Raw genomic sequence first — 97407 nt, 5'->3', positions numbered from 1 at the left:
CCGCCCAGGTAGTTCAGGACGCCGCCGTGCTCGGCGGCCACCGCCTTGGGCGTGCCGGTGGACCCCGACGTGAAGATCACGTGGTGCAGGTGCTCCGGCAGCACCTCGACCCGGGGCCGGGTGTCCGGCAGGGACGGCGGCCGGTCCAGCGTCAGCACCTGCCTGCCGTCCCCGATCAGGGGCGCGAACTCGCTCACCGTCACCACGGCGCGCACCCCGGCGGCCTCCAGCATCGCGGCGATCCGCGCCGCCGGGTACGCCGGGTCCATCGGCAGGTAGCCGCCGCCCGACTTCTGGATGCCGAACAACGCGCACGCCAGGTCCGCGCCCGGCTCCAGCAGCACGCCGACCGGCTCGTCGGCGCTCACCCCGGCGTCCAGCAGCCAGTGGGCGATCCGGTTGGCGGCCGCCTCCAGCTCCGCGTAGGTCAGGGCGCGGTCGGCGCCCACCACGGCCGGCGCGCCGGGGGTCTCGTCCACCCAGCGTTCGATCAGGTGGTGCACCGCCCCGGCGGGCGGCTCCGGCGGCGGCCCGCCGGCCAGCGCCGGGCCGGTCACCGGCTCCAGCGGCACCGCGCCCACCGGCGTGTCCAGGTCGGCGAGCAGCCCGTCGAGCAGGGCGGCGTACCAGCGGGTCAGCTTGGCCGCGGTGCCCGGTTCGAACAGGTCGGTCCGGTAGGCGAGCCCGCCGCGCAGCGGCGCGCCCGGCCCGTCGTCCACGACGTGCCAGCTCAGGTCGAACTTGGTGGTCAGCTCCGGCAGGTGGATCTCGGACGCCTCCAGGCCGGGCAGCTCCGCCCCGGCCACGCCGGGGACGTAGTTGAGCATCACCTGGAACAGCGGCGTGGCCGCCAGGTTCCGCTCCGGCCGCAGCCGGTCCACCACCCGGTCGAACGGCGTGCCCGCGTGCGCGAGCGCGCCCAGCGCGGACTCCCGCGCGCGGGCCAGCAGGTCGCGCCCGGTCGGGTCGCCGCCCACGTCGGTCCGCACGACCACGGTGTTGAGGAAGCAGCCCACCACGCCTTCGGTGTCCGGGTGGTCGCGGCCGGAGACCGGCACGCCGACCGCGATGTCCGCGCTCGCCGACAGCCGGGCCAGCAGCGCCTGCAACCCGGCCAGCAGCACGATGAACGGCGTGGACCGGTAGGCGGCGGCCACCGTCCTGATCCGCTCGCTCAGCTCCGCCGGGAGCTCCAGGTCCAGCGCGGCTCCGCCCGGGTCGGGCACCGCGGGGCGCGGCCGGTCCGTGGGCAGGTCGAGCACCGGCGGCAGGCCGTCCAGGTGCCCGGCCCACCAGTCCAGGTCGGCCGGGTCGGGGACGGGCGACACCTCGGCGTACTGCGCCGGGGGCGGGTCGAGCGGCGGGCGCAGGCCGAGGCGGGCGGCGTACAGGCCGGACAGCTCCGACAGCAGCAGCCCGCGCGTCCACGCGTCGGTGGCGATGTGGTGGAAGGTGAGGGAGAGCACGTGCTCGTCGTCGTCCCCAGGATCGCCGACGGCGAGCAGCACCGCCCGCATCGGCGGCTCCCGGTCCAGCGCGAACGGCGTCGCCAGGTGCCCGGCCAGCACGTCCTCGACCTCGGACCGGTCCACGCGCGCGGTGGAGACGGGCACCTCGGCGGCGTCCCGCACCACCATCACCGGCTCGGGGCCGGAGTCGTCGACCACGCCGCGCAGCACGTGGTGCCGCTCGGCCAGGTCACGCACCGCGTCCAGCAGCGCCTCCGCGCGCAGCGGGCCGCGCAGCCGCAGCGCCACCGGCACGTTGTAGGCGCTGCTGTCCGGTTCGAGCTGCGCCAGGAACCACAGCCTGGCCTGCACCCCGGACAGCGGCACCGGCCCGTCGGCCGGCGCGCGCCGCACACGCGCCGCAGTGGCCGGACGGGGCAGCGCGGCGGCCAGGTCGGCCAGCACCGGGTGCTCGAACAGCAGCCGCACCGGCACCGCCGCGCCCAGCCGCTCCCGCAGCCGCCCGGCCACCCGGGTCGCCGCGAACGAGTGCCCGCCGAGGGCGAAGAAGTCGTCGTCCGCCCACACCTCGGCGAGTTCGAGCACGTCGGCCCAGACCTCGCCGACCAGGCGCTCGGCGGGCGTGCCCAGCGGCACCCGCACCGCGGGCCCCGCCTCGGGCACGGGCAGCGCCGCCCGGTCCACCTTGCCGTTCGGGGTGAGCGGCAACGCCTCCAGCACGCCGATCGCGGCCGGCACCATGTAGTCGGGCAGCCGCTCGCGCAGCGCCGAGCGTACCTGCGCCACGTCCACCGTCGCGGGCGTCACCCAGGCGGCCAGACGGCGCTCCAGGCCGTCGCCGACCGGCTGCACGTACGCCTCCGCGACCTGCGGCAGGGCCCGCAACGCCGCGGCGACCTCGCCCAGCTCGACGCGGAAGCCGCGCACCTTCACCTGGTCGTCGATCCGCCCCAGGAACTCGATCAGCCCGTCCCCGGTCACCCGGACCCGGTCGCCGGTGCGGTACCAGCCGCCGGTGAAACGCTCCGCGGTGAGGTCGGGGCGGCCCAGGTAGCCGCGGGCCACGCTCGGACCGCCGATCCACAGCTCGCCGGGCACGCCGGGCGGCAACGCCCGTCCGGACGGGTCGGCCACCCGGCACACCACGTCGGCCAGCGGCCGGCCCAGCGGCGCCCGGCCCGGCCCCAGCTCGGCCAGGGCCTGGCCGGCGTCGCAGGCCAGCACCGACACCGTGGTCTCGGTGGGGCCGTAGTGGATCTGCACCTCCAGGTCCGGTCGCGCCGCCCGGACCCGCGCGACCAGGTCCGCCGGCACCGCCTCGCCGGCCAGGATCAGCAGCTTGCGGGGCAGGGCGGCCGTGCCGAGGAGTTCGAGCTGGCTGGGCACCATCTTGATCGCGTCCACCGGGTGCGCCGCCAGGCGGGCGGCGAACGCGGCCGGGTCGGTGGCCGTCTCGTGGTCGATCAGGTGGAGCGTGGCGCCCGTGGTCAGCGCGCACCACAGGTTCGTCATGCCGAGGTCGGCGGCGGCGGTGGAGACCAGCGCGAACGACGTCATCCCCGCGGGGACGACCTCGGCCACCGCGCCGAGGTAGTGCGTGATGTGCCGGTGCTCGACCGCGACGCCCTTCGGCCGTCCGGTCGAGCCCGAGGTGTAGATCACGTACGCCAGGTGCTCCGGCCGCACCGCCACGCCGGGACGCTCGCCCGACGCCTCCGCCGCGGCGGCGAGCTCGGCGCCGGTGAGCACGATCCGCGCTCCGGCGTCGGCCACCACCGCCTGGTTGCGCCGCTCCGGGTAGACCGGGTCGAGCGGCAGGTAGGCGGCGCCCGCCTTGAGCACGCCGAGCACGGCGACCACCAGCTCGGGCCGCCGCTCCAGCAGCACGCCGACCGGCTCCTGCGGCCGTACCCCGCTCTCCAGCAGCCAGTGGGCCACCTGGTTGGCGCGGCGGTCCAGCTCGGCGTAGCTGAGCGAGCCGACCGCGACCGCGTCGGGGCGGGCGTCGGCCATCCGCTCGACCAGCGTGTGCAGCGGCACGTCCACGGGCAGGCCGGCGTCCCGGCCGCGCAGGTCGTCGCCGGCCGGCAGCCGCACCGGCGCGTCCGGGTCGGTGAGCATGCCGTCCAGCAGCTCCAGGTACCAGCCGGCCAGCCGGCGCACGGTGGCCTCGTCGAACAGGTCGGTGCGGAAGCGTAACTCGCCCGAGAAACGGGTGCCGTCGTCGCCGAGCTCCAGGTTCAGGTCGAACTTGGCGGTCGGCGCGGGCGGCGTCCCGGCCTCGACCGTCAGCCCCGGCAGCGACAGCGGCGCGCCGGTGTCGTAGACGTTGAGCATCACCTGGAACAGCGGCGTGACCGCGAGGTTCCGCTCCGGCTGCAACCGCTCCACGACCCGCTCGAACGGCGTGCCGGCGTGCGCGAACGCGTCCAGCGCCGCCGTGCGCGCCCGTGCCAGCAGCTCGGCGCCGGTCGGGTCGCCCGCGGTGTCGCCGCGCACCACCAGCGTGTTGATGAAACAGCCGACGACCCGCTCGGCGTCGGGGTGGTGGCGGCCCGCGTGCGGCACGCCGACGGCGATGTCGTCCACGCCGGACAGGCGGCTCAGCAACGCCTGCAACCCGGCCAGGAACACCATGAACGGCGACGTCCCGGCCACCGCGCGCACCTTCGCCGACAACGCCTCGGGCACCTCCACCGCGACCGCCGCCCCCTCCCACGTGGGGACGGCCGGGCGCGGGCGGGCGAGCGGCAGGTCGAGCACCGGCGGCAGGCCCGCCAGGTGAGCGGCCCACCAGTCGAGGTCGGCGTCGGGCCGCCCGGCCTCCCACGCGGCCACGTCCGCGTACTGCAGGGCCGGGGGAGCGGGGGGCGGCTCCAGGCCGAGGCGGGCGGCGTACAGGTGGGCGAGATCGTCCAGCAGCACGCGCTCCGACCAGGCGTCGGTGGCGATGTGGTGCAGGGTGAGCGCGAGCACGCACTCCTCGTCGCCGAGCCGGTAGAGCGTGGCCCGCAGGGGCGGCTCGGCGTCCAGCCGGAACGGCCGCCAGGCGTGGTCGGCCAGCTCCCGCTCCAGCTCCGCCGGGGCGGCGTTCACCATGTCGACCACGGGCACCGGCACGGCGGCGACGGGCCGCACGCGTCCGTCCTCGATGACGCCGCGCAGGATCCAGTGCCGCTCGGCCAGGTCGGCCACCGCGCCGGTGAGGGCGGCGACGTCCACCGGGCCGCGCAGCCGCAGCGTCAGCGGCACGTTGTAGGCGGGCGTGCCCGGTTCGAGCTGGGCCAGGAACCACAGCCGCTCCTGCGCCGGCGACAGCGGCATGTCCGCGGCCGACGTCGCCGGGATCCGGGGGACGGCGGCCTGCTCCTTCTGCTTCAGGGCGGCGGCGAGCCTGGACCGGACGAGTTCGGCGATCCGGTCCTCACGTACCTCGGTCATCCCTCGTTCCCCTCCATCAGGTCGGCGGCCAGCAGTTCCTCCAGCGCGGCGGCGAAGTCGGCCAGCACCGGCCGGTCGAACACCAACCGCACGGGCACGGTGACCTGCAACATCTCGCGCAGGCGGGCGGCCACCCTGGTCGCGGCGAACGAGGCTCCGCCGAGGGCGAAGAAGTCGTCGCCGGCCCAGACCTCGGGCCGTTCGAGCACCTCGGCCCAGACGGCGGCCACCAGGAGCTCGGCCTCGGTGGCCGGTTCGACCCGCGCCGGGGCCGGGCCGGCGTCCGGCTCGGGCAGCGCGTGGCGGTCCACCTTGCCGCTGGGCAGCGTGGGCAGGGCCGGCAGCGCGACCCAGCGGCGCGGCACCATGTGGCCGGGCAGCCGGGACCGGGCGTGCCGCTCGACCGCGGCCAGGTCCGCCGTCTCCGGCGCGACGTAGCCGACCAGGTGGGCCTGCGCGTCCGTGCCCGCCACGGTCACCGCGGCCTCGGCGACCTCGCGCAGCACGGCCTCGACCTCGCCCAGCTCGATCCGGTAACCGCGGACCTTCACCTGGTGGTCGCGGCGGCCGTGGAACTCCAGCGTCCCGTCCGGCCGCCGGCGCGCCAGGTCGCCGGTGCGGTAGCAGCGGCCGTCCGGCGTGAACGGGTCGGCCACGAAGGCGGCCGCGGTCAGGTCCGGACGGCCCCGGTATCCGCGGGCCACCCCGGCGCCGCCCAGCAGCAGCTCGCCGACCGCGCCCGGCGGCACCAGCCGCAGCCGCGCGTCGACCACGTACGCCCGCTCGCCCGGCATCGGCGAGCCGATCGGCACCCGGTCGCCCTCGTGCGCGCGCACCCGGTGCAGCATGGAGGTGACGGTGGTCTCGGTGGGCCCGTAGGCGTTCCACAACTCGCCGACGCGCAGCAGGATCTGCTCGGCCAGCGCCGGGTCCAGCGCCTCCCCGCCGGCGACGGCGCGCAGGGCGGGGTCACCCGCCCAGCCCGCCGCGATCAGCATCCGGTACGCGGTCGGCACCAGGTCGATCACCGTGGCCCCGCTGGTGGTGATCAGCTCCGCCAGCGCGTGCCCGTCGGTGGCCGTGGCCCTGTCCACCACCACCGACGTGCCGCCGGCGGCCAGGACGCTCCACAGCTCGGAGGCGGAGACGTCGAAGCTCAGCGGCGCGACCGCGGGCTGCACGTCGGCCGGGCCGAGGCGGAGCGTCGAGATCATCCCGGCCACGAGGGCGGCCAGGGCGCCGTGGGTGACCTCGACCCCCTTGGGGGCGCCGGTGGAGCCGGAGGTGTAGGTGACGTACGCCAGGTCCTCGGCGCGCACCTCGGGAAGGTCCGCGCGGGAGCCCGCCGCGAGCCGGTCCACGTCGAGCGTCACCGGCCCGTCCTCGCCGGGCGCCGTCTCCAGGGGCGTCCCGCCGCGGGTGAGGACCACGCGGGCGCCGGCGTCCGCGGCCAGCAGCCGCAGCCGCTCGGCCGGGTGTTCCGGGTCCAGCGGCAGGTACGCCGCCCCCGCCCGCCACACGCCCAGCAGCGCCGCGGGCAACATCTCGTCCCGCGGCACGTGCACGCCGACCACGTCGCCGCGCGACACCCCGTGCGCCAGCAGCCCGGCCGCGATCCGGTCGGCGCGGTCGTTCAGCTCGGCGTGGCTCAGGGCGACGCCGTCCGGGCCGACCACCGCCGTGCCCGCCGCGCCACCCGCGTTCGCCGCGAGCGACAGCGGCACCGGGGGCAGGTCGTCCGGCAGCCGGGGTCCGGCCGCGCGGGCCAGCAGCGCGGCGCGTTCGTCCGGGGTGACCGGCTCGAACGTGGCGATCGCCAGATCCGGCTCGGCCACCACGCGCCGCAGCAGCCACAGCAGCCGGTCCAGGTACGCCCCGGCCGCCTCCCGGCCGAGCAGCGCGACCGCGTACTCCAGATGCAGCTCGGCGCCGGCGGCCGTGCGGTTGACGAGCACGCTGAACTCGTGCACCGCCGCGCCCGGGCCGACCTCGGTCAGCAGTTCCAGGCAACCGGCGCGCACCGGCACCTCGGCGTGCTGCATGGCCAGCAGCACCGGGGCACGGGGCACGTCCGCGGGCGGGACCTCCTGGTGGACCAGCGCCCGCGTGGCGGCCTGCCCCGCCTGCCGGACCAGGTCGCGGAAGGTCGGCGCGGCGTCCGGCCGCAGCCGCACCGGCACCGTGTCGATCAGCGGCCCGACGACCCGGGCCAGCTCCGGCCGGGCGCGCCGCGCCGCGACCATGCCGACCAGCGTGTCGGGCTCCCCGGCGGCCAGGGCGAGCGCGGCCAGGTACACCGCGTACGGGGTCGCGCCGCACGCGCGGGCCAGCGCGGCCACGCCGTCCGTGAACTCCTCGGTGAGCGGCCTGATCACCCGGCATGTCGTCAGGTCGCCGGGCGGCGGCCCCGCCACCGGCGCCCCCGCCAGCTCGCCGCGCCAGAACTCCCGCAGCCGCGCGAGGTCGGGCCGGTCCTCCTGCTCGCGCACCGCCACGTCGCCGAGCTGCACCGCGGGCTCGGGGACGGGCTCGCCCGCCAGCTCGGCGGCCAGCTCGTCCATCAGCACCCCGGTCGAACCGCCGTCGAAGGCGATGTGGTCCGTCACGAGCACCAGCTCGGCCACGCCCTCTCCGGCGGGGCACAGGCTCGCGCGCAGCAACGGCACCTCGGTCGTCACGTCGAACACATGCTCCACCGCGGCCCGGGCCACCTTCACCGGGTCCGCGCCCGCCGGATGCTCGACCAGGGGAACGGCGACGGGCGGGTGCACGACCGCGTACGGGACGCCGTCCTCGCCGACGGAGATCGTGCTGCGCAGGGCCTCGTGCCGGCGCAGGACCGCGTCCAGCGCCCGGCGCAGCGGCGCGCTCCCGCTGAGGTCGCGCACGCGCAGCCGGATCGACACGGTGGTGACCGGGCTGTGCGGGTGGAGCTGGCGCAGCGTCCAGAACTCGCGTTGCGCGGCGGTGAGCGGGTGCCGGGTCCGGCCGGTCCGCCGCACCGGAGCCGATCCCGGCTCGCGCAGGCGCGCCGCCAGCCCGGCCGCTGTCGGTTCGGTCAGGAACGTCGCCAGCGGCACGGTGTGACCGAGCCGCCGGGACAGCTCGGTCACCACCCGGGCGGCGGCCAGCGAGTGCCCGCCCAGGTCGGCGAACCGGTCGTGCACGCCCACCTCCGGCAGGCCCAGCACGTCCGCGATCACCTCGGCCACCTGGCGCTCGTCGTCCGTCCGGGGCGCGACCGGCGCCGCGCTCCCCGTCCGGGCGGCGCCCAGCTTGGGCAGGGCCGCGCGGTCCACCTTGCCGGTGGGGGCGATCGGCAGGTCGCCGGTCACGCCGATCCTGGCCGGGACCAGGTGGTCGGGCAGCCGGTCACGCAGCCAGTCGCGCAGCTCGGGCTCGGTCACGCCGGAGGCGGCCACGTGCGCGACGAGGTAGGCGATGCCGTCGTCGTCGGTGTGCGCCAGGACGACGGCGCGGCGCACCGCGGGATGGCGGTCCAGCGCCGACTCGACCTCGCCCAGCTCCACCCGGTAGCCGCGGATCTTGACCTGGTCGTCGGCGCGGCCCACGTAGCGCAGCTCGCCGTCCACCCGCCGGACCAGGTCGCCGGTGCGGTAGACGCGGGTGCCGTCCGGGTCGGTGCCGAACGCCTGCGAGTCGTGGCCCAGGTAGCCGCGGGTCACGTTCGGGCCGCCGATCCACAACTCGCCGACCTCTCCCTCGGGGACCGGGTTGCCGGCGGCGTCGCGCACGCTGAGCAGCGCGTTCGCCATCGGCCCGCCCAGCGGCGGGTCGCCCTGGTGGTCGCGGCTCACCTCGAACAGGGTGGAGCCGGTGGTGCACTCGGTGGGGCCGTACATGTTGAGCACGCGGCGCACACCGGGGTTGGCGTACACGCGCGCGACCAGCGCGGCGGTCAGCCGCTCGCCGCCGGACAGCACCATGCGCACGCCGTCCGGCAGCGGCTCGCGCAGCAGCACCGACAGCGCGGACGGGACGCCGAAGACCGTGCGCACCTCGTCGCGGGCCGGCAGCGTCGGCAGCGCCAGCACGTTGTCCGCCATGATCACGGTCCCGCCGGCGAAGAGCGGCGTGAAGATCTGGGTGATCGAGGCGTCGAAGCAGATGGAGGAGCCGGCGAGCATGCCGCTCAGCTCCTCGGCGGTGTAGGCGGACGCCTCCCAGCGCACCAGGTTCAGGGTGTTGCGGTGCTCCACGACCACGCCCTTGGGACGGCCGGTGGAGCCGGAGGTGTAGATCACGTACGCGGCGTCGCCCGGCTCGCCGGGCACCTGCGGCCCGTGCGCGGCGGGCGTCACGTCGTCGACGAGCACGGTGTCCGCGCCGGTCGGCGCCGCGGTCTCGCGCCGCGCCGCCGAGGTGACCACCGCGGTCATGGCGGCGTCCTCGGCCATGAAACGTAAGCGCTCGGCCGGGTAGGCCGGGTCCAGCGGCACGTAGGCCGCGCCCGCCTTGAGCACCCCGATCAGCGCGGGCACCAGCCACTCGTCGCGGTCGAGGCAGATGCCCACCAGGTCGCCGCGTCCCACACCTCGCGCGGCCAGGGCGTTGGCGATCCCGTTGGCCCTGCGGTCGAGCTCGGCGTAGGTCATCCGGCTCGTGCCCGCGACGACGGCGAGGCGATCGGGTGTCCGCCGGCACTGCGCCTCCAGGGCCTCGTGGAGGCGTCCCGGCGAGTCGATGGGAGGGCGGTTCGCGCCCGTCACATCCGTAGTCATGTGTCCTCTTTCCAGCAAAGGTCAAACGTGCCCGGGTGGGCGGTATGGAACAGCCCGTTCCTCGGGACGGCACGCGGGCCCGGGCGAGGTCGTCGCTGGGCGCGTGGGGTCGTGCGGGGTCGTGCGGGCGGTTCAGTGTCGCGCGGTCGGCGGGTGCGGCGGGGGGCATTCGCGGCAAATGTCATGTTCTGCGGTTACGTGCTCCTTTCGCCCATGGTCGTCCGCGCAACAGCATCGGTGACCCGGCTTGCCGCTGACTTGGAACCTGCCATGATCTTGCTTGCAGGAGGGCGCGTCATCGGCCGGTGGGGCGGGACGGCTCGGCGGGCGGTCAGCGACGTCCCGGCGCCCGGCGTCGGCCGGAGCGCGCGAACCTCCTGGACCGGCGACAGGCAGACCCCGGGCTCCGGACGTGGGCGAGGAGTGCGGCCTTCTCGCCACTGCTCCGGAACGCCACACCGACATGATCCTCTTCGCCGGGGCGGTCCCGCAAACGGGGTCGAAAGCCAGGAAAGAGGGCGAAATGTAAGGGAGCCGTTGACATCCGGAGAAGGGTTCTCGTCAACCCCGCGCAACAGAAGGCGCGGACGGGCAAGCACATCCGTCGCGGGACCTCACGGGACGGTGAGGTCGGGGGCCGCGGCGGGAAAGGCCCTGGGGTGTTGGCGCAGAGGAGGGCTCGAAAAAAGAAGGCCCCCGCCGGGGTCGGGCCCCGGCGGGGGACGGGCGGCGTCACGGACGCCGTGGTGTGCGTGCTCAGGGGCGGCGTGGCCGCCCGCACGCGGCGCCGCGGCGTCCGGGCCCTGCTCCTGCCCGTGATGGCCAGGCCGCCGACGCGGCCGACGGGCAGGAGAGGACGGACGTCACGCGGCGGCGACGGGTCGTGATCAGCCGGTGTACCGCGGCTTGACGGCGACCGGCTCCCTCGGCCCCGCCGTCTGCTCCACCGTGGGCCGGCCTTCGGCGGGCACCGGGGAGGGCGCCGCGGAGGGGCCCGTGGCGGGCACTGCGGCGGGCTTCGCGGGCTCGGCCGAGGCCGTCCCCGAGAGCCCGGCGAGGCCCGCCGCGAGCGCCAGCGCCGCGACGCCGCCGACCAGCATGGTTCTGATCTTCATAGGGTTCCTCTCATCCTTCGAACAGGGCCTCAGCCCTTGACGACGACCGGTGTGCCGATCGCCAGGTTCTTCGCCATCCAGGTGATGTCGTCGTTGCTGACCCGGACGCAGCCGTGGCTGGCCCGCGTGCCGATGGCGGACGGCTTGTTCGTCCCGTGGATCGCCAGCTGGCCGGGGCCGCCGGCGAAGCTCTTCAGCACCGGCGAGAAACCGCTCAGCCCGAAGGCGTACGCGCCGTAGGCGCCGCCGTCGCCGGTGGGCCTCACCAGCTCGGTGAAGTAGTAGCGGCCCGGCGGCGTCGGCGTCCCGGCCTCGCCGGTCGCGACCTTGCCCGTCCTGACCGGCCGGTCGCCGTCGTAGACGGTGAAGCGGAACGCCCCGCGGTCGATCTCCACGCGGTGGGAGGTCTCCGCGAGCGTCACGTCGGCGGCCCTGATCCAGCCCATGCTGCCGTTGGGCCGGATCGGCAGCAGCACCTGGAGCCAGTCGCCCTCGTCGCGTTCCACCAGGAAGACGCGGGTCGCGCCGTAGTCGTTGGGGCTGGTGATCGTCCTCTGGGCCGCGCCCTGTCTGTCCCGGTAGATCGTGATCCGGGCCCCCTTGACGCTCGCGATCTTCGATCCGGCGCCGCCCGCCGGCTCGGTGCGCGCGATGGTGCCCGCCGTCGTGCCCGCCGTCGTGCCCGCCGTGGTGCTCGCGGGGTCGGGTCGTACGGCACTGCCTGCGCTGCCCGCGCAGCCCGCCGACAGGAGGGCGAGTGCCGTCGCCGCGGCCGTACGAAGCAGGTTGGTTCTCACCCGGCGCAGCCTGGCGGCAGAATGTGTGGAACCTGTTTGCCTGTCATGCGGATCCCGTATGCACTCGCGCAGTGCGCATAACCTCGGGCCATGTGCGCGTACGTGCTGGTCGCCGAGGACGACCCCAAGCAGGCCGAACTGCTCAGGCGCTACCTGGAGCGCGAGGGCCACGAGGTCCGCGTCGTGCACGACGGACGTTCGGCGATCGACGAGGCCCGGCAGGGGGACCCCGCCCTCGTGCTGCTCGACGTGATGATGCCGAAGGTCGACGGCCTGGACGTCTGCCGGGTGCTGCGCGCCGAGTCCGACCTGCCGATCCTGATGCTGACCGCCCGGTCCACCGAGGACGACCTGCTGCTCGGGCTCGACCTCGGCGCCGACGACTACATGACCAAGCCGTACAGCCCGCGCGAGCTGATGGCCCGCGTGCGCACGCTGCTGCGCCGCACCGGCCGGGCGCCGGAGACCGGCCGGCTGTTCCGGGCGGGCGACCTGGTCGTCGACCCGGTCAGGCACACCGTCACCGTGGCGGGCACGCCGGTCGACTGCACGCTCGCGGAGTTCCGGATCGTCGAGACGCTGGCCGCCGAGCCGGAACGGGTGTTCACCAGGAAGCAGCTGCTGGAGCGCGTCCACGGCTTCGACCGGTTCATCACCGAACGCACGGTCGACGTGCACGTGATGAACCTGCGCAAGAAGATCGAGCCTGACCCGCGCCGCCCGTCCCGGCTGCTGACCGTGTACGGCGTTGGCTACAAGCTGACCCAGGCATGAGGTCGCTGTTCGTCAGGCTGCTCACCAGCTCGGCCGTCGTGGCGGTCTGCTCGATCACGGCGACGGCGTGGCTGGCCGCCAACAGCACCTCCGGCGCGATCCAGCGCGAGCAGGGCCAGACGCTGGCCAGCGACGCCCAGATCAACAACAGCCTGCTCGGTTACGCCTCCCGCCATCCCGACTGGTCCGGCGTCGCCGCCACCGTACGCGACCTCGCCGCCGCCAACAGCCGCCGCGTCGCGCTGACCACGGAGAAGGGCGCCCTCATCGCGGACTCGGCGGCCGCCGGGACCCCGCTGCCCGCCCGGGTGTCGGCCGTCGTCGATCCGCTGGCCGTGGACGTGACCCTGGTGCCGGGGGCGGCCGAGGACCGCATCGATCCGCGCGCGGTGGGCCCCTTCCTGCTGCCCGACCGTGACCGGGCCCGGCTGGGGAAGGCCGCCGACGCCTACGCCGCCTGCATGAGACGCACCGGGCAGCCCGTCCGGACGACCGTCTCCCACACCGGCCGGCCCTCCGTGACGACGACCGGCGAGGGCGTCCCGCAGGAGCCGAGCCCGGCCCCGGCGGTGACGGCTCCCTGCGACGCGGTCACCTTCAACACGCCGACGCGCACCGAGAGGGCCGCGTTGAAGCAGCTCAACCTGCTGGTCGGCAGATGCCTGAAGGGCAAGGGCGCGGAACGCGGCTCGGTCGGCCTCGACCTCACCTGGGTTCCCAAGGAGAAGCGGCCGGCGTCCTCGGAGGCCGAGCCCGGCCAGACGATCTCGTCCTGCATCGTCGCCGCCCGCAAGGAACAGCTCGACCCCTACGTCGCCCCCGCCGCCTACCTGTACATCGGATCCCCGGCCGAGGCCGCCGGCCCGCGCATCCCGCTGCCCTCGATCGCCGGCGCCGCCCTCCTCGTGCTCGTGCTGACCGTCGGCGTCAGCGTCATGGCGGCCAGGCGCCTGGTCGGCCCGGTCAACGCGCTCACCCACGCCGCCCGGCGGATGCGCGACGGGGACAGCTCCGCCCGCGTCCAGGTCAGGACGACCGGCGAGATCAGCGAGCTGGCCACGGCGTTCAACGAGATGTCCGAGCACCTCCAGCGCATGGAGGAGCAGCGCAAGGCCATGGTCAGCGACGTCTCCCACGAGCTGCGCACCCCGCTGAGCAACCTCAGGGGCTGGCTGGAGGCGGCACAGGACGGCGTCGCCGAGCTGGACCCCGCGCTGATCGCCTCCCTGGTCGAGGAGCTCCTGCTGCTGCAGCACATCGTGGACGACCTCCAGGACCTCGCCCTCGCCGACGCGGGCAAGCTGCGCCTGCACCTCGACCCCGTGCACCTCGGCGACCTCCTCGACCAGGTGGCCACCGCCCACCGAGGCCGCGCCGAGGCCGCCGGGCTCACCCTGACCACCGGCATCGTCGGCGCCCCCACCCTGACCGCCGACCCCGTACGACTGCGCCAGGCCATAGGGAACCTCGTCACCAACTCCCTGCGCTACACGCCGGCCGGCGGGCACATCACGCTGGCCGCCCGCCAGGACGGCGACCACGTGGCCATCGAGGTGACCGACACGGGGATCGGCATCCGCGCCGAGCACCTGCCGCACGTCTTCGACCGGTTCTGGCGGGCGGAGAAGTCCCGCAACCGCCGCACCGGCGGCAGCGGCCTCGGCCTCGCGATCGTCCGCGACCTGGCCGAGGCGCACGGCGGCACCGCCACGGCCGCCAGCACCCCGGGCGTCCGCACCACCTTCTCCTTGCGCCTTCCGGCACGACCGTGATCCTGTGAGGACACGTCCTAGGGTGACGGGGATGACGGGATCGGCGGTGGGCGTGCGCACGCAGGAGCAGATGCGGCAGCGGAACCTGAGCGAGGTGCTGCGGCGCGTCCACAACGAGGGGGCGGTGTCACGCGCCGCGCTCGGCCGCCGGATGGGCCTCAACCGCAGCACCATCATGGACCTGACCGCCGAACTCGCCGCGGCCGGGCTCGTCCGCGAGGGCGTGCCGGCCGGGCGGGGGCGGGCGGGGCGGCCGTCCATCGTCGTCATGCCCGAGCAGGGCACGGTGTACGGGCTGGCGTTCGACGTCGCCGTGGACCGGCTGGTCGCGGCCCGCGTCGGGCTGGGCGGCCGGGTCCTCGACCGCAGGGAGGCCGTCCGCGCCCGCGCCGGGGTCGACCTGGAGGACGTCGTCGGGGTCCTGGCCGCCTTCGGCCGCGAGCTGGTCGCCGGGGCCGGGCCGGGCTCGTTGTGCGTGGGGGTGGGCGCCTCGTACTGCGGGCTGATCAGGCGGACCGACGGCACCGTGCGGTACGGGCCGCACCTCGGCTGGGTGGACCAGGCGTTCGGCACGGAACTCGGCGCCGGGCTCGGCCTCGGGCTGCCCGTCGAGGTGGGCAACGAGGCGCACATGGGGGCGATCGCCGAGCACGTGCGCGGCGCGGGACGAGACGCCGACAACCTCGTCTACCTGCACGGGGACGTCGGCGTCGGCGGCGGGATCATCGTCGGCGGCGAACTCCTGGACGGCGACACGGGCTACGGCTGCGAACTCGGGCACATGCTGGTCAACCCGTTCGACGGCCGGCCCTGCCTGTGCGGGTCGCGCGGCTGCCTGGAGGCCGAGGTGGGGGAGGAGGCGCTGCTCGACTACGCGGGACGGTCCGGCGACCTCGTCGGCCGCGACGGCATCCGGTCCGTCGTCGCCCTCGCCCGCGCCGGTGACGCCAGGGCGCGGGACGCCCTCGACCGCGTCGGCGACTGGCTCGGCGTCGGCGTCGTCAACCTCATCAACCTGTTCAACCCGGCGCTCGTGGTCTTCGGCGGGATGCTGCGCGACGTCTATCCGGGCGCCGAGTCGCGCGTCCGTGCCCGGATCGACGCGCACGTGCTGCCGGTGTCGCGGGAACGGGTCCGCCTGGCCGTGACGGCCCTGGGCGACGACACCACGCTCGCCGGAGCCGCCGAACTCGCCTTCGCCGGCCTTCTGGACAACCCCCTCACCACCTTGGCCGCCCTTCGCTGAGACGGTCGTCCGGCGTCCGTCGATCGCGGCGGGCGCACGCGCCCCCGGTTCGATCCGCGGGCCCGGGGGGCGTGCGTCTCACGGGGTCAGGCGTAGAGGAAGTAGTAGCTGTACTTGCTCTCCCACTGGCATGAATAGTCGTCCCACCAGTTCTGGTCGATGCCCTTGGTGCCGATCCGCTCGCACTCCGCGTGCTCCCTGAAGACGCCCGCCAGTTTCTCGGCGTTCGCCGGGGCGGCGCCGATCGTCAGCGACACTCCAAGGACCATGACGGCCGAGACGAGAACAGCGCGTGCCTTTCGCATTCGTCCTCCTGCGACTGGGGAGATCATGTCGGTGGACATTATCACTCACGGCTCCGGTGGGATTGTCGCGGCGGAATCACCGGCTGACAGGTCATGAAAATTTCATCGGCGTGAAAGACGCCGTGGGGGTGTATCCGACCGGCTGTGCATGCCATGGATGATCTGGGGCCGTCTCCGCGCCTTACAGCCCCAAAGTACGATTTATGCCGCTTTCCCGTTCTAAGAGAAACGAAACTTCGGAAACTTTGACCATCGTCGCGTAGGTGTCATATCGTCTCCCCGCCCATATCGATGTGAGCCGCGACACTCGAACAGGACGTTGTTCTCACAGGCGCTACAGGTCGGCGTGCTCATCACGGCCGCCCTGCCATCGGACGAGACACGGACGGCCACCCGGGGAAGCGGCGACCATCCGACCAACCGGAGTCGCACCATGCAAGCTCGAATCCGCACGGCCGCCGTCGGCTTGGCGATGACCGTGCTGGCCGCCGTCGGTGTGCCGGCGGCCTTCGCGCCGCCGGCACACGCGACGCAGACGATCACCGACATCGCCTACGCGCCCGCGCAACCGGCCGGCAGCAGAGGGCATCTGCTGGATCTCTACCTGCCCGCCACCGGCATCACGCCCCGGCCCCTGATCATCTGGCACACCGGCTCGGCGTGGAGCAGCGACGACGGCAAAGCCGGCGCGGACGCCATCGCCGCGATCTTCAACCCGCTGGGCTTCGCGGTGGCCGGCGTCAGCGTCCGCTCCAGCGCCCAGGCGATCTTCCCGGCCCAGGTGCACGACATCAAGGCGGCGATCCGCTGGCTGCGCGCGAACGCCGCCACGTACCAGCTCGATCCCAACCGATTCGCGATCATGGGCGACTCCTCGGGCGGCTGGCTGACGGAGATGGCCACCCTGTCCGGCGGCGTGTCGGCGATGGAGGGCGCCATCGGCACGACCGGCGTCTCCAGCGCCGTCCAGACGGGGCTCGCCTTCTACAGCCCGACCGACTTCCTGCAGATGAACGCGCAGAACCTGCCGACCGGCGGGCTGGACCACAACTCTCCCGCCTCGCCGGAGTCCCTGCTGGTCGGCTGTCCCATCCAGACCTGCCCGGCCACGGTGGCCCAGGCCAACCCGATGACGTACGTCGACGCCAACGACCCGCCGCTGATGTTCCTGCACGGCCAGGCCGACTTCCTGGTGCCGCACGGCCAGAGCGTGCTGCTCTACAACAAGATCAAGGCTCAGTGCGGGTCGGCCACCTTCGTCTCGGTGCCCGGCGCCGACCACATGATGCCGCAGGTCATGGACCCCGCCCATTACGGCACGCAGACCGTCCGCACCACCAAGAACTGCGGCGAGACCGTCGGCACCGGCACCCTCGACCCCACCTGGCCCAACTTCACGACCTTCCTGCGCGGCGGGCTCAAGATGGGCACCTCCTGCGAGGTCACCTACGCCACCGAGGTCTGGAACGGCGCCTTCAACGGCAGCCTGACCATCAGGAACACCGGCACCACCCCCATCTACGGCTGGACCGCCACGTGGGTTTGGTCGGGCAACCAGCTGATCACCAACGCCTGGAACGCCACGGTGACCCAGACCGGCACGCAGGTGACCGCCCGCGACGCCGGCACCAACACCTATATCGGCCCCGGCTCCAGCCAGAGCCTCGGCTTCTCGGCGTCCGTCACCGGGACGAACGACATTCCCGCCCAGTTCAAGCTCAACAACCTGGTCTGCACGAGAGTGCCCGCCTGAGACGACCCGGGTTCCGCCGCCGTGGATTCCCGAATTTCATTCGGCGAATCCGCGACGGGGAGCTGAATAGCGGCTTTCCCTTATTGCAGCACGTTCCGTCGAACCTCGGTCACGGAAGGTCGCGGATCACCTTATTGCGTTATTCGACGGGCCGCCCCTATCCTTACCCGGGACGGCCCGCCGGCTCATTTACCGTCGTATTCACCGACCGGCCGGGGGCCATGTGACTCCTGGCCGGAAATAAATCGGATAAGCGCTTTTCCCTGTCGCGGGCCGTTGTCCGGGATTCGTCGATGAGTTAGGGGGCGTGTGCGTACACCCAACATGTTCGTCAGGAGCCTGGGCGTTTACGTGCCTGACAGCGTGAGCGTCGAGCAGGCCGTCCGCGAAGGCTGGTACCCGGCCGCGGACGCCGAGAGGTACCGGCAGCTCGGGGCGGCGGTGGCCGGCGACATGCCGGCGCCGGAGATGGCGCGGCTCGCGGTCCTGGACGCGTACGAGCGGTGGGGCGAGTCCTCCCCGCGCGATCTGGACCTGCTGCTCTACCCGTCGGTCTGGCACCAGGGCCCCAACGGCTGGCAGCCCCAGCACTACCTGCAGATGCACCTCCTCGGCGGCGGCGTGCCGGCGCACGAGATCCGCAGCGGCTGCGTCGGGATGATCAGCTCGCTGGAGCTGGCGGCGAGCTACCTCCAGGCCGCCGCGGACCGGGAGACGGCCATGGTGGTCTCCGCCGACAACCACGGCACTCCGCTGGTGGACCGCTGGCGGATGACCCCCGGGGCGCTGATCGGCGACGCGGCGGCCGCGCTCGTCCTCGGCAAGGACTACGGCATGGCCGAGCTGCTGTCGGTGAACATGACGGTGATCCCCGAGGCCGACGCGGTCAACGACGGCGCCTACCCGCTCTTCCCCCCGGACGCCACCGTCGGCAGGGGGCTGAGCTTCGGGGACCGGCACGAGGAGTTCCGGCAGCGGCTGCTCAAGGCGCAGGGCACCGGCATCCACCTGACGATCCAGAAGACGATGATGCAGCAGGTCGAGCAGACCCTGGACGAGGCCGGCATCGACTTCGCCGACATCACGCGGGTGGCCTTCCCGCACGGCCGCCGCGAGGACCTGGACGGGCAGATGTCCTGGCTGGGCATCGACGAGGACCAGACGACCTGGGACTACGGCCGGCGCGTCGGCCACTGCGGCGCGGTCGACCAGTTCATCGCCTTCGAGCACCTGATCGCGACCGGCGGGCTCGTGCCCGGCGACCACCTGCTCATGGTCGGCTTCGGCTCCGGCACGTCGGTCGCCGCGGCGGCGTTCCGAATCCTGTCCACCGCTCCCGTCACGAGAGGAGCACGCGCGTGAGCGACGACCTCACCCGGCGGCTGGTCGAGTTCGTCCAGGACAACCTCGTCCTGGACGGCGACGACGTCAAGGTCGACGAGACGACCCCGCTCCTCGTGTCGGGCCTCCTGGACTCCCTGCGCACGGCGCGGCTGCTGAACTTCCTCAGGAAGGACGTCGGCGTCCGGGTCACCGCCGCCATGCTCGACCCCGAGAACTTCAGGGACGTCGCGACCATCGTGACGATGGTCAGAGAACTCCGATCCGCTTAGCCGGGACGAGGACGGAAGTCATGCGGTACGCGGACACCTACATCGGCGGCGTGGGAACCTACCTGCCCCGGACCGTCGTCAGCGTCGAGAAGGCCGTCGCCAAGGGCTGGTACCCGGCGGAGGACGCCGAGCTGCACAACCTGGCGGGGACGGTGGTCGCCGGCGACGTGCCGGCACCGGAGATGGCCCTGCACGCCGCGCGCAGCGCGATCAAGCGCAGCGGCCGGGCGCCGGGCGACCTCGATCTCCTCCTGTACGCCTCGACCTGGCACCAGGGCCCGGACGGCTGGCCCCCGCACGCCTACCTGCAACGTCATCTCGTCGGCGGGGACGTGCTGGCCACCGAGATCCGGCAGGGCTGCAACGGCATGTTCATCGCCCTGGAACTGGCGGCCGGTCACCTGGCCGCCGCGCCCGGCAGGCAGGCCGCCCTGCTGGTCGCCGCCGACAACTACGGCACCCCGCTGATGGACCGGTGGCGGATGGGCCCCGGCTACATCGGCGGGGACGCCGCCGCCGCGCTCGTCCTCACCAAGGACCGCGGGTTCGCCCGCCTGGCGTCGGTCTGCACGACGACGGTGGCCGAGGCCGAGGAGCTGCACCGGGGCAGCGAACCGCTGTTCCCGCCGGGCGTCACGGTCGGGCGCCGGATGAGCTTCGCGGCCCGCAACGAGCAGTTCCGGCAGCAGGTCATGCCCAAGGGCGAGGCCGGCGCGGCGTTGTTCACCATCCAGCGGGCGCTGATGGAGATCGTCGAGCGCGTGCTGGACGAGAGCGGGATCGAGGCCCGCGACCTGACCCGCGTGGCGTTCATGAACTACTCCGAGGAGATCGTCGAACAGCGGTGCATGGCCGTGCTCGATCTGCCCATGTCCCGCTCCACCTGGGACTACGGCCGCACCATCGGCCACTGCGGGGCCGGCGACCAGGTGCTCTCCCTCGACCACCTGCTCACGACCGGGCAGCTGGGCCCCGGCGACCACCTGCTCATGCTCGGCACCGGGCCCGGGGTGACCGTCTCCGGGGCCGTGCTCGAAATCCTCGAAACTCCTCATTGGGCCTGACATCGAAGGGAAACGAACGCAGATGGTCGACACTCCGCGCGGAGCCCGGGTGGAACCAGTCGCGGTGGTCGGGATCGGATGCCGTCTCCCCGGCGACGTCCACTCACCGGACGAGTTCTGGGACCTGCTGTGCGCCGGCCGCAACACGACCGGGCCGCTGCCCGCCGAACGCTGGCGCAGCTACGAGACCCGGAGCCCTGAGCACGCCGCCGCGCTGCGCGACGCCGTACGGCACGGCAGCTTCCTGAGCGACATCGAGGGCTTCGACGCGGAGTTCTTCGGCCTGTCGCCCCGCGAGGCCGAGCTGATGGACCCGCAGCAGCGCATCCTCATGGAGACCGCGTGGGAGGCCCTGGAGCACGCCGGCCTGCCGCCGCACGAGCTGGCCGGGACCGACGGCGGGGTGTTCGTCGGCGTCTGCACGGCCGACTACGGCGGGCGGCTGCTGGAGGACCTGCCCCAGATCGAGGCATGGACCGGGATCGGCGCCGCGACCTGCGCCGTGGCCAACCGCATCTCCTACTCCCTCGACCTGCGCGGCCCCAGCATGGCGATCGACACCGCCTGCTCGGCGTCGCTGGTCGCGCTGCACCTGGCCGCGCAGAGCCTGCGGCTCGGCGAGAGCGACGTCGCCCTCGCCGGCGGCGTCAACCTGCTGGTCACCCCCGGCCAGACGCTCACGCTCGGCACCGCCGGCGCCCTGGCGCCCGACGGGCGGTCGAAGTCGTTCGACGCGGCGGCCGACGGCTACGGCCGCGGCGAGGGCTGCGGCGTGGTCGTGCTCAAGCGCCTGTCCGACGCGCAACGCGACGGTGACCGCGTGCTCGCGCTGGTCATCGGCAGCGCCGTGAACCAGGACGGGCACACCAACGGCATCATGGCGCCGTGCGGCGAGGCCCAGGAGCACGTGATGGCCCGGGCCTGCAGGCAGGCGGGCGTCGCGCCGTCCACCGTCGACTACGTCGAGGCGCACGGCACCGGCACCCGGCTCGGCGACCCGCTGGAGGCGGGCGCGCTGTCCTCGGTGTACGGCGCGGGGCGGCCCGCCGGCGACCCGTGCCTGATCGGCTCGGTCAAGTCCAACATCGGCCACCTCGAAGGCGCCGCCGGCATCGCCGGCGTCATCAAGGCGGTGCTCGCCCTCGACCGCGGGGAGATCCCGCCGAGCGTGCTGTCCGCCCTCAACCCGGCCGTCCCGTGGGAGTCCTCGGGCCTGCGCGTGGTGACGCGGCGATCGTCCTGGCCGGAGCGCGACCACCCGCGCCGGGCGGGCGTCTCCAGCTTCGGGTACGGGGGCACGGTCGCGCACATCGTGCTCGAACAGGCCCCGCCGGCCCGGCACGCGCCCGCGCAGGAGGAGACGCCTCCCCGCGCGGAGCGGCTGTTCCCGCTGTCGGCCGCGTCGGAGCAGGCACTGCGGCAGTACGCGGGCCGGCTCGCCGATCACCTCGGGACGGGCGTCGAGCCGGCGTCGGCGGGGCACACGCTGGCGCTGCGGCGCACCCATCTGGCCCGCCGCGCCGTCGTCATCGGGACGGACGCCGACGAGCTCGCGGCCCACCTGCGCAGGCTCGCCGACGACGTGCCGGCCGAGGCGGTCCTCACCGGGGACGTGCTGCCCGACCTCGGCCCCGGGCCGGTCTGGGTGTTCTCCGGGCAGGGCTGCCAGTGGCGCGGGATGGGGCGGGAGCTGCTCGCCGTGCCGGACTTCGCGTCCCTGGTCGACGAGGTGGAGCCGATCTTCGCCGAGGAGATCGGCTTCTCGCCGCGGCAGGTCCTGGCCGACGGCGACCTCGACACGATCGACCGCGTGCAGACCATGATCTTCGTGATGCAGCTGGGCCTCGCCCGGCTCTGGAACGCGTACGGGGTCGCGCCGCGGGCCGTCATCGGCCACTCCGTCGGGGAGATCGCGGCGGCGGTGACGGCCGGCGCGATGTCCGTCGCCGACGGCGCCCGCCTGATCTGCCGCCGCTCGCGGCTGCTGCGGCAGGCCGAGGGCAAGGGGGCCATGGTGATGGTCGGCCTGTCCTTCGAGGAGGCGGCCGAGCGGCTGGCCGGGCGTACCGACCTGGTGGCCGCGATCTCGTCGTCGCCGGGCTCCACCGTGCTGTCCGGCGACGTCGCCGCGGTCGAGGCGGTGGTGGAGGACTGGCCGGCCGAGGGCATCGTGGTGCGGCGGGTGGCCTCGGACGTCGCCTTCCACAGCCCGCACATGGAACCGCTGGCCGTCGAGCTGGCCGCCGCCGTCGCCGATCTGTCGTTCGGCGCGCCCCGCATCCCCATGTACACGACCGCGCTGGCCGACCCCCGCGCGACGCCCGTGCCGGACGGCGCGTACTGGGCCGCGAACCTCCGTGACCCCGTGCGGCTGACCGCGGCGACGACGGCCGCGGCGCAGGACGGCCACCGCGTGTTCCTGGAGATCTCCCCCCACCCGGTGGTCGCGCACTCCGTCACCGAGACGCTGTCGGAGAACGGGTTCGAGGACGTGTTCGTCGGCACCTCGCTGCGCCGGAACCAGCCGGAGTTGCCCGGCTTCCTGGCCGCGGTGGGCACGGCGCACTGTCACGGCGTCGAGGTGGACTGGAACCGGCTCCAGCCGTACGGCGGCCTCACCGACCTGCCGCCGTACGCCTGGCAGCACCGCCGCCACTGGCGCGAGGGCTCCGGCGACGACGGCAACCGCGGGCACGACGTGCGCTCCCACACCCTGCTCGGCGCCGGGACCGGCCTCGCCGGCAGCCGGACCCGCGTGTGGCGGACCGGCCTGGAGGACGCCAACCGGCCCTACCCGGGCAGCCACACCCTCAACGGGATCGAGATCGTGCCCGCCGCCGTGCTGGTCAACACGTTCCTGCACGCCGCCGAGGACGAGGACGTCACGCTCACCGGCGTGGAGATGACGCATCCGCTGATGACCGCGGAACGCCGGCAGGTCCAGGTCGTGCACGAACCTCCGGCGATACGGCTCGCGGCCCGTACGCCGGCCGGCCCCGGCGAGCCCGAACCGGCCTGGCTGGTGCACGTCACCGCCGACGTGGCCGCTCCTGGCCAGGTCAAGCCCGACGTGCTGCCCGACGCCGGCGCTCTGACCCCGATCGACCCCACGTTCGTGCACCGGCGGCTGGCCGCCGTCGGCGTGCCCTCGACGGGCTTCGACTGGACGATCGAGACGCTGCTGGGCGGCGACGGCGCGCTGCGCGCCACCGTCCGCACCGGGGACGCCGAGAGCTGGGCCCCCGCGCTGGACGCGGCGATGTCCGTCGCGCCCTGCGTGTTCCCCGGCGATCCGGTGCTGCGCATGGTCGTGCGCATCGACGAGGTCGTGCTGACCGGCGCCCCGCCCGCGACGGTGGTCATCGACGCGGCCGTGGACCGGGCCGCCGACGACACCGTGCGGGCGCTCCTGGCCGACCCGGACGGCCGGGTGGTGGGACACCTCACGGGGCTGCGCTACCCGGTGATCGACGCGCCCGTCCCGGCCGAGGAGGAGCTCGGCGGGCCCGCGGAGTCGTTCGCCGGGCTGACGGCGGAGGGTCTGCGCGACCGCGTCCTGCCCGAGGTGCGCGCGGAGATCGCGGCCGTGATGCGGCTGGCCCCCGAGGACCTGGCGGTCCGTCGTCCCCTGGTCGAGCAGGGGCTGGACTCGGTGATGACGGTCATGGTCCGGCGGCGGCTGGACAAGCGCTTCGGCTGCCGTCTTCCCGCGACCCTGCTGTGGCAGCAGCCCACCATCGCCGCGATCGCGGACCGGCTGGTGGAGCTGCTCGCGGCGGCCAGGCCGGAGGCGGCGGCGGAGGCCGTACCGGAGGGCATGCCCGCGATCGGCGGGTGAGAGCGGCGCGGGCGGCCCGGCGGAGGATCTTCCCGGGCCGCCCGCGGCGTCCGGTCAGGAGCCCGCCCGCCCGCGGCGTCCCGTCGGGGGCCCGCCGGGAGGCGGCGTCCGGTCAGGAGCTCGCCGGTCGGTCGAGCCGGCGGAGCTGATGGTCGAGGACCGCGGTCGCCTCCGCGATGTCCAGTTCCCCGACCAGCACCCCGTCGGCCAGCCCGCGCGCGAGCGCGAGCAGTACGTGCGCCTCGGCGCCCGCCTCGACGCCGGGGTCCGCGGCGGTGGCGGCCACGAGCGCGGCGATCTCGCGGTGCACCGCGTCGCCGCCCGCGCGGTACAGCTCGCGCACGTCGGGATCGGCGACGGCCCTGGCCAGGAACGCGTGCCCGGCGAGCAGCAGCACGGGAGCGCGCGAGCCCAGCTCGACGACGGCGAGCAGCGTGCGCCGCAGCGTGTCGGCCGGCCCGGCGGCCTCCCGCAGCGCCTCCCGGACATGGCCTTCGATCTCCTGCCTGAGCAGCTGCGCGCTGGCGCGCATCAGGTCGGCCTTCGCCCCGAAATAGTGCTGCACGAGCCCCTTGGAGACGCCGGCCTCCTGGGCGACCCCGCCGATGCTCACCCCGGCCAGGCCGTCACGGGCGCACAGCCTGAGCGCGGCATGGGCGATCTCGGCCCGCCGCGCCGCGTGGTCCACCTGCTTCGGCACGGCCCCCCTCTCTTTGCGATACGAGTGTATCGTGACGTTGTTGCGATACGATCGTATCGCGAAGGGCGAACGAAGGATCCCGCACGTGAACGATCTAGTGGAACCCAACATCGGAGCCGCGTTCCGCGCGCGGCGGCTCGGCCACTTCCGCGACGCCCCCGCCTTCGCGCGCTACCGCAACGCCTACGACGACGCCATGGCCCAGCTCCCCGAACCCGTCCAGATCCACGACGTGGTGACCGGCTTCGGATCCGTCCGGGTCTACCGTTTCGGCGGCGGCGACGGCGTGCCGCTGCTCCTGCTGCCGGGGCGCACCTCGGCCGCCCCGATGTGGGAGGCGAACCTGGCCGGCCTCGTCGCCCGGCGGCCGGTCTACATCGTCGACCTGCTCGGCGAGCCCGGCCTGTCGGTGCAGACCCGGGCGTTCACCGGTGCGGACGACCAGGCGACCTGGCTGGCCGAACTGCTGGACCGGCTCGGCCTCGACCGGGTGCACCTCGTCGGGGTGTCCATCGGCGGGTGGGGCGCCTTCCACCTGGCCCTGCGCGTGCCGGAGCGGATCGCCTCGGTGAGCGTGCTCGACCCCGCCAACCTGTTCGGCCGGATCACCTGGAAGGTCGTCGTCTTCTCGCTGGGCTCGGTGGTGCCGTTCTTCCCCGAGTCGTGGCGCAGGAAGCTGCTGAGCTGGATCTCCGGCGGGGCCGACGCCTCGGCCGACGAGCCCGTCGCCAACCTGATCTCGGCCGGGATGCGGGACTTCACCGCGTTCCTGCCGCCGCCCGCGTACCCCACGGACGACCAGGTGGCCGGGCTGGACGTGCCGGTGCTCGCGCTGATCGCCGGGCGCAGCATCATCCACAACCCGCGCAAGGCCGCCCTGCGGGCCCGCCGCCTGCTCGCCCGGGGCGTCGTCGAGTTGTGGCCGGACGCCTCCCACGCACTCAACGGTGAGTTCCCCGACCGCGTCAACACCCGGGTCCTCGCCTTCGCCGACGAGGTCGACCGCGCTGACGACACTGCCGGAGACACTGCCGGAGACACTGCCGGCGACACGCCCTGACGCCACGGGCCGGGGCTTCTCAGCCGGGCTGCTCGCGGATCTCCCTGGTGGCCGAGCGGTAGGCGCGGGCGACCCCGGCGAGCAGGCCCAGCATCAGCGGCACCTGCTCCTGCGTGAACTGCCCGCGGATCTGCTCCAGGTGCCGCTCGGAGGTGACGCGGGTGGCGTGGTACTCGGCCATGCCGCCCTCCAGCAGCTCCACCGTGACCATGCGCCGGTCGCGCTCGCCGCGTACCCGCCGCACGTAGCCGGCCTTCTCCAGACGGTCGATGAGCCGGGTCGCGGAAGCGGACGGGAGCCCCAGCTCCTCGGAGATCGCCCCCACCGGGAGGGGGCCGCGCATCTCCAGCAGGATGAGCGCGGCCACGTCCACGTGGTGCACGCCGAGCCGGTCGGCGATCGCCTCGATATGCAGCATGACCGCGATCAGGAACTCGCGGTAGACGTCCGCTTCTGGGTGGTTGTCGGTCACTCGCCCCAATGTACTTCACAGCGATGTATCTTTGAATCGAAGTAACTTCGTTTTGGAGATAAAATGGACGTTGTTGTCATCGGCGCCGGCGTGGGCGGCCTGGCCGTCGCGCGCAGCCTGCTCACTGCCGGCCACCAGGTGCGGATCTACGAACAGGCCACCGCCCTGCGCACGGGCGGCGCCGGGCTGAGCATCTTCAGCAACGGCGCCGCGGTGCTGCACGACCTCGGTGTCACCCTTGACGGCGTCGGCGGCCGGTTCGACCGGATCGACGCGCTGACCGCGGACGGCCGGCTGCGGCTCACCTCCGACATGGCCCACGCGGCCACGCTCTACGGTTTCCCGAACAAGTCGGTCTCCCGCCGTCTCCTGCTGGAACGGCTGGCCGACGGGCTGCCCGGCGACCTGATCCGCTACGGCACGGCCTGCCGGACCGTGACCCAGGACGGCGACCGGGTGACCGCGACCTTCGAGGACGGCTCGACGGCCACCGGCGACCTGCTGATCGGCGCCGACGGCCACCACTCGGTCGTCCGGCGCGAGTTGTGGGGCGACGTCCCCATCCGGACGGCCACGTTCGGCACCTGGCAGGCATTGAGCCGGATCGACATCGACCTCGCCCGCACCCATCTGCACCTCATGATCACCGGTAAGGAAGGCGCCTGCGGGATCATCCCCGCCGGTGACGGCAAGCTCCAGTGGTGGTTCGACGTGCGCTGGGCCCCCGGCGAGCCGCGTCCGGCCGCGCCCCTGGCCGAGCTGCGGCGCCGCTTCGGCCACTGGGCGTCGCCCGTCCCCGAGCTGCTCGCCCAGGCGTCGGAGGCCGACCTCGACTTCTTCGGCCACCACTGGCAGAAGGTGCGCCGGGAGTGGGGCAAGGGCCGCGTCACCCTGCTCGGCGACGCCGCCCACCTCATGCCCCCCACCCTCGGACAGGGCGCCAACCAGACCCTGGAGGACGTGTGGGTGCTCGGCCGCGAGCTGGCCAAGGGCGGCGACCCGGCGCAACGGCTGCGCGCCTACGAACGGGCCCGCTACCCGCACGTCAACCTGGTGTCCAGGCTGGCCCGGCGCAGCCCCGCCAACTGGCGCATCCCCCCGTTCGTCGGCCGGATGGTCTCCGAGACGTCCCAGAGCGGGTTGCTCGCCCGCTTCAGCAACCGCCTCACCGCCGCTCTCGCCCACTGAGCGCGGGCACGCCGGGTCGCGGGCTCCGGCGCCGGTGGTAGGCGTAGGTGACGGCGGCGAGCAGCGGCCCCCACAGCAGGAGCGGAAGGTAGCAGACGGCGAAGATCGCGGCCTCCCAGCCGCCCGCCTGGCTGGGGAAGTCCGGCGGGATCGGCTCGCCGCGCATGGTCACCCCGGCGAGCTCGGTCACGAAGGCCGCGCTCCACAGGACCGTCAGAATCACGGCGCCCGACGCCGCCGGAACGACGGCGGCCGGCGTCGGCACCCTGCGGCCACGCAACCCGGGGACCCAGCGGGGAAACCGCTCACCCCACGCGGCCACCAGCCCGACGGCGGTGAACGCCGCCAGCTCCGAGACGATCGACAGGAGCACGACATACAGCCGTTCACCGAGCCCGATCCCGCGGTCGAACGCCGCGGGCAACCGCCAGAGGCTGGACGGCAGCACGGTGAACGGCACGGCGTAGGCGGCGATCCGCGCCCAGCGGGGCACCCCGGCCACCGGCGCGTGGGCGGCCCGCCACGCCGTGCGCAGCCGCCCGCCGGTCACCGGCGAGCCCGCGGTCGCGGCGGCCACGGGGAGCGGCGCCGCGGCGCCGCGCGAACGATCAGTTCTCGTCATGGCGCTCACGCTAGGAACGAGCGGGCCGCCCTGCCTCCCCCCGGCGGGGGAGTGCGGCCCCGGCGGCGTCGGCTAACGTCGGTCCACGTGAAACGCCCTCTCGCCCAGGCCGCGCGGGCCGGGGTCTACCAGCTCCTGGGCGCCGCGCTGCTGGCTCCGGTCGCCGCCGGGCTCGGCCTGCCGATCCTGGCCGAGCTGACGCCGGGCCGCCTGCTGGTGCTGTGGGCGGCGTGCCTGCCCGCCTCGGCGCTGCTCGCGCTGCTGCCGCTGACCCGCCGCCTGGAGGTGATCGCGCTGTCGGACCTGCTCGACGTGGACGTGCCCGAACGCGGTGACCGCCTCTACCTGGTGGCCCTGACCAGCCTGCACCTGTACGTCGGCGGGACGCTCAGCGCGGCCGTCCTGGCGTTGTCCCCCGGGCTGCTGCCGCGGGCCTGGCAGGCGGCGCCCGGCCAGGTGGCCGAGGTGCTGCTGCTCATCGCCGTCGTGCTGGCCGCGATGGTCGCCGCCGGGCTCGGCCAGCGCTGGGTCGCGCGGCGGCTGCTGCGTTCCGAGCCGTCCCGGCTGATCGACGAGCTGGACCGCCGCCAGTCGCTCGCCCTGGAGCTGCACGACTCCGTCGGCCACGCACTCAGCGTCGTCCTGGTGCAGGCCATGGCGGCCGAGGCGGCGCTGCGCCGCGCCGCCCCCGAGCTCGCCGCCCAGTCGCTCGGCCACCTGACGACCACCGCCCGCAACGCTCAGCAGGAGCTCGACGTGCTGCTCGGCGTGCTCGACGACGGCGCGGCCGGCCGGACGCCCACCCTGGAGGCGCTCGGCACGCTCACCCGCGGCCTCGACGTCCGGGTCAGCGTCGGCTACCTCGGCAAGGTGTCGCCCGCGACCTCGCGGGCCGCGTTCGCGATCGCCAGGGAGGCGCTCACCAACGCCCTGCGGCACGGGCACGGCCCGGTCACGCTCGCCGTCGCCGTCGCCGCCGCCGAACTGACCCTGACCATGGACAACGCGACCCTGAGCAGGCCGGGAGAGCCGGGGCGCGGCCTGACCGGCATGCGCATGCGGGCCCGGCTCGCCGGCGGGACGTGCACCTGGGAGGAGGTGGGCGGAACGTGGCGCGTCCGGGCGAGCCTGCCGCTGTGATCCGGGTCGTCCTGGCCGACGACGAGCAGCTCATCCGCTCCGGCTGGGCGACCATGCTCTCCCTGCACGACGACATCGAGGTGACGGCCGAGGCCGCCGACGGACGAGCGGCGGTCACGGCCGGCGCCGGCGCGGACGTCGTGCTGATGGACATCCGCATGCCGGTCATGGACGGCCTGGCCGCGACCCGGGAGCTGGCCCGCCGCTCGCCGAGGACGCGCGTCGTCATGGTCACCACGTTCGAGAGCGACCAGCTCGTCTGGGGCGCCCTGCGCGCGGGAGCCGCCGGCTACGTGCTCAAACGCTCGCCCGCCGGCGAGCTGGTGGAGGCGGTCCGCCTGGTGCACCGGCGCGACGCGGTGCTCTTCCCCGACGCGCTGCGCCGCATCGCCGCGCCGCACGTGGGCAGCGCCCGCCAGAGCCTGCCCGTCGAGCCGACGCCGCGCGAGCTGGACGTCCTGCGGCACATCGCGCTCGGGCGAAGCAACGCGGAGATCGCCGCCGCGCTGCACGTCACCAGGGAGACGGTCAAGACGCACGTCGGCAACCTCCTGGACAAGCTCGGCGCCCGCGACCGCACCCAGGCGGCGGTGCTCGCCTACGAGCTCGGCCTCGTCGGCCCGGTCGGGGAATGATCCCTCTCAGGAGGGAGGCGGGGTACCGCATCCCGCTCAAGAGCGAGACGGGACTTCGCCCGCTCCGGCGATGTCCGGCAGGCCGCGGAGAACCAGGATTGGGGAGGTCATCACCGCTAAGGAGTCAACGAGATGAACCCCCGCATCGCCTTCGTCGCCGCCCCCGTGCTCACCTTCACCTACGGCGTCCTCCGCATCCTGGACGGCCTGGACGGCAGCCGCGGTCCCGGCCTGGCCTGGACGACCGGGCACCTGGCCTTCATCGGCGCCCTGGCGTTCTTCGCCGTGACCTTCCACGAGATGCGCAGGCTGGCCGGCCGCGGCCGTCTGGCGACAGGGCTGGCCGTGGCCGGATATGTCGGCATCACCACGCTGATCGCCCAGTTCTCCATCGACATCGTCGTGGGGTTCCGCTCGGCCGACCACGCCGCGATGGGCGTGCTCTTCGACCAGGTCCAGTCGGTTCCCGGGGTGCAGCAGGTGGTCTACGACTTCGGGCCGATGTTGTTCTTCGTCGCCCAGATCGGCCTGGTCCTCCAGCTCGCCGTCCAGCGCCGCGTCAAGGCGTGGACGCCCGTCCTGGTGGTCGCCGACGTCATGGTGCCGTTCGTGGAGAAGGACCTCATGCCGCTGGGCGCCGCCTGCCTGCTGGTCTCCTTCCTGGCGATGGCCCGGGTGTCGCGGGCGTCCCGTGCGGCCGACGGCCGGCACCGCGTGGCTGAGCCCGCCGTACCGGCCGCCGTGTGACGATCGGGGTGTGACCCGTCGACCGCCTGGTGTCAGCACGCTGCTGAGGGGACGCGGCGCGGAGCCGCGGTTCACCTCCGCGGGCCGGACGGGCCCACGACGCCCGGCGACTGACACCCGGAACCAGCCCCGGGCGCGACGCTCACCGTCCGGGGGCGGCGACGGGCAGGGTGAGGATCATGGTGAGACCGCCCCCGGGGGTCTCGTCGGGCACGAGCGTGCCGCCCATGGCCTCGGCGAGCCCGCGGGACAGGGCGAGCCCGAGCCCGACGCCGGAGTGGTTGTCGCGGTCGCCGAGCCGCTGAAACGGCTGGAAGACGCGGTCGTGCGCCTCCGGCGGGATGCCGGGGCCGCGATCCATCACCCGGATCTCGACGTGGTCGCCGTGCCCGCTGGCGGTGACCAGCACGGTCCGGCCGGGCGGGCTGAAGCGCACGGCGTTGGACATGAGGTTGACCAGGACGCGTTCCAGCAACGCGGGATCGGCCAGCACGTCGGGCAACTCGACGGAGACGTCGCCTTCGACGCGGTCCCGCAGCGGGCCGAGATCGTCGATGGCGCGCGGCACGATCTCCTCGAGCGCCAGCGGCTGCGCGCTCACCCCGAGCACGCCGGCCTGCAGGCGGCTCATGTCCAGCAGGTTCGCCACCAGCCGGTCCAGCTTGTCCAGCGACTCCTTCGCGGTGGCGAGCAGCTCGGACCGGTCCCCTTCCGACCAGGCGACCTCGGTGCTGCCCAGGCTCTCGACGGCGGCCTTGGCCGAGGCGAGCGGCGTGCGCAGGTCGTGGCTGACGGCGGCCAGCAGCGCGGTGCGCATCCGGTCGGCCTCGGCGAGCGGGCGGGCGAGCTCGGCCTCCTGCTGGAGGCGTTCCTGGCGCAGCGCGACGGCGGTCTCGGCGGCGAACGCCTCCAGCACCGTGCGGTCGGCGGCCTCCAGCGGCTCGCCCCTGGCGGCCAGGACCAGTTCCTCGTCGATGACGACGTCGGTGTCGGACCGTCCCGGGCAGGTGGCGGGGGCGCCGCCGGAGGTCGCGACGATCCGCCAGGCGTCCGGGTCGGACTGCTGGTCGGGCGCGCGCGCGGCCTCGGGCCGCCGTTCCAGCAGGGTGACGGAGGTCAGGCCGAAGGTCTCGCGCATGCGTTCCAGCAGCGAGGACACCGCGGCCTCGCCGCGCAGCACGTGACCGGCCATGGTGGACAGCAGCTCGGCGTCGGCGCCGGCCCGCGCGGCCTCCCTCGTCCGGCGGGCGGCGATGTCCACGATTGTGCTCACCGCCGCCGCCACCAGCACGAACACGACCAGCGCGAACAGGTTCTCCGGGGCGGCGATGGTGAACTCGCCGACCGGCGCGGTGAAGAACCAGTTGAGCAGCAGCGAACCGCCGACGGCCGCGGTGATGGCCGGCCACATGCCGCCGACCAGGGCCACCCCGACGGTCAGGCACAGGAAGAACAGGATCTCGCTGGGCAGCGACAACATGTCCCGGAACGGCGCCAGCGCGGCCGTCAGCAGCGGCATCCCGGCCACCGCCAGCGCCCAGCCGCTCGCCCGCCGGGTCCGGGTGAGCGCGGCCCGCGTGCGGGCGGGCCGGCGGCGTCCCTGCTTGGCCTCCTCGTGCGTGATCATATGGACGTCGATGGATCCCGACCGGGCGGTGGTCTCCACGCCGACGCCCCGGGAGAAGATCTGCGCGAACCGCCCCCTGCGCGAGGCGCCGAGGACGAGCTGGGTGGCGTTGACGCCGCGCGCGAAGTCGAGCAGCGCCCGCGGGACGTCGTCGCCGACCACCTGGTGGTAGCTGCCGCCCATGTCCTCCACCAGCGTGCGCTGGCGGGCCAGGCTGGCCGGGTCGGCGCCGGCCAGCCCGTCGGCGCTGGTGACGTGCACCGCGAGCAGGTCGGCGCCCTTGGTGCGGGCGGCGATGCGGGCGGCCCGGCGGACCAGTGTGTCGCCCTCGGGGCCGCCGGTCAGGGCGACCACCACCCGCTCGCGGGTCTCCCAGGTGGTGGCGATGCCGTGGTCGGCGCGGTAGCGGTCGAGCTGGTCGTCCACCTTGCCGGCCACCCACAGCAGCGCGAGCTCGCGCAGCGCGGTGAGGTTGCCGACGCGGAAGTAGTTGGACATGGCGGCGCTGACCTTCTCCGGCGCGTACACGTTGCCGTGCGCCATGCGGCGGCGCAGCGCCTCCGGTGACATGTCCACCAGCTCGATCTGGTCGGCGCGGCGCACCACCTCGTCGGGCACGGTCTCGCGCTGCGGCACGCCGGTGATCTCCTGGACGACGTCGTTGACCGACTCCAGGTGCTGGATGTTCACCGTGGAGACGACGTCGATGCCGGCGTCCAGGATCTCGTCGATGTCCTGCCAGCGCTTGACGTTCTTCGAGCCGGGCACGTTGGTGTGCGCCAGCTCGTCGATCAGCGCCACCTTCGGCCGGCGGGCGATGACGGCGTCCACGTCGAGCTCGGTGAAGGTGGCCCCGCGGTGGACGAGGGTCCGGCGCGGGATGATCTCCAGGCCCTCCAGGAGGGCGGCGGTGCGGGGACGGCCGTGCGTCTCGACCAGGCCCACGACCACGTCCCGGCCGCGTTCCCGCGCGCGGCGGCCCTCGCCGAGCATCGCGTACGTCTTGCCGACCCCGGGCGCCGCCCCGAGGTAGACCCGAAGGCGGCCCCTGCTCATGAGCGGTCGAGCGCCAGGTTGAGTTCGAGCACGTTGACGGCCGGTTCGCCCATGAAGCCGACGGCCCGGCCGGTGGTGTGCTCCTTGATGAGCCGCTCGACCTCGGCCTGGCCGAGGCCGCGCTCCCTGGCCACACGCGGCGCCTGGAGCTCGGCGTAGGCCACGGAGATGTGCGGGTCGAGCCCGGAGCCACTGGCGGTGACCGCGTCGGCCGGGACCTTCGCCTCGGCCTCCCCCCGGACCGGGACGGTGCGCCCGGCCGCGTAGTCCTCACCCGGCTCGGCACACTCCACCCGCCTGCCCTGATAGGTCGCGACGAACGGGGTGGCCGGGCACGCCTGGTTGACGCTGACAGCCCGGTCGGGGAGGACCTTGAGCACCGCGCCGACCCCGTCCGGGGTGCAGTACGGGCGGGCGCCGCTGACGCCCTCCAGCTCGCCGGCCGCCCTGGAACGGGCGCAGACCTGGGTGAGCAGCGACTGCCGGCCCTCCTCGCCGGCGACCGGCAGCGTGTCCACGACGTCCTCGGGGCCCAGGTTGCTCGCGCCGGACGAGGTCGGGTCGTAGCCGTCGCCCGCCGCCGACGGACGGGACTGGAAGTACTTCCTGATCGGCTTGCCGTCGGCGTCGGTGAAGGACTGGCCGATGAGCGCGCTGCCCACGGCCCTGCCGTCCTTCTCGACGATCGAGCCGTTGGCGCGCCCGTTGAACAGGGCCTGGGCGACCCCGGTGGTGACCAGCGGGTAGACGATGCCGAGCAGCGCGGTCAGGACGGCGACGGCGCGCAGGGCGGCGAGGTGCTGGCGGACCCAGCTTGGCAGGCGTTCCATTTATGACATCCCCGGAAGGAACTGGATCAGCAGGTCGATGAGCTTGATGCCGATGAAGGGGGCGACGATGCCGCCCAGGCCGTAGACGTACAGGTTGCGCGAGAGCAGCTTGGACGCGCTGGACGGCCGGTACCGGACGCCTCTGAGCGCCAGCGGGATCAGCGCGACGATGACCAGCGCGTTGAAGATCACCGCGGCCAGGATCGCGGACTGGGGGCTGGACAGGCGCATGACGTTGAGCGCGTCCAGGCCCGGATAGACGGCCGCGAACATGGCCGGGATGATCGCGAAGTACTTCGCGATGTCGTTGGCGATCGAGAACGTGGTCAGCGCGCCCCGCGTGATCAGCAACTGCTTGCCGATCTCGACGATCTCGATGAGCTTGGTCGGGTTGGAGTCCAGGTCGACCATGTTCCCGGCCTCCTTGGCGGCCGAGGTGCCGGTGTTCATGGCCACGCCGACGTCCGACTGGGCCAGGGCGGGGGCGTCGTTGGTGCCGTCGCCGGTCATCGCGACCAGGCGGCCGCCCTCCTGCTCCTTCCTGATCAGGGCGAGCTTGTCCTCGGGGGTGGCCTCGGCCAGGAAGTCGTCCACGCCGGCCTCGTCGGCGATGGCCTTGGCGGTGAGCGGGTTGTCGCCGGTGATCATGACGGTGCGGATGCCCATGCGGCGCATCTCGTCGAAGCGTTCGCGCATGCCCTGCTTGACGACGTCCTTGAGGTGGATGACGCCGAGCACGCGGCCCCGCTCGGCCACGACCAGCGGGGTGCCGCCGGAGGCGGAGATGCCGTCCACGATGTGGCCGACGTCGTCGGTGGGGTGGCCGCCGTTGTCGCGCACCCACTTCATGACCGCGGTGGCCGCGCCCTTGCGGACCTCGCGGCCGTCCAGGTTCACGCCGGACATGCGGGTCTGGGCGGTGAACTGCACCCATTCGGCGCCGTGGATCTCGCGCTCGCGCAGGCCGTACCGCTCCTTGGCGAACACCACGACCGAGCGGCCCTCGGGGGTCTCGTCGGCGAGGCTGGAGAGCTGGGCGGCCTCGGCGAGCTCGGCCTCGGTGATCCCGTCCACCGGCACGAACTCGGCCGCCTGCCGGTTGCCCAGCGTGATCGTGCCGGTCTTGTCCAGCAGCAGCGTGGACACGTCACCGGCCGCCTCGACCGCGCGGCCGGACATGGCCAGGACGTTGCGCTGCACCAGACGGTCCATGCCGGCGATGCCGATGGCCGACAGCAGCGCCCCGATCGTGGTGGGGATCAGGCAGACCAGCAGCGAGACCAGCACGATGCCGGTGACGCCGTTCGCGTCGAGCGCCAGCGAGTCGGGGACGCCGGGGTTGATCTGCTTGGAGTAGACGGCCAGCGGCTGCATGGTGACGGTGGCGACCAGGAAGACGATCGTCAGGGCGGCCAGCAGGATGTTGAGCGCGATCTCGTTGGGCGTCTTCTGCCGGTTGGCGCCCTCGACCAGGGCGATCATGCGGTCGACGAAGCTCTCGCCGGGCTTCTGGGTGATCCTGACGACGATCCGGTCGGAGAGCACCTTCGTGCCGCCGGTCACCGCCGAGCGGTCGCCGCCCGACTCGCGGATGACGGGCGCGGACTCGCCGGTGATGGCCGACTCGTCCACCGAGGCGATGCCCTCGACCACGTCGCCGTCGCCGGGGATGACCTCGCCGGCCTCGACCACCACCAGGTCGCCCTGCCGCAGCTCGGGCGCGCCGACCGTGTCCCACCCGCCTTCCGCGTCGCCGCGCAGGCGACGGGCCCGGGTGTCGGTCTTGGCCTTGCGCAGCGTCGCCGCCTGCGCCTTGCCGCGCCCTTCCGCGACGGCCTCGGCCAGGTTGGCGAAGATCACGGTCAGCCACAGCCACACGACGGTCGCCCAGGCGAAGAACGACGGATCGACGATCGCCAGGACGGTGGTGAACACCGCGCCGACCTCGACGATCAGCATGACGGGGTTGCGCCACAGCGTGGCCGGGTTCAGCTTCCTGACCGCGTCGGGAAGGGACCTGACGAGCTGCCGGGGATCCAGCAGGCCGCCGCCCACGCGGCCGTCCCGCCGTGCGGGGGAGGGTTTGTCCAGTACGGGGGTTGACATGTCAGGACAGTCCTTCTGCGATCGGGCCGAGCGCGAGTGCCGGGAGGAAGGTGAGGGCGACGAGGATCACCGTCACGCCGACGACCAGGCCGACGAACTGCGGCCGGTGCGTGGGCAGCGTGCCGGCGCCCTCGGGGACGGGTGACTGCGCCGCCAGCGAACCGGCCAGGGCCAGCACCAGGATGATCGGCAGGAACCGGCCGAAGGCCATGCACAGGCCGAGCGCCACGTCGTACCAGGGGGTGTTGACGGTGAGGCCGGCGAAGGCCGAGCCGTTGTTGTTGGAGGCGCTGGTGAAGGCGTAGAGCACTTCGGACAGGCCGTGGGGGCCGCCGTTCAGCATGCTCGCGCGCCGCTCCGCCGAGCCCATCGCGAACGCGGTACCGACCAGCACCAGGGCGGGGGTGACCAGGAAGTACAGGGAGGCGAGCTTGATCTCGCGGGCGCCGATGCGCTTGCCCAGGTACTCGGGGGTGCGGCCGACCATCAGGCCCGCCACGAACACCGTGATCACGGCGAGGATCAGCATGCCGTACAGGCCCGAGCCGACGCCGCCGGGCGCGACCTCGCCGAGCATCATGTTGACCATCGTCATCATGCCGCCGAACGGCGTGTAGGAGTCGTGGAAGGAGTTCACCGCCCCGGTGCTCGTGAGGGTGGTCGAGGCGGCGAAGGTGGCCGAGTTCGAGACGCCGAAGCGCAGCTCCTTGCCCTCCAGCGCCGCGCCGGCCGCCTGCGGCACGGTGGCGTTCCCGGACAGCTCGAAGACGTTGGTGAGCAGGACGCTCGCCAGGGCCAGCACGCCCATCACCGCGAGGATCGCGTACCCCTGCCGGACCTGGCCGACCAGCCGGCCGAAGGTGCGGGTGAGCGAGAACGGGATCACCAGGATCAGGAAGATCTCGAACCAGTTCGTCCAGCTCGTGGCGTTCTCGAACGGGTGGGCGGAGTTGGCGTTGTAGAAGCCGCCGCCGTTGGTGCCCAGCTCCTTGATGACCTCCTGGGAGGCGACCGGGCCGCCGGTGACGCCCTGCGTGCCGCCGGTCAGCGTGGTCACCTCGTGCACGCCCGAGAAGTTCTGCACCAGGCCGCCCGCCACCAGCACCAGCGCGCCGACGAAGGCGATCGGCAGCAGGATGCGCAGGGTGCCGCGGACCAGGTCCACCCAGAAGTTCCCGATCGTGCCGGACCTGCGCCGGGCGAACCCGCGCACCAGCGCCACCGCGACCGCCATGCCGACGGCCGCCGAGACGAAGTTCTGCACGGCCAGGGCGGCCATCTGGGTCAGGTGGCCCATCGTGGACTCGCCGGAGTACGCCTGCCAGTTGGTGTTGGTGACGAAGCTGATCGCGGTGTTCCAGGCGATGTGGCCGGTGACCGGCTCCATGCCCAGGCTCAGCGGCAGCTTGTCCTGCAAGCGCTGGAGGCCGTACACGACCAGGACCGAGATCACCGAGAAGGCCAGCACGCTGCGGGCGTAGACCGGCCAGCTCTGCTCGGTGTCGGCCCGCACTCCGAGCAGGCGGTAGATGCCGCGCTCGACGACGTTGTGCTTCGTCGTGGAGTAGACGCGGTGCATGTAGTCGCCGAACGGTTTGTGCACCAGGGCCAGCGCCGCGATCAGGGAGACGATGAAGATCATTCCGGCCAGGGTCGTACTCATCAGAACCGCTCCGGGAACAGCAGGGCCACGATCATGAAGATCACCAGACCGGCGACCACGACGAGGCCGGTGGCGTTGACGGCGCTCACAGCCGCTCCACCGCCCGCACGACCAGCCCGAAGACCACGAAGATCGCGATCGTCAGGGCGACGAAGATGACGTCGGCCATCCCCACTCCTCAGTTCGATGATGAGACCATTGCCGCCCCTCGACGGGCGGCGCGCAGGTCCAGCAAACGCCGGAAAATGGGGTGTTTTGCCGTTCTTGACGGTTTCCATACGGCCGCGGCCCGAATCTTGACGGCCTCCCTACGCGGCTCGGTCCGGGTTCGGGAGGGTCGCGCGCGGTCCGGGCCGCGCTCCGGTCACTACAGGAGGTCGCGCCAGCATTCGGCCGACGCCAGGGCGTCCAGGCTGATCCGCTCCAGGAACGCGCCGCCCCTGGCCAGGCGCCGGCCCGCGGGCGTGTCGAGCCCGAGCGTCTGCCCCGCCGCCTTGGCGACCTCCGCCGCCGTGAGCGTCTGCCGGGCGCTGATCATCGTCGAGTGGTACCAGGCGTCGTCGTCGACCACGTAGACGTCGCGCCGTCGTTGCGGATCGCGTTCGCGCCTGATCAGGCCCTGCCGGGTCAGGTAGCCCACCGCCGTGGAGATCGAGGCGGGGCTCACCTTCAGCCCGCGCGCCAGCTCGGCCGCGGTGAGTCGGCCGTCCTCGCTCAGCCACAGGCCGATGAGCACGCGCGCCACCATCTTCGGCAGGCCCATCGCGACCGCCATCTCGACGGCTCCCTCTTCCGCCTCGAAGACCTGGCGGTCCCGGGACTCGGCCGGACGCGCCGGGGCGCCGCGCCGCGCCCGCCGCGCCGTCGCCTGGTGCGCCCGCTCGGGACGGTAGTCGCCGGGGCCGCCGTTGCGGCCGACCTCGCGGCTGATCGTCGAGGTAGGCCGGTCGAGCCGCCTGGCGATCTCGGCGTAGGAGCGGCCTTCGGCGAGACCGGTCGCGATGCGCCGGCGGTCGTGCAGGGTCAACCTTCCTTCTGCCACGACCTCACTATTGCGTTCGGCCGCACACAATGCAACGTTTCATTGCATTCAGCTTCAGCGTCAAGGCATCAATTTACCGCCCTTGAACTGGGCTTACGCGTTGCCGTTGATTGACACAATTTCTGAAAGCAACGTAGCTTTCAGTCGTGATGAACACGTACTATCGTGACGAGTCGCGCGCCTTCGTCTCGGTGACGGGGCTGCGCAAGTCCTACGGCGCCCACCGCGTCCTGGACGGCATCGACCTGTCCATCCCCGAGGGCACCGTCTTCTCGCTGCTCGGCCCCAACGGCGCGGGCAAGACCACCACGGTGCAGATCCTGTCCACCCTGATCAAGGCCGACGCCGGCGAGCTCCGGGTCGCCGGGCACGACCTGTCCAGGGAACCCGACAAGGTGCGGGCCGCGATCGGGGTCACCGGCCAGTTCTCCGCGGTCGACGGCTTCCTCACCGGCGAGGAGAACCTGCGGCTCATGGCCGACCTGCTCCACCTCGGCCGCGCCGAGGGCCGCCGCCGAGCCGGTGAACTGCTGGAGCGCTTCGACCTCACCGGCGCCGCGGGCAAGCCCGCGGCCGCCTACTCGGGCGGCATGCGCCGCCGGCTCGACCTCGCCATGACCATGGTCGGCACGCCCAGGCTCATCTTCCTCGACGAGCCCACCACGGGCCTGGACCCGCGCAGCCGCCGCACGATGTGGCAGATCGTCCGGGACCTCGTCCGGCAGGACGGCGTGACCATCTTCCTGACCACCCAGTACCTGGAGGAGGCCGACGAGCTCGCCGACCGCATCGCGCTGCTCAGCCAGGGCCGGCTGGTGGCCGAGGGCGCCCCTGAAGAGCTCAAGCGCATGGTCCCCGGCGGCCACGTCGTCGTGCGCTTCGCCGACCTCGACGGGTACCGCAGGGCGGTCTCGCTGGTGGGGGCGAGCTCGCGCGACGAGGAGTCCCTGACGGTGCAGATCCCCGACACCGGCGTCGGCGCGTTACGCGAGCTCCTGGAACTGCTGGACGCGCACGCCGTCGACGTCGCCGAACTGTCGATGCGCACGCCCGGCCTGGACGACGTCTTCCTGGCCCTGACCGAGGAGTCCGCACGATGAGAGCGATCACCGACTCGGCGACGATGTTGCGCCGCCAGATCAGGCACATGTGGCGCTACCCCACGCTGATCCTCACCTACGCGGGCGTTCCGGTGGTGTTCCTGCTGCTGTTCGTCTACGTCCTCGGCGGCATCATGGGCGCCGGGATCGGCGGCGACCGCGCCGCCTACGTCGCCTACATCACTCCCGGCATCCTGATCATGACGATCGCCAGCGCCGCGCAGGGGACCGCGATCGCGGTGGCGATGGACATGACCGAGGGCATCGTCGCCCGGTTCAAGACCATGGCCATCGCCCGCGTCTCGGTCCTGACCGGACACGTGCTCGGCGCGCTCGTGCAGAACTTCACCGCGATCGCCGCCGTGACGCTGACGGCCCTGCTGATCGGCTTCCGTCCCGCCGCCTCGGCGCTGGACTGGCTCGGGGTGGTGGGCGTGCTGGCCATGTTCACCTTCGCCGTCACCTGGCTGTCGGCGGCGCTGGGCATGGTCACCAAGAACGTGGCCACGGCCAGCAACCTGCCGATGCCGCTGATGCTGCTGCCGTTCCTGGGCAGCGGCGTGGTGCCGCCGGAGTCGATGCCGGGCCCGTTGCGCTGGTTCGCCGAACACCAGCCGTTCACGCCGGTCATCGAGACCCTGCGCGCGCTGCTGGCCGGGCGGCCGGCGGGGCCCAGCCTCGCGGCGGCGGCACTCTGGAGCGCGGTCATCGCGCTGGGCGGGTACCTGTGGGCCCGCAGGCTCTACAACCGGTGAGGTTTCCCCTTCGTGCCGGTCTTCTCGCTGACGGACTCCTGGTAGAGGTCGGCGTAGGTGCGGGAGTCCTTGATCAGGCCGTCGGCGAAGGCGGCGACGTCCTCGCCGATGAGTTCCAGGACTCCCTTGCCGGCCGCGACGCCCTCCTCGAAGAAGTCGACGATGCCCGGCAGCAGGGACCCGTCGGTCAGCCCGACCGGCCCGACCTTGAAGAAGTACCGCTGCATCTCCTTGTAGACGATCTGGTAGTCGGGCGGCAGCGCCTTGACCCGCGCCAGGTGCGCCCGCCACTGCTTCTTGCCCTCGATGATGTCCTGGATGCCCACGTCAGCCTCCCAGCCGGCCCAGCTTCTTCGCGACGTTCCTGTTCAGCTGCTCGCGCCACCGGTCGCGGAAGTTGCGGCCCCCGGCCTCGCCGGCCAGGGCCGCGCAGAATCCCGCGATGTCGTCGCCCAGCACCTCGTGGATGTTCTGCCCGTCGGCCGCCGTCTCCTCCAGCAGCCCCAGGACGCCGTCGAAGATCGGCATCAGGTTCCGGCCGGTGAAGTCCCCGTAGAGGAAGAGGTGACCTTTGATCTGTTCCCAGGCCGCCCGGTGGTCGGCCGGCAGTGCCGCGGCCCGGGCTTCGAACGCCTTGTAGTCCCTGGTGAGGTCGCTGCCGGTGATGGTCTCCCAGAAGCTCATTTCCCGCCCTCCTTGAGCTTGTCGATCCGGGATGTGATGTACGCCCATTTCGCCCAGAAGGTCGCCAGTTCCGCGCGTCCCGCGTCGTTGAGCGCGTAGAACTTGCGCGGCGGCCCCTGCTCGGACGGTCGTTTCGTCACCTGGACGAGCCCGTTCTTCTCCAGTCGCAGCAGGATGGTGTAGACCGTCCCCTCGACGACGTCGGCGAAGCCCAGGTCGTTCAGCCGGCGCGTGATGGCGTACCCGTAGGTCTCCTCGCTGCCGATGATTTCGAGCACGCAGCCCTCAAGCGTGCCCTTCAGCATCTCCGTCAGATTGTCCATGGTGGCTCTTCTTCCGCCGCCTTCCGAAGTACTTGGTGGTACCGAGTACTGCTATACAGTACCACAGAGTAGAGTCGTCGGGTCAGGGGCGCAGCAGGCCGCGTACCCGGTCGATCGTCGCCTCGGCCTGCTCCAGGTTCGCCAGCAGGGCGCCCGTCGAGTCGCGCAGCCGGGCGGCGACGAGCCCGCGGCCGGTCAGGAGCGCGTCGCCCGCGCCCAGGAACTCCGCCAGCCTGGCGCGCTCCTCGGCCTCGGCCTGCTGCCTGGCCTGGTGGATCAGGCCGAGGACGGTCTCGGCCAGGCGCGCCGACTCCATGCGCATCGCCCGCGGGTCCAGACGCAGGTCCCGGACGCCGGACGCGCAGCTGTACTCGACGCTCACCCAGCCGTCCGGTGATTCGGCCCGGGCCGTGGCGGTTTCGCCGGGGAGCCGGCTCAGTCTGCTGAAAAGGTGGTCGGCGTCGGCCGCGAGCGGCGCAGCCGTGCAGCAGCGTGTCGAGCAGCGACTCCACTGCCCGGTAGTTCTCGTACAGGCCGGTCAGGCAGCGGGTGGCCGCGGTCCGGGCGGCGACCAGGCTGAGCGGCGTGAGCGCGGCGGTCAGCACCCAGAGCGCCAGCGCGGCCATGGCCGCCGCCACCAGGAACTGGTAGAGGATCATCGCGACGAGCGCGGCGCCGACGGTGCGGAGGACGAGGGCGGCGACGACCGCGCGGATCTCGATCGAGCGCAGGCCGGCCAGGTAGGCGTCCATGCAGCGGTCGAAGGCCCGGCCGTCCTCGCTCCGCCAGCTCGTCGTGGCCACCTCGCCGACCAGCGCCTCGACGTTCAGCCGGGTGGCCGCCACGTCGTCGTGCACGGCCAGCCAGGTGTCCGCGCCGTCGAAGAACGCCTGCGGGTCGTACTGGTGGACGTACATCCTGCCGACGAACGGCCAGGCGGCGGGCACGCCGAGCGCGGACAGCGTCACCGCCGCGCCCGCGCCCGCCATGAGGGCGTCGCGGGCCAGCCCGGCGGCGTTCACCGCATCCTCACGGTGGCGGCGGTCTCGGCGTCCTGCCAGGTGGTGACCGAGGTGTCCAGGTCGTCCTGGACGCGTGCGGTGTCGTCGAGGCGGCGGCGCACCTCGGTCATCGTGAGGGCCTCGACCTCGTTGTAGGCCAGCGCCAGCGAGTAGGTGAACGACGTGAACGCCGACTCGGCCACGGTCAGCGACACCAGCTTGGGCACCACCTCGTCCAGCCGCCTGGCCGCCTCGGGCAGGCGCGATCGCATCTCCCTGAGCCGGGACCGGTCGATCTCGATCTCGTGGGGGCCGGAAGGTGTCCATGGATTCATCGGCATACGTGGCTCTCGTCCGTGCGGGAATGATCTGTCCAGCCTGTCCCGCCGGGGCGTGAACCGCCGCAATCCTGACGAAATCCCTACGCGCCGCGCCGCGTCACCGCCGTGTGGCCTGCCGGCGGACGGCGAGCCGGCCGTGCCGCATGCGGCCGGTCAGGCGGACCCGCAACACCTCGGGCGGGTCGTCGTCGGGCTCCCTGCCGATCGCCAGCGTGCCGTGCCGTACCGAGAGCTCGTCGCTCTCCAGCACCATGCCAGGCGCCAGGACCAGCTCCACGCTGCCGCCGCTCACCCGCAGCTCGATGATCAGCTCGGGCGCGCCGCGCACCGCGCTGGTCAGGTCCAGCAGCACGTCGCTCCACGCGGTGCGCACCGCCAGCCGGTGCGGCAACGTCCAGCGGCCGTCGCGGCGCACCGAGCCGTGCCTCTCCTTGATGGTGAGCAGTTCGGCGGCCGGAGCCCCGGCCGGCGGCAGCGCGAGCGCACCGTGGCTGCCCGGTCCCGCGACCAGGTCGGTGACGAGCGGGGCCAGCGCGTTCACGGTGCGGGCGGACAACGCCACCTCCAGCCGCTCCTCGAATTCGGCCAAGTCGAGCCGGCCGTCGGCGACGGCCGTCCGCAGCAGTTCGGTGACGCGGTCGCGGTCCGCGTCGGAGGCCCTCAGCGCCGGTGAGGAGGGCTTCACGGGACCCGCCGGGAGGTGTGCCATGGGTGGTTCCTCTCTGGAGCTCAGGGATCGGCGCCACCGGGGCGGGGTCAGGCGTCCCAGGTGACGGGGAGGCTCTTGACGCCGTAGATGTCGGCGGACTCCGGGCGCAGGGCGACCTGGTCGGCCGGTACGGCCAGGCGCAGGGTGGGGAAGCGGCCGAGCAGCGCGGGGAAGGCGACGCGCATCTCGACGCGGGCGAGCTGCTGGCCCAGGCACTGGTGGATGCCGTGGCTGAAGGCCAGGTGGCCGCCGTCCTGCCGGCGCAGGTCGAGGGTGTGGGGGTCGGGGAAACGTTCGGGGTCGCGGTTGGCGGTGTTGAGCGACAGCAGGACCATCGTGCCGGCCTTGACGGTCTGGCCGGCCAGCTCGACGTCCTCCAGGGCGACCCGGTAGAACTGCTTGGCGACGGACAGGTAGCGCAGCAGCTCCTCGACGGCCTGGTCGGCGAGCGTGGGGTCGGCGCGCAGCGCGGCGAGCTGGTCCGGGTTCTGCAGCAGGGCGAAGGTGCCGAGGGCCAGCATGTTGGCGGTGGTGTCGAACCCGGCCGACAGCAGGATCAGGGCCATGCCCTGCAGCTCCTCGTCGGTCAGGTCGCTGTCGAGCAGGTCGCTGAGCACGTCGTCGGTCGGGTGGGCGCGCTTGGCGGCCACGAGTTCGGCCAGGTACTTCTGGGTGGCGAGGTAGGCGGCGATCAGTTCCTCGTCACCGGCCTCGCCGCCGAGGAACTTGTCGATGTTCTCCTGGAAGCGGTCCCGGTCCTCGTACGGCACGCCCAGCAGCTCGCAGATGACGATGGCGGGGATGGGCTTGGCGAACGCGGTCACCAGGTCGGCGGTGGGGCCGGCCTGTTCCATGGCGTCCAGGTGTTCGGCGGTGATCTGCTCGACGCGCTCGGTCAGCAGCCGCATCCGGCGGACGGTGAACTTGCCGACGAGCGGCTTGCGGTAGCGGCTGTGCTGCGGGTCGTCCATGAGCAGGAACTCGCCGGGCGGGGCCGGGGGCACCTCGATGTCGCCGTAGTCGATGGTCGGGTGGTGGCTCATGAGCTCCTTGCGGGAGCTGAAGCGGGGGTCGGCCAGGATCGAGCGGGCCAGGTCGTAGCCGGTGACCAGCCAGCCCTGGTGCCCGTCGGCGAAGGGGAAGCGGCTGATGGGGCCGTGCTCGCGGGCCTCGACGAGTTCCTTCGGCGGGTCGAACGGGCAGCCGGGACGGCGTTCGGCGGGCATCGGCGTGACGGTGTGGAGGGAGTCGGTCATGATCGTCCTTTCAGGAGATCTTGCGGCGGTAGGTGTTCATGGCGAAGACGTAGGCGACGACCAGGATGCCGACGCACCAGCCGAGGGCGATCCAGATGTCATTGCCGACGGGCTGCTCGGCGAACAGGGCGCGGACGGCGTTGACGATGGAGGTCACCGGCTGGTTCTCGGCGAAGACGCGCACCACGGTGGGCATGGTGTCGGTGGGCACGAACGCCGAGCTGAGGAACGGCAGGAAGATGAGCGGGTAGGAGAACGCGCTCGCGCCTTCCATGGTCTTGGCCGACAGGCCGGGGATGACGGCGATCCAGGTCAGCGCCAGGGTGAACAGGATCAGGATGCCCGCGACCGACAGCCAGGCCGACAGGCCCGCGCTCGATCGGAAGCCCATGAGCAGGGCGACGAGCATCACGACCACCAGCGAGACGAGGTTGGCGACCAGCGAGGTCAGCACGTGCGCCCACAACACCGACGAGCGCGCGGTCGGCATGGACTGGAACCGTTCGAAGATGCCGCCCTTCATGTCCATGAACAGCCGGTAGGCGGTGTAGGCGATGCCGGAGGCGACCGTGATGAGCAGGATGCCGGGCAGCATGTAGTTCACATACGAGTCCGACCCCGTCCTGATCGCGCCGCCGAACACGTAGACGAACATCAGCATCATGGCGATCGGCATGATCGCGGTCGTGACGATGGTGTCCGGGCTGCGGGAGATGTGGCGCAGGGACCGTCCCAGCAGGACGGTGGTGTCACCGAAGATGTGCTTGCTCATCGTGGGGGTCCTTAGGCTTTCGTGCCGACGAGGGTGAGGAAGACGTCCTCCAGGGTCGGCTGCTTCTCGACGTACTCGACCTTGGCGGGCGGGAGGAGTTGCTTGAGCTCGGCGAGGGTGCCGTTGACGATGATCCGGCCCTCGTGCAGGATCGCGATCCGGTCCGCGAGCTGCTCGGCCTCGTCCAGGTACTGGGTGGTGAGCAGCACGGTGGTGCCCTGGGCGGCGAGCTCCTTGACGGCCTGCCACACCTCGATGCGCGCCTGGGGGTCGAGGCCGGTGGTCGGCTCGTCGAGGAAGATGACCGGCGGGTCGCCGATGAGGCTCATCGCGATGTCGAGGCGGCGGCGCATGCCGCCCGAGTACGTCGCCGCCTTCCGGCCGCCCGCCTCGGTCAGCGAGAAGCGTTCGAGCAGGTCGTCGGCGATCTTGCCGGGGTTCTTCAGGTGCCGCAGCCGGGCGACCAGCACGAGGTTCTCCCGCCCGCTGAGGATCTCGTCCACGGCGGCGAACTGACCGGTGAGGCTGATGGACTCGCGTACCTGGGCGGCCTGCCCGGCGACGTCGAGGCCGTTGACCCTGGCCGTGCCGGCGTCGGCCTTGAGCAGCGTGGCCAGGATCTTCACCAGCGTGGTCTTGCCCGCGCCGTTCGAGCCGAGCAGGGCGAAGATGCTGCCCCGCGCCACCTCGAAGTCCACGCCGCGCAGCACGTGCAGTTCCTTGTACGACTTCTCCAGGCCGTGCACCTGGATCGCCGGAGCTTGTCGTGTCGTCATCACTTGGCCCTGTCTTCTCTTCGGGGGGTCTCGCCGTCGGCGCAACTACTTAGTGGTGCTGACTGCCAGCTATATAGTGGCACGAGGTACTGGTACCTAGCAACACCGAATAGTCCTGATCGCCGAGGTGTTCATGGCGTTCACCTTCGCGGGCCGCGCTGACACCGCGCCGACGCCGTGCTGACACGGCACAACCCCGTCCTGACGCCGTCAGGGGCGGCGGGATGAACCTTTCATCGCCCGCGGGACGTTCGCGCTGGTCGCCGGGGCCGTGCGAGGGCCGATCTTGCGGTGGGGGCGAGCCCTGTCGTGCAATTCACGGTGATCGCTTCTCACACAATCCGACCCTTGATGAGGGGAGAGCCGATGCGTCGCGCAATCACCGCCCTGGCGCTTGCCGCGGTCGCCACCCTGGCGCCCGTCCTGGCCATGAGCACGCCGGCGGACGCCACGTCCACGCTCCAGGTCGTCTACACCAGCCTGCCGTACGACATCTGCGTCTCCTTCGGCCAGTCGGGCCAGCAGAACGGGCGCTGGCAGACCTGGTGGTGCAGCACGCACTACCCGCAGAGCTACCCGGGCTCCACCACCTACGACCTGTGGGCGTACGTGGACTGACGCCCTTCTTCCGCATATTCCGCTGGATAAGTTGCGTACATGGGCAATCAGCCCCGAACCTATGATCTCGGGGGACGTACCACATAGAGATCATGAGGGCGGATGGGCACCAAACGGGGCGCGGGGGCAGCCATCGGCTGGGCGGCGCTGTCGATCGTCATTCCGGGCGCGGCCCATCTGCGGGCCGGGTACCGACTGCTCGGGCTCGGCCTGCTGGGGCTGTTCCTGGCCGCGGGCGTGGCGGTGGCCCTCGTCGTGGCCTCGGTGGGCGGGTGGGCCATGGCGACCCAGGCCGCCTGGGCCTCGGCGATCAGCGGTGGCGCCATCGGCGTCGGCGTCGCGTGGGGGCTGCTGGTGGTCGCCTCCTACACCGTGCTGCGGCCGCGGCGGCGGCTGGTCTGGTCGGACGGCGTGGCGCTGCTGCTCGTCGCGGCCGTCGTGTCGCCGTTCGTGGTGGCCTCGCAGACGGTGTCGGAGGCCGACGCCACGCTGACCGACGTGTTCAACGCCCCCGAGCCCACGCCCATCAACCACGCCGACCCGTGGGCCGGCCGGGCGAGGGTGAACATCCTGCTGCTCGGCGGCGACGGCGCGCGCGGCCGCAACGGGACGAGCATCCGCACCGACAGCGTCAACGTCGCCAGCATCGACGTCAGGACCGGCGACACCGTGCTGTTCGCGCTGCCCAGGGAGATGGAGAACGCGCCCTTCCCCAGGGGGAGCGTGATGGGGAGGCTGTTCCCGCCGCCCAAGGGCTTCTACATCGCCGGGGCCGGGCGGGAGTCGGAGGACCTGCTGAACGGCGTGTGGGCCTACGCCGACACCCATCCCGCGCTGTTCCGCAACTCGCCCACCCGGGCCCCGGACGCCGTCAAGGGCGCGGTCGGCGAGATCCTCGGCCTCAAGATCGACTACTACGTGCTGGTCAACATGTGGGGCGTGGCCCGGCTGATCGACGCGCTCGGCGGCGTGCGCATCCATGTCGAGCAGGACATCTGCTACGGCGTGGGCCGCAGCGACGGCGGCGTGATCAAGGCGGGCACCCGCCGGCTGAACGGCAACGACGCGCTCTGGTACGGCAGGGCCCGCGACCACGACGGCTCCAGCTGCGCCGGAGGCGACAACCACACCCGGATGCGCCGCCAGCACTGCGTCATCTCCGCCATGCTCGACCAGCTCGACCCGGCCAACGTGCTGCTGAAGTTCAAGCAGCTGGCCGGCGCGGCCCGGCAGACGTTCCGGACCGACATCCCGCGCGGGCTGCTGCAGGACCTGGTGCCGCTGGCCGACAAGGTCAAGGGCGCCCGGGTGGGGACGTTGTCGATCGTCCCGCCGCGCTACAACCCGGCCTACCCGGACTTCCCGCGCATCCGGGCCGACGTCCGCAGGGCCATCCTCCGCTCGCACCGCGCGCCCGCCACCGTCGCCGCGGGCACGCCGTCCGCCACGCCGTCGGGCACACCGTCGACCAGGCCGTCCGGCACGCCCACCAGGACGGCGATGGCGTCGTCGGGGAAGCTGGCCGACTCCTGCGTGGCCTGAGCTACGGGCGCGCGCAGGGGCCGGTGGGCGCCTTGCCGAGGCTCACCCGCAGGGCGTTCTCGATGAACTCGCTGCTCTGCTTCTTGGACACGGTCTCCGCCTGGGTGAGGGTGCCGGTCATCGCGAGCCGCTGCTTCGGCACGTAGATCTGGAACGCGCCGAAGAAGCCGCTGTGCCCGTAGGCGGCTTCGCCCGTCGCGGTCAGCCGGGCGATGCCCAGCCCGTACGGCGACCCGGCCTTGACGCTCTGCGGGGTGCTGCGCAACATCGTCCGCAGCGTCGCCGGGTTCTTGAAGACCTTGCCCTCGAACAGGCCGCGCATGAACCGGTTGAGGTCGGCCCCGGTGGAGACCAGGCCGCCGCCGCCGAACGTGTCGAACGTCGGGTTGTGGTCGTAGGTGTCGCGCTCGCCGAGGTAGTTGTGGGCGCGCGGGCCGCGGTGCGGCTCCCACCACTCCAGGTACGTGCGGTCCATCTTCAGCGGCTCCAGCAGCAACGACCGGTACAGCCGGTGCAGCGGCTCGCGGCCGGCCCTCTCGATGACCATCCCGGCCAGGACGTAGCCCGTGTCGGAGTAGTGGTAGCCCTTGGCGGGGGCGAAGTAGGGCTTGCCCGACCGAAGCGCCCAGTCCACCAGCTCCAGCGGCTTCCAGGTCTTGTCCGGATGGTCGAGCACGTACTGGAACCACTTCTCGTCCCCCACGTAGTCGTACAGACCGGCGGTGTGGTCGAGGAGCTGCCGGACGGTGATCCGCGACCCGTACGGGATGCGCGCGACCACCTTCCGGTCCAGGTATTCGCTGATGGGAGCGTCCAGGCGCAGGTCGCCGCGTTCGGCCAGGCGGAGCGCGACGGCCGCGGTCATCGTCTTGGTGACGCTGGCCGTGCGGAAGGCGTCGGAGCTGCGCAGGGCGCGTCCGCCCAGCTCGTACACGCCGGCCGCGCCGTCGAAGGCGCGGCCGGGGCCGGTCACGGTGAGGATCGCGCCGGGCACGGGCGGCTTGACGACGTCGTCCAGCAGACAGCGAAGCTGCTCGTCGGTGGCGTCGGTGGCGTCGGTGGCGTCGGTGGCGTCGGTGGCGTCCGTGGCGTCGGTGGCGTCCGTGGCGCTCCGGGCCGCGGCGGCGGGGACGTGCGCCGTCCGGGCGTGGGCCGGGACGGCGAGGCCGCCGCCGAGCACCACGCCGGCCAGGACGGCGCCGAGCACGCAGGTTTTCTGGGCACGATGATGATTTTTTGACCGCATGGCCAGGATTTAATCCAGATGGTATGAGTGAGACAAGACGTTCGCCCGGATCTTGCGGTTTCCCGCACCGAGGAGGTGCCGCCATGCCCGACCCCGGCTGGGACGAGTCCCTGCTGCCCCGGGAGCGCGAGGTGCTCGCCCTGATGGCCGAGGGCTGGTCCAACACCGGCATCGCCGACCAGCTGTACGTGTCGCTGAGCGCGGTGGAGAAGCACGTCACCGCGGTGTTCGCCAAACTCGGCCTGCCCGCGTCGGCGGCCGGCAACCGCCGGGTGCTGGCGGTGCTGCACTACCTCGCGGCGACCGGCCGGCCCGGGAGCCGGCCCGGGGAACGGCCGGGCGAGGGGTGGGGGAAACCGCACAGTCGGTGAACGGGGCTTGCCGCACGCCGTCCGACGGGCTTGAATCCTGGCCATGCGGTCAAAAATCGATCAGGACGGCCAGAAGAAGGCCTCGTTCATCGAGGAGGCCCGGCGGCGGCAGATCGTGGAGGGCGCCATCTCCACCATCGCCAGCGCCGGGCTGCCCCAGGCGTCGCTGGCCCGGATCGCCCAGGACATCGGCGTCAGCAGGGGCGTGATCTCCTACCACTTCGCCGGCCGGGACGAACTGATCCAGCAGGTCGTCAACGCCCTGTTCACCGAGAGCAACCGGTTCATCAAGGCTCGGGTGGACCGGGCGCCGGACGCCCCGCACCGGCTGCGCGCCTTCATCGAGGCGAGCTTCGAGTTCATGGCGGCCAACCGCGCCAACTTCGTCGCGCTGGTGGACATCTGGGGCAGCTTCGGATCACCCGAGGCCAAGCGCCGGTTCAACGCCGACATGTACGACCCGTGCCGCCACCACCTGGAGGGCATCCTGCGGCGCGGCCAGGACAGCGGCGACTTCCGCGACTTCTCGCCGCGCACGCTGGCCGCCACCATCCAGGGCGCGATCGACGGCGTCATGCTCCAGTGGGTCTTCGACGAGGAGGCCGTCGACCTGGCCGACTGCGCCGCCGAGCTGACGACGATGTTCGACATGGCCACCCGGCGGCGGGCGTGACGGCCACGCCGCCGTCCGGCGGGGAAGCGGCCGGGCCGATCGCGGGCGGCCTCGGCGGGGGAGCGGCCGAGCGGATCGCCGGGGGCCTCGGCGGGTTGCTCCGGGACCGGGCCGCCGCGCACGGCGACCGGGTGCTGTTCCGCTTCGGCGGCGCCGAGACCACCGTCGCGCAGGTGGAGCGGCGGACCGACCGGCTGGCGGGCGTGCTGGCCGGGCACGGCGTCCGCCGCGGCGACCGGGTGGCGGTGATGCTCGCCAACGGCGTCGGCTTCCCGGTCGCCTGGCTGGCGATCGCCAAGCTGGGCGCGGTGATCGTCCCGCTGAACCCCGGGTATCGCAGCGCCGACCTGGCCCACGTCGTCAAGGACTCCGCGCCGGTGCTGGCCCTGGCCGGCTCGGCCGCCGCGGCCGGGGCGCTGCTGGCGCTGGGCCTGGGCGAGGTCGGGCTGCTCGACGCCGCCGACGCCGGGCCCGCGCCCGAACCCGTCCCCGCGGGCGCCTTCGACGCGGGGGCCGAGAGCGCCGCCGCGTCCGGCGCCCCCGACCTGCCCGACGTCGGCTGGGACGACCTGCTCAACCTCCAGTACACCTCGGGCACCACCGGGTTCCCCAAGGGCTGCATGCTCACCCACCGCTACTGGCTGCACCTGGCCGAGCTGGCGGCCGACGTCGCCGCCGTCACCTTGGACGACGTGGACCTCACCGCCCAGCCGTTCTACTACATGGACCCGCAGTGGAACACGGTGCTGTGCCTGCTGACCGGCATCCCGCTGGTGATCCTGCCGCGCTTCTCCGCCTCCGGCTTCTGGCCGTCGGTGCGCGAGCACGGCGCCACCTTCTTCTACGTCCTCGGCACGATGCCGCTGCTGCTGCTCAAGCAGCCGCCCGACCCCGAACGGGACCGGGCCCACCGCGTCCGGCTCGTCCTGTGCTCGGGCATCGCGCCCGCCCTGCACGCCGCGATCGAGGAGCGCTGGGGCGCGCCCTGGCGGGAGGCGTACGGCAGCACCGAGGCCGGGGTCGTGCTGGCCGTCCGGCCGGAGGACACCGCGTGCGTCGGCACCGGCGCCATGGGCTGGCCCGTCCCCGGCAAGGAGGTCAAGATCGTCTTAGCGGACGGATCCGACGCCGCGGACGACGAGGTCGGCGAGATCATGGTCCGCGGCCGGCCGATGCTGACCGGCTACTGGAACCGGGACGAGCCGCTGCTGCGCGACGGCTGGTACCCCATGGGCGACCTCGGCCGCCGGGACGCCCGCGGCCACTACCACCTGGTCGGACGGCTCAAGGAGATGATCCGGCGCGGCAGCGAGAACATCGCCGCCGCCGAGGTGGAGGCGGTGCTGACCGGCCATCCGGCCGTGCGCGCCGCCGCCGTGATCCCGGTGCCCGACGAGCTGTTCGGCGAGGAGGTCAAGGCGTTCGTCCAGGTCGCCGAGCCCGTCGAGCCGCACGAGCTGGTCGACTACGTCCGGGCGCGGCTGGCCGACTTCAAGACGCCGCGGTTCGTGGAGTTCGTCGAGGCGTTCCCGATGACGCCGTCCGAACGCATCGCCAAGCACCTGCTGCCGCCCGGACGGGACGGCGCCCACGACGCCCGGGAGGCAAACCGATGAGCACCGATCTGCGGGTGCGCCGCGCCGGCTCGGCCCTGGTGGTCGCCTTCGACCGGCCCGAGGTGCTGAACGCCTTCCGGCAGCGCACCTACGGCGAGCTGGTCGCCGTCCTGGACGAGGCCGCCCGCGACGACGCGGTGGGCGCGCTGGTGCTCACCGGCACCGGCCGCGCCTTCTCGGCCGGGACCGACCTGAAGGAGGCCGGCGCGCAGCTCGCCGCCGGGTCCGACGCCGACCTGGTCGAACGGACCGCCGCGCTCCAGGACCTCACCCGCCGCTTCACCACCCACCCCAAGGTGATCATCTCGGCGGTCAACGGGATCGCGGTCGGCGTCGGCGTGGAGCTGGCCATCGCCAGCGACCTGCGGCTGGCCGGCCACGCCGCCTCGTTCGCCTTCAAGGAGGTGCACCGCGGCCTGTTCCCGAGCAACGGCGTGCTGTACTCGCTGCCCCGCCTGGTCGGCCACGGCCGCGCGGTGGACCTGCTGCTGACGGGCGAGACCGTCGGCGCCGCCGAGGCGTACCGCGCCGGCCTGGTCAGCAGGCTGGTCCCCGACGCCGACCTGCTCGACACGGCGCTGGAGCTGGCCGAACGCGTCGCCGCCGCGGCGCCCACCCCGGTACGCCTGATCAAGCAGGCCATGCGGCAGGTCTGGGAGCTGGACCTGGAAGAGGTGCTCGACTTGGAGACCGAAGGGCTGCTGGCCTGCCTGCGCGGCCAGGACGTGCGCGAAGGCGTCCGCTCCTTCGTCGAACGGCGCCCCGCCGTCTACCGCGGCCACTGACCGCTACCACTGACCGCTACCACTGACCGCTACCACTGACCGCGGCCACCGACCGCGCCGCCCGTACCGCCCCCGCGATCAACCTGACCCCGGCCCGGCCATGGGCCGGGGTCCGACCTCCCCTATCCGAGAACAGCAGGGAGCCGAACGCCATGACCGGGCACGACAGCGGGGGATCGCTCCACCGCGGACTCAAACGACGCCACATGACCATGATCGGGCTCGGCGGCGTCATCAGCGCCGGCCTGTTCGTCAGCAGCGGCAAGGTGATCGCCGACACCGGCCCGGCGGCGCTGGTCGCCTACGCCCTGGGCGGCCTGATCGTCGTCCTGGTGATGCGGATGCTCGGCGAGATGGCCGCCGCCCGGCCCTCGGCGGGCTCGTTCGCCGACTACGCCCGTGCCGCCCTCGGGCCGCGCGCCGGGTTCCTGGTGGGCTGGTGCTACTGGCTGTTCGCGATCGTCGCGGTCGCGTTCGAGGGCGTGGCGGGGGCCAAGCTGCTGCACTCCCTGTCCGGCGCCGTCCCCGTGCTGCCGACGGCCGTCGCGCTGCTGGCGGCGCTCACCGCGGCCAACCTGGTCTCGGTACGGCTGTTCGGCGAGACCGAGTTCTGGCTGGCCTCGGTCAAGGTCGTGGTGATCGTGGCGTTCCTCGCCGCCGGGGCGCTGTACGTCCTGGGGCTGTGGCCGTCCGGCGGCGGCGCCGGTCTCAGCGCGCTGACCGGGCACGGCGGGTTCGCGCCCAAGGGCTGGGGAGCGGTCCTCACCGCGCTCGTCACCGTGCTGTTCTCCTACTTCGGGGCGGAGATCGTCACCATCGCGGCCGCCGAGTCGGCCGAACCCGCCAAGGAGGTCGCGCGGGCCACCCTGCGGGTGGTCTGGCGGGTGCTGATCTTCTACGTTGGCTCGGTGCTGGTCATCCTGGCGGTCGTGCCGTGGAACCGCGTCCCGGCGGGCGGCGCGGAAAGCCCGTTCGCGGCCGCCATCGCCGAGCTCGGCGTCCCCGGCGCGGCGACCCTGATGACCTGGGTGATCCTGGTCGCGGTCGTGTCGGTGATGAACGCCGCGCTGTACGCCGCCTCGCGCGTCCTGTGCGCGATGGCCGCCCGCGGCGACGCCCCCGCCGCGGCGGCGCGGGTGCGGGCGTCCGGGGTGCCCGCGCCCGCGTTGCTCGGCGGCGGCGCGCTCGCGCTGGCCGTGATGGCCGGCGCGTTCGCGGTCGGCGACGACGCCTTCGACCTGCTGATCAACACCGCCGGGCTGCTGGTGCTGCTGCTCTACGTCTTCGTGGCGCTCAGCCAGCTCCGGCTGCGCCGGCGTATGGAGGCCGAGTCGCCCGAGCTGCTGCGGCTGCGCATGTGGGGTTTTCCCTGGCTGAGCCGGGTGGTGGTGGCGCTGCTGGTGCTGGCGTTCGCCGCCGTGGCCTCGTCCGCCGAGGCGCTTCCCGTGGTCGGGGCGGTCGCCGTGGCCGTCGGCGGCACACTGCTCGCCTACGAGATCAGATCCCGCCGCAAACAGCCCGCCGACGCGGTCGCCTGAACGGTGGCCTGAACGGTGGCCTGAACGGTGGCCTGAACGGTGGCCTGAACGGTGGCCGATCGGCGGCCCTCAGCGCCGTCAGCGCCGTCAGCGCCGTCAGCGCCAATGAAGGTCGCCGAGCAGTGCCGCCTCCGCGCCTCCGTCGGCGAAGATGATCTGGCCGGTGACGAAGCGGTTGTCGGCGCCGGTGAGCCAGCACAGGAGCTCGGCGATCCACTCCGGCCGCCCGGGGAAGCCGCCGAACGGTTGCGGCGCCGCCGCCTCCACCGCGGCCCGCGCCTCTTCGCTCGCGAAGATCCAGGCGGCTGCCGGCGTGTCCACGACGCCAGACGCGACGGCGTTGAGCGCGATGCCGGCGCCCGCCCACTCCGGTGTGGGGGCGGCTCTGCGCACCCAGCGGTTCAACGCGCGCTTGGCGATCCCGTAGGCGCCGGCCGGGCCGCCCGCGGACGGGTCCGCCTCGACGAGGGCGACGGCGGCGGCTTCGTCGCCGTCCAGGCACGCCTGCATGACGCGCTCGTCGGCGGGGGCCAGCGACGAGGTCGACGACACGACCACGGCACGAGGGGCCCGGCTCCGCGCCAGCACCGGACGTAGACCTTCGAGCGTCGCGACCGCGCCGAAATAGTTCGTCGCGAGCAGCCCGGTCCTGCCGCCCCCGGCGACGGCGAGCACCGCGTCGACGGTCCCGGCCGCGCTCACCTGCTCGACCAGCGACCGCCGGCCCTCGGGCGTGGAGAGGTCGGCCTGGACGTCGGCGTCGTCGAGGTCGCAGCCGATGACCGTGGCGCCGCGGGCGCGGAGCAGGGCGGCGGTCGCGGCGCCGATGCCCGACGCCGAACCGGTGACGACGTACGTCCGCCCGGCGATCCCTTCAGCTGACATCGTGTTCCCCTTCCGGATCTGCCCAGGACTTCTCGCTCGTACTGCGGTCGAAGAGTTCGACCAGTTCGTCCGCGCAGAGGCCGGGGTCGAGCCCGGCGGCGAGGAGCGGGACGACGCTGTCGATCGACGCCCGCAGCGCCGCCGCCATGACCCGCGGGTCGAAGGTGCGGAAGACGCCGGCGCGCTGCCCGTCCGTGAACAGGCCGGCCAGCCGGTCCAGCGACTCGGTGTGGTGCCGTTCCCAGACGCCTTGACCGCTGTTGAGCAGGATCTGCTGGAGCGCCCGCACCTGAGAGGAGTGGGCGGCGATGAACGCCACGTTCGCCCGGATGGCGGTGGCGAGCAGTTCGCGGGCGCCGGTCGCGGCCTCCACGGCGGGACGCACGTGGGCCTCGGCGTCGCCGGCGATCTGGTCGGCGACGGCCGCGAACAGCTCGTCCTTGCTGGAGAAGTGGTAGGTGATCAGCCGGCTGCTGCTGAGCCCGGCCTCCTTGCAGATGGCGTCGAAGGTGGTGGCCTGGTAGCCGCGCTCGCCGAGCAGGGTGATCGCGGCCTGGATGATCTGCTTCCTGCGGGCCGCGGTCGCCGCCTGATGGGGGCCGGGCGGACGGCCTTGATGGCCGTCGCTGTTATCCATATAGATAACGTTATCTAATCAGATAACAAATGGCCAAGCCATATAGAACTTGCGAATTTTCGCAATTCGTTTAACACTTATCTCGTCACGACAGGCATGAAGGCAGGGGACAGTGTGAGCGAGGCGTTCGCTGCGGCGATCCGGCGCCGGGTGGATGAGGCGGCCGGCGCGCTGCGCGCGGCCGAACAGGACGGCGACGCCGACGCCGCGCTGGCCGCCGCCGGCGGGCTGGACGAGGTGCTGCGGATGGCCCGCGCGCACGGCGTGAACACCGACGAGTCCCCCGGCGCGGACCCCGGGGGAGAGGAGGCGCGCTGATGTCCGTCCCCCTGTACGAGGCCAAGGCCGAGCTGTTCCGGCTGCTCGGGCATCCGGTGCGGATCCGCGTGCTGGAGCTGCTCCAGGACGGCCCGATGCCGGTGCGCGACCTGCTGGCCGAGATCGAGGTGGAGCCGACCGGCCTGTCCCAGCATCTGGCCGTGCTGCGCCGCTCGGAGCTGGTCACCGCCCGCCGCGACGGATCGACCGTCGTGTACGCGCTGTCCGGCGGCGACGTGGCGGAGCTGCTGCGCGCCGCCCGCCACCTGCTGCAGGCAAAGCTCTCCGGCCGGCACGCCTTGCTGAACGAGCTGCTCGAATCGGAGGCCGGCGAACGGTGACCTCAGTGCTCCGGGCGGGCTGGGCCCGTCTGCGCCCCGTCCTGCCCGGCCGGGCCGATCTGGCCGCGTTCGGCCGTCATCCGCGCCGAGACCTGCTGGCCGGGCTGACGGTGGCCATCGTGGCGCTGCCGCTGGCGCTCGGCTTCGGCATCTCCAGCGGACTGGGCGCGCAGGCGGGGCTGGCCACCGCGGTGGTGGCCGGCGCGCTGGCCGCCGTCTTCGGCGGCTCGGCCCTGCAGGTCTCCGGGCCGACCGGGGCGATGACGGTGGTGCTCGTCCCGATCATGCACGCGCACGGCGCCACCGGCGTGCTGACGGTGGGGCTGCTGGCCGGGCTGCTGCTGCTCGGCCTGGCCCTGGCCCGGGCGGGCCGGTTCATGATGCTGGTGCCCGCGCCGGTGGTGGAGGGGTTCACCCTGGGCATCGCCTGCGTGATCGGCATGCAGCAGGTGCCCGCCGCGCTCGGCGTGCCCACGCCCGCGGGTGACAAGGTGCTGGCCGTGGCCTGGCAGGCGGTACGCGACTTCGCCGCCCGTCCGAACTGGGCCGCCCTCGCCATGGCGGCGGCGGTCGCGGCGCTGATCCTGGTCGGCGGACGCCGGCGGCCCGCTGTGCCGTTCTCGCTGCTCGCCGTCGTCGCCGCCACGCTCGTCGCGGAGCTGGCGGGGTTGCCGGTGACGCGCATCGGCGCCCTGCCCGCGGGGCTGCCCGCCCCGTCCCTGGAGTTCCTGGACGTCACCGCGCTGAGCTCCCTCGTCGCCCCCGCGTTCGCCGTGGCCGCGCTGGCCGCGCTGGAATCGTTGTTGTCGGCCGCCGTCGCCGACGGCATGAGCGTCAACCATCGGCACGACCCCGACCGCGAGCTGTTCGGCCAGGGCATCGCCAACCTGGTCGCCCCGCTGTTCGGCGGCGTCCCGGCCACCGGCGCGATCGCCCGCACCGCCGTCAACGTGCGCGCGGGCGCGTCCTCCCGGCTGGCCGCGCTCGCGCACGCCGCGATCCTCGGCGTCATCGTGTTCACCGCCGCCGGGCTGGTCGCCCGCATCCCGCTGGCGGCCCTGGCCGGGGTGCTGCTGGCCACCGCGGCGCGGATGGTCGAGGTCGGCTCGGTGACGTCGATGCTGCGCTCCACCCGGGCCGACGCCGTCGTCCTGGTCTCGACCGCGGTTGCGACCCTCGTCCTCGACCTGGTCACCGCCGTCATCCTCGGCCTGATCGTGGCCGGGGCGCTCGCGCTGCGCGCCATCGCCGGGAACGTGCGCCTGGACACCGTGCCCCTGCAGGCCGACCTGCCCGGCGACCACGACGCCGAGGAGCACGAGCTGCTGGCCGAGCACATCGTCGCCTACCGGCTGGACGGGCCGCTGTTCTTCGCCGCGGCGCACCGCTTCCTGCTGGAGCTGTCGGAGGTCGCCGACGTCTCGGTGGTGATCCTGCGCATGTCCCGCATCACCACGATCGACGCCAGCGGCGCCCTGGTGCTCGGCGACGCCGTCACCCGCCTGGAACGACGCGGCATCACCGTGTACGTCTCCGGCATCCGGGACGGCCACCACCGGCCGCTGCGCGCCCTGGGCGCGATCGCCCGCCTGGACGAGGCCGGCCAGGTGTTCGCCTCGACCCCGGAGGCCATCGCGGCGGCCCGCCGCCATCTCCACCGCACCGGAGTCCTCCCCGCCCCCATCGGCTGACCGCCGACGAAGGCGGGGCGGGCAGGTGGTGCCGCGATCAGTAGCAGTACCAGGAGAAGGCGTTGCGCTCGTCGTGGAAGGCGGCGTGGGACAGGCCCGCGCCGTGCTGCCAGCGGCACGCGTCGTGCATGTTGATGCCGTGCATGGTGCCGTCCACGCCGACGCAGCGCCAGCTCCAGACCGACTTCGGATTCTGGGCCACCGAGTTGAGGTGGCCCAGGCTCTGGCAGTACGCGTGCAGCCGGTCCAGGCCCGGCTGGCCGGTCGCGGGGGCGCCCGCGGGGGTCGCCTGGGCGGGCGGCGCGGTGGTGGCGAGGGCGGCCAGGCCGAGCCCGGCGGCGAGTGCGGTGGCGGCGAGGGCCGCGGTGACCTTCCCGGTCCGGGGGCGCGGCGCGCTGGATGCGTTCACGGGTCTCTCCTTCGCTGCGGACGGCCCGGTCGGCCGCCTCGCACCCCAGGCAAGCGGCCGGACCGGGGTGTCCAACAGCAGCTCGGACGGACCCGGACGGACTCGGCTGGCACCGTCCCTCCAGTACCGCCTCAATCGGAGGTCTGGTCAAGCAGGCTCTGGGCCAGGCGGCGGACGGCCGTGCGCAACTCCGGCGGCGACTGGATCGTGAACGGGAAGCCGAGCCCGGCGAGCATGGCGGCCATGCCGTCCAGGGACTCGGCGCGCATCCGCAGCAGCACTCCGTCCGGGGTCTCGGTGAGCGTGGCCACCGACGGCGGGACGCGACGGGCCGCCTCCGCGAGGGACACGCGCAGGACGACCTCGACGAGGTGCGCGTACGGCACCCGGGCCAGCGACGCGGTGACCTGCCGCACCGGGTCGGACTCCGCGGGGATCTCGTAGGAGGCCGTCCCCGGGACGACCGAGGAGATCCGGTCGAGGCGGAAGGTGCGCAGCTCGCCGGACAGATGGTCGAGGCCGGTCACGTACCAGCGGCCGGAGTGGAAGACCAGGCCGTGGCCGTCCAGTTCGCGTTCGGTGGTCGAGCCCTTCCAGGAGCGGTAGCCCAGCGTGACCCGGCGGCGGTCGCGGATCGCGGCGGCCAGGGTCAGCACGGCCCGGCTCGCGGGCGTCCGCGCCGCGCGGGCGGCGAGGGTGAAGTCGAGGGTCTCCTCCAGCGCGCCGGCCTGCTGCCGCAGCGTGGCCGGCAGCACCCGCCGGATCTTGGCCAGGGCGGCCTCCGTGGCCTCGGCGGCCAGGCCCAGGCGGCGTCCGGCGAGCAGGCCGAGGACGACGGCGGTGGCCTCGTCGTCGGTGAGCATCAGCGGCGGCAGCTTGTAGCCGGGCATCAGCCGGTAGCCGCCGTACCGGCCGCGTTCGGCGGCGACGGGGATGCCCAGGTCGGCGAGCCGGGCGGCGTAACGGCGGACGGTCCGTTCGTCCACGCCGAGCCGCTGGGCGAGGTCGCGGCCGCCCAGCACGTGGTGGGCCTGGAGCAGTTCGAGCATCGCCAGCATCCGGGTCGCCGGATATGACACAGGTCACCCTCTTTATCCGGGCGGGTTCTGTCCGCTTTCGGTTTTAGCGTAGCGACATCGGCTCACTTGGAAGGACGACGAGATGGCGAACTACGTGCTGGTACCCGGATTCTGGCTCGGCGCCTGGGCCTGGGACGAGGTGGCGCACGAACTGCGCGCCGCCGGGCACCAGGTGCGGGCGGTCACCCTGACGGGGGTGGCGGAGCGGGCCGGCGAGCTGTCGCCGGAGGTCGGCGTGGAGACGCATGTCGCCGACATCCTGGCGGCGATGGACGGATGGGACGACGTCGTCCTGGTCGGGCACAGCGGGGCGAACGTCCCGGTGACCGCGGTCGCCGACCGGCATCCCGAGCGGCTCAGCCGGGTCGTCTACGTGGACGCCGGGCCGCTGCCGTCCGGGGCGGCGGTGATCGACTTCAACGACGAGGACACCCAGAAGGCCTGGCGCGCCCAGGTCGGGGACGGCCACGCGCTCGACGTGCCCGCCTACGAGCAGGGAAAAGGCAAGTTCGCGGGCCTGACCGAGGAGCGCTGGGAGCAGATCCGCGCGAAGGCGACGCCCCAGCCGTGGGGCGCGGTGGTGCAGCCGGCGCAGCGGCCGGAGCGCATCCCGGCGACGCCGAAGACCATGGTCGCCTCGACCATGCCGATGGCGGTGATCCGCGAGCTGATCGACTCGGGGAACCCGGCGTTCGCCGCGCTCGGCACGCCTGAGTGGACGTTCGCCGAGCTGCCGACCGGCCACTGGCCGATGTTCTCGCGGCCGGCCGAGCTCGCCGCGCTGCTCTGACGTCCGCGGCCCGCCGGGGAAGGCCGGCTCAGCGCGGCTGCCCGCGGACGGGGGCCTGCTCGGGCGGGCGCGGCGTGCCGTCCAGGTAGGCGAGCACGGCGCGGACGCGGCGGTGGCCTGAGTCGTCCGGGGCCAGGCCGAGTTTGGCGAAGACGTTGCCGATGTGCTTGTGGACGGCGTTGTCGGAGATGCGCATGCGCTCGGCGATGGTGGCGTTGTCGTGCCCCTGTGCCATGAGGGCCAGGGACTCCCGCTCGCGGGCGGTGAGGGCGGCGAGGGGGTCGTCGGCACGGCGGGCGAAGAGCTGGGCGACCACTTCCGGGTCCATCGCGGTGCCGCCGGCCGCGACCCGCCGCAGGGCGTCGACGAACTCGGCCACCCGGCCGATGCGGTCCTTGAGCAGGTAGCCGATGCCGCCGCGGCCGTCGGCGAGCAGTTCGCCGGCGTACTCGCGCTCGACGTACTGCGAGAGCACCAGGATCGGCAGCGCGCCGTGCTCGCGGCGGGCCCGCAGCGCGGCGTGGATGCCCTCGTCGCGGAACGACGGCGGCAGCCGCACGTCGACGATGGCGATGTCGGGGCGGTGCTCGGCGACGGCGAGCAGGAACGCCTCGCCGTCGCCGACGACCGCGACGACCTCGCAGCCCCTGGCCGCCAGCAGCAGCTTCAGCCCGCCGGCCAGCAGGACGTTGTCCTCGGCGATCACGACCCGCAAGGGACCTCCTTCGACGGTCACGACGCGCACGGCATCCGGACGGCGAGCGTGGTGGGTCCGCCCGGCGGGCTGTCGAGGCGCAGCGTGCCGTCGAGGGCGGCGACCCGCCGGCGGATCCCGGGGATCCCGGTGCCGCGCGCCTCGTCGGCGCCGCCCCTGCCGTCGTCGGTGACCTCGACGGACAGCACGTCGCCGGCCCGCTCGATCCGCAGGGACGCCCTGGTGGCGGCGGCGTGCTTGGTCACGTTCGTCAGCGCCTCGGCGATCACGTAGTAGGCCACCGTCTCCACGGACGGCGGCAGCGCGCCCAGGTCGGCGAGCTCGATGTGGACCGGCACGCTCGACCGGGCGGCCAGCGCCGTCAGCGCGCCGTCGAGCCCGCGGTCGGCGAGGATCGGCGGGTAGATCGTCTGGAGCACCGCGCGCAGCTCGGCCATCGCCTCCTCCGCCGTCTCGTGCGCCTCCTGGAGCAGCAGGGCGACCGTGTCCGGGTCGTCGGCGAGCGACTCGCGGGCCAGGCCGAGGTGCATGGCGATGGTCACCAGGCGGGCCTGCGTCCCGTCGTGCAGGTCGCGTTCGATGCGCTGGAGCTCCGCGCCGTGGGCGTCGACCACGCCGACCCGGCTCCTGGTCAGCACGTCGACCCGCTCGGTGAGCCGCTCGCGGGCCGACGGCGCGAGCAGCGCCAGGGACAGCCGGGCGTGCAGCCGGGCCAGCGCGGGCAGCCCCCACCAGGCCGCCGCGCCGAGGACGACGATCTGGGCCGTCCCTCCGGCCAGCGCGGTCGCCCAATCGTCCACGGGAACGTCGAAGAACGAGAACAGCGTGGGACGCGCGTCCGCCGGGAACGCCTGCCACGCGACCATCGCCACCGCGGCGACCACGATGTTGCCCAGGCACAGCAGGGCGGCCAGCCCGAGCGGGAACCCGGTGGCGACGTGCGCGAGCGCCCAGGCGAGATCCCGCCGCCCGCCCGGCACCCCGTCGCCCGGGGCGCCGAGCAGCCGGCCGGCCCGCCGGCGGTGCCAGGCCGCCCAGCCCCGCCCCGCCGCCGGCGCGAGCAGCACCGGGAGCGCGAGCGCCGTGGCCACGGCGGTGGCCAGCGTGCCCAGCAGGTAGCCCGAACCGGAGAACAGCCGGGAGACCGAGCCGGACGACAGCCAGGACATCGAACCGGGGAAGGCACGGTCACGCATGTGCACCTCCTGACCTGCGTACCGGAGCACCAGTATCCCGTCACCGTCCGGGGCCGGACACTACAGCGGGCTGTACCAAGGGCGTGCGGCCGGCTGTATCGTGCCGGACGTCCGGCCGGAATAGCGTCCCCGGCCATGAAACCGACACGTGTGCGGCCGCTCGGCCGTCTGGTCCCGGCCATCGCACTGACCGCCCTGATCGCCCTGTCCGTCGCCGTCGCGCCCCCGGCCGGAGCCGACGCCGGCGCGCCCGCGGCGACCGGAGGGAAACCCCCGGCGCTCGACTGGAAACGCTGCTCCCTGGGCCCGGACGACGCCGTCGGCAGGCAGCTCGACCAGGCGGGCGCGCGCTGCGCGGAGCTCGCCGTCCCGCTCGACCACTCCAGGCCGGGCGGCCGCGCCATCAAGCTCGCGCTGTCCCGCATCCCCGCGACCGACCGCGCCCATCGCATCGGCACCTTGGTGCTCAACAGCGGCGGCCCCGGCGAGAGCACGCTCGGCATGCCCCTGCGGACCCGCGCGGCCATGAAGGACGTCGCCGCCCGGTACGACGTCATCGGCCTGGACCCGCGTTTCGTCGGGCGCAGCACGCCGCTCGACTGCGGCTGGCCCATCGGCCTGTGGCTGCGCTCGGCCGGCTCGACCCGCGCCCGGTTCGACCACCAGGTGGCGGTGCAGCGTGACCTGGCCGAGCGCTGCGCCCAGCGGCACGCCGACGTGCTCCCGTACGCCAACACCCGCGACACGGCCCGCGACATCGACCTCGTGCGCCGCGCCCTGGGGGAGCGCCGGATCTCCTTCCTCGGCTACTCCTACGGCAGCTACCTGGGCGCGGTCTACACGCAGATGTTCCCCGGCCGCACCGATCGGGTGGTCCTGGACAGCGCGGGCGACCCGGGCAAGTGGGGCCCCAGGGCGATGCGGGGCACCGAGGACGAGGCGGACCGCGCGCTGCGCGCCTGGGCGTCCTGGGCCGCCGGACGCCACGGAACCTACGGGCTCGGCGCGACCCGCGCCCGCGTGCTCGCCACCGTGGACACGATCGTCGCCGCCGCGGAGGAGCGTCCGCTGCGCGTCGGCGCGTACGAGGTGGACGACCAGGCGGTCCCGTACCTGCTCTCCGTCGGCTCCGCGAACGACCGTCCCGAGGCGCGCGCCGAGTTCGCCGCCACCGTCCGGACCCTGAACGAGGCCGCGCACGGCCGCCCGGCCGAACCCGGCGCCGAGCTCGCCGGATTCCTGGCGTTCGTCCTGACCAGCGCCGGTTCGCCGCTCGCGAGCCCGGCCGCCGCGATCACCTGCGGCGACCGGGCCGCGCCGGGCGACCCCGACGTCTACTGGGACGACGTCCAGCGCAGCCGGGCGCGCCACCCGCTCTTCGGCCCGGTCAAGAACAACATCTGGCCCTGCGCCTTCTGGCCGGACGAGCCGCGCGAGCCGCTCACGCACGTCGCCAACCCCACCCCCGCGCTGATCGTGTCCGCCACCGGCGACACCGCCACCACCTACGAGGGCAGCAAGGCCATGCACCGGGCGCTGACCGGCTCCCGCCTGCTCACCCTGCGCGGCGCCATCGCCCACGGGATCTACGGCGAGTACGGCAACGCCTGCGTGGACGCCAAGGTCAACGCCTACCTGGCCACCGGCGCACTCCCCGCCACCGACCAGACCTGCCGCCCGCGTTAGCGGCCTCGCACCCGTACCTCCGCCAGGGCGAGCGGGTCGGTGCCGGAGGAGAGCTGGATGCGCACGTGCCGGCCGGTGGTGCCGGCGGGCAGTTTGACCGTGCTGGGCCGGCCGGCCTGTTCCTGCACGTGCACGGCGGTCACGCCCGGCGTCGTGCGGGCCGCCTCCAGGCCGTCGGCGGTGATCGGCTGCTCGGAGGACATCACCCAGTAGTCCCGCAACCGTTCGGCGCAGCAGTCGGTGCGGTTCCAGATCTCCACGCTGTCCAGCGCGGCCGAGGCCCCCAGATCGACCTGCCACCAGGCTTCCCTGGCCGGTTCCTGGGTGTGGGTGACCGAGCCGTTCCAGAAGCCGCCGTCGGTGTTGCCGTCCACGGCCCGCGCGGCCGGGGCGTCGTAGCCGGTGCTCTGCTGGGTGGCCGGCTTGCCCTGGGCCAGGTTCGGCAGCACCACCGAGACGGGGAGCAGGTACGCCGCGCGCAGCCGTCCGGACTTGAGCGCCGCCTGGATCCCGAGCGCGGCGGGCTCGGCCCCGGGCGGCACGGTCACGGTGACGGGCACCTCGGTGCTCGCCCCGGCGGCCAGGTGGCCGATCCGGGTGCTGGCCGGGGTCACCGTCCAGCCGTCGGGCGCGGCGAGGGTCAGCGAGGCCGCGCGCAGCGGCGCGGAGCCGGGGTTGGTGACGGTCACCTTGCCGGTGAGGGTCTCACCGGCCTGCGCCTGCTCGGGCAGGTCGGTGCCGAAGCGCGGCAGGGCCGTCACCCCGGGCGTCTCGATCTTGAACGAGTAGGCGTACTGCCCGGTCTCGGCGGGCGTGGTGACGACCACCCGGCCCTGCTCGTCGCGCTGCCACGGCAGCGGGCCGGCGTCGGAGCCGAGCAGCGTGATCCGCGTCCCGGGGCCCGCCGGCACGTCCGCGCCCAGCGTGAGCCGCTCGCCCGGCCACTTCAGCGCGGTCGCGTAGAGGACGCCGTCCTTGACGGTGTACCGGACGTCGTCCGGGCCGCCCTTCTCCTCGGCGCGCGTCCAGTACGTGGTGCCGTACATGGCCTCGCCGTTGACCTTCAGCCAGGAGCCCATGTCCAGCAGCCGTTCCCGCTGCACGTCGGGGATGGTGCCGTCGGCCTTCGGGCCCACGTCCAGCAGCAGGTTGCCGTTCTTGCTGACGATGTCCACGAAGGAGTCCACGAGCTGGTCGGAGGTCAGGTAGTCCTCGATGGGCTCGTTCTGGTTGTAGCCGTAGGAGTGCGCGATGCCGCGGCTGGCCTCCCACTTGACGGGGTCGATGTCGGGCTTGACGGAGTACTCGGGCGTCTGGAAGTCCAGCTCGTGGCTCTCCAGCGCGCCGCTCTCGATCTTGCACCGGTTGGCGACCGCGACCTCCTTGCCCTTCTTGGCCGCCTTGTTGTAGTAGTCGGCGATCACTCCGGCGGTCTGCCACTGGGCGGCCGAGCGGTCCCACTGGCCGTCGCACCACAGGATGTCGGGGTCGTAGCCGTCGATCAGCTCGCGCATCTGCGGGAGCATGTAGTCCTTGACGTAGTCGCCGCTCTGCGGAGCCCCGGTGTAGGGCACGGGCTGGCCGGTGTACGGGTTGGTCGCCGGGTGGCCGGTGAACAGCGGGTTGTACCACTCCATGAGCGAGTAGTAGAAGCCCGCGCGCAGCTTCCCGTCGGCGCGGGCCGCGGTGAACAGCTCCTTGGCCAGGTCACGCTTCGGGCCCAGCGCCATGGTGTCGCGCTCGCTCACCTTGCTGTCCCACAGGGCGACGCCCTCGTGGTGCTTGGAGGTGAGGACGAAGTACTTGGCCCCGGCGTCGTTGAAGAGCTTGACCCAGTCGGCGGCGTCGAACTTCTCGGCCTTCCACTGCTCGGCGAAGCGGTCGTAGGCGAAGTCCGGCCCGTAGGTGTCCCGGTGGTAGCTGTTGGTCGCGTTCCCGGGGGAGTTCATGTAGTACCAGTACCACTCGGCGTAACTGCCGCGCGGGCCCCAGGCCGGGACGGAGTACGCCCCCCAATGGAGGAAGATGCCGAACTTGTCGTTGTTGAACCACTTAGGGGTCGGGTGACTGTTCAGGGATTCGACGGTCGGCTCGTAGGGGCCGTCCGTAGCGGCCTGAGCAGGAGCGGGAAGACATCCGATGATACTGAGCATGGAGACGGCGAGAAGTCGACGTAAGCGGGCCATGTCCACTCCAAAGCGGGTGAAGAGATTGGAGGAAAGGTAGCCCGATCTTTGTTCTCTCGGCAAGAGTTGCACGGAGATTCATCCGATGTCTGCCCGGAGAGGTGTAGCTGTCAGAAGTAGTCCGCCGGCCAGTGGGCGGCGTTCTCCGCGCCCACCACGGGGCCCGGGTCGCCCAGGATCGCGCGGGCCATCCCCGTGCGGTCCCGCTCCCGGACGACGCTCGCGAACAGGTGCGGCAGGGCCGGCTCGTCCCAGGTCAGCCTGGCCCTGCCGGTACGGACGCCCCGGACCGCCGCCTCGGCGGCCAGCGCGGAGAGCACCCCGGGCAGGTCTCCGGCCACCTCCAGCACGTCGAGGACGCCGCCGTCCCAGCGCACGGCGGCGTACCCGGCGTCCCCGGCCAGCAGCTCGACCGGGTCGCCGTACCAGATCGGCAGCCGGTCCCGCCAGTGCGCCTCGTCGCGCACGGCGGTCAGCGGACGCCGCGCGTTGTGCCGCTCGTACACCTCCCGCAGCACCGCCGCCTCGCCGGCCGGGATCCTGCGCAGCCCCCGCCCGGCCGGGCCGGTCCGGCGCAACGGGCCGGACACCGTCCGCAGCTCGAAGCCGGTCCAGTCCTTGTAGACCCCCGGCGTGCCGGTGAACAGCAACGACCAGGCGCAGCCGTCGGCCGCCATCGCCTCGGCCGCCAGCGCCAGCAGCCGCCGGACGTGCCCGCGCCCGCGGACCGACGGATGGGCGGCGACGTTGGCCACGCCGCCCGCCCGCACCTCGCCGCCCAGGCCGTCGTGCAGCCGGCGCGGCAGGTAGTACACGCAGGCCGACACGTCGCCGGTCACGAACGTCCGGCCGTACCGGCCGGGGTCGGTCTCGTACAGGGGCACCACGTGCGGGGCGTCGAAGCAGGCGGCCCACAGCGCGTAGAGCGCCTCCCGGTCGCCCGGACGGGCGGTGCGCAGGGACGTCATCCCATCCTCCCCAGCAGCTCCGGCGTCACCTCGTGCGCCAGCGGGAGGCCACCGGCGTACCGGGCGATCTCCTCGACCACCACCCGGCCCTGACGGGCCCGCCCCGAATCGGTGCCGGCCGCCTGGTGCGGGGTGAGCAGCACGTTCGGCAGCGCGCGGAACGGGTGCCCGACCGGCAGCGGCTCCTCGTCGAAGACGTCGATCGCCGCGTCCAGCCGTCCCGAACGCAGCTCGGCCAGCAGGGCGGCCTCGTCCACCAGCCACGACCTGGCGGTGTTGACCAGCCCGGCGCCGTCGGGCATCAGCGCCAGCTCCCGCGCCCCGAGCAGGTGGCGCGTCTCCGGCAGCGCAGGGGCGTGCACGGCCACGATCCGGCTGGTGGACAGCAGCTCGTCCAGCTCCACGGCGCCCTCGTGGTAGGGGTCGGCGACGGTGACCTCGGCGCCGAGCGCGCGGACGAGGTCGAGGTAGGCCCGGCCGGTCCTGGAGGCGCCGATGACGCCGATCGGGCAGCCGAGGATCTCCCGCCTGGCCGGCGCCCGCTCGGCCGCCTCCCACGGCCGGCCGCCGCGCAGGGCGTGGTCGAAGCGGTGCACCTGGTGCAGCAGCGCCAGCGTGAACGTCAGCGCCACCTCGGCCACCGACCGGGCCATGGCCGCGCCCGCCTGCGTCACCCGGACGCCCCGCGCCCACAGCTCGCCGGTGACGAACGGCTTGACCGTCGCTCCGGTGTGCGCGACCAGCCGCAGCCCCGGCGCCCGGTCGAGCAGCTCGGCGGTCAGCGGCGGCACCCCCCAGGAGGTCACCAGCACCTCGGTGCCGGGCAGCGCCTCGGGCAGCGCGCGGTGGTCGTCGAGCAGCCGCACGTCCCCCAGGGCCAGCAGCGCGGCGGGGTCGGGGAAGAACTGCGCGCGCAGCGGCGGCGGGACGCTGACCAGGACGCGCACGGCGGAGTCAGCCGAGCCAGGCATCGCGGTGCTCCGCCACGAAGTCGTCGTCGGTCAGCCACGGGTAGGCGGCGCCGACCCGGGTCAGCTCCTCGGCCTGGCCGGGGGAGAGGCCCTCGTCCGGGTCGAGGCACCAGGTGCCGGCCAGCAGGCCCTGCCTGCGCAGCACCTCGTGCACGCCGGCGATGCAGCCGGCGAAGGCGTTGGCGCTGTCGAAGACGGCGGCGTTGGCGTCGGTGAGCGCCGTGGCCCGGCCCCACCACCGCGCCGGGTCGTCGCGCAGGCCCTCGACCATCTCCACCGCAGCCCGCGTCCACACCGCCCACTGGCCGAGCAGCCCGCCGGCGAAGCGCAGGCCGCCGGGCAGCTCGGCCAGCAGGTCGCCGATGATGTGGTCGTCGTTGCCCGTGTAGAGGGCGACCTGGTCGGCCCGGTCGGAGGCGGCCACGCCGTGCGCCACGTCCAGCGAGCGGTAGCGGTCGAACGCCGCCACCTTCACCGCGACCGTGGAGGGCTGGTCGGCCAGGGCCCGCCAGAAGCCGCGCGACAACACCGGCCCGCCGATCGCCGCCTGGAGGTAGAAGCCGACGACCGGCAGCACCTCGCCCACGGCCCGCGCCCGCGCCAGCAGGTCGTCCTCGGAGGCGCCGGGCACCACCGGCGAGAGCAGCACGGCGTCGTACCCGAGCGAGGCGGCCAGCTCGGCCTCGGCCACCGCCTGCGCGGTCGGCCCGCACGCCCCGGCGACCAGCACCGGCCGCTCCCGAGCGGACTCACGGGCGGATTCACGGGCGGACTCGCGGGCGGACTCACGGGCGACGTCGGCGGCCAGCCGGAGGACCGGCTCCAGCAGCCCGGCCCCGCGGATCGCGAACTGGGTCGTGTGCACGCCCACGGCCAGGCCGCCGGCCCCCGCCGCCAGGTAGTACCGGGTGAGCGCGGCCTGGCGGCGCTCGTCCAGCGTCCGGTCCGCGGTGAGCGCCAGCGGGTGGGCGGGGATGACGGTCCCCGCCCGCAGGCGCGACAGCGCGGGATTCGGCGTGGGCATCAGAATCTCCCGTCTCGTACGGCGAACTTGGTGGGCTTGCCCGACGTCGGCAGCCCGGCGGCCAGCCAGTCGGCCTGCCAGTCGACCAGCGTGCCCAGCGGCACGTTCGGGTAGCCGAACAGGCGGTGGCACAGTGTGGCGTCGTTCAGCAGCGCCGTCGCGGCCTCCGCGCCCTCGAAGGACACCGGCGTGCCGAGGCGCGCGCCGAAGGCGGCGGCCACCCGGCGCACCGAGGCGGTCTCGGGGCCGGTCAGGTTCAGCGTGAACGGCGTGCCCGCCGTCGCGTGGGCCAGCGAGCGCAGCACGACCTCGTTGGCGTAGCCCTGCCAGACCACGTTGACGTGCCCGGTCGTCACGTCCACCGGAGCGCCGGACAGCACCCGCTGCCCGATGTCGGCCAGCACGCCGTACCGCAGGTCCACGGCGTAGTTGAGGCGGACGATCGTCACGGCCGTGCCGCGGGCGGCGGCCGCGTGCTCGAAGACGCGCTCGCGGCCGAGGCAGCTCATCGCGTACTCGCCCACCGGCCCGACCGGGTCGCCCTCGACGCTCCCGCCGGAGGACAGGGGCACCAGCGGGTAGACGTTGCCCGTGGACAGCGCCGCGACGCGCGCACCGCCGTACCGCTCGGCGACGCGGGCGGGCAGGGCCGCGTTGACGACCCAGGCTAGGTACGGCGCGGCGGACGTGCCGAACTTCGCCCCGACCATGAAGACCACGTCCGCGGCGTCGGGCAGCGTGCCCAGGTCGCCGTCGAGCAGGTCGAAGGGGACGACGTCCACGCCGTGCCCGGCGAGGGCGCCGGCCGCCGCGCGGTCGGACCACCGGGAGACGGCGAAGACGCGGTCGGCGCCGCGACCGGCGGCGTCCAGGCCGCGCCGGGCCAGGCGGCACAACGTGGGCCCCATCTTGCCCCCGGCGCCCAGCACGACCAGGTCGCCGGAGCCGGCGGCGAGGTCGGCGACGAGCGACGCGGACGGGCGGGTGAGGTGCTCTTCCAGATCGTCGACGGAGGTGAACATCAACCCTTGATCCCCGACATCGTGACTCCTTCGGTGAAATAACGCTGGCCGACCAGGTAGGCGGCGAAGATCGGTACGAACGCGACCGTGGCCCCGGCCAGCACGACGCTGAGCGGGACGTTCTCCGTCTGCAGGGAGGCGATGCCCACGGTCAGGGTGCGCATGTCGGCGCCGCCGCCGATGATGAGCGGCCAGAGCAGGTCGTTCCAGTGCCACAGGAAGACGAAGACGCCCAGCGTGGCCAGGATCGGCTTGCACAACGGCAGGACGATCCTGATGAAGATCCGCCATTCGGAGGCGCCGTCGAGCCGGGCCGCCTCGAACAGCTCGTCCGGCAGGCCCATGATGAACTGCCGCATGAGGAAGACGGCCTGCGCGTTGGCGAGCGTCGGCAGGATCAGCCCCCAGTACGTGTCCACCCCGCCCAGCTCGGCGATGAGCATGAAGGTCGGGATGAGCGTCACGTGGTAGGGCACCATGACCATGGCCAGGAACGACCAGAACATGGGCTCGCGGCCGGGGAACCGTTTCTTGGCGAAGGCGTATCCGGCCAGCGAGGCCAGCAGCAGCACGGCCACCACGCTGACCACGGAGTAGATGAGCGTGTTGACCGTCCAGGTGACCAGGTCGCGGCCGCCCAGCACCTCGCCGTAGGCGCTGAAGTCGACCGGCCAGGGCAGCATGCTCTCCGGGAACGTCACGGCCGTGCCCGGCTTCAGCGACAGCACGACCATCGCGTAGAACGGGAACAGCGTGACCGGCGTGGCGACGGCCAGCAGGACGAACCTGGCCACCTTCCCGCCCCTGGTCGGCTCCAGCGCCTTGTACGGGCGGTATGTCGTCACTTCGACCTCCCGATCATCAGGCGCTGGACCAGCGCGACCACGAGGGTCATGACGAACAGCGCGACGCCGATGGCGCTGGCGTAGCCGAAGTCGAAGTTCTTGAACGCCTGCTCGTACAGGGCCATGACCAGCGTGAAGCTGCCGTGCGCCGGGCCGCCGCCGGTCATCACGTAGACCAGGTCGAACACCTGGAAGGAGTTCGTCGTCTCGATCACGGCGACGAAGAACAGCGCGGGGCGCAGCTGCGGGGCCACGATGTAGCGGAACCGCTGCCAGGTGGAGGCGCCGTCGGTGAGCGCCGCCTCCTCCAGCTCCCGCGGCAGGTCCTGCAGCCGGGCCAGGACGATCAGCATGCCGTACCCGAACCTGGACCAGACCGAGACGATCACCAGGGCCGGGATGACCAGCGTGGTGGAGGCCAGCCAGGACTGTCCGGTGAGCTTGGTGATCGGCCCCTCGGAGGAGAACAGCCAGGTGAAGACCGTCCCGGCCAGGACCAGGCTGGTGACGACGGGCAGGAAGAAGACCGAGCGGAAGAAGGCCGCCCCCCGGAAGGCGCGGCGCACCAGCAGCGCCATGCCCACCGAGGCGGCCATCGACGCCGGCACGTACAGGATCGTGTAGATCAGCGTGATGCGCAGCGACTCCCAGAAGACGGGGTCGGCGGCCATCCGCCGGTAGTTGTCCACGCCGGTCCACTCCGGGCTGGCGCCGATGGAGGAGTCGAAGAACCCCAGCAGCACCCCCGCGACGGACGGGCCGAACCGGAACAGCAGGAAGAGCAGGAGGCACGGCAGGACGAACAGCAGTCCGGTCCGCGCCTCCCACCGCCTGACGTCGATCGCCGCCATCAGCCACCCAGCAGCGCGTCCGCGGCCTTGGCCGCGTCGGCGAGCGCCTGCTCGGGCGTCTTCTTGCCGATCAGCGCGGCCTGGATCTCGGGAGCCAGGACGCCCATCACGTCACGCGCCTTCTCGTGCAGCGGCCCGGCCGTGGTCAGGTCGAGCGCCTTCTCCACCTCGGCCTGCACCGGGTCGGCCGCGTACAGCGAGCCGGTGGATTTGCGCGGGGAGAAGTAGCCCGAGGCCAGGTCGTAGGCCTTGCTCGGGGCGGCGCCGGTGGCGAAGCCGATCCACTTGCCCGCCGCCTCCTTGTGGTCGGACGCCTTGAGCAGGGCCAGCGAGCCGACCGTGCCGTAGGCGACCTGCTTGGCGTCGGTCAGCGGCGGCAGGACCTTGATGTTCTCCTTGCCCCAGAACGACTCGACGTCGGCGGGCAGCTGCTGCCAGGTGCAGGCCACCTTGTTCTGCGCGGTCCTGGTCTGCTCGAACTTGGGCAGCCCGGTCAGCAGGTCCTTCTCCACGTAGCCGCCGTCGGCCAGCTTCTTCAGGAAGGTCAGCGCCTTGACGCCCTCGGCGCCGCCGAAGGCCGCCGACTTGCCGTCGGGGCTGAACACGTCGCCGCCCGCCTGCCACAGCAGCGGGTAGAACGACTGGTTGAGGGTGGCGGCGGGGTCGGCCCAGTAGTTGGTGACGTCGACGTCCTTGGCCTTGAACTTCGGGGCCAGGGCGAGCACGTCGTCCCAGGTCTTGGGGAACTCGGTGACGCCGGCGGCGTCGAACGCCTTCTGGTTGCAGACCAGCGGGTTGGCCGACATGAGGATCGGCGCGCCCATGACCTTGCCGTCGATGGTGACCGACTTCAGGGCGTTGTCCCGGTAGTCGGCCTTGTCGGCGAGGTAGGCGTCCACCGGCTCCAGCGTCCTGGCGTACTTGGGGAGCTGGTCGGGGGTGAGGTAGACCACGTCGGGCGCCTTGTTGCCGGCGATCGCCGTGGACAGCGCCTCGTCGCGCTTGGCCCACGGGTAGATCTCGACCTTGACGTCGATGTTCGGGTTGGCCGCCTCGAACGCCTTGGTCTGCTCGTCCCAGAACGCCTGGTGCTTGGGCTGGTCGGCGATGTTCGGGTAGATCCACATGGTCACGGTCTGCTTCTCGTCGCCTCCGGAGCCGCCGCCGCAGGCGGTCAGCGTGCCGAGGGCGGCCGCAGCGGCGGCCAGCGCGCGCAGTCGCATGATGGTTCCTTCCTAGAATGCGGGCACGGTGACGACCGTGCCGCTGTGCCGGGCCTTCTCGGCGGCGAAGACCGCGAGGTGGCTGTGGAGCGACTCGGTGGGGCCCGAGCGCACGTGTGCGGGGTCGCCGGTGGCCAGCGCGGTGACGAAGGCGTCCATCACGCCGTCGTCGCCGCCGCCGTGGCCGTCGCCGGCGTTCGAGCCGGTCTCGGTGACGTTGCGGCGGCTGCTGCGGCCGTCGCGGAAGTCGAGGACCTCGACCGACTCGCCGTCCCCGATCAGCCGTCCGTGGGTGCCGAAGATCCTGGTCTGGCGGTGGGTCTGCTCGGTGAAGGCGGTCATGGTGAAGGTCGCGGTCGCGCCGCCGGTCAGCTGCATGGCGAGCACCTGGTGGTCGACCACGTCGTTGTCGCAGGCGTAGACGCACCTGCCGTACGGGCCGGTGCGCAGGGCGTCCATGACCTGCTCCTCGTTCTCGCCGAGGACGCTGGTCGGCCAGTCGTAGCCGCGGTCCAGGTACAGCCGGGGAGCCGAGTACGGGCACCGGGGCTCCAGGACGCAGTCGAGGCAGCGGTCGGCGGCCTGCTCCGGGCGCCGCTCGGGCCTGAAGTGGCCGAGCGAGCCGAAGCTGGCGACCTGCTCGATCCTGAGCCCGGTGACGTAGGTCAGCCAGTCGAGGTCGTGGGAGGACTTGGCCAGCAGCATCGGGCTGGCCAGGCGCTCGCTGCGCCAGGGGCCGCGCACGTAGGAGTGCGCCTGGTGCCACCAGCCGACCGGCTCCAGGTGCTCGACGCTCATGACCTCGCCGAGCACGCCGCTGTCCACGGTCTCCTTCACCAGCGCGGTGTAGGGCGTGTAGCGCAGCACGTGGCAGACGGCGAGCAGCACGCCGGTCTCGCCGACGGCCGAGACGATCTCGCGGCACTCCTCCTCGGTCGGCGCCATGGGCTTCTCGACGAGCAGCGCGTAGCCCGCCCGCGCCAGGGCGATGGCGGGCTCGACGTGCAGGCGGTCCTGGGTGGCCAGGACGACGGCGTCGGCCACCCGCTCGCGCAGCAGGTCGCGCCAGTCGCCGAACTCGCGCACGCCGGGGCCGGCCAGCTTGGCCCGGCGGGCGGGGTCGGGGTCGGCCACGGCGACCAGCTCCGCGCGATCGGGGTGCGCGGCGATCCAGGAGGCGTAGGTCTGCCCCCGGTTGCCCGCTCCCGCGACCGCCAGCGTTATTTTTCGCACCTAAATCACCAGATTTCCTGATGTGAGGACTTTCGGGCCGTCAGCCGGCAGCTCCCTGGCGACGCCCTCCTCGACGTTGCCCGTGTGCTGGACCACCTCGAAGGCCTTGATCGACAGACGGCCGCCGCCGAACTGGCAGCCGGTCGCCGCGTAGCGGTTCCGGCCGGCGTCGAGCTGGACGTGGGCTCCGGCGTTCTGGCTGCGGACCCCAGCCAGCTGCCAGGAGACCAGCCCGGCGGCCTCCACCCGCGACAGCCCGGCCTCGGCCAGCTCGGTGCCGCCGTCGAGGCGGATGCGCTGGTCGGCCTTGCCGGCGGCGGCCAGGCCCACGTTCTTCACCGTGCAGCCGGTCAGCGCCACCGAACCGGCCAGGACCAGCGGGGCCGCGCCCTCGGCGCCGTTCAGCGTCGAGCCGGACAGGCGCAGGTCCGCGCCGTTGAAGGCGTTGCCGTTCAGGCCGTGGAAGGTGGTGCGGCTGACGTGCAGCGGCGCGGTCACGTTCGCCTGGACGATCTCGCTCTTGGCCGGGACGTTGAAGACGCAGCCCTCGATCAGGTTGGGCCGCCGCGACACCTTCGACTGCTGGGAGACGATCAGCGTGTGGCTGGCCGAGCAGCCGCGCATCTGCACGCCGTCGGCGTTGACCCAGATCATGCCCGAGCCCTCCAGCGACGGCTTGCCGATGACCTGGAGGTCCTCCAGCGTCAGGTCGGTGACCTTCACCCGGGCCACGAACCACGAGCAGACGTGCTTGCGCACCGTGATGCGCTTGGCCGCCGAGCCCCAGGCCGCGCCGGAGTTGGCGAAGGTCATCAGGCCGGAGTTGCCGGTGTAGGTCAGGTCGTGCTCGTACTGGCCGTGGGTGACGAACGGGCCCTGGTCGTCGCCGTCGCCGTGGCAGTTCTCCACGTAGCAGTAGGCGCTGGCGGTGAAGTCGTTCAGGTGCCGGGCGTTGGCCGTGTGGCAGTCGCGGACGTGGCCGTACAGGCAGTAGATCTGCTGGGTCAGGTAGCCCGCCCCGCCCCAGGTCACGCTGGCGGGGTTCTTCAGCGTGCAGCGTTCGGTGCGGAAGTGGGTGGCCCAGCGCCGCATGATCAGCGGCCAGAACGTGCCCGTGCCGTGGATGCCCTCGACGTCGCAGTGGACGGCGTACTCGTAGGCCAGCGGGTGCGAGCCGGTGTACTGGTCGCCGTTCGCGACGCCCTCGAAGCGCAGGTTGCGCACGTGCACGCGCTCGACCGGCTCGACCAGGGTCCAGGTGATCGTGCGGCCGGCGGCCAGCTCCCAGCCGTTCTTGTAGTTGACCCGGATGTGCGTGCCGTCGACGATCTGGGTGACCTCGACCAGCTTCTGCAGCTCGCGCTCCCAGCGGCCGGACAGCGCGTTGACCTCGGCGCTCCACCACTGCCCGACCTTGAAGGCGGCGGAGTCGGCGACCTCGAAGACGTCCGACAGGTCGGGCACCGGGGCGCTCAGCTTGTGGCTGACCGTGGTGGCGGTGACCTTGCCGCGGAAGAACATCACCGCCGCGAACGGGTCGTCCTGGCCCGCCTTCTCGATGCCGACGGTGCGCATCGTGTGGCCGCCGAAGTCGAGCACCAGGTTCGAGCGCTGGAACTTGTGGCGCTTGACGAAGTTGAGGTCGGTGTGGGCCTCGATCCTGAAGACGGCGGGGTCGCCGACCATGGCCTCCAGAGCGTCGTCGGCGGGGGTCTTGTCGTCGAAGACGCCGAAGGCGCGGAAGTCGAGGCAGCCGTCGTGCAGCTGGATCCAGCGACCCTTGGGCGCGGAACCCAGCACGGTGCCGCCGTTGGCGGGCGCGGTGGCGGCGGCGTCCCAGCGGACGAGCTTGCCGCCGCCGTCGCCCGGCTTGAGATAGCCCGCGACCTGCGCCAGCGTGCCGTCCGCCAGTTTGGCGGCCTCGAAGGCGAGCAGCTCGGCCACGGTGGCGACCGCCTGCACCTCGTCCTTGGGCTTCTTGTCCGGCTCGGCGAGCGCGGGCTTGGCCATCAGGACGGTGCCGACAGCCGCTAAACCGGTGACGCGCAGGATGTCACGACGTTCCATGGGGGTGGTTCCTTACAGTGCGAGGGTGTCGGCGATGAGGACGCGGGGGCCGGCGGGCGGGAAGGCGCGCTCGACGCCCTCCTCGGTGCAGCCGGTGTGCACCAGGACGGTGGTGGCGGTCAGGTCGAGCCGGCCGCCGGTGAACCGGGAGCCGGTGGCGCGCCAGCGGTTGTCGCCGGTGGCCTGCTCGACGCGGGTGCCGGTGGCCGTGCAGGCGGCCAGTTCCCAGGTCAGGACGCCCGGACCGGCGGCCCGGCCGAGCGAGGCGTTCTCCAGCGTGACGCCCTCCAGGCGCAGCCGCTGGTCGCGCACGGCGCTCAGCTCGACGCGCACGCCGTCGAGCCGGCCGCCGCTGATCACGACGTCCGCCGAGCCCACCGAGACCTTGCCCGCTCCGCTCAGGACGCAGCCGGTGAAGCGCAAGGGGCCGGAGCCGCGCAGGGTGGCGCCGTCGAGACCGGTGATGGCGCACTCCTTGAAGTGCAGCGCGTTGCTCACCGGCGTCTGCACCAGCACCTGGTCCTTCGGCAGCTCGAAGGAGCAGCCCTCGATGACGTTGGGCCGGCCGGAGCGGTTGGACCGCTGGCCGATCGCGACCGTCCTGGCCGAGCAGCCGCGCATGTGCAGGCCGTCGGCGTTCACCTGGAGCGTTCCCGCCGGGTCGAACGTCGAGCGCGGGATCACCCGGACGTCCTCCAGCGTCAGGTCGGTGATCTTCGTTCCGGCGACGAACCACGAGCACAGGTGCTTGCGCACGGTGATGCGCTTGGCGCTGGTGCCCCAGAGTGCGCCGCTGTTGGCGATGTCCATGAGGCCGGAGTTGCCGGTGAAGACCAGGTCGTGCTCGTACTGGCCGTGGGTGGTGAAGGGGTTGCCGCCCTCGTCGTCGCCGTCGCCGTGGCAGTTCTCGACCGTGCAGTAGGCGCTGGCGGTGAAGTCGTTGAGATGGCGGACGTTGGAGGTGGTGCAGTCGGCGACGTGGCCGTACAGGCAGTAGATCTGCTGGGTCAGGTAGCCGGCTCCGCCGTACATGACGGTCGGGGGGTTCTTCAGGCTGCAGCGCTCGGTGCGGAAGTGGGTGCACCAGCGTCGCATGATCACCGGCCAGAAGCTGCCGGTGGCGTGCACGTCCTCGACGTCGCAGTGGACGGCGTACTCGTAGGCGATCGGGTGCGAGCCGGTGTACTCGTCGCCGCCCGGGGCCGCCTCGAAGCGCAGGTCGCGCACGTGCACGCGCTCGACCGGCCGGACCAGCGTCCAGGTCAGCGTACGGCCGGCGGCCAGCTCCCAGCCGTTCTTGTAGTTGACCCGGACGTGCCGGCCGTCGACGACCTGGGTGATCTGGACCAGGCGCTGGAGCTCGCGTTCGTACGTGCCGGCCAGCGCGTCGACCTGCACGGCCCACCACTGGCCGACCTGGAACTGCCGGGAGTCGACCTCGAAGACGTCGGCCAGGTCGGGGAGCGTGGCCGTGAGCGTGCCGGTGACGGTGGTCCCGGTCCGCTCGCCCTGGAAGAACAGGACCGCGCCGAAGGGGTTGTCGTGGGAGTTCTTCTCGATGCCGGCGGTGGTCATGGTGTGGCCGCCGAAGTCGAGCACCAGGCCGGAGCGCCGGAAGGTGTGGCGCTTGACGAAGTTGAGGTCGGTGTGGGCCTCGATCCTGGAGACGGCGGGGTCGCCGACCATGGCCTCCAGGGCGTCGTCGGCGGGGGTCTTGTCGTCGAAGACGCCGAAGGCGCGGAAGTCGAGGCAGCCGTCGTGCAGCTGGATCCAGCGGCCCTTGGGCGCGGAGCCGAGCACGGTGCCGCCGTTGGCGGGCGTGGTTGAGGCGGCGTCCCAGCGGACGAGCTTGCCGCCGCCGTCACCGGCGCGGTGATAGCCCGCGACACGCAGCAGCGTGCCGTCGGCGAGTCGGGAGGCGTCGAGCGCGAGAAGGCGCGCGACGTCGGCTACATGGTTCATGGGGGGAGGCCTTCGGGAGCGGGGTGATGGGAAGGCCGGGCGACGTGCGAAGGCGGGCAGGCGGCGGTGCTGCGGCCCAGACGTCCGGCGCCGGGGGCCGCGGCGCTCGGAGTCGGATCTTCGCCCGAAACGATTGGCGAGGACGCTAGACAGTGGATGAGGCATCTGTCAAGCCGTCACGTGGCATGCCCGAGATGCTGGGAGATCATCGCCGCCGTCTCTCTCACCTCCCGGCCGAGCTCCTGGTAGCGCCAGGCGGGCAGGTCGCGCTTGAGCGAGGTGATGCTGATCGCGCCGACGCAGGCGCCGGTGTGGTCGCGCAGCGCGCTGCCGATGCAGAAGATGCCGTCGGCGTCCTCCTCGTCGTCGACCGCGTAGCCGAGTTCCCTGACCGTCTTCAGGTGGGCCAGCAGCAACGGCAGCTCGGTGATCGTGTTGCCGGTGCGGCGCGGCAGGCCGACGTGGCCGACGACCCTGGCGACCTCCTCGTCGTCCATCTCGGCCAGCAGCGCCTTGCCCAGCCCGGTGCAGTGGGGCAGCTCCCTGGTGCCCATCCGCAGGTCGACCTGGATGCGCTCGCCGTTGCTCACCTGGTCGACGACGACCGCCTGGCCGGCCTCGGGCACCGCGAGCCTGGAGTTCATCCCGGTGCGTTCGGTGAGCGCGATCAGCGCGGGGCGGGCCACGTCGCGCAGCGAGAGCTGCTCCTGGGCCCTGGCGCCCAGCCTGGACAGCGCCATGCCCAGCCGGTAGCGGCGGTTCATGCCCTCGCCGTCGTCGGCGACCAGGCTGTAGCCGCGCAGCGTGTAGAGGGTGGCGAAGGCGGCGCTCTTGCTCAGCCCGCAGGCCGCGGCGACCTCGGTCACGCTCATGCCGCCACCCGGCCCCACGCGGGACAGGACCTCCAGCACCTCGGCGGCGCGGGCGACGCTGCGGACCCAATATCGCGATTCCTCAGCAGCAGTGTTCGTCACAGCCGAACAGCTTAGCGGAATTCATCGTTGACCCCCACCCAATCTCGTGTTTCAATCTCCCTCATCTGTTCGGTATTGCCAAACACTGTTCGGAATTTGTGGCGGACGATCAGCGCTTCCCAGGCCGGGCCGGGCCGGGAGGCGCGTCGGAGGAGAGAGATTTGAAGCACCTAGCCGAGCGCGCACGCCAGGTCATCCCCGGCGGCGTGAACAGCGGGCAGCGCAGCATTCCGGGGCTCACCGACCTGGTGATCACCCATGCCGCCGGCGCCCGCTTCCGCGACTCGCAAGGACGGGAGTTCGTCGACTACCACGCCGCCTTCGGCCCGCCGCTGCTCGGCCACAACGACCCCGACGTCGGCGCGGCCGTCGCCGAGGCCGGCCGCACGGTGGACCTGTGCGGCGTGGGCGTCACGGCCGGCGAGGTCGAGCTCGCCGAGACGCTGGCAGAGCTCGTGCCGAGCGTGGAGAAGGTGCTCCTGACCAGCACCGGCAGCGAGGCCACCTTCCACGCCCTGCGCGTGGCCAGGGCCGCGACCGGCCGCCGGCTGGTGGTCAAGTTCCAGGGTTGCTACCACGGCTGGCACGACGCGGTCAGCCTCAACGTGATCTCCGCGCCGGAGAAGGTCGGCACCCACGACCCGATCTCGACCGGCATCCTGCCCGAGGTGCTGGAGGCCACGCTGGTCCTGCCGTTCAACGACCCCGAGGCGGTACGCCGGGCGTTCGCCGAGCACGGCGACGACATCGCCGCCGTCATCCTGGAGCCGGTGCCGCACAACGTCGGCTGCCTGCTGCCCGAGCAGGAGTTCCTGCAGACGCTGCGCGACGAGTGCACCAAAGCGGGCAGCGTGCTGATCTTCGACGAGGTCATCACCGGCTTCCGCCACCACCTGGGCGGCTGGCAGGCGATCTGCGGGATCACCCCCGACCTCACCACCATGGGCAAGGCGATCGCGAACGGCTACCCGGTGGGCGCGCTCGGAGGCCGCGCCGATCTCATGGAGCTGTTCAGCTCGCGACCGGGCGGCCCCGCCTTCTTCGCCGGCACCTACAACGGCCACCCCGCCGTCGTGGCGGCCGCCCTGGCCACGCTGCGCAAGCTGCGCGAGGAGCCGGTGCACGAGCACGTCTTCCGCCTCGGCGAGCGGATCAGGACCGGCCTGGCCGAGGTGTTCGCCTCGCTGGACATCCCGGCGCTGGTCGGCGGGTACGGCTCGGTCTTCGTCGGATATTTCATGACCGGACCCGCCCGCACCTACGACGACCTGCTGCGCAATGATGCCAACATGTTCATCGGGTACCGCCGCCGGCTGCTGGAGCACGGCGTCTTCGAGCTGCCACTGAACCTCAAGCGCAGCCACGTCTCCTACGCCCACACCGACGCCGACGCCGACCACCTGCTGGAGGCGGCCGCCACCGCGGCCAGGCTCGCCCGCGGCGACGTGCTCGACCTGACCGACGTCAGCACCATGGGCGGCGCCGATGCTCACCGTTGACACCAGCCGCCCGGCCGGCCCCGCCGGCCGGATCAGCCGCGTCGAGACCCTCTCGCTGGGCACCGCCTGGCGCGACTTCTCCTACGTGCGCATCCACACCGACGAAGGGCTGAGCGGCATCGGCGAGATCACCCACCCCTACCGGGGCCGGGAGACCTGCTCGCTGACCGAGGCCATGGCCCAGCGCCACCTGATCGGCGCCGATCCCTTCGACGTCGAGGAGATCTGGCTGCGGATGTACCAGGGCGACTTCCTGCGCGGCGGCGACGTCGGCGGCATCGTCGTCTCCGGCGTCGACCAGGCGCTCCACGACATCATGGGCAAGGCGCTGGGCGTGCCCGTCTACCGACTGACCGGCGGCGCCTGCCGCGACCGGGTGCGGGTCTACGCCAACGGCTGGTACACCGGCGAACGCGACCCGCAGGTGTTCGCGGCCAAGGCCAAGGAGGTCGCCGCCCGCGGCTACACCGGGCTGAAGTTCGACCCGTTCGGCGCCGGGCTGGGCGAGTTGTCCCGGGCCGAGCTGCGGCTCTCGGTGGACATCGTCGCGGCGGTCCGCGAGGCCGTGCCCGACCTCGACCTGTTCGTCGAGGGGCACGCCCGGTTCGCGATGCCGACCGCCGTCCGGCTCGTGCGCGAGCTGGAGCCGTTCGACCTCGGCTGGTTCGAGGAGCCGCTGCCGTGGACGCACATCGAGCGCTACGCCGAGCTGCGGGCCCGCGCCGCCATGCCCATCTCCGGCGGCGAGCACTTCCACAACCGCTACGAGTACGCCCGGCTGTTCGCCACCGGCGCGGTCGACATCATCCAGCCCGACCTGTCGATGGCCGGCGGGTTCACCGAGATCAGGAAGCTGGCCGCGCAGGCCGACGTGCACGCCATGCTCGTCGCCCCGCACAACTCCAACTCCCCGCTGTGCACCACGGCCTCCGTGCACGCCGTGCTCGGCATGCCGAACCTGCTGGTCCTGGAGACGTTCGACGGCATGCTGGAGCCGTACGTCTTCGACGCGCTGAAGGGCGTGCTGCCGGTGGTCGACGGGCACGTCGGCCTGCCGGAGCGGCCCGGCCTCGGCGTCGAGCTGGCCGACGAGGTCTTCGCCGAGCACCCGCCGTCCCACCGGTTCTGGAACATGTTCAAGGAGGGCTGGGAGAAGCGTGATCGTTGACGTCCACTCCCACCTGTTCAGCTGCCCGGACGACGTCGGCGACCCGTTCGCGGCCGAGTCCGCCCGCGCGCACGGCGGTCACGTCGACCTGACCGTGCGCTGGGCGGACTACGCCGCCACCTCGCCCGCCGGCACCCGTACCGTCGTGGTGGGCGGCAAGGCCAGGCGGTCGGGCCTGTGGGTGGACGACGCCGCCGTGGCCGCCTACGCCGGCGAGCACCCCGACCGGCTCATCGGCTACCTGTCGCTCGACCCCACCCAGCCCGGCTGGCGCGACGAGCTGGAACACGGCCACCGCGACCTGGGGCTGCGCGGCATCAAGCTCATGCCGATGTACGCCGGTTTCGACCCGGCCGCGCCCGAGCTGGACGACCTGTACGCCTACGCCGCCCGCCACGGCCTGCCGCTGCTGGTGCACACCGGGACCACGTTCGTCTCGGCCGCGCCCCTGCGCTACGCGCTGCCGGTGCACCTGGACGAGGTCGCCATCAGGCATCCCGAGCTGCGCATGGTCCTGGCCCACCTCGGCCACCCGTACGAGGGCGAGTGCATCGCGGTGATCCGCAAGCACCGCCACGTCTACGCCGACGTCTCCGCCCTGCACTACCGCCCCTTCCAGCTCTGGCACAGCCTGCGCCTGGCCCAGGACTACGGGGTGTGGGGCAAGCTGCTGTTCGGCAGCGACTACCCCTTCACCACGGTGGACGCCTCGGTGGCGGGGCTGCGGGCGGTCGGCGCGGTCCCCGGCATCCCCGGTCTGCCGCCCCTGGACCGGGAGGAGATCGAGAAGCTGATCCACCGCCCGTCGCTCGACCTGCTGGGGCTGTCATGACCGAACTGGCCGTGGTCACCGGGGCCGCCAGGGGCCTCGGCCAGGCCATCGCCGCGCGCCTGACGGCCGACGGCTACCGGGTGATCACCGTCGACCGGCCGGGCGCGGGCTGCGCCTACGACTTCGACCTGGCCGACACCGAGGGCCTGGCCGGGCTGGCCGACGCGGTCCGCCGCGACCACGGGCCGATCCACGTCCTGGTCAACAACGCCGGGGTGGCCCGGCTCGAACACTTCAACGAGATCACCGTGGCCGGCTGGCAGGCCGTCATGCGGGTCAACTGCGACGCGCCGTTCTTCCTGGCGCAGCGGGTGGCCGAGCACATGATCGCCGACGGCGTGCGGGGGCGGATCGTCAACGTCTCCTCCAAGAACGGCCTCATGGCCGAAGCCGGGCTGGCCCACTACAACGCCTCCAAGGGCGCCCTGGAGCTGATCACCCGCTCGCTCGCCGCCGAGCTGGGCGCCCATGGCATCACCGTCAACGCCGTGGCGCCCGGCATGATCGCCACCCCGATCGACGGCGACTTCCCCTTCGACCGCGCGGCCTTCGAGGCGGCGTGGGAGGAGCGCATCCCGCTGCGCGGCGGGTACGGCAGGCCGGACGACGTGGCCGGCGCGGTGGCGTACCTGGCCTCGGAGTCGGCCCGCTACGTCACCGGCTCCACCCTGGTCGTGGACGGCGGCGTGCTGGCCGACCAGATGCCGCGGACGCGGTTCATGACGCCGTACCGGAACTCGTTGCGGCCCGGTTCCTGACCTGCGGCGTCGCCGGGCTCGGGTCAGCCGCCGGGACTGGGATCAGTCACCGGGGCTCGGGTCAGCCGCCGTCCAGCGGGTTGGCGGCGATCCGCCCCGCGACGTCGTTGCGGACCGACGCCGCGGCGGCGCTGTCCGGCTTGCGCCTGGCCTGGTCCTCGAAGCAGGCCAGGAACTCGGCGCCGAAGCCCAGCCTGGGATAGCGGGCGAGCAGCTCCGCCCGCGCGTCCGGCGCGAACTCCTCGGGCCGCCGCCCGACCACGTCCCAGCTCGTGGCGACCTGCAGCAGGTGGGACTCCGGGTCGTCGGCGGCGGACACGTCGGCGCGCATGTGCAGCCTGATGATCTCGGCGGCCCGCTCGGCGCGCTCGGCCGGCCAGCCGGCCGCCGTGCCGAACACCCAGGCGAGCTGCCCGCCCGCCTCCTCGAACGGCAGCCGGTGGCTGTCGAAGGGCTCGGTCAGCCCCATGTCGTGGAGCAGCGCCGAGACGTAGTAGAGCTCGTCGTCGAAGGCGATGCCGTGGGCCGCGCCGTACATCGCTCCCCACAGGTAGGCGCGGACGCAGTGGTTGAGCAGCGCGGGCGAGCAGTGACGACCGGCCACCGACAGCGCCGCGGCGGCGGCGGGAGTCTCCGGGAACATGCCTTCAGCCTTTCACCCGGCCACCGGATCTCGTCGGCAGGGGCCGCCACTTGCCTTCTGGATACCATAGGGGGGTATAGTGTCTTCAACGGCAACGAGCCGAAGGAGGGCTGACATGGCTGGACACGGCAGTGGCAAGCAGGACCAAGGGATGCGGTTGCGCCGCATCGAGGGGCAGGTCCGCGGCCTGCAGCGGATGGTCGAGGACGACAAGTACTGCATCGACATCCTCACCCAGGTGTCGGCCGCGACCAGCGCCTTGAAGTCGTTCTCCCTGTCGTTGCTGGAGGACCACCTGGCCCACTGCGTCGCCGAGGCCACCGCGAAGGGCGGCCCGGAGGCCGAGGCCAAGGTCAAGGAAGCCTCCGACGCCATCGCCAGACTTGTTCGTTCCTGACCGGATTGAAGGAGAGACCGATATGAGCACCACCACCTACACCGTCAAGGGCATGACCTGCGGCCACTGCGTCAGTTCGGTCAAGGAGGAGGTCGGCGAGGTCGCCGGGGTGACCGGCGTCGAGGTCGATCTGGCCTCCGGCCTGCTGACCGTCGAGAGTGACAGCCCGATCGACGCGGCGAAGATCGTCGCCGCCGTCGAGGAGGCCGGGTACGAGGTGGCGAACCAGTCGTGAACACCGCAGCCAAGCTCGGCTCCTACGCCCTGGGGCTGGCCGTCGTCTTCGGCGGGGCCCTGGGCGCCGGCAAGGTCGTGGGCCCGGTCGGGGCCGCTCCCGCCGCCGACCACAGCGCCATGACGACCCCCGCGGAGACCGCGCAGAGCGCGGGCCACAACCAGCACACAGCCCAGCAGACGACGACGAAGAAGAACGATACCCCCGGGGGGCTCCAAGTGTCCGAGAACGGCTACACCCTCAACCCGCTCACCACGTCGCTCAAGCCCGGCGAGCCCGCGGACTTCCGTTTCTCCGTGACCGGCCCCGACGGCCGCCCAGTCACCGACTACCAGGTCCAGCACGACAAGAAGCTGCACTTCATCGTGGTCTCCCGCGACCTGGGCAGCTTCCAGCACGTCCATCCGGAGATGTCGGCCGACGGCATCTGGTCGGTCAAGGTCACCTTCCCCGAGGCGGGCGGCTACCGGGCCTTCGCCGACTTCGCGCCGACCGGCGGCGCGGCCCTGACGCTGGGCGCCGACCTGGCCGTGGCGGGCGACTACCAGCCCAAGCCGCTGCCGGAGACCGGCCGCACCTCCAAGGTCGACGGCTACGAGGTCACCCTCGACGGCGACCTGACGCCCGGCCAGGCCAGCAAGCTCACCCTCAAGGTCAGCAAGGACGGCAAGCCGGTCACCGACCTGCAGCCCTACCTCGGCGCCTTCGGCCACCTGGTCGCCCTCCGCGGCCGTGACCTGGCCTACCTGCACGTCCACCCCGACGGCGAGCCGGGCGACGGCAAGACGCAGCCGGGCCCCGAGATCGTCTTCTACGCCGAGGTGCCGAGCGGCGGCGACTACCGCCTGTTCCTGGACTTCCAGCACGAGGGCGAGGTCCGTACCGCCGACTTCACGCTCGCGGCCGGGCCGCGGCCCGCCACTCCCGCCAGCCCCGACGCGTCGGCGACGCCCGCCGGGCACGGCAACCACAGCCACTGAGAAAAGCCACTGGGAAAGGGGAACGGTGATGACCTCTGTCACCGATGACCGGCAGAACGCGGTCGAACTCTCGATCGGCGGCATGACCTGCGCCTCGTGCGCCAACCGCATCGAGCGCAAGCTCAACAAGATGGACGGCGTGACCGCCACGGTCAACTACGCCACCGAGAAGGCGAAGGTCACCTTCCCCGAAGGCGTCGATCCGCAGCAGCTGATCGCCCAGGTGGAGGCGGCCGGCTACACCGCCGCGCTGCCCGCGCCGCCCCGCTCAGAGGGCGAGCCGGGCGAGCGGGAGCCGGAGGACGAGCTGCGCCCGCTGCGCAGCCGGTTGATCACCTCGGTGGTGCTGGCGGTGCCGGTGATCGCGATGGCGATGATCCCGCCGTTGCAGTTCACGAACTGGCAGTGGATGTCGCTGGTGCTCACCGCGCCGGTCGTCGTCTACGCCGGCTGGCCGTTCCACAAGGCCGCCTGGACGAACCTGCGCCACGGCGCGGCCACGATGGACACGCTGATCTCGGTCGGCACCATCGCCGCGCTCGGCTGGTCGCTGTGGGCGCTGTTCTTCGGCACGGCCGGCACCCCGGGCATGACCCACCCCTTCGCGTTCACGATCGAGCGCACCGACGGGTCGGGCAACATCTACCTGGAGGCCGCGGCGGGGGTGACCGCGTTCATCCTGGCCGGCCGCTACTTCGAGGCCCGCTCCAAGCGCCGGGCGGGCGCCGCCCTGCGCGCCCTGCTGGAACTGGGCGCCAAGGACGTCGCGGTGCTGCGCGACGGCGTGGAGACCCGCATCCCCAGCGACCGGCTGGCCGTGGGCGACCTGTTCGTCGTGCGGCCCGGCGAGAAGATCGCCACGGACGGCGTGATCGAGGAGGGCACCTCGGCGGTCGACGCCTCGATGCTGACCGGCGAGTCGGTGCCCGTCGAGGTGCGTCCGGGCGACACGGTCACCGGCGCCACCGTGAACGCGGGCGGCCGGCTGGTCGTCCGCGCCACCCGGGTCGGGGCCGACACGCAGCTCGCCCAGATGGCCAAGCTGGTCGAGGACGCCCAGACGGGCAAGGCGCAGGTGCAGCGGCTGGCCGACCGCGTGTCGGGCATCTTCGTCCCGATCGTGATCGCGCTGGCTCTCGGCACGCTGGGCTTCTGGCTCGGCACCGGCGACGGCGTCGGCGCGGCCTTCACCGCCGCGGTGGCCGTGCTGATCATCGCCTGCCCGTGCGCGCTCGGCCTGGCCACCCCGACGGCGTTGCTGGTCGGCACCGGCCGGGGCGCGCAGCTCGGCATCCTGATCAAGGGCCCCGAAGTGCTGGAGTCCACCCGCCGCATCGACACGGTGGTGCTCGACAAGACGGGCACCGTCACCGAGGGCCGGATGACGCTCACCGGCGTGCACCTGGCCGACGGCGAGGACGAGGCCGAGGTGCTGCGCCTGGCGGGCGCTCTGGAGCACGCCTCCGAGCACCCGATCGCCCAGGCCATCGCCAAGGGCGCCGCCGCCCGGGTCGGCGACCTGCCCACCCCCGAGGACTTCGCGAACGTCGAGGGCCTCGGCGTCCAGGGCGTCGTCGAGGGGCACGCGGTCCTGGTGGGCCGGCCGAGGCTGCTGGAGGAGTGGTCCCAGCACCTGCCGTCCGACCTGGAACGCGCTCTGCACGCCGCCCAGGCGGGCGGCCGGACCGCCGTCGCGGTCGGCTGGGACGGCAAGGCCCGCGCGGTGCTGGTGGTCGCCGACGTGATCAAGCCCACCAGCAAGGAGGCCATCCAGCAGCTCCGGGCGCTCGGCCTCACCCCGGTCCTGCTGACCGGCGACAACGAGGCCGTGGCGAGGACGGTGGCCGCCGAGGTCGGCATCGACGAGGTGATCGCCGAGGTGCTGCCCGCCGACAAGGTCGACGTCGTCAAGGAGCTCCAGGGCGAGGGCAAGGTCGTGGCGATGGTCGGCGACGGCGTCAACGACGCGGCCGCGCTCGCCCAGGCCGACCTGGGCCTGGCCATGGGGACCGGCACGGACGCCGCCATCGAGGCGTCCGACCTGACCCTGGTCCGCGGTGACCTGCGGGTGGCCGCCGACGCGATCAGGCTCTCCCGCCGGACGCTCGGCACCATCAAGGGCAACCTGTTCTGGGCCTTCGCCTACAACGTGGCCGCCCTGCCGCTGGCCGCGCTCGGCCTGCTCAACCCGATGATCGCGGGGGCCGCGATGGCCTTCTCCAGCGTGTTCGTGGTCAGCAACAGCCTCCGGCTGCGCCGCTTCAAGTGAACAACGGCCTCAAGTGAAGAGGGCTCCGGGCACGACGCCCGGAGCCCCTTTCGCGTACCCGGCCCGTGCACAGCCGGAGCACCCCTGCTCACCCCGCTCGCCGGGCCGGTCGCCGACGCGTTGACGGCGGCCGTCGCCCGCGGCGACACCGGCTACGCGCTCACCGGCGGCCTGCCCGCGGCCGTCGCGGGTCAGGGGCGGACCGCGCCGAGCAGCCGGGTGCGCCAGTAGTCGTCGAGGTCGACCACCTTGACGACGTCACCGGTCTGGGGCGCGTGGACCATCTTCCCGTTGCCGGCGTACATGCCCATGTGGCCGAGCCCCTTGCTGAAGAGCAGGTCGCCGGGCTGCAACGCGTCGAGCGAGACGCGTCTGCTCGCGCCCCAGGCCCATTGCGTCCAGGTGGTGCGGGGCAGCTCGACGCCCGCGGTGCGCCAGGCGGCCTGGGTGAGGCCGGAGCAGTCGTAGGAGCTCGGGCCCTCGGCGCCGTACTGGTAGGGCTTGCCGACCTGGGCGAAGGCGAACTGCAACGCCAGGCGGGCGTTTCCGGAGGCCGAGCCGGTGTACCTGATGCCGGCGCTGTTCGGATCGCCCGCCCGGAAGGCGCCCAGCCTGCGCAGGAGCTTCGTCTGCGCCTTGACCAGCTTGTCGACCTTCGCCTTCTCCGCCCGCACCTTGTCGCGCGCCGCGTCGGCCTCGGCCAGGACGGTCCGGGCCTCGTCGCGCCGGGCGCGCAGGTCCTTGGTGGTCGCCTGGAACGCCGCCAGTTTCGCCGCTCTGGCCCGGGAGATCTGCTCCAGGGCGGCCATGCCGCTCAGCACCTCGTCGGGGGTGCCGTCGGCGACGAAGCGGCCCCAGGTCGTGAGCGGGCCCGACTGGTAGTCGCTGACCACCGCCGAGACGAGGTCTTTGCGTAACCCGTCCGCCTGGGCGTTCTTGTTCGCGACCTCGGCGTTGAGCGCGTCGTACTTCTGCTTGGCCTTCTTGTGCGCCTCGGTCGCCTGGTTGTACTGCTCGACCACCTCGTCGGCCCGCTCGTTCAGCTTCACCAGCCTGGCCTTGGCCTTGGCGGGCGACGGATCGGCCGAGGCGACGCCCGGGATGGAGACCGCCGCGACCGCCGCAAGTGTCACGGCCACTGCCGCTCGCCCCAGCCTCGTCGCCACGACCACTACGATGCCTCCTCGTACGCCTCCATGCCTGAGGCGGAATAGTACCGAAGGTCGCCCTGCTTGTTGGCATTTCGTCCGTACTATCCGGCGTAACAGGCCGTCGTTCCGGCTCGTGTGGGGATACGCACGCCAGGTCCGGCGCGTTCACCGGAACGCCGAAACGCCCGGCTCCGATGGGAGCCGGGCGTCTCTCGGCGACCTCAGCGGGCCGCGCGGTGCTCGGCGGCGCGACGGGCGTCGGCCAGCGGCTTGGACGGGACGATCAGGGTGGGGCGCGCGGTGGCGTGCATGACGTGGGTGGACGTGCTGCCCGACAGCAGCGCCCGCAGCCCCTGCCGGCCGCGCGAGCCCAGGACGATCAGCGAGGCGTCGACCTCCTCGGCGGCGTCGACGATGGCGGCGGCGACGACCTCCTCCGGGACCGAGGCGACCCGCGGCTCGGCCCGCAGCCCGAGGGAACGGGCGAGGTCGGCGCCCTCGGCGGCCAGCCGTTCCGAGGCGTCCATGGTCCTGGCGTCGATGTCCCGCAGGTCCTCCAGGGCGGGATGCCCTTCGAGGTGGGCGGCGAGGCTCTCCAGGGGCTGACGGGCGTACAGCACCACCGCGGACGCGCCGGGGAACAGCCGGGCGGCCTCCTCGACGGCGTGGCGGGCGTCGGGTGAACCGTCGTAGGCGATGAGGATGGACATGGGGATCTCCTTCGGAGCTGTGAGCGTCGAGGTCAGCCGCGGGTGGCGGCGGTGGTCTCGACGGTGTCGGCGGCCTCGGCGGGCGCGGCGCCCCGCGAGCGGAGCGTCAGCGCGGCGATCAGGGCGCCGGCGACCGCGATCCCGGCGGCTCCCACGAAGGCCGAGGAGAAGCCGTCGGTCAGCGCGGGCAGGTTCCCGAGCTGGGCGGCGCCGTTGGCGGCGGCGACGGCCGTCATGGCGGCCAGCCCGAGGGCCGAGCCGACCTGGTAGCTGGTGTTGACGATGCCGGAGGCCAGGCCGCCCTCCTCGGGACGGGCGGAGGAGATGGCGGTGCCGAGCGAGGGGATGAAGGCCAGCGACATGCCGAGCGCGGCCACCAGGCTGGCGGGCAGGACGTCGACCGCGAAGCTGCCCTCGGGGCTGATCAGCGACAGCCAGCCCATCCCGACCGCGAGCAGGACCAGGCCCGCCACCGTGACGGCCTTGGGCCCGAACCGGTTGATGGCGCGCGGCGCCAGGACGATCATGCCGAGCATGATGAGGACGGTCATCGGCACCAGGGCCGCGCCGCTGGGGAAGGCACTGTAGCCGAGGACCTGCTGCAGGTAGAGGTTGAGGAAGAACCACATCGGGATCCAGGCCCCGCCGAGCAGGAGCTGGGTCAGGTTGGCGGCGGCGAGGTTCGGCGTACGGAAGATCGACAGCCTCATCAGCGGCTCGCGGCGGCGGGCCTGGATGGCGAGGAAGGCGATGAGCAGCGCGATCGCGGCGGCCAGCACGCCCCAGGTCTGGGCGGAGCCCCAGCCGACCTCGGGCGCCCGGACGATGGCGTAGACGGCCGCGCCCAGCCCGGCGGTGACGGTCAGCGCGCCGAGGACGTCGATGGAGCCGCGCTGGGACTGACCGGCGGGCATCAGCGGGCGGGTGGCGAAGAGCGCGACGAGCGCGATCGGGATGTTGATGTAGAAGACCCAGGGCCAGCTCAGGTACTCGGTGATGACGCCGCCGAGGAACACGCCCGCGGTGCCGCCCGCCGGGGCGGCCGCACCGTACAGGGCGAGGGCCTTGGTGAGCTCCTTGGGGTCGTGGCCGAACAGCATCATCAGCAGGGTCAGCGCGGACGGGGCGATCAGGGCCGCGCCGACGCCCTGGACGGCACGTCCGGTGAGCTCGACCCACACCTCGGGGGCGATGCCGGCGACGAGCGAGCCGGCGAGCAGGATGAGCCAGCCGGCGCCGAACAGCTTGCGTGCGCCGAACAGGTCCGAGAGCCGGCCGCCGAGCAGCAGGAGCCCGCCGAAGGCGACGACGTAGGCGTTGAAGACCCACGACAGGTTCTCCTGCGAGAAGCCGAGGTCTTCCTGGATGCGGGGGAGGGCCACGCCGATGATCGACGTGTCCATGATGACGATGAACTGGGCCGTGGCGATCAGGGCCAGGGCGGTCCATCGCCGGGGGGATGGTGCGGACATGAGCATTCTCCAGCGCTACGCCGTACCCCGGTGGGGATGCGGGCGGGTCTTTTGGGTTCCTCGGAAATACCGGTAGGGGGTATCTGGCGATGAACATACATACACCCGGGGGGTATCTGTCAAGTCCGCGCGCCGGAGACCGTCCGGGCGGCACTGCCTGACGGCGGGCCCACGTGCGCCGGCAATGCCTGAGTGCGACCGTGCGACGACAGCATTCCCGCAGCTCCGACGGCCTATGGCGAGGCGTTGGGGGGTGACGCGTCACGGGCAGGGACGCGCAAGTGACACATGCACGGGGCTGGGTGTGCGGGACGTGCCGGGGCGAGGGCGTGCGGGATGCGTCGGAGGGCGGTGGGATGGGGGTGGGCCGGGAGATGTGCCGGGCGGGGGTATGCGGCACGCGTAGGGGGCCGGGTGCGCGGGCCGGGCCGCGCTTCCATGCCTCACCCTCGCAGCCATATACCCCCCGCATTCCGGCCCCCGCACCCCGCCGCCACACACCGCGGCCCCCGCATGCCGGGGGTATGCGGAGCGCGCCAGGGGCTCGGGGGTGCGGGGGTGGGGTATGCGGAACGGGTCAGCGGACCGGGGTGTGCAGAGGAGGGGTATGCGGGGTGCGCCAGGGGGCCGGGGGTATGCGGGACTGGGTATGCGGGCGCGTCAGGGGCAGGAGGTATGCGGGCTCGGCTTGCCCGGGCAGATGGGTCTGCGGGTTGACGCGTCGCAGGTGGCGTCGCGTCGGGGGATCGCCACGCGCTCTTGGCGCGGTGTCGGGGGTAGCCAGTGGCGGCGCGGGAAATGCCCGCTCGTGGCTGTGAGGCGGGGTATGCCGGGGTTGCTGTGCCCTCCCGGATCGGCGGTGGATGGGGCCGCGATGGCGCCAGGGAAATGCCCGGTCGGGGCGGTGAGCCGGGCCTCATGTGGGGGTTGCCGCGATCTCCGGGGGCGGCGTCGTAGCTGGCCTGTGTGGGGCCGGCCTGTGCGGTCGGAGAGGGGCCGTCATGGGGGGCGGGGCGGGTGTCTGTGAGCGGGCCCGCCTCTCGTCCGGGATCCGTCGGCGATCGTGGACGGTGGGCGGGTCGGCTCGTGTCGTGCCTGGGGTGGTGTCCTGTCAGTGGCCCTGGTGGCCCTGGTGGCCGTGATGGCCCTCGTGTCCCTGATAGCCCTCGTGGTCGTCGTGACCTTGGTGGCCGCCGTGGCCCTGGTGGTACTGGTGGATCACGGCGTGACCCTTGCCGCGGGAGATCAGCCACTTGTTCACCGGCGTCGTCAGCAGGAACGCCACCAGCAGCGACCCGGCCAGCGCCACCCAGAACAGCCAGTTGCCCAGCCCGGCGTCCATGGCGCCCGGCACGGTCACCATCACGGTGTTGTCCAGCACCTCCATCACCGCGATCGAGATGGTGTCGGCCGCCAGCGCCACCTTCAGCGCCGACTTGAAGTCCACCCCGGCACGCAGGACGCCGCGCATGGTCAGCGCGTAGCCGAACACGAAGGCCAGCGCCACCGAGAGGATCACGGTGGTGAGGTTGGACAGGCCGAGCGCGGTGCCGATCACCATGCCGAGCACTTCGCCGATCGCGCATCCGGTCAGGCAGTGCAGGGTCGCCTGGGCGGCCATGGCCCACGTGGCGGCGGGCGGAGCGGCGTGCTGGTGCTCCGATGAGGAGGAGGGAGGGTGATGTCCACTATGGTCCATGGTGATACTCCTTAGGTGGGGTGACCGATTTTAGGGGTATGGGGTATGCCGGTAAAGAGGGAGGTAAGCCTCCTGTCAGCGGCGTGGGGGCGAAGAGGCACGTCTGGGACCAGCTCGGCGCGGACGGCTGGCCTACTATTCTGCATAGTAGACCCGACAGTCCGACGCCATCCGGACGCCTCGGGAACAGCCCGGCCGCCGCCCCCGTTCGGGTGGGCATGAGCAGGCGGGAGCACGGCGGTGCGGTGTGGCTGCGCCGGACCGTGCCCTGCCGCTCCATGGAGATCCGGCCCGGCCCCGCGCGCTGACCGCCGGGAACCCCTCCGTACCCGTGGAGCAGGTGATGTCGCTGTTCGTCCAGGCTTTCGTCACGCTGCTGGTCATCTTCGACCCGCTGGCGGCCATCCCGATCTTCCTCACCCTCGCCAGGAGCCAGGACCCGGCGGGCCGCCGCCGTACGGCCAGGGTCTCCGTGCTGGTGGCGGCCGGCATCAAGGACAACGGCATCAAGGACCACGGGCTCAACCTGGTCGCCCGGGGATGGGGCTGCTGGCCGCGGCCATGGCGGTGCAACTGGTCGCGGCGGCCGTGCGGCACTGGGCGCGCTGGGGCGTCGTCTGACCCCGTCCGGCCACCTGGCTACTAAGGGCAGTAGTAGGTCAGAGCGACAGCAGCGAGTGGCAGTGGTGGGCCAGGAACGAGCCGACCCCCGGCGCCAGCGCCACGGCCGCCGGCCCGCCGAGCAGCGCGCTGACCGCCAGCAGCCCGGTCAGCCGTTCGCGGCGGCCGAGCGGCTGCTCGGGGCCGAGCAGCCGGCGTACGCGGCTGAGCGCCGTCTCCCCGCCCGCCCCGAGCGTGAACGCGGGCGCGCGCCCGGTGGCCAGGCTGACCAGCGCCGCGGCGATCTGGGCGCGCGGGTGGCGGCGGGCCGCGACGTCGTCGGCGAGCAGCTCGACCAGCCGCGCGATCTCGGTCCTGGCCCGCTCGAACAGCGGCACTCTGGGGAACGCCCGGACCAGGGCCTCGGCCCCGGCCAGCACCAGATGATGACGGCCGCGCAGGTGCGCCCGCTCGTGCGCCAGCACGGCGGCGATCTGCTCCGGCGTCAGGGCCCGCAGCGCGCTCGTGGTGATGACCGTCTGAGCGCGCCGGCCCGGCACGCAGTACGCCAGCCGCTCGTCGTAGTCGATCACCACCACGCCCAGCTCGGCGTCGCGCCGCCCGAGCAGCCGCAACATGGCGGCGTGCCGGCGACGTTCCACGGCGGCCCGCACCAGCACCGTCACGCCGCACCAGAGCACCCTGGACAGCACCGCGCCGGCCGCCAGCATGGCCGCGAACCCCATCCGGGACACACTGGAGCCGTCGCCGAGCATGTCGGCGCACGCCTCGAACAACCCCGCCAGCCCGTGGCCCACGATCTCGGCCGGCACGGCGAAGGCCAGCGCGGCGAGCACCGCCGAGGCGACCACGGACGCCGCCCCCGCCTGCCACAGCGCGATCGCCAGCCGCGGCGCCCGGTCGGACCACTTGGCGGCCCGCTGCCCCAGCGCGGGCAGCCAGACGGCCGCCGCCACCGTGTAACAGGCCAGGACGACGGCGGCGATCATGCGGGACGGCCCCGGTGCGGGTAGACCTGAAGGGCCGCCTCCAGCGCCGCGGCCTCCTCGGGGGTGAGCCGTTCGAGGAAGTGCACGAGGGTGGCGGCCTGGTTGCCGCTGCCCGCGAGCGCGCGGCGCATCAGGTCGGCGGTGTACGCCTCCTTGGAGGCGACCGGTTCGTAGACGTAGGCGCGGCCGACGGCCTCGCGCCGGAGCATGCCCTTGGTGTGCAGCTTGTCCATCACGGTCATCACCGTGGTGTAGGCGATGGTCCGCCGCTGCTTGAGGTCTTCGAAGACGTCGCGGACCGAGGCGGGACGCCGCCTGGCCCACATCCAGTCCATGATCGTGGATTCGAGCTCGCCAAGGCCACGCATCATGCCGGTCATGCTACCCGCGGTCGTAGTCAGATCGCCTCGCCCGCGGCGATGGACCGCTTGAGCCTGATCAGGTCCTTCGGCGCGTTGACGGCGACCGCGCCGACCAGCACGCCGTCGCGGGCGAAGGCCACGGCGAAGCGGTCCTCCTCCGGGTCGCCGGCGACGACGCGCGCCTCGTCGGCCAGGTGGGGCAGGCCGGCCGTCTGGATGCGGGCGCCGTGCACGTGGGTGGCGAAGTTCGGCACGTCCGCGAACGGCTGCGCCTCGTCGGGCCCGGCCAGCAGGTTGCGGGCGGCCACCGCGCCCTGCTCGTTGGCGTTGGACCAGTGCTCGACGCGGATCAGGGCGTCGCCGTACAGGCGGTGCGGCCAGCGGGCCACGTCGCCCGCCGCGACGACGTTCACCGAGCCGGTGGCGTACAGCGTCGGCTCGCACAGCACGCCGTCGTCCACGGCCAGGCCGCTGCCGTCCAGCCATTCGGTGTTGGGCGTCACGCCCATGCCGCCCACGACCAGGTCGGCGGACAGCACGCGGCCGTCGCCGAGCCGCACCTGGCCGTCGGTCACCTCGGTGACGCGCACACCGGTGACGAGTTCGACGCCGTTGCGCTCGTGGTGCCCGGCCAGCCAGCGCGCCGCCTGCGCGCCGAGGCCCGCGTGCATGGGGTGCGGGCCGGAGTCGACCAGGGTGACCTTGCGGCCCAGCTGCCTGGCCGTGGTCGCCACCTCGCCGCCGATGAACCCGCCGCCGATGACCAGCACGTGCTCGTGGCCGGAGTCCAGCTCGGCGCGCAGGGCCAGGGCGTCCTCAAGGGTGCGCAGGGTGTGCACGCCGTCGAGCCGCCTGGGACGGGCGCCGCTCGCGACGACCAGGCCGTCGTAGCCGAGCTCGGCGCCGTCGTCGAGGACGACCGTGCGGTTGCCGGCGTCCAGGCGCACCGCCTGCCTGCCGCGCAGCCAGTCGTCGCCGAGCTCTTCGGCGCCGGGGAGCGTGACGTCCTCGTCGCCGCGCAGGACGCTCTTGGACAGCGGCGGCCGGTTGTACGGCACGTGCGCCTCGGCGCCGACCAGCGTGAGCTCGCCGTCGAAGCCCTCCCGGCGCAGGGTCTGGACGGCCCGCAGCCCCGCCAGCGAGGCGCCGACCACGACGATCTTGTCAAGGGTTCTCATGCGAGGCAACGATACCGGGAGGGGGTATGGGCGAGGCAATGTGACGCGCGTCTCACATACCCCTCCGGCGTATGGCTTGCCTTTGCGCAAGATCGGGCGTACGTTCTCTTCCGACATACCCGGCCGGGGTATCACGAGAGGAGCGAGGCGATGAGCACGAAGACCTACACGGTGTCCGGAATGACCTGCGGCGGCTGCGCGGGCACCGTCAAGACCGAGATCGGCAAGGTCGCCGGGGTCTCCTCGGTCGACGTCGAGCTGGCCACGGGGCAGGTGACCGTCACCTCGACCGACGCCCTCGACGACACGAAGATCAGGGACGTCGTCGAAGAGGCGGGCTACGAGCTGGTGGCCGGCTGAGCCGTCGAGACCACCGAAGCGGCGGCCGGCCGGCCCCCGCGCCCCGTCGGCAGTCCCCGCGCGGATACCCCCCCCGGGAGCGCGTGGT

87 protein-coding genes and 1 pseudogene are annotated in these 97407 nt (G+C 72.9%); 38 read left to right on the top strand and 50 right to left on the bottom strand.

Annotated elements, in window-relative coordinates; translation table 11 throughout:
* From AB0C33_RS47690 to AB0C33_RS47675, 4 genes are all read right to left on the bottom strand, one after another.
* The coding region (locus AB0C33_RS47690; RefSeq protein WP_358301334.1) for an amino acid adenylation domain-containing protein at nt 1-4910 on the bottom strand (4910 nt) is incomplete at its 3' end.
* Nucleotides 4907-9652, bottom strand: a complete 4746-nt coding sequence (locus AB0C33_RS47685) for an amino acid adenylation domain-containing protein (protein ID WP_358301331.1) — start codon at nt 9650-9652, stop codon at nt 4907-4909. The genes AB0C33_RS47690 and AB0C33_RS47685, both read right to left, overlap by 4 nt.
* Before the next feature lie 887 nt (nt 9653-10539).
* Nucleotides 10540-10767, bottom strand: coding sequence for a hypothetical protein (locus AB0C33_RS47680; RefSeq protein WP_358301328.1), 228 nt, complete (start codon nt 10765-10767; stop codon nt 10540-10542).
* A 29-nt stretch (nt 10768-10796) separates the two neighbouring features.
* Nucleotides 10797-11564, bottom strand: coding sequence for a L,D-transpeptidase (locus tag AB0C33_RS47675; RefSeq protein WP_358301325.1), 768 nt, complete (start codon nt 11562-11564; stop codon nt 10797-10799).
* A gap of 90 nt (nt 11565-11654) precedes the next feature.
* Between AB0C33_RS47675 and AB0C33_RS47670 the strand changes: the two genes are divergently transcribed.
* The 3 genes from AB0C33_RS47670 to AB0C33_RS47660 are packed head-to-tail and all read left to right on the top strand — an operon-like array spanning nt 11655 to nt 15356.
* On the top strand, nt 11655-12338 hold the full coding sequence (locus tag AB0C33_RS47670) for a response regulator transcription factor (RefSeq protein WP_358301322.1): 684 nt from the start codon (nt 11655-11657) through the stop codon (nt 12336-12338).
* On the top strand, nt 12335-14110 hold the full coding sequence (locus AB0C33_RS47665; protein WP_358301319.1) for an ATP-binding protein: 1776 nt from the start codon (nt 12335-12337) through the stop codon (nt 14108-14110). The genes AB0C33_RS47670 and AB0C33_RS47665 overlap by 4 nt, the downstream gene beginning before the upstream one ends.
* A 31-nt stretch (nt 14111-14141) precedes the next feature.
* On the top strand, nt 14142-15356 hold the full coding sequence (locus tag AB0C33_RS47660; protein WP_358301316.1) for an ROK family transcriptional regulator: 1215 nt from the start codon (nt 14142-14144) through the stop codon (nt 15354-15356).
* Between the two features lie 86 nt (nt 15357-15442).
* On the opposite strand, the gene AB0C33_RS47655 is transcribed toward AB0C33_RS47660, so the two are convergent.
* A complete protein-coding gene (locus AB0C33_RS47655) occupies nt 15443-15661 on the bottom strand; it encodes a hypothetical protein (protein WP_358301313.1) in 219 nt (72 codons plus the stop codon).
* 433 nt (nt 15662-16094) lie between these two features.
* On the opposite strand from AB0C33_RS47655, the gene AB0C33_RS47650 reads away from it, so the two are divergent.
* From AB0C33_RS47650 to AB0C33_RS47630, 5 genes are all read left to right on the top strand, one after another.
* A complete protein-coding gene (locus tag AB0C33_RS47650) occupies nt 16095-17414 on the top strand; it encodes a cellulose binding domain-containing protein (RefSeq protein ID WP_358301311.1) in 1320 nt (439 codons plus the stop codon).
* 351 nt (nt 17415-17765) lie between these two features.
* The gene (locus AB0C33_RS47645; RefSeq protein WP_358301308.1) at nt 17766-18776 is read left to right on the top strand and encodes a ketoacyl-ACP synthase III family protein; all 1011 of its coding nucleotides are present in this window, start codon (nt 17766-17768) and stop codon (nt 18774-18776) included.
* Nucleotides 18773-19027 (top strand): phosphopantetheine-binding protein, encoded by a 255-nt coding sequence (locus AB0C33_RS47640; protein WP_358301306.1) that lies wholly within the window; start codon nt 18773-18775, stop codon nt 19025-19027. The genes AB0C33_RS47645 and AB0C33_RS47640 overlap by 4 nt, the downstream gene beginning before the upstream one ends.
* 20 nt (nt 19028-19047) lie before the next feature.
* A complete protein-coding gene (locus AB0C33_RS47635; RefSeq protein WP_358301303.1) occupies nt 19048-20091 on the top strand; it encodes a ketoacyl-ACP synthase III family protein in 1044 nt (347 codons plus the stop codon).
* Nucleotides 20092-20140: 49 nt separating this feature from the next.
* Entirely contained in the window at nt 20141-23929 is a 3789-nt protein-coding gene (locus AB0C33_RS47630; RefSeq protein WP_358301300.1) for a beta-ketoacyl synthase N-terminal-like domain-containing protein, read from the top strand.
* A gap of 112 nt (nt 23930-24041) precedes the next feature.
* Here the strand turns inward: AB0C33_RS47630 and AB0C33_RS47625 are convergent, their stop codons facing one another.
* Complete coding sequence (locus tag AB0C33_RS47625; protein WP_358301298.1) at nt 24042-24629, bottom strand: TetR family transcriptional regulator; 588 nt, start codon at nt 24627-24629, stop codon at nt 24042-24044.
* Nucleotides 24630-24714: 85 nt separating this feature from the next.
* On the opposite strand from AB0C33_RS47625, the gene AB0C33_RS47620 reads away from it, so the two are divergent.
* Nucleotides 24715-25689, top strand: a complete 975-nt coding sequence (locus tag AB0C33_RS47620) for an alpha/beta fold hydrolase (RefSeq protein WP_358301295.1) — start codon at nt 24715-24717, stop codon at nt 25687-25689.
* 19 nt (nt 25690-25708) lie between these two features.
* Here the strand turns inward: AB0C33_RS47620 and AB0C33_RS47615 are convergent, their stop codons facing one another.
* Complete coding sequence (locus AB0C33_RS47615) at nt 25709-26161, bottom strand: MarR family transcriptional regulator (RefSeq protein WP_358301292.1); 453 nt, start codon at nt 26159-26161, stop codon at nt 25709-25711.
* Between the two features lie 63 nt (nt 26162-26224).
* Between AB0C33_RS47615 and AB0C33_RS47610 the strand changes: the two genes are divergently transcribed.
* Complete coding sequence (locus AB0C33_RS47610) at nt 26225-27349, top strand: FAD-dependent monooxygenase (protein ID WP_358301289.1); 1125 nt, start codon at nt 26225-26227, stop codon at nt 27347-27349.
* Here AB0C33_RS47610 and AB0C33_RS47605 read toward each other — a convergent pair.
* The gene (locus tag AB0C33_RS47605; protein ID WP_358301286.1) at nt 27327-27971 is read right to left on the bottom strand and encodes a hypothetical protein; all 645 of its coding nucleotides are present in this window, start codon (nt 27969-27971) and stop codon (nt 27327-27329) included. The genes AB0C33_RS47610 and AB0C33_RS47605 overlap by 23 nt on opposite strands.
* Nucleotides 27972-28058: 87 nt before the next feature.
* On the opposite strand from AB0C33_RS47605, the gene AB0C33_RS47600 reads away from it, so the two are divergent.
* The 3 genes from AB0C33_RS47600 (at nt 28059) to AB0C33_RS47590 (ending at nt 30493) form a co-directional block, all read left to right on the top strand.
* A complete protein-coding gene (locus AB0C33_RS47600) occupies nt 28059-29111 on the top strand; it encodes a histidine kinase (RefSeq protein WP_358301284.1) in 1053 nt (350 codons plus the stop codon).
* The gene (locus AB0C33_RS47595; RefSeq protein ID WP_358301281.1) at nt 29108-29746 is read left to right on the top strand and encodes a response regulator transcription factor; all 639 of its coding nucleotides are present in this window, start codon (nt 29108-29110) and stop codon (nt 29744-29746) included. Before AB0C33_RS47600 ends, AB0C33_RS47595 begins: the two co-directional genes overlap by 4 nt.
* 132 nt (nt 29747-29878) lie before the next feature.
* On the top strand, nt 29879-30493 hold the full coding sequence (locus AB0C33_RS47590) for a hypothetical protein (RefSeq protein WP_358301278.1): 615 nt from the start codon (nt 29879-29881) through the stop codon (nt 30491-30493).
* A gap of 142 nt (nt 30494-30635) precedes the next feature.
* On the opposite strand, the gene AB0C33_RS47585 is transcribed toward AB0C33_RS47590, so the two are convergent.
* From AB0C33_RS47585 to AB0C33_RS47560, 6 genes are all read right to left on the bottom strand, one after another.
* A complete protein-coding gene (locus AB0C33_RS47585; RefSeq protein ID WP_358301275.1) occupies nt 30636-33176 on the bottom strand; it encodes an ATP-binding protein in 2541 nt (846 codons plus the stop codon).
* The gene (locus tag AB0C33_RS47580; protein WP_358301272.1) at nt 33173-34006 is read right to left on the bottom strand and encodes a potassium-transporting ATPase subunit C; all 834 of its coding nucleotides are present in this window, start codon (nt 34004-34006) and stop codon (nt 33173-33175) included. The genes AB0C33_RS47585 and AB0C33_RS47580 overlap by 4 nt, the downstream gene beginning before the upstream one ends.
* The gene (gene kdpB / locus AB0C33_RS47575) at nt 34007-36112 is read right to left on the bottom strand and encodes a potassium-transporting ATPase subunit KdpB (RefSeq protein WP_358301270.1); all 2106 of its coding nucleotides are present in this window, start codon (nt 36110-36112) and stop codon (nt 34007-34009) included.
* Between the two features lies 1 nt (nt 36113).
* Nucleotides 36114-37775, bottom strand: coding sequence for a potassium-transporting ATPase subunit KdpA (kdpA, locus tag AB0C33_RS47570; RefSeq protein WP_358301267.1), 1662 nt, complete (start codon nt 37773-37775; stop codon nt 36114-36116).
* Nucleotides 37775-37864, bottom strand: coding sequence for a K(+)-transporting ATPase subunit F (gene kdpF / locus AB0C33_RS47565; protein WP_358301264.1), 90 nt, complete (start codon nt 37862-37864; stop codon nt 37775-37777). The genes kdpA and kdpF overlap by 1 nt, the downstream gene beginning before the upstream one ends.
* A 278-nt stretch (nt 37865-38142) precedes the next feature.
* The gene (locus AB0C33_RS47560) at nt 38143-38817 is read right to left on the bottom strand and encodes a helix-turn-helix domain-containing protein (protein ID WP_358301261.1); all 675 of its coding nucleotides are present in this window, start codon (nt 38815-38817) and stop codon (nt 38143-38145) included.
* A gap of 149 nt (nt 38818-38966) precedes the next feature.
* Here AB0C33_RS47560 and AB0C33_RS47555 point away from each other — a divergent pair, with 149 nt between their 5' ends.
* Both AB0C33_RS47555 and AB0C33_RS47550 read left to right on the top strand, forming a co-directional pair.
* Nucleotides 38967-39917, top strand: coding sequence for an ATP-binding cassette domain-containing protein (locus tag AB0C33_RS47555; protein WP_358301258.1), 951 nt, complete (start codon nt 38967-38969; stop codon nt 39915-39917).
* Entirely contained in the window at nt 39914-40672 is a 759-nt protein-coding gene (locus AB0C33_RS47550) for an ABC transporter permease (protein ID WP_358301255.1), read from the top strand. The genes AB0C33_RS47555 and AB0C33_RS47550 overlap by 4 nt, the downstream gene beginning before the upstream one ends.
* Here the strand turns inward: AB0C33_RS47550 and AB0C33_RS47545 are convergent.
* The 4 genes from AB0C33_RS47545 to AB0C33_RS47530 all read right to left on the bottom strand — a co-directional run bounded on the left by AB0C33_RS47545 (nt 40660) and on the right by AB0C33_RS47530 (nt 42118).
* A complete protein-coding gene (locus tag AB0C33_RS47545) occupies nt 40660-40998 on the bottom strand; it encodes a DUF1048 domain-containing protein (protein WP_358301253.1) in 339 nt (112 codons plus the stop codon). The two genes, AB0C33_RS47550 and AB0C33_RS47545, sit on opposite strands and share 13 nt — an antisense overlap.
* 1 nt (nt 40999) lies before the next feature.
* Nucleotides 41000-41356, bottom strand: a complete 357-nt coding sequence (locus tag AB0C33_RS47540) for a DUF1048 domain-containing protein (protein ID WP_358301251.1) — start codon at nt 41354-41356, stop codon at nt 41000-41002.
* Nucleotides 41353-41679, bottom strand: a complete 327-nt coding sequence (locus AB0C33_RS47535; RefSeq protein WP_352356106.1) for a PadR family transcriptional regulator — start codon at nt 41677-41679, stop codon at nt 41353-41355. Before AB0C33_RS47535 ends, AB0C33_RS47540 begins: the two co-directional genes overlap by 4 nt.
* 82 nt (nt 41680-41761) lie before the next feature.
* On the bottom strand, nt 41762-42118 hold the full coding sequence (locus tag AB0C33_RS47530; RefSeq protein ID WP_358301338.1) for a YbaB/EbfC family nucleoid-associated protein: 357 nt from the start codon (nt 42116-42118) through the stop codon (nt 41762-41764).
* A gap of 311 nt (nt 42119-42429) precedes the next feature.
* Here AB0C33_RS47530 and AB0C33_RS47525 point away from each other — a divergent pair, with 311 nt between their 5' ends.
* Complete coding sequence (locus tag AB0C33_RS47525) at nt 42430-42747, top strand: hypothetical protein (protein ID WP_358301248.1); 318 nt, start codon at nt 42430-42432, stop codon at nt 42745-42747.
* On the opposite strand, the gene AB0C33_RS47520 is transcribed toward AB0C33_RS47525, so the two are convergent.
* The 5 genes from AB0C33_RS47520 to AB0C33_RS47500 all read right to left on the bottom strand — a co-directional run bounded on the left by AB0C33_RS47520 (nt 42698) and on the right by AB0C33_RS47500 (nt 46534).
* The gene (locus AB0C33_RS47520; RefSeq protein ID WP_358301245.1) at nt 42698-43015 is read right to left on the bottom strand and encodes a hypothetical protein; all 318 of its coding nucleotides are present in this window, start codon (nt 43013-43015) and stop codon (nt 42698-42700) included. The genes AB0C33_RS47525 and AB0C33_RS47520 overlap by 50 nt on opposite strands.
* Before the next feature lie 103 nt (nt 43016-43118).
* The gene (locus tag AB0C33_RS47515) at nt 43119-43730 is read right to left on the bottom strand and encodes a DUF1707 domain-containing protein (RefSeq protein WP_358301241.1); all 612 of its coding nucleotides are present in this window, start codon (nt 43728-43730) and stop codon (nt 43119-43121) included.
* 47 nt (nt 43731-43777) lie between these two features.
* Nucleotides 43778-44986: a cytochrome P450 gene (locus AB0C33_RS47510; RefSeq protein ID WP_358301238.1), complete on the bottom strand. Its 1209-nt coding sequence runs from the start codon at nt 44984-44986 to the stop codon at nt 43778-43780.
* 10 nt (nt 44987-44996) lie between these two features.
* Complete coding sequence (locus tag AB0C33_RS47505) at nt 44997-45758, bottom strand: ABC transporter permease (RefSeq protein WP_358301235.1); 762 nt, start codon at nt 45756-45758, stop codon at nt 44997-44999.
* A gap of 11 nt (nt 45759-45769) precedes the next feature.
* On the bottom strand, nt 45770-46534 hold the full coding sequence (locus tag AB0C33_RS47500; protein WP_358301232.1) for an ATP-binding cassette domain-containing protein: 765 nt from the start codon (nt 46532-46534) through the stop codon (nt 45770-45772).
* 366 nt (nt 46535-46900) lie between these two features.
* Here AB0C33_RS47500 and AB0C33_RS47495 point away from each other — a divergent pair, with 366 nt between their 5' ends.
* The gene (locus AB0C33_RS47495; protein ID WP_358301230.1) at nt 46901-47152 is read left to right on the top strand and encodes a hypothetical protein; all 252 of its coding nucleotides are present in this window, start codon (nt 46901-46903) and stop codon (nt 47150-47152) included.
* A 102-nt stretch (nt 47153-47254) separates the two neighbouring features.
* Nucleotides 47255-48694 carry an LCP family protein gene (locus tag AB0C33_RS47490; protein WP_358301227.1) on the top strand — a complete coding sequence of 480 codons (1440 nt, stop codon included), beginning with the start codon at nt 47255-47257 and terminating at the stop codon, nt 48692-48694.
* 1 nt (nt 48695) lies between these two features.
* On the opposite strand, the gene AB0C33_RS47485 is transcribed toward AB0C33_RS47490, so the two are convergent.
* Nucleotides 48696-49901: a serine hydrolase domain-containing protein gene (locus tag AB0C33_RS47485; protein ID WP_358301224.1), complete on the bottom strand. Its 1206-nt coding sequence runs from the start codon at nt 49899-49901 to the stop codon at nt 48696-48698.
* 155 nt (nt 49902-50056) lie between these two features.
* Between AB0C33_RS47485 and AB0C33_RS47480 the strand changes: the two are divergent.
* The 5 genes and pseudogenes from AB0C33_RS47480 to AB0C33_RS47460 all read left to right on the top strand — a co-directional run.
* A pseudogene (locus AB0C33_RS47480) lies at nt 50057-50311 on the top strand (helix-turn-helix transcriptional regulator); the annotation flags it as partial.
* Between the two features lie 43 nt (nt 50312-50354).
* Nucleotides 50355-50984: a TetR/AcrR family transcriptional regulator gene (locus AB0C33_RS47475; protein ID WP_358301221.1), complete on the top strand. Its 630-nt coding sequence runs from the start codon at nt 50355-50357 to the stop codon at nt 50982-50984.
* Nucleotides 50981-52600 (top strand): AMP-binding protein, encoded by a 1620-nt coding sequence (locus AB0C33_RS47470; RefSeq protein WP_358301219.1) that lies wholly within the window; start codon nt 50981-50983, stop codon nt 52598-52600. The genes AB0C33_RS47475 and AB0C33_RS47470 overlap by 4 nt, the downstream gene beginning before the upstream one ends.
* Nucleotides 52597-53385 carry an enoyl-CoA hydratase-related protein gene (locus tag AB0C33_RS47465; RefSeq protein WP_358301216.1) on the top strand — a complete coding sequence of 263 codons (789 nt, stop codon included), beginning with the start codon at nt 52597-52599 and terminating at the stop codon, nt 53383-53385. The genes AB0C33_RS47470 and AB0C33_RS47465 overlap by 4 nt, the downstream gene beginning before the upstream one ends.
* 152 nt (nt 53386-53537) lie before the next feature.
* A complete protein-coding gene (locus AB0C33_RS47460; protein WP_358301213.1) occupies nt 53538-54923 on the top strand; it encodes an amino acid permease in 1386 nt (461 codons plus the stop codon).
* A gap of 96 nt (nt 54924-55019) precedes the next feature.
* Here the strand turns inward: AB0C33_RS47460 and AB0C33_RS47455 are convergent, their stop codons facing one another.
* On the bottom strand, nt 55020-55808 hold the full coding sequence (locus AB0C33_RS47455; protein ID WP_358301210.1) for an SDR family oxidoreductase: 789 nt from the start codon (nt 55806-55808) through the stop codon (nt 55020-55022).
* Complete coding sequence (locus tag AB0C33_RS47450) at nt 55798-56445, bottom strand: TetR/AcrR family transcriptional regulator (protein ID WP_358301207.1); 648 nt, start codon at nt 56443-56445, stop codon at nt 55798-55800. The genes AB0C33_RS47455 and AB0C33_RS47450 overlap by 11 nt, the downstream gene beginning before the upstream one ends.
* A 114-nt stretch (nt 56446-56559) precedes the next feature.
* Between AB0C33_RS47450 and AB0C33_RS47445 the strand changes: the two genes are divergently transcribed.
* Genes AB0C33_RS47445 through AB0C33_RS47435 form a run of 3 tightly spaced genes read left to right on the top strand, consistent with a single transcriptional unit; the run spans nt 56560 to nt 58795 of the window.
* A complete protein-coding gene (locus AB0C33_RS47445) occupies nt 56560-56763 on the top strand; it encodes a hypothetical protein (protein WP_358301204.1) in 204 nt (67 codons plus the stop codon).
* Nucleotides 56763-57104: a metalloregulator ArsR/SmtB family transcription factor gene (locus tag AB0C33_RS47440; RefSeq protein WP_352327141.1), complete on the top strand. Its 342-nt coding sequence runs from the start codon at nt 56763-56765 to the stop codon at nt 57102-57104. The genes AB0C33_RS47445 and AB0C33_RS47440 overlap by 1 nt, the downstream gene beginning before the upstream one ends.
* A complete protein-coding gene (locus tag AB0C33_RS47435; protein ID WP_358301202.1) occupies nt 57101-58795 on the top strand; it encodes a SulP family inorganic anion transporter in 1695 nt (564 codons plus the stop codon). Before AB0C33_RS47440 ends, AB0C33_RS47435 begins: the two co-directional genes overlap by 4 nt.
* A gap of 37 nt (nt 58796-58832) precedes the next feature.
* On the opposite strand, the gene AB0C33_RS47430 is transcribed toward AB0C33_RS47435, so the two are convergent.
* Together AB0C33_RS47430 and AB0C33_RS47425 are read right to left on the bottom strand one after the other, a co-directional pair.
* Nucleotides 58833-59204, bottom strand: a complete 372-nt coding sequence (locus AB0C33_RS47430) for a hypothetical protein (RefSeq protein ID WP_358301199.1) — start codon at nt 59202-59204, stop codon at nt 58833-58835.
* Nucleotides 59205-59335: 131 nt separating this feature from the next.
* Nucleotides 59336-60283 carry a YafY family protein gene (locus AB0C33_RS47425; RefSeq protein WP_358301196.1) on the bottom strand — a complete coding sequence of 316 codons (948 nt, stop codon included), beginning with the start codon at nt 60281-60283 and terminating at the stop codon, nt 59336-59338.
* Between the two features lie 82 nt (nt 60284-60365).
* Between AB0C33_RS47425 and AB0C33_RS47420 the strand changes: the two genes are divergently transcribed.
* Entirely contained in the window at nt 60366-61073 is a 708-nt protein-coding gene (locus AB0C33_RS47420) for an alpha/beta fold hydrolase (protein ID WP_358301193.1), read from the top strand.
* A 28-nt stretch (nt 61074-61101) separates the two neighbouring features.
* Here AB0C33_RS47420 and AB0C33_RS47415 read toward each other — a convergent pair whose 3' ends face one another.
* Both AB0C33_RS47415 and AB0C33_RS47410 read right to left on the bottom strand, forming a co-directional pair.
* On the bottom strand, nt 61102-61788 hold the full coding sequence (locus AB0C33_RS47415; protein WP_358301190.1) for a response regulator transcription factor: 687 nt from the start codon (nt 61786-61788) through the stop codon (nt 61102-61104).
* Between the two features lie 17 nt (nt 61789-61805).
* A complete protein-coding gene (locus AB0C33_RS47410; protein ID WP_358301187.1) occupies nt 61806-62984 on the bottom strand; it encodes a histidine kinase in 1179 nt (392 codons plus the stop codon).
* Between the two features lie 135 nt (nt 62985-63119).
* Here AB0C33_RS47410 and AB0C33_RS47405 point away from each other — a divergent pair, with 135 nt between their 5' ends.
* A complete protein-coding gene (locus AB0C33_RS47405) occupies nt 63120-64670 on the top strand; it encodes an alpha/beta hydrolase (protein ID WP_358301184.1) in 1551 nt (516 codons plus the stop codon).
* Here the strand turns inward: AB0C33_RS47405 and AB0C33_RS47400 are convergent.
* From AB0C33_RS47400 to AB0C33_RS47345, 12 genes are all read right to left on the bottom strand, one after another.
* Nucleotides 64667-66823: an alpha-L-fucosidase gene (locus AB0C33_RS47400; protein ID WP_358301181.1), complete on the bottom strand. Its 2157-nt coding sequence runs from the start codon at nt 66821-66823 to the stop codon at nt 64667-64669. The genes AB0C33_RS47405 and AB0C33_RS47400 overlap by 4 nt on opposite strands.
* Before the next feature lie 143 nt (nt 66824-66966).
* A complete protein-coding gene (locus AB0C33_RS47395) occupies nt 66967-67824 on the bottom strand; it encodes a GNAT family N-acetyltransferase (protein WP_358301178.1) in 858 nt (285 codons plus the stop codon).
* Nucleotides 67821-68795: a hydroxyacid dehydrogenase gene (locus AB0C33_RS47390; RefSeq protein WP_358301175.1), complete on the bottom strand. Its 975-nt coding sequence runs from the start codon at nt 68793-68795 to the stop codon at nt 67821-67823. The genes AB0C33_RS47395 and AB0C33_RS47390 overlap by 4 nt, the downstream gene beginning before the upstream one ends.
* A complete protein-coding gene (locus tag AB0C33_RS47385) occupies nt 68779-69819 on the bottom strand; it encodes a dihydrodipicolinate synthase family protein (protein ID WP_358301172.1) in 1041 nt (346 codons plus the stop codon). Before AB0C33_RS47385 ends, AB0C33_RS47390 begins: the two co-directional genes overlap by 17 nt.
* The gene (locus AB0C33_RS47380; protein WP_358301169.1) at nt 69819-70841 is read right to left on the bottom strand and encodes an NAD-dependent epimerase/dehydratase family protein; all 1023 of its coding nucleotides are present in this window, start codon (nt 70839-70841) and stop codon (nt 69819-69821) included. Before AB0C33_RS47380 ends, AB0C33_RS47385 begins: the two co-directional genes overlap by 1 nt.
* Nucleotides 70841-71686 carry a carbohydrate ABC transporter permease gene (locus AB0C33_RS47375; RefSeq protein ID WP_358301166.1) on the bottom strand — a complete coding sequence of 282 codons (846 nt, stop codon included), beginning with the start codon at nt 71684-71686 and terminating at the stop codon, nt 70841-70843. The genes AB0C33_RS47380 and AB0C33_RS47375 overlap by 1 nt, the downstream gene beginning before the upstream one ends.
* A complete protein-coding gene (locus tag AB0C33_RS47370) occupies nt 71683-72537 on the bottom strand; it encodes a sugar ABC transporter permease (RefSeq protein WP_344207378.1) in 855 nt (284 codons plus the stop codon). The genes AB0C33_RS47375 and AB0C33_RS47370 overlap by 4 nt, the downstream gene beginning before the upstream one ends.
* Nucleotides 72537-73760, bottom strand: coding sequence for a sugar ABC transporter substrate-binding protein (locus tag AB0C33_RS47365; protein ID WP_358301162.1), 1224 nt, complete (start codon nt 73758-73760; stop codon nt 72537-72539). Before AB0C33_RS47365 ends, AB0C33_RS47370 begins: the two co-directional genes overlap by 1 nt.
* 12 nt (nt 73761-73772) lie before the next feature.
* Nucleotides 73773-74993 (bottom strand): Gfo/Idh/MocA family oxidoreductase, encoded by a 1221-nt coding sequence (locus AB0C33_RS47360; RefSeq protein ID WP_358301159.1) that lies wholly within the window; start codon nt 74991-74993, stop codon nt 73773-73775.
* The gene (locus AB0C33_RS47355; RefSeq protein ID WP_358301156.1) at nt 74994-77060 is read right to left on the bottom strand and encodes a hypothetical protein; all 2067 of its coding nucleotides are present in this window, start codon (nt 77058-77060) and stop codon (nt 74994-74996) included.
* A 12-nt stretch (nt 77061-77072) separates the two neighbouring features.
* Nucleotides 77073-79022, bottom strand: coding sequence for a hypothetical protein (locus AB0C33_RS47350; RefSeq protein ID WP_358301153.1), 1950 nt, complete (start codon nt 79020-79022; stop codon nt 77073-77075).
* 176 nt (nt 79023-79198) lie between these two features.
* Complete coding sequence (locus AB0C33_RS47345; protein WP_358301150.1) at nt 79199-79996, bottom strand: IclR family transcriptional regulator; 798 nt, start codon at nt 79994-79996, stop codon at nt 79199-79201.
* A 161-nt stretch (nt 79997-80157) separates the two neighbouring features.
* On the opposite strand from AB0C33_RS47345, the gene AB0C33_RS47340 reads away from it, so the two are divergent.
* Genes AB0C33_RS47340 through AB0C33_RS47325 form a run of 4 tightly spaced genes read left to right on the top strand, consistent with a single transcriptional unit; the run spans nt 80158 to nt 84253 of the window.
* The gene (locus AB0C33_RS47340; protein ID WP_358301147.1) at nt 80158-81495 is read left to right on the top strand and encodes an aspartate aminotransferase family protein; all 1338 of its coding nucleotides are present in this window, start codon (nt 80158-80160) and stop codon (nt 81493-81495) included.
* Nucleotides 81482-82663, top strand: a complete 1182-nt coding sequence (locus tag AB0C33_RS47335) for a mandelate racemase/muconate lactonizing enzyme family protein (RefSeq protein ID WP_352356031.1) — start codon at nt 81482-81484, stop codon at nt 82661-82663. The genes AB0C33_RS47340 and AB0C33_RS47335 overlap by 14 nt, the downstream gene beginning before the upstream one ends.
* Entirely contained in the window at nt 82653-83495 is an 843-nt protein-coding gene (locus AB0C33_RS47330; protein ID WP_352356029.1) for an amidohydrolase family protein, read from the top strand. The genes AB0C33_RS47335 and AB0C33_RS47330 overlap by 11 nt, the downstream gene beginning before the upstream one ends.
* The gene (locus tag AB0C33_RS47325; protein ID WP_358301143.1) at nt 83492-84253 is read left to right on the top strand and encodes an SDR family oxidoreductase; all 762 of its coding nucleotides are present in this window, start codon (nt 83492-83494) and stop codon (nt 84251-84253) included. Before AB0C33_RS47330 ends, AB0C33_RS47325 begins: the two co-directional genes overlap by 4 nt.
* 61 nt (nt 84254-84314) lie before the next feature.
* Here AB0C33_RS47325 and AB0C33_RS47320 read toward each other — a convergent pair whose 3' ends face one another.
* Nucleotides 84315-84896 (bottom strand): HD domain-containing protein, encoded by a 582-nt coding sequence (locus AB0C33_RS47320; protein ID WP_358301140.1) that lies wholly within the window; start codon nt 84894-84896, stop codon nt 84315-84317.
* A 115-nt stretch (nt 84897-85011) separates the two neighbouring features.
* On the opposite strand from AB0C33_RS47320, the gene AB0C33_RS47315 reads away from it, so the two are divergent.
* From AB0C33_RS47315 to AB0C33_RS47300, 4 genes are read left to right on the top strand one after another with little or no spacing between them, the layout of a single operon-like run.
* Nucleotides 85012-85293: a metal-sensitive transcriptional regulator gene (locus AB0C33_RS47315; RefSeq protein WP_352356023.1), complete on the top strand. Its 282-nt coding sequence runs from the start codon at nt 85012-85014 to the stop codon at nt 85291-85293.
* Between the two features lie 22 nt (nt 85294-85315).
* On the top strand, nt 85316-85528 hold the full coding sequence (locus AB0C33_RS47310) for a copper ion binding protein (protein ID WP_358301136.1): 213 nt from the start codon (nt 85316-85318) through the stop codon (nt 85526-85528).
* Nucleotides 85525-86508: a hypothetical protein gene (locus AB0C33_RS47305; RefSeq protein WP_358301133.1), complete on the top strand. Its 984-nt coding sequence runs from the start codon at nt 85525-85527 to the stop codon at nt 86506-86508. Before AB0C33_RS47310 ends, AB0C33_RS47305 begins: the two co-directional genes overlap by 4 nt.
* Before the next feature lie 28 nt (nt 86509-86536).
* Nucleotides 86537-88777 (top strand): heavy metal translocating P-type ATPase, encoded by a 2241-nt coding sequence (locus AB0C33_RS47300; protein WP_358301130.1) that lies wholly within the window; start codon nt 86537-86539, stop codon nt 88775-88777.
* Between the two features lie 191 nt (nt 88778-88968).
* Here AB0C33_RS47300 and AB0C33_RS47295 read toward each other — a convergent pair whose 3' ends face one another.
* The 4 genes from AB0C33_RS47295 to AB0C33_RS47280 all read right to left on the bottom strand — a co-directional run bounded on the left by AB0C33_RS47295 (nt 88969) and on the right by AB0C33_RS47280 (nt 93809).
* On the bottom strand, nt 88969-89916 hold the full coding sequence (locus AB0C33_RS47295; RefSeq protein ID WP_358301127.1) for an NlpC/P60 family protein: 948 nt from the start codon (nt 89914-89916) through the stop codon (nt 88969-88971).
* Nucleotides 89917-90149: 233 nt separating this feature from the next.
* A complete protein-coding gene (locus AB0C33_RS47290) occupies nt 90150-90638 on the bottom strand; it encodes a universal stress protein (protein WP_352356013.1) in 489 nt (162 codons plus the stop codon).
* Between the two features lie 32 nt (nt 90639-90670).
* Entirely contained in the window at nt 90671-92110 is a 1440-nt protein-coding gene (locus AB0C33_RS47285) for an MFS transporter (RefSeq protein ID WP_358301124.1), read from the bottom strand.
* Nucleotides 92111-93221: 1111 nt separating this feature from the next.
* The gene (locus AB0C33_RS47280) at nt 93222-93809 is read right to left on the bottom strand and encodes a DUF4396 domain-containing protein (protein WP_358301121.1); all 588 of its coding nucleotides are present in this window, start codon (nt 93807-93809) and stop codon (nt 93222-93224) included.
* A 343-nt stretch (nt 93810-94152) separates the two neighbouring features.
* Between AB0C33_RS47280 and AB0C33_RS47275 the strand changes: the two genes are divergently transcribed.
* Nucleotides 94153-94455 carry a MarC family protein gene (locus AB0C33_RS47275; RefSeq protein ID WP_358301118.1) on the top strand — a complete coding sequence of 101 codons (303 nt, stop codon included), beginning with the start codon at nt 94153-94155 and terminating at the stop codon, nt 94453-94455.
* Nucleotides 94456-94468: 13 nt separating this feature from the next.
* Here AB0C33_RS47275 and AB0C33_RS47270 read toward each other — a convergent pair whose 3' ends face one another.
* Genes AB0C33_RS47270 through AB0C33_RS47260 form a run of 3 tightly spaced genes read right to left on the bottom strand, consistent with a single transcriptional unit; the run spans nt 94469 to nt 96959 of the window.
* The gene (locus tag AB0C33_RS47270) at nt 94469-95419 is read right to left on the bottom strand and encodes a M56 family metallopeptidase (RefSeq protein ID WP_358301116.1); all 951 of its coding nucleotides are present in this window, start codon (nt 95417-95419) and stop codon (nt 94469-94471) included.
* Nucleotides 95416-95790, bottom strand: a complete 375-nt coding sequence (locus AB0C33_RS47265) for a BlaI/MecI/CopY family transcriptional regulator (RefSeq protein WP_357972372.1) — start codon at nt 95788-95790, stop codon at nt 95416-95418. The genes AB0C33_RS47270 and AB0C33_RS47265 overlap by 4 nt, the downstream gene beginning before the upstream one ends.
* A 26-nt stretch (nt 95791-95816) precedes the next feature.
* Entirely contained in the window at nt 95817-96959 is a 1143-nt protein-coding gene (locus AB0C33_RS47260; RefSeq protein WP_358301114.1) for an FAD-dependent oxidoreductase, read from the bottom strand.
* Nucleotides 96960-97109: 150 nt separating this feature from the next.
* On the opposite strand from AB0C33_RS47260, the gene AB0C33_RS47255 reads away from it, so the two are divergent.
* Nucleotides 97110-97319: a heavy-metal-associated domain-containing protein gene (locus AB0C33_RS47255; RefSeq protein ID WP_358301112.1), complete on the top strand. Its 210-nt coding sequence runs from the start codon at nt 97110-97112 to the stop codon at nt 97317-97319.
* The last annotated feature ends 88 nt before the right edge of the window (nt 97320-97407 follow it).

Origin of the sequence: Nonomuraea sp. NPDC048881 (genome assembly GCF_040649795.1) — a bacterium.
In the GTDB taxonomy this organism is placed as follows: domain Bacteria; phylum Actinomycetota; class Actinomycetes; order Streptosporangiales; family Streptosporangiaceae; genus Nonomuraea.
The sequence above is the reverse complement of the archived record's forward strand: the minus strand, read 5'-3'. Positions and strand labels throughout refer to the sequence as shown.

Excerpts from the sequence above, each read along its gene's own strand:
- AB0C33_RS47335 (WP_352356031.1), top strand. The coding sequence starts at position 81,482 with ATGCTCACCGTTGACACCAGCCGCCCGGCCGGCCCCGCCGGCCGGATC.
- AB0C33_RS47325 (WP_358301143.1), top strand. The coding sequence starts at position 83,492 with ATGACCGAACTGGCCGTGGTCACCGGGGCCGCCAGGGGCCTCGGCCAG.
- AB0C33_RS47605 (WP_358301286.1), bottom strand. The coding sequence starts at position 27,971 with ATGACGAGAACTGATCGTTCGCGCGGCGCCGCGGCGCCGCTCCCCGTG.
- AB0C33_RS47520 (WP_358301245.1), bottom strand. The coding sequence starts at position 43,015 with ATGAATCCATGGACACCTTCCGGCCCCCACGAGATCGAGATCGACCGG.
- AB0C33_RS47385 (WP_358301172.1), bottom strand. The coding sequence starts at position 69,819 with ATGCCCACGCCGAATCCCGCGCTGTCGCGCCTGCGGGCGGGGACCGTC.
- AB0C33_RS47400 (WP_358301181.1), bottom strand. The coding sequence starts at position 66,823 with ATGCTCAGTATCATCGGATGTCTTCCCGCTCCTGCTCAGGCCGCTACG.
- AB0C33_RS47580 (WP_358301272.1), bottom strand. The coding sequence starts at position 34,006 with ATGGAACGCCTGCCAAGCTGGGTCCGCCAGCACCTCGCCGCCCTGCGC.
- AB0C33_RS47475 (WP_358301221.1), top strand. The coding sequence starts at position 50,355 with ATGCGGTCAAAAATCGATCAGGACGGCCAGAAGAAGGCCTCGTTCATC.
- AB0C33_RS47495 (WP_358301230.1), top strand. The coding sequence starts at position 46,901 with ATGCGTCGCGCAATCACCGCCCTGGCGCTTGCCGCGGTCGCCACCCTG.
- AB0C33_RS47380 (WP_358301169.1), bottom strand. The coding sequence starts at position 70,841 with ATGTTCACCTCCGTCGACGATCTGGAAGAGCACCTCACCCGCCCGTCC.
- AB0C33_RS47280 (WP_358301121.1), bottom strand. The coding sequence starts at position 93,809 with ATGGACCATAGTGGACATCACCCTCCCTCCTCCTCATCGGAGCACCAG.
- AB0C33_RS47320 (WP_358301140.1), bottom strand. The coding sequence starts at position 84,896 with ATGTTCCCGGAGACTCCCGCCGCCGCCGCGGCGCTGTCGGTGGCCGGT.
- AB0C33_RS47405 (WP_358301184.1), top strand. The coding sequence starts at position 63,120 with ATGAAACCGACACGTGTGCGGCCGCTCGGCCGTCTGGTCCCGGCCATC.
- kdpB (WP_358301270.1), bottom strand. The coding sequence starts at position 36,112 with ATGTCAACCCCCGTACTGGACAAACCCTCCCCCGCACGGCGGGACGGC.
- AB0C33_RS47660 (WP_358301316.1), top strand. The coding sequence starts at position 14,142 with ATGACGGGATCGGCGGTGGGCGTGCGCACGCAGGAGCAGATGCGGCAG.
- AB0C33_RS47460 (WP_358301213.1), top strand. The coding sequence starts at position 53,538 with ATGACCGGGCACGACAGCGGGGGATCGCTCCACCGCGGACTCAAACGA.
- AB0C33_RS47550 (WP_358301255.1), top strand. The coding sequence starts at position 39,914 with ATGAGAGCGATCACCGACTCGGCGACGATGTTGCGCCGCCAGATCAGG.
- AB0C33_RS47540 (WP_358301251.1), bottom strand. The coding sequence starts at position 41,356 with ATGAGCTTCTGGGAGACCATCACCGGCAGCGACCTCACCAGGGACTAC.
- AB0C33_RS47310 (WP_358301136.1), top strand. The coding sequence starts at position 85,316 with ATGAGCACCACCACCTACACCGTCAAGGGCATGACCTGCGGCCACTGC.
- AB0C33_RS47505 (WP_358301235.1), bottom strand. The coding sequence starts at position 45,758 with ATGAGCAAGCACATCTTCGGTGACACCACCGTCCTGCTGGGACGGTCC.
- AB0C33_RS47365 (WP_358301162.1), bottom strand. The coding sequence starts at position 73,760 with ATGCGACTGCGCGCGCTGGCCGCCGCTGCGGCCGCCCTCGGCACGCTG.
- AB0C33_RS47355 (WP_358301156.1), bottom strand. The coding sequence starts at position 77,060 with ATGGAACGTCGTGACATCCTGCGCGTCACCGGTTTAGCGGCTGTCGGC.
- AB0C33_RS47370 (WP_344207378.1), bottom strand. The coding sequence starts at position 72,537 with ATGGCGGCGATCGACGTCAGGCGGTGGGAGGCGCGGACCGGACTGCTG.
- AB0C33_RS47685 (WP_358301331.1), bottom strand. The coding sequence starts at position 9,652 with ATGACTACGGATGTGACGGGCGCGAACCGCCCTCCCATCGACTCGCCG.
- AB0C33_RS47490 (WP_358301227.1), top strand. The coding sequence starts at position 47,255 with ATGGGCACCAAACGGGGCGCGGGGGCAGCCATCGGCTGGGCGGCGCTG.
- AB0C33_RS47635 (WP_358301303.1), top strand. The coding sequence starts at position 19,048 with ATGCGGTACGCGGACACCTACATCGGCGGCGTGGGAACCTACCTGCCC.
- AB0C33_RS47680 (WP_358301328.1), bottom strand. The coding sequence starts at position 10,767 with ATGAAGATCAGAACCATGCTGGTCGGCGGCGTCGCGGCGCTGGCGCTC.
- AB0C33_RS47665 (WP_358301319.1), top strand. The coding sequence starts at position 12,335 with ATGAGGTCGCTGTTCGTCAGGCTGCTCACCAGCTCGGCCGTCGTGGCG.
- AB0C33_RS47500 (WP_358301232.1), bottom strand. The coding sequence starts at position 46,534 with ATGACGACACGACAAGCTCCGGCGATCCAGGTGCACGGCCTGGAGAAG.
- AB0C33_RS47510 (WP_358301238.1), bottom strand. The coding sequence starts at position 44,986 with ATGACCGACTCCCTCCACACCGTCACGCCGATGCCCGCCGAACGCCGT.
- AB0C33_RS47265 (WP_357972372.1), bottom strand. The coding sequence starts at position 95,790 with ATGATGCGTGGCCTTGGCGAGCTCGAATCCACGATCATGGACTGGATG.
- AB0C33_RS47590 (WP_358301278.1), top strand. The coding sequence starts at position 29,879 with ATGAACCCCCGCATCGCCTTCGTCGCCGCCCCCGTGCTCACCTTCACC.
- AB0C33_RS47450 (WP_358301207.1), bottom strand. The coding sequence starts at position 56,445 with ATGGATAACAGCGACGGCCATCAAGGCCGTCCGCCCGGCCCCCATCAG.
- kdpA (WP_358301267.1), bottom strand. The coding sequence starts at position 37,775 with ATGAGTACGACCCTGGCCGGAATGATCTTCATCGTCTCCCTGATCGCG.
- AB0C33_RS47410 (WP_358301187.1), bottom strand. The coding sequence starts at position 62,984 with ATGCGTGACCGTGCCTTCCCCGGTTCGATGTCCTGGCTGTCGTCCGGC.
- AB0C33_RS47525 (WP_358301248.1), top strand. The coding sequence starts at position 42,430 with ATGCAGCGGTCGAAGGCCCGGCCGTCCTCGCTCCGCCAGCTCGTCGTG.
- AB0C33_RS47395 (WP_358301178.1), bottom strand. The coding sequence starts at position 67,824 with ATGACGTCCCTGCGCACCGCCCGTCCGGGCGACCGGGAGGCGCTCTAC.
- AB0C33_RS47670 (WP_358301322.1), top strand. The coding sequence starts at position 11,655 with ATGTGCGCGTACGTGCTGGTCGCCGAGGACGACCCCAAGCAGGCCGAA.
- AB0C33_RS47610 (WP_358301289.1), top strand. The coding sequence starts at position 26,225 with ATGGACGTTGTTGTCATCGGCGCCGGCGTGGGCGGCCTGGCCGTCGCG.
- AB0C33_RS47270 (WP_358301116.1), bottom strand. The coding sequence starts at position 95,419 with ATGATCGCCGCCGTCGTCCTGGCCTGTTACACGGTGGCGGCGGCCGTC.
- AB0C33_RS47655 (WP_358301313.1), bottom strand. The coding sequence starts at position 15,661 with ATGCGAAAGGCACGCGCTGTTCTCGTCTCGGCCGTCATGGTCCTTGGA.
- AB0C33_RS47390 (WP_358301175.1), bottom strand. The coding sequence starts at position 68,795 with ATGCCTGGCTCGGCTGACTCCGCCGTGCGCGTCCTGGTCAGCGTCCCG.
- AB0C33_RS47420 (WP_358301193.1), top strand. The coding sequence starts at position 60,366 with ATGGCGAACTACGTGCTGGTACCCGGATTCTGGCTCGGCGCCTGGGCC.
- AB0C33_RS47260 (WP_358301114.1), bottom strand. The coding sequence starts at position 96,959 with ATGAGAACCCTTGACAAGATCGTCGTGGTCGGCGCCTCGCTGGCGGGG.
- AB0C33_RS47275 (WP_358301118.1), top strand. The coding sequence starts at position 94,153 with ATGTCGCTGTTCGTCCAGGCTTTCGTCACGCTGCTGGTCATCTTCGAC.
- AB0C33_RS47535 (WP_352356106.1), bottom strand. The coding sequence starts at position 41,679 with ATGGACAATCTGACGGAGATGCTGAAGGGCACGCTTGAGGGCTGCGTG.
- AB0C33_RS47300 (WP_358301130.1), top strand. The coding sequence starts at position 86,537 with ATGACCTCTGTCACCGATGACCGGCAGAACGCGGTCGAACTCTCGATC.
- AB0C33_RS47440 (WP_352327141.1), top strand. The coding sequence starts at position 56,763 with ATGTCCGTCCCCCTGTACGAGGCCAAGGCCGAGCTGTTCCGGCTGCTC.
- AB0C33_RS47455 (WP_358301210.1), bottom strand. The coding sequence starts at position 55,808 with ATGTCAGCTGAAGGGATCGCCGGGCGGACGTACGTCGTCACCGGTTCG.
- AB0C33_RS47515 (WP_358301241.1), bottom strand. The coding sequence starts at position 43,730 with ATGGCACACCTCCCGGCGGGTCCCGTGAAGCCCTCCTCACCGGCGCTG.
- AB0C33_RS47555 (WP_358301258.1), top strand. The coding sequence starts at position 38,967 with ATGAACACGTACTATCGTGACGAGTCGCGCGCCTTCGTCTCGGTGACG.
- AB0C33_RS47255 (WP_358301112.1), top strand. The coding sequence starts at position 97,110 with ATGAGCACGAAGACCTACACGGTGTCCGGAATGACCTGCGGCGGCTGC.
- AB0C33_RS47350 (WP_358301153.1), bottom strand. The coding sequence starts at position 79,022 with ATGAACCATGTAGCCGACGTCGCGCGCCTTCTCGCGCTCGACGCCTCC.
- AB0C33_RS47290 (WP_352356013.1), bottom strand. The coding sequence starts at position 90,638 with ATGTCCATCCTCATCGCCTACGACGGTTCACCCGACGCCCGCCACGCC.
- AB0C33_RS47315 (WP_352356023.1), top strand. The coding sequence starts at position 85,012 with ATGGCTGGACACGGCAGTGGCAAGCAGGACCAAGGGATGCGGTTGCGC.
- AB0C33_RS47465 (WP_358301216.1), top strand. The coding sequence starts at position 52,597 with ATGAGCACCGATCTGCGGGTGCGCCGCGCCGGCTCGGCCCTGGTGGTC.
- AB0C33_RS47650 (WP_358301311.1), top strand. The coding sequence starts at position 16,095 with ATGCAAGCTCGAATCCGCACGGCCGCCGTCGGCTTGGCGATGACCGTG.
- AB0C33_RS47285 (WP_358301124.1), bottom strand. The coding sequence starts at position 92,110 with ATGTCCGCACCATCCCCCCGGCGATGGACCGCCCTGGCCCTGATCGCC.
- AB0C33_RS47585 (WP_358301275.1), bottom strand. The coding sequence starts at position 33,176 with ATGAGCAGGGGCCGCCTTCGGGTCTACCTCGGGGCGGCGCCCGGGGTC.